Origin of the sequence: Myxococcus sp. AS-1-15 (assembly GCF_020037055.1) — a bacterium.
Classification (GTDB): Bacteria; Myxococcota; Myxococcia; order Myxococcales; family Myxococcaceae; genus Myxococcus; species Myxococcus fulvus.
The window spans coordinates 1-114,906 of the sequence record NZ_JAIQDF010000013.1; the positions used below are offsets into that span (position 1 = coordinate 1).

A 114,906-nucleotide genomic window follows, 5' to 3' on the forward strand; every position below is an offset into this window, starting at 1 on the left:
GGTCCACGTGTCCGATCGTGCCGATGTTCACGTGGGGCTTGTTACGCTCGAACTTCTCCTTGGCCATGACACTCCTCTAAAAAATGGAGCCCTGAACCAGGATTGAACTGGTGACCTCATCCTTACCAAGGATGCGCTCTGCCAACTGAGCTATCAGGGCTTGGCGATGCTATGAACTACAACGTTTGGAGCGGGAAATGGGATTCGAACCCACGACATTCAGCTTGGAAGGCTGACGCTCTACCAACTGAGCTATTCCCGCAATGCCGAGTGGAGGGAGATGGATTCGAACCATCGAAGGCGTAGAGCCGGCAGATTTACAGTCTGCTCCCTTTGGCCGCTTGGGTATCCCTCCAGAATTTTGAACCACCGACTTCAACTGCCCCCCGCACTGCTCGTCCCGGGCCCTCATCCGCGGCCCCGTCCTGCTTGGCCGGCGGCGGGACTTGAACCCGCGACCTACTGATTACAAATCAGTTGCTCTACCGACTGAGCTACACCGGCACTCATCGGCTCCTGCCCTACCCTACCTGCACCGAAGCCGTCAACCACCCGACTCCGATGTGCGAGGCGCGCCCTTTTAGAAGTCCCCATCACCCAAGTCAAGGAGATTGATCCCGGGTTCAGACCGACTAACGGGAGGAGCTGCTCCCCCGCTGGCGGGCGACCTCGTATAGCAGAATGCCGGCCGAAACGGACGCATTGAGTGAACCGACCTGACCCGCCATGGGAATCCGCAGGCGGTGGTCGCAGTGCTTGAGCACACCCTCCCTCACCCCTCCCCCCTCGGCGCCCACGACGAGGGCCAGGGGCCCGTCCAGCCGGGCGCTCCACATGGGCTCGGTCGCGTCCACGTCGGCCGCGGCCACCCAGAGCCCCGCCTCCTTCAGTTGCTCCAGGGCGCGCGAGATGTTCACCACCCGGGCGATGAGGCAGTGCTCCACCGCTCCGGCGGACGCCTTGGCCACCGTCCCCGTCACCTGGACGGCCCGGTCCTTGGCGATGACCACCCCATGCGCCCCGAGCGCATGGGCCGACCGGATGATGGCCCCCAGGTTGTGCGGATCCTGGATGCCGTCGAGCACGACCACGAGCGCGGGCCGCTTGCTGGCCTGGGCCGCGTCGAGGAGGTCCTCGAGTTCCGCGTACTTGAAGCCCCGGAGCTCCAGCACCACGCCCTGGTGCACGCCGCCGTCGGCCATCACGGCCAGCCGCTCGCGCGACACCTTCTCGACGCGGACGCCCGCGTCCCGGGCGCGGCTGAGCAGCTCCCCCGCGGCCTTGGCCGCGAGCTGTCCCTCCACGATGAACAACCGCTCGACCTCATCCGGCCGGGCCCGCAGGGCCTCGAGGACCGGATTCACCCCATAGACGTGCCGCGCGGAGGAATCTCCCCCCTCGCGCTCGCCTCGACCACCTCGGGAGGAACGCTCACGCATGGGGACTAGAGGACCTCGACAGGGACGGAGAGGGTCTTCTGCTGACGCGCGCAGATCTTCTCCGTGCAGATGAAGAAGACGAGCTTGGCGTCCACCGAGCCCTTGCCCGCGGCGGCCGCGGTGAAGGGGACCTCGAAGCGGGGGTCGGCGAACTCCTGACCCGCGGCCTTCTTGGAGACCGAGTCCTCGCGGCCCAGCTTCTCCTTGGCCACGGTGAGCTGGGTGCCCTTCACGTCCAGCTTCAGCGGGGCCTCCTCGGAGACATGCGCGCCGGACTTCGTCTTCACCGAGACCACGAACACGCCCTTCTCTCCCGCCTTCACCTGGGAGGAGGAGCCGTCGGTGGACACGTCATAGAGGCTGGCGGGGTCCACCTCGTTCGCGGACGCCGGGACCGCCCAGACGCAGGCCACCAGCAGGGCGGCGACGGAGGTGACGCTTCGGATGTGCGACATGGCTGGGTCTCCTGGATGCGGGGGTTGCGTATCACGCCTCGACGTGAGGTGCCGGGATTCTGTTCACGCGCCCTCCGAGCCGCTCCGCGGCGCACGGCTCGCGCGCTTCTTGCGCGGTGATGGGACGAGGGCACTCGCGAGCGGGCTCGGTGGGAGCAGGTCCGGCATCGACACAGGCTCCGCGCCCGCGACCAGCTCCTCGGCCCGGATGATGATGGGGGTGGCCAGGTCCATGCCCGTCACCGCCTCCATCTCCGGCAGCGCGGGAGAGCTGTTCACCTCGAAGACCTTGGACTGGCCCTGGACGTCCAGGAGGTCCACGGCCGCGACCTCCAGGCCCACCAGCCGGGTGGCCTTCTCCGCCGTGGCCCGCTGCCCCGGGGACAGGTCCATCTCCTCCAGCCGCGCGCCCTTGATGAGCGTGTGGGCGAGCCGGCCCGGGCGAGGACGCCTGCGGACGGCCGCGATCGCCCTGCCGCCCACCACCAGCACGCGCACATCCTGGCTGGTGCTCTTCACGTACTCCTGCATCACCAGGTTGTGCCCCAGGCCCAGCACCGCCTCGAGCGCGGCCTCCAGGGACTGGAGGCTCTCGCACACCATCACCCCGTGCTTCTCCTGCCCCTGCAGCAGCTTCACCAGGACGGGGACACCGCCCACCAGGCCCACCATCTCCTTGAGCTGGGCGGCGTCGCGCGCCATCACCGTGGCCGGGATGTCGATGCCGTGCGCGGACAACAGCTGCAGCGAGCGCATCTTGCTGCGCGACTGGGCGATGGCCTGCGCGTGGTTCACCAATGGCACGCCATGCAGCGCGAACTGGTTCACCACCGCCAGGCCATAGGTGTTGATGGACTGGGCGATGCGCGGCAGTACCACGTCCGTGGGCGCCAGCTTCTTGCGGTCGTAATAGAGGGTGGCGCTTCCCCCTCCATCCAGGTGCATCTGCACCCGGAGAGGGTTGAGAACGCGGAGCTGATGCCCCCTCGCGCGCCCCGCCTCGACAAGACGTCGGGTGGACGGAATGGAAGCGGAGCGCGAGAGAAGGGTGACTTTCATGGGCAGGGGCGGCAACCGGGCCGGAGGCGGACGGGACCTATAATCCCCACCACCCCCGGGGTAAAGCCGCCCCCGGCCGCCTGCTCAGCGCTGTCGGATGGCGCGGATCTCGATCTTGATGGGATCTTCCGGCCGCGAGTTCTTGATGCGGTCGCACGTGGCGCCGTTGAACCTCACGCCCTCGTTCGTGAGGTTCCACGTCTCATCACCCGACTGGAGCCGCTCGTCCTCGACGTAGACGACGATAAGCTGGGGGTTGGACGGCAGCTGCGGGCCCTTCAGGGGAATCATGCAGGGCTCGGGATTGCGGACCTCCTTGCTGATGCGCTCAAGCGCGGCCGCGAGCTCCACTTGGTTGCCCGCCTGGTAGAAGGCCCGGCTGCACAGGCCCGTCGCCGCGATGCAGGTGTCATTAGGGCCGCACGCCGTCGGGTCATCCGCGCAGGAGCGGGCGAAGCCACCCGCCGCCGCCATGGCCTGCAGCACCGCGGTGCCCTCACCCGTCGCGGTCTCAGCGCCGAAGCCGATGACGATGGTCGTCACGCGCGCGGCCTTCAACTCCTGCACCGCCGTCACGGAGGCGTTCGTGTCCAGGCAGCCGCGCCGCTCGAAGGCGGTGCCCGCCGTGGAGCAGCCGGTGGCGGAGATGGTGCACTTGCACTGGGCCGGGTTCTCCGCACCGGAGTACTCATTGGCCTCATTGCAGTTGGGCAGACCATCCGTCAGCAGGATGACGAAGTTCTTGCGGTCCGGGTCCTTCAACGCCTCCAGGCTTCCGACGAACCGGAGGCTGCCACTGGTGGGCGTGCCGCCGATGGGCTGCCCCGTGCCGAAGTTGGGGATGCCCTGGAGGATGGCGTTGATGGAGTTGGCGTGCTCGAGCAGCGAGCCGTCGTCCTCGACGACGGGAAGGTCCTTGCGCACGGACGTCGCCGAGGCCTTGGTGCATGCCTCGACGCCCGAGTTGCCCGTGGCCTCCGGGTAGGTCGTCAGGCCGAAGCGCACGAACGGACCGCTGGTCGCGAGGAACTGGGGGACGGCGGCCTGGAGATCCGTCCAGCGCGTGGGGCACGTGTCCGTGGGGCACGCCAGCGACTGGCCGCACACCACCAGGTTGCCCTGGTTGTTGCGCACCATGCAGGAGGGCTCGCTCGGATTCACCGGCAGCGTCATGGAGCCGGAGACGTCCACCAACAGCATGATGTTGGGCTTGCTCGACAGGGCCGTGATGGTCTCCTCGACCGTCGTCTGCGCGATGGCGAGCGGCTCCACCGGCTCGAAGTCGTAGGACTGACAGCCCGTGACGACGCCTGCGAGGGCGCCCAGAGCAAGGGCGCTCAGGCTCAGGAGGTTCAACTTGGCGCGCATAGGTGATGAATTCCTTCTGCTTCTATGGGGGGACGCGGAGCTCCGCGCGGCCGGGCTCTTCAGGGGACGGCTTGGGCGCAAGAGTAACGCGTGACTCCCCCTGGAGGCTACAGCCTCAAGAGGAGGGGTCCGAGGGTTCGGATGAGACTGCGAGGTTACAGCAGGAGCCGACGCGCCTCGTCGACAGGCGCACACCCGGAGCGGAGCAGACGACATTGTCGCCTGCCTGGCGCGCCTCGGGGTGGAGTGGCTAGAGCGACAGCGTGCGGGCGCCCTGCGTGAGGCGCCAGAGGGAGGCGAGCCCCATCACCTCGTCCAGGGCGCCACTCAGTGCCTCCGGCGGGTAGCCACACAGGCGCACCGTGGTGTCGCAGGCGATCAACCTCGCCCCCAGCGCCCTTGCCTCCTCCAGCATCTTCGCGGGGGCCAGCACGCCCAGCCTCTCACCTCGCGCGTGCTCCTCCCGCTCGCGCTCGCCGTCGGGGTGACCGAAGGTTCCGTCCACCCAGGCACGGAGGGCATCGAAGGCGAGGACGAAGTAGACCTCGTCCCCCATGGCCACCGCGGTGATGCCCATGGAGGCGGCCTGGAACGCCGGCTCATACGTGGCGTGCTGCAGAAAGAAGAAGACCCGTCCAGCCATCGACGAAGCACCTTACCGGGGTTCGAGTCCGGGCGGGCAAAAGGCGTATAACCCTGGACCTCCCCCCTCCCCTCGCCGAGGCGCCCCATGTCGACCCCGACCTCGCCGCCCCCCTCCACCTTCGCTCCTCGCGCCACGCGGGGACGACGATGGCGCGCCCTCGTGCTCGGCGCCGGACTGCTGGCCACCTCCGCTGGCTCCGCGCTGGCCTACTCCCGGGGCGCTGGCGAGCCTCCTCCCACGGCCACTCCTCCTCGCGACCTGCGCGCGCAGGTGGAGTCCCTGCTCGATGCATCCCAGGGCACACCGCGCGACGAGCAACTCCGACGGCTCGGGCCTCAGGCCGTGCCTGTCCTCAGCTCGCTGGTGATGGATGGCTCCGCGCCCTCGACGCGACGGGCCCGGGCCGTGGCCTCGCTGGCATTGGTGGACCCGACGCAGAGCGCGCACTCCATCCAGGAGGTGCTGGAGGACGCACGCGCTCCCGCGGACGTTCGCGCGAGCGCCGCGGGAGCCCTGGCGCGCTGCCTGGGAATCGACGCCATTCCTTCGCTCTCCGCCCGCCTCACGGACCAGCAGGAGCCCGTGCGGGAGGCCGTCGCCCTGGCGCTCGGACGGCTCGGCGGACAGCAGGTCCGACAGGCACTCGAGGAACGACTCCCCTTGGAGGAACGTCCCCTCGTGCGAGAGGCGCTCCAGCGCGGCCTCAGCCTCGCGGAGCCGTGACTCGGCGCTCGCCTCGGCCCGAGCCTTCCGTTAGATGGGGTCCATGCGTCCCACGGTCCTCCTGTTCGATATCGACGGCACCCTCATCACCACTGGCGGCGCGGGCCGCCGCGCCATGGACCGTGCCTTCGAGCAGCTCCACGGCCGCCGTGATGCGTGCGACTCGTTCCCCATGTCCGGCATGACCGACCGGGGCATCGTCCGGAAGGCCCTGCGCGTCATCGGCGTCGAGGACACCGAAGCGGCCATCGACGCGGGCATCGCCGCCTACCTCACGCACCTGGCGGACGAGGTGCGGAAGGTCGACGCGCAGCGCTACCTCGTCTACCCCGGCATGCGCGAGGCCGTGCAGGCGGCGCGTGGCCTCGAGGGCTTCGCGGTGGGACTGGGGACCGGCAACGTGCGCGAGGGCGCTCGCGTGAAGCTGGAGCGCGTCGGCATCCATGACCAGTTCGCCTTCGGTGGCTTCGGCTGCGACCACGAGGACCGCGTGGAGCTCATCCGCCGGGGCGCGGAGGCGGGCGCGGCGCTGCTCGGGGTGCCTCGCGAGGAGTGCCGGGTGGTCATCATCGGCGACACGCCCAAGGACGTCGACGCGGCCCTGGGCATCGGCGCCGAGTGCATCGGCGTGGGGACCGGGACCTTCACCGCCGAGGCCCTGTTGAAGGCCGGCGCTCACGCGGCCTTCGCCGACTTCTCGCACCGCGACGCCCTTCCGACCTTGCTCGGCCGAAGCTGAGGCCCCCGCCCGCGCTCGGAGCCGAGCCCGGGCTGTGGTATCTCCCGCCGCCCTTCCGAGGAGCCCGCCGCATGTCATCCACGCTCGAGTCCTATGAGCTCATCCGCTTCGCCGAGGCCTTCGAGGCACGGCTCGCCACCGCGGGGGAGATGCTCGCTGGCCGCCCCGGCCTCGATGCCGAGAAGAGCTGGCTGGCCACCGCCCTGGAGCTGGTGCGCACCACCCGCGCTCCCGCGGCTGGGGTCGTCGACCGGGTGAAGGACCTGCCCGAGCTCGATGAGGCCCGCGAGGAGTTCGCCTTCCACCAGCAAGGCCTGTGGGTCGATGCGCTGGAGAAGCTGCACGCGGGCATCACCTTCACCGCGAGCAGCCGCGCGCCCGTCATCGAGGCGCTCTTCCCCCACCTCAAGTTCGCGCAGCTCCGCCGCGCCCCCCGGGACACCATCTTCGAGTACGCGACCTCCTACGACCGTCGCACCCGCAGCGCCTACGTCACGCGCATCTTCGCTCGCGACGACTTCGCGCTCGTCCGGCCCGTGATGGAGCAGGTGGCCACGGCGCACGCCGCCTGGCGCTCCAGTCATGAGCCCGCGCCGCTGTCCCCGGAACAGGAGGCGGTGCTGCGAGAGGAACTGGTCAACCTCGGCCGCAAGCTGGAAGTGGCGCTGCGCCAGGCGCGTCTTCTCTCCGAGGCCGCGCTCGTTCCCGTGCCCAGCGTCCATGAGGCCGCGGCGCTCGGACTCAAGCCCAAGCGCCGCGCGGGACGCGGTCTTGCTCCGTCCGACGAGGGGCTCGGCGCGCTCGACCTCGAGCCCTCGGACTCCATGGAGCCCACCGAGGCGGAGCTCGCCGAGGTCGCCGCGCTCGACTCTCCTCTCGAGGAGGGTGACGCGCCGCCCGCAGCTCCGCTCGAGACATCCGGGGTGGAGCAGCCGGCTCTCGATGAGCCCACCGAGGCGATGGAGGGAGACTCCGCGGACCGCGCCACCTCGTACGATGCGGACTCCGCCACTGTTGACAACGACGTGGCAGATACAACCGAGAATACCGATGGGGGCTCCGAGGAACACGTGAACGGGCGCGCCACGGCCGCCGTCATGACGGCCCCTGTCGCGACAAGCGCGCATGCAACGGCGGAGGAGCCCCGCGCGAAGGCGGGTCGCGGACCCCGACGTCCTTCGGGTGCGGCCGAAACCGGCGCGGCCACCACCCGCGCTGCGTCGACGCCGGGTGTCCATCTGGGTGTGGCCGACGCGGGGGCAGATGCGCCTCCCGTCGCTTCGGCGGAGGACGCTCGGCATGGCGCGTCCACCCTCTCGGGCTCCAATGAGGACCCGGCCTCTGTTTCGATAGGTTCCGAGGAAGCGGCTTCAAGCCCGAGCGATGGAGCGGCTTCTTCCGAAGGGCCTCGCGGCTCAACGGGACGTGGACGGAGGCGTGAGGGCGGAACGAACCTGACGGCGAATGACAGCGCGGGTTCGGACGACGCAGGCACCTCGACCCCACGCGGCCGGCGAGGCACAGGCGCATCCCCGGGCGCCCCATCCGGTTCCGGAGAGGATACGGGTGGCACTCCTCGTGGCCGGAAGCGTGAGTCGAGCGACGACACCGAGGCCCCCCAGCAGCACCGCACTCGCGGTGCCCGAGACTCCGAGGCGGCTCGGGCGCAGGCCCCTTCCGTGCGGAAGAAGCGAAACGCGACGTCACCTTCCGGCGGGGCGGGCAGCGAGACACCGTGAGCGAGCCTCCGCGCGCGTTGAGCGGAGACCGGACATGACGGATGCCGACCGCCCCTTCCAGCGGGCTTCTCCACATTGGCGAGGCCCGTTCACCCATGCGAGCCCAAGGCGTGCGCGAGAGCACTCCGGCCAGGATGGATGCCGCCCTTCCCCACTGCGTGCCGCACGCGCCATCGTGCGACGCCCCGTGAGCGAGCCCCGGCTCGCGCCTGAATGGATGCCGCCCTTCCCCACTGCGTGCCGCACGCGCCATTGTGCGACGCCCCGTGAGCGAGCCCCGGCTCGCCCCTGAGAGGACACCCGCCATGGCGGATGCCACCCTTCCCATCGACCCGCTCCTCCCGGAGATCGTCTCCACGCTGCGCGGCGCTCGCTCGCTCGTGCTCGAAGCACCTCCCGGCGCGGGCAAGACGACCCGAGTCCCCCGCGCCCTGCTCGAAGCCGGTCTCGGCGCGGGCAAGGAGATCGTCGTCCTCCAGCCGCGCCGACTGCCCACCCGGCTCGCCGCCCAGCGTGTCTCCGAGGAGCTCGGCGAGCGCGTGGGAGAAACTGTCGGCTACCAGGTCCGCTTCGAGGATGTCCGCAGCGCGAAGACGCGCATGTCCTTCGTCACCGAGGGCGTCCTCGGCCGACGCCTCCTCTCCGACCCCACCCTCCGCGACGTCGGCATCGTCGTGCTCGATGAGTTCCACGAGCGCCACCTGTCCGCCGACATCTCCCTCGCGATGCTCCGTCGACTCCAGGAGACGCGTCGCCCGGACCTCAAGCTCGTCGTCATGTCCGCGACCCTGGAGGCCGAACCCGTCCGGGCGTACCTCGGAGGTTGTCCCTCTCTTCGCTCCCAGGGACGCCGCTTCGACGTGAGCGTCGAATACCTCCCGACTCCCGATGACCGGCACCTGGACCAGCAGGTCCTCTCCGGCATCAAGCGCCTGTTCACCCAGGGCGTCGACGGCGATGTGCTCGTCTTCCTCCCCGGCGCCGGAGAGATCCGCCGCACCCGCGACGCCTGCGCCGAGTTCGCCGAACGCCACGACACCGACGTCCTCCCCCTCCACGGCGACCTGTCCCCCGCGGAGCAGGACCGCGCCGTGCGCAGGAGCTCGCGCCGGAAGATCATCCTCTCCACCAACGTGGCCGAGACCTCCGTCACCATCGACGGCGTCGCCGTGGTCATCGACACGGGCCTCGCGCGCGTGGCCAGCCACTCGCCCTGGTCAGGACTCCCCACGCTCAAGCTGTCCAAGGTCAGCCGCGCCTCCGCCGTCCAGCGCGCAGGCCGCGCCGGCCGCACCCGCGCCGGGCACTGCCTTCGCCTCTACACCCAGCACGACTTCGACGGTCGCCCGGAACAGGACGCGCCCGAGATCCGCCGCATGGACCTGGCGGAGACCATCCTGTCCCTTCGCGCCTCCGGCGTGACCGACCTGACCGCCTTCCCCTTCTTCGAGCCACCTCCCACCGCCTCGCTCGACGCGGCGGAGACGCTGCTGCGTCGCCTCGGCGCGGTGGATGCCAAGGGGGCCGTCACCGACGTGGGCCAGCGCCTCCTGCGCTTCCCTGTCCACCCGCGCCAGGCTCGCATCATCGTCGAAGGCGAGCGACGCGGTGTCGGCGCCGACGCGGCCACCCTCGCGGCCCTCATGGGCGAGCGCGACATCCGCCGCGAGGCTCGCGCCAACCTCGGGGGTGGCCAGCGCGCCGCCGCCGTCGTCAGTGGTCCCTCGGATCTGCTCGAGCTCCTCGAACGCTTCCGCGAAGCCGAGCGCTCCAACTTCTCCTCCGGACGCCTCCACTCCCTCTCGCTCGAACAGGGCGCGGTGCAGTCCGTGGACCGCGTGCAGAAGCAGCTCCGCCGCGCCGTGCGAAGCCAGGGCGAGCGCCCGCACCGACCCGAGGACGTGGAACAGGCCCTCATGCTCAGCGTCCTCGCGGGCTACCCGGACCGCGTCGCGCGACGTCGTCGACCCCGCGCGCCCGAGCTGCTGCTCTTCGGCGGCGGCACCGCGTCCCTCTCCGAGCTGAGCGTCGTCCAGGACGCGGACCTGATGGTCGCCGCGGACGCGGAGGAGCGCCCCGGCCGCGGCGCCGTGGTGCGACTGGCCAGCGCCGTGGAGCCCGAGTGGCTGCTGGACCTCTACCCGGAGACGCTCGAGGAGGTGGACACCCTCCAGTGGAACGCCGAGGCGCGCCGCGTGGAGCGCCTCACCCGCCTGTCCTACGGCAACCTCGTCCTCGAGGAGACCCGAACGCCCGCGCCCGCCTCCGAGGCCACCGCGCGCGTCCTCGTCGAAGCCGCGCTCGCCGCCGGCCCCGGCCGCTTCGCGGAGCCCGAGGCGCTGGAGCAATGGCGCACCCGCGTGGCCCTGCTCGCCCAGGCCTTCCCCGAGGCGAAGTTCCCCACCGTCGACGACACCTTCCTGCGCGATGCGCTCGCGTCCCTGTGCTCGGACGCGCGCAGCTTCAAGGACCTGGAGGGCGTCTCGCTGCTCGACGCGCTCTACGCGCGCCTCACCTCGGAACAGCAGCGACTGCTCGCCACACACGCTCCCGAGCGCGTCACCCTCCCGGGCGGCCGGGGCGTCAAGGTGAACTACGAGCCGGGCAAGCCGCCCTGGGTGGAGTCACGGCTCCAGGACTTCTTCGGGATGGCGCAGGGGCCCAGCGTGTGCGCGGGCCGCGTGCCGCTGGTGCTCCACCTGCTCGCGCCCAACATGCGCGCCGTGCAGGTGACGACCGACCTGGCGGGTTTCTGGGAGCGACACTACCCGGCGCTGCGCAAGGAGCTGGGGCGCAAGTACCCGCGCCACTCCTGGCCGGAGGACCCCAGGCACGCACAGCCTCCCGCGCCCCGTCCTCCGCGCCGCTGAAACCACGGCCACCTAGAAGCGCTTGCGCATCTCCAGGTGGTCGATGCCGCCCTCGAGGAACACGGTGCCCACCTCGGTGTAGCCGTGCTTCTTGTAGAACTCGAGCGCGTAGAGCTGCGCGTGCAGCATGATGCCCTTGACCCCGCGGCGGACCGCTTCCGCCTCCAGGGTCGTCAAAAGCAGCGAGCCCACGCGGGCCTTGCGATGCGCCTGCAGCACCGCCATGCGCCCCACCTGCCCCCAGGGGCCCTGCTCGCCCTCGGGCGCTTGAGGCAACATCACCAGCCGCCCCGTGCCGATGGCGTGGCCTCCCTGGTGGGCGATGATGTGGTACGCGTTCGCGTCCTCGGCGTCACGCTCGATGCCCTCGGGGACGTGCTGCTCCTCGATGAACACCACCTCGCGGATGGCGAGCGCCTGCATGAGCTCCGCCTCGTCCCGGATCTGGGCGACGGTGACGGGCGCGGAAATGTCCGTGGAACTGGCCATGTCGAGGGCAAGGTACACAAAAGGCAGCGAGGTCAACAGGCGGAAAAGCACCCGGACATGTCAAGGTCCCAACCGTCCATGAGCCCCCGCCCCGTCGCCAGCCGCCTGCCGCTGGCGGGCTTCTACTTCCTCTACTTCGCCGCGGTGGGCATCGTCCTCCCGTTCCTGCCCGCCTGGTTCAAGTCGCTGTCGCTGTCCGCGACGCAGGTGGGGCTGCTCCTGTGCCTCAGCCCCTTGGCCTCCCTGCTCGTTCCGCCGATGTGGGGCCACCTCGCCGACCGCACCGGCCGTGCGTCCCGGGTCCTCACCGTGCTGGCGCTCGGCGCGGCGCTCGCCTTCGCGCTCGTGGGCCGCGCGCGGACCTTCGACACGCTCGTGCCGGCCATGGCGCTGTACGCGTGCTTCGTCTGCGCCTTCACGCCCCTCATGGACAGCCTCACCCTGCACCATGTCGCGCGCACCGGGGACAGCTTCGCGCACGTGCGGCTCTTCGGCTCCGTGGGGTTCATCACCTCGACGGTGCTCTTCGGCTGGCTCGTCACGGGCGTGAACGAGTGGGTGGTCCTGGTCCCGCTCGCGCTGCTGTCCGCGCTCGTGCCCTGGAGCTTCACCCTGCGGGACACCGCCGCGCCCAGCCGGGGCCTGAGCCCGCTGGCGGGCCTGGCGCTCCTGAGACACCCGGACCTGCGCTGGCTGCTCGCCGCCACCAGCCTGCATTGGATGGCGTGCGCGCCCTTCCACGGGACCTTCTCCATCCACGTCATGTCGCTGGGCCTGTCGCCCGCGGTGGTCGGCACGGTGGCCGGCATCGGCGTCATCGCGGAGGTGGCGGTGATGGCGTTCTACTCGCGCGTGGCCAAGGACACCGCGCCGCGCGTCGTGCTGGCCGTGGCCTTCGTCGCGAGCGCGGTGCGCTGGGGCGGCATGGCCCTGGTGTCGTCCCCCGAGGGCATGGTGCTGATAGCGCCCTTGCACGGGATGACCTTCGGCGCGTTCTACGTGGCCAGCGTGGCGTTCCTGTCGCGACGCGTGCCCCCGGAGCTGCGCGCGTCCGGGCAGGCGCTGTTCGCGGCGTTCACCTTCGGACTCGGCGGACTGGTGGGCTACCTGTCGTCGGGAGTGGGCTACGACTGGCTCGGCGGCCATCGGCTCTTCGCGGTGGCAGGCGTGGTGGAGCTGGTCGCCGCGGGCCTGGTCCTGCGGGCGTCCGCCGTGCCCGCCCCACTCTCCACGACGAGCCCGGGATGATAGGCTGCCGGGTGATGCGTACCGCCCGACTGCTCGTCCTCGCCCTGGGGCTGCTGGCCAGCCCCGCACTCGCCCAGCCCGAGTTCTTCTTCGGCACCGGAGAGGCTCCCGTCTTCCGCGAGGAGGCCATCGACAAACGCTTCCTGCGCACGCGCCTGTTCCAGGCCCTGGACCAGGGCACCGCCGACGCCAACTGCGCGCAGGTGGTGGGCGCGTACCTGACGCTGCTCGGCGAGGTGGGCACGCAGTTCCACAAGCGCGACGAGAACTTCATGCTGGATCCGGCGCTCGTGCAGGCGCTGAACACCCAGCTGGTGACGGACCGCTTCCCGGGCAACAGCTACTTCGTCACCATGGTGCGACGGGTGCTCATCGACAAGCAGCTGCGCCCCGACTGGTTGAAGACGGCCGAGTCGCTCGTCCCCTACTACCCGGCCATCGACATGGCACGGCTGCGCTTCCTCGCCGACGGCACGAAGCCGGTGGACAGCTTCCTGCTCACGCTGCCGGTGCTGCGAGAGCGGTACAAGGAGGAGGTCCAGCGGGTGAACTCGGTGGCCGTCTCCACCGCCGAGGCCCTGTTCCGCGACAACTACCTGGACCACGAGCTGGCGTTCAGCGGCCTGGAGCTGGTGGACGTGAAGCTGGAGAAGCCCAAGAAGAAGAAGCTCAAGAAGGGCGAGGAGCCGGAGCCGGAGCGCATGGTGGCCCGCCTCATCTGGACGGAGCCCGAGCCCGCGCCGACGGCGACCTACGAGTTCCAGTTCGGCAAGCCGCGCAAGCGCGAGCGCGTGGAGGTCGTCGCCATCCTCCAGGACAAGCAGTACGTGGACCTCAACAAGCTGCTCAAGGGCAACACCGTCCTCGTGAGGGGTCGCTTCTGGGAGTACAAGAAGGGCCTGTCGTCCATCGAGCTGCGCGACGCGCTCCTCTTCCAGGAGCGGGACTGGGCGCGCATCGGCGGGCTCGTGGAGCCCATGGCGCTGGCCTCCTGTCCCCTGGCCGTCAACGACCTGACCGGCATCGCACCGGTGCAGCCCGGAGCGTTCGGCTCGAAGCCGCGCTGAAGGCCCATCCCACGCCAGAGCCTGGACCTCCATCGGCTGGGACGGTGACGCCACCGTCCCATGGGGAGAGCCTCCTGGCATGACCGCTGCTTCGTGTCGCCCCCGCACGCCAGCGAGGGATGACATGAAGGTCGACACCGACGCCTCCACCGACAGCGGTACCTCCACCCGACGGCCCGCCGACGGCGAGCGCTTCCAGCGAGCCCTCCAGGAGTCCGCCCCACGGCGTCCTCCGGCCACCCCACCCCGGCCCGCTCCCGGCGAACCCAAGGCTGCGGCAGGGGTGAAGGCGCGTCCGCCGAGCCTCCCGCTCGGAGCCCGGAGCCTCGCCACCGTCCGAACCACCACCACCGTGCTCTCGACCTCCCGCGGGGTGCTGGCCAGTCCCGAGCGGCTGGGCATGGTCCGACAGGCGATGCACGTCGAGTCCCACCGGCTGGGTGCGGTGCGGAGTGAAGCGCAGGTCCTGAATCAGGAGCGGACCGAGCAGCGCCTCACGGAGCTCGTCGTCCGGGAGGTCTCCCGTCAGGCGGCGCAGCTCCCCACGACGCGCGGGTCGAGCACGCCCAGGACCGAGCCAGTCCCCGTGGACAACCCACGGCCGGTCCCTACCCAGGAGGGCACGCCTTTGGAGGCGCGGCAGTTGGCCCCGGCGTCGACGGGAGCAAGCCCACCCGAGCCACCGAGCCGCGTGGAGTCGACCCTGGAGGTCATCGAGCGCATCGAGGTCCTGGTGAAGTCACAGCGCCCCGCGCTGAGCCTCAGCGTCCGAGGCAGCCTGCACGCCACGGTGGAGGTGGAGCGGACGGGTCCCCGTGAAGTCTCGCTGCGCATCCAGGGCCACCAGGGGCCCGTCCCCGACACGGAGCTCACCCGACTGCGCGAGGCCCTGGAGGCACGCGGGCTCCGGCTGCGTTCGCTGAGCGCGGGCTGAATGAGGCGCCCCGCAATGGCGAAGGCCCTCGCGCCGGAAACAAGCGGGAGGGCCTTCTCGAGACTCACGGGCGCGACAGGCGCCAGCGGACTACTTGCCGGGCGCGTCACTCAGGAGGGAGCGCTTGTCCTCCTTGTCCTTGTACTCCTCGGCCTCGGGGAGGGACGTCTTCTTCTCCGCGATGTTGGGCCACTTGGACGAGAAGTCCGCGTTCAGCGCCTTGTAGTCCTTCCACTTCGCGGGGAGCTCGGTCTCCGGGAAGATGGCCTTGGTGGGGCACACGGGCTCGCACGCGCCACAGTCGATGCACTCGTCCGGGTGGATGACCAGGAAGTTCGCACCCTCGTAGAAACAGTTGACCGGGCAGACCTCGACACAGTCTGTGTACTTGCACTTGATGCAAGGGTCCGCGACGACGTAGGCCATGAAAGCTCTCCTCTAGAAATCTTCAGCGCGTCCGTGGGCGCGCAGACTAATGGTTCGTTACAGGGATGGCACCCTGAATTTGTGCCATCGGTCCGACGCGCGGCGGTGTCAGCCGAGCAACCCCTGGGCCCGCAGCTGCTCGGCCACCAGGATGGACCCACGCGCCGCTCCCATCTTCGTATTGTGGGAGACGAGCACGTACTTGAAGCCGTTCTCCAGGACACCATCCTCGCGCACGCGGCCGACGGTGGTGGCCATGCCTCCATGGGTCTCCCGGTCCAACCGGGGCTGAGGACGGAACGGGTCGTCCAGCACCTCGATCCACCGGGGGGGCGAGGACGGCAGGTCACGGGCCACCTCGGCGCCGCGCCACTCGCGCATCGCCTGGGTGACTTCAGCCACCGTGGCCTTGGTGCCCAGCGAGACGAAGACGGACTCGGTGTGGCCCTCCATCACGGCCACGCGGGTGCAGGTGCAGGAGACCCGGAGGTCGTGGGGCGTGAGGGCGGAGCCGTCCGCGCCCAACGCGCCGAGGATCTTCTTCGTCTCCACCTCGACCTTGTGCTCCTCCTTGGGGATGTAGGGGATGACGTTGTCGAGGATGTCCATGCCGATGACGCCCGGCGAGCGGCCGGCGCCGGACATGGCCTGCAGGCTGGTCATCAGCACGGCCTTCACACCGAAGCGCTCGACGAGCGGCGCGAGCGTCACGGCCAGGCCCGTCGTCGTGCAGTTGGGGCTGGGGACGATGAAGCCCTTCCAGCCGCGGCGGCGCTGCTGCTCGCGCACGAGCGGCGCGTGCGCGGCGTTGACGGGCGGGATGAGCAGCGGGACGTCGTCCTCGTAGCGGAAGGCGCTCGCGGCGGAGAAGACGGGGATGTCCCGGGCCAGCCGGGGCTCGAGCTCCCGGGCGACGTCCGCCTCCACGGCGGAGAAGACCAGGTCGTAGTCCTGGGCCTGGAGCGCGTCGCCGCTGACCACCTGCATGCGGGCGATTTCAGGCGAGAGCGGCTCGGAGACGAACCACGCCGTCATGCCGTTGGCCGTGCGCAGGGCGTCCCCGTAGGATTTTCCCGCCGAGCGAGGCGACGCGGCCAGGCCGGTCAGCTCGATGAAGGGGTGGTTCCTGAGGGCGGCGATGAACTGCTGCCCCGCGAGTCCGGTGGCGCCGATGAGGGCGGCACGAAGCTTGGCCATGGGAACGGTTCTCCAAGGGAGGAAGTCCGCCGCTCCATACACCCTTTGACGACGCACCGCATCCAGGAGAAACCTAACGGTGCAGGCCCGCCACCTGGGCACGGACGTGCCGCTCGGTGGGATAGCCCCCGCGAATCCAGGCGGGGAGGCCTCCGTCGAGGCAGACGGCCTTGCGCCCGTGCATGCGCAGCAGGCGACAGACGCGGCGCACATCCGAGCCGTCCGGCGCGCCGCCACAGAGGACGATGAGCTCGTCGTCGGGCAGCATCCGGTGGTCCCGGGCCACCTCCGTGGGCAACATCCTCAGGGCACCGGGGATGTGCAAGTCGTGGTGCTCCCAGTCGAAGGGGGCCCGGCAGTCGATGACGAGCAGTTCGTCATCTCCCAGGCGCAGGTACAGCTCGGTACACAGGATGGTGGGCTCCACCAACACCTCCGCGGGGGCTCTCCGGTCTCAACCCGGGGCCCCCGGGGCCTCTTCCGTCCCGCCTGGTCGCCTGCCCCTCCCCCACGTCCCGAACGGCCTACAGGCCGAGCTGCTTGGCGATGATTTCGTTCATCACCTCGCTGGCGCCGCCGCCGATGGGCCCCAGGCGGGCGTCGCGCCAGTGACGCTGGATGTCGTACTCCATCATGTAGCCGGCGCCGCCGTGGAGCTGCAGGCACTCGTCCGCGACGCGGCACGCCGTCTCGGTGGCCACCTTCTTGGCCATGGAGGTCTGGGCGACGGCCCACTCCCCCGCCGCGTGCAGCCGGAGCGCGTGGTAGGTGAGCTGGCGCGCGCACTCGCGGGCGGTGAACAGGTCCGCCAGCTTGTGCCGCACCACCTGCATCTGGCTGAGCGACTGGCCGAAGGCGCGGCGCGACTTCACGTGCTCGACGACGCGCTCCAGCATGTCCTCCATGGCGCCCACCGCGCCCAGCGCGAGCGACAGGCGCTCCCACTGGAAGTTGCCCATGATCTGCGAGAAGCCCTGGTCCTCCACCCCCAGCAGGTTCTCCACGGGGATCCGGCAGTCCTCGAAGAACAGCTCGGCGGTGTCCGAGGCGCGCCAGCCCAGCTTCTTGAGCTTGCGGCTCACCGTGAAGCCAGGCGTGTCCTTCTCCACCACCAGCATGGACAGGCCCTTGTGGCCCCTGGAGGGGTCCGTCTTCACGGCCAGGACGATGAAGTCCGCGCGCACGCCGTTGGTGATGTACGTCTTGGAGCCGTTGACGACGTAGTGCGCCCCGTCACGGCGCGCGGTGGTGCGAAGCCCCGCCACGTCCGAGCCGGCGTCCGGCTCCGTGATGCCGAGCGCGCCGATCTTCTCGCCGCGAATCGCGGGGGCGAGCCACCGGCGCTTCTGCGCGTCCGTGCCGAACAGGTGCAGCGGCCCGGTGGAGATGGTGAACTGGGCGCCCAGGCCCGCGGACACCCCACCCGAGCCGCAGCGGCCCAGCTCCTCCAGGAGCACCGCCTCGTAGAGCACGCCGGCGTCCGTGCCGCCGTACGCCTCCGGGTACTTCAGGCCCAGGAAGCCCAGCTCGCCGAAGCGCGCGAAGAGCTCCCGGGGGAACTCCTCCGCCTCCTCCCAGCGCGCCACGTGAGGGAGGATCTCCTTCTCCACCACCGCCCTCACCGTACGGCGAAAGGCCTCGTGCTCCTCCTGGTACACCCCATGCCCATGCAGCATCACGCGACTCCTCGGTCGTCTCGAGCACGCGACGTCCACCCGAGGCGGACATCACCGTTTCCGCGCGAATCGTACCGTCACGTCAGGACCCGGGGGCCGGTTCCGTTGATTCCTTGACCGGGTGGTGGCTGGCTGCGTATAAACCCGGCCCCAAGTCGTCGGCGCCATAGCCAAGTGGTAAGGCAAAGGTCTGCAAAACCTTCATTCCCCGGTTCGAATCCGGGTGGCGCCTCATAGAAAAGGCCCGATGCGGAGAGTCGCTCCGCATCGGGCCTTTTCATTTCCGGGCGTCAGGTGCGCCCTCCCCCGCGGAGCAGGCCGTCGGCCGGGTCAGCAGCCCATCTCGACGGCGCCGATGTCGGGGGCGCCGCCGCAGAACGGCAGGCCCACGTCGACGCCCCGGTCCACGGCCTGGGGACCGGGACCGAAGGCCTCGCCCAGGTCGGCGGAGCCGCTGGAGGACGACGCGTCCCCGGTGGTGGCGAGGAACTGCTCGGTCCCCACCATGGCGCCCTGGCTCTTGAACTGGCCGCTGGCCGCGAAGAGGTTGTTGCCCAGCTTCAGGCCCGGCGCCTGACCGCCCAGGTCCACGGCGACGGAGCCATCCAGGATGTTGTTCTGCACCACCGCGGACTGGGTGGGGCCGCCGGTGCCGTGGCCGATGATGAGGCCGGTCGTCGTGCCGGTGACGGTGTTGTTCACCACCACGGTGCCCTGGGAGTTCTCCAGGCGGATGCCGGTGCCCTCGCCGCCGTTGGCGTTGGAGATGCCGTGCACGCGGTTGCGGCGCACGACGATGCCAGAGGGCACGGGGCCCTCGTGGTTGCCGCCCACGGAGATGCCCTTGGCGCCGTCGTAGATTTCATTGTCCTCCACCAGCACGTTGCTCGCGGAGTAGTGGATGACGACGACGTCCCCCTTCGCGGTGCTCGTGGGGAGGAACTGGTGCATGCGGTTGTTGCGGATGACCACGCCGTAGCAGGTCTTGATGTCCACCGCGTTCTCACGGTTGGCGTAGAAGTGGTTGTTCTCCACGACGAGGCCATCCGCGGGCGGCAGCGAGCTGAAGCCCTCCGGCCCCAGGCACTGCACGGAGTCGCCCGAGTTCGAGTGGATGTCGTTGTTGCGCACGGTGATGTCCTTGGACGTGGGCTGCACGACGACGCCGTGCGAGTCCTGGTTGCCCGTCGTCTTCAGGAAGTCGTGGATGTGGTTGTTCTCGATGATGGCGCCCGTGGCCTTGTTGAAGGTCGTCACGGCCGCGCCGCCGCCACCGTGGTGCAGGTGGGAGTTCACCAGCATGGAGCCGGTGACGTCGCCCTCGAAGGTGACACCGAAGATGGGCTGGCGCTGCACGTCCATCTCGAACCCGTCGATGACCCAGTGCGGCTGGCGCACCTGCACCATGCCGCCGCTGCCGGGGCCCGGGACGATGCGCGGGCTGCCCTCGCCCTGCAGCGTGATCTTCGCGCCCTCGGTGCCCGCCTTCGCGTTGGCACCGATGATGACGCGCTCGGCGTAGGTGCCGGCCTGCACGCGGATGACCTCACCGGGGCCCGCGAGGCTCACGGCCCTGGTGATGGTCTTCAGCGGCTGCGCGGCGCTGCCGTCGCCGTTGTCGTCGCCCGAGGGGCTCACCACCCACTCGCGGGTGAAGGACTGCGCGGAGGCGGGCGCGAGCCCGTTCGCCTGGATGCCCGGCTGCGGCGAGGGCGTGGCGATGACGGCGTGGTCCGCATGGTCCGGCAACGCCTCCACGGGAGTCCCCGCCACGGGCTGCACGCCGATGGCCGGCAGGCTGCCCGTCGTGGGCTGCGACGCGGGCGCGCGCGTCGTGGAGACGCCGGGGATGTTCGGCGTGGGAACGAAGGCATCCAGGCCCGCTGCGTGAGCGGTCGTACCGAGCATGAGCAGGCTGGTGGCCACGGCGGCCACGGGAGTCTTCAGCTTCAGGAAGTTGCCTTTGGAAATTCGCATGAGCAGGACCAACGCGAGACGCGCCGCGTTCTATTCGCCACAGGACAAGTGGACCCGGACGGGCTCACGGGCGTCCGGTCCGTGACACGCCCCGGACTGACGGGTACGGTGTCGCCCCCCGTGCGCACCGCCGTCCCGCTCCTGCTCTCCGCCCTGCTGCTCGCCACCTGCGCGAGCCCCAAGCCGCCGTCCCGAACCACCACCCCGGTGGACGGGCGAGCGGACGAGCGCCAGGAGGTGCCCGTCGACGCGGGCACGCGGCCGCCCGTGGACGCAGGGGCCGCGGACGCGGGCGAGGAGCCCCCTGCTCCCGCGCCGCTCCCGGACGCGCTGTCGCAGGGCATCCCCGGTCCGGGAGAGCTCAAGCGCCTGGACTTCCGAGGCGGAGAGCCCCGGCTGCCCATCCGCCTCATGGAGGGCCGGCGCGAGGCGACGTTCTCGCCCCGAGGGCGGATGCGGATGCGCTTCGGCGGGCCGGAGGACAAGGTGCTGGACGCGGCGGCGGGCACGCGGTGGACGGTGCGCGTGACGCAGGCGGAGGCCGCGGTGCTGTCCGCGCGGGTGCAGCTGAGCGAGCACCGCTTCGCGGACAAGGAGGGCCTGGCCGCGGCGCAGGAGGAGTGGAAGGCGCGAGGCCTCGCGGTGCGCACGCACGTGCTGGGCGCGGTGTACGGCATCGCGGGCAAGGTCATCGACAACCGGCGCACGCTGCTGCTCGTCGACGAGACGCTCACGCCCGAGGAGGCGGCGGCGCGACAGGCGGAGCTGTTGCGCACGTTCGGCGTGCGCACGACGCTGTTCGAGGAGGCGAAGACGCCGGGGCGCGGCATCCTCGAGGTGCGCGACGAGTCCGGCGCGGTGGTGGGGCTGGCGCAGGACCGGCTGGACACGGAGACGCCGGACGGCGCGGGCTTCGACGTGCGCCAGGTGGAGTTCGGCGTGGGCTACGACTTCCACGGCTTCGAGGACCGCACGTTCCGGGGCTCGCTCCAGTTCGCCGTGGACCGCGCGGGCCTGCTCGCGGTGGTCAACGTGGTGCCCCTGGAGGACCTGCTCAAGGGCCTGGTGCCGGCGGAGATCTTCGCGCGCGCCCACTCGGAGGCGCTCAAGGCCCAGGCCGTCACCGCGCGCGGCGAGGTGCTCGCGAAGGTGGGCATCAAGCACCTGGCGGACCCGTACCTGCTCTGCTCGGAGCAGCACTGCGCGGTGTACCGGGGACGCACGGGAGAGGCGGCCAGCACCACCGCCGCGGTGGAGGCCACCCGGGGCGAGGCGCTCTTCAGCGCGGAGGGCCGGCTGGTGGACTCCGTCTACAGCGCGGTGTGCGGCGGCCACACGGAGGACAACGACATCGTCTGGGGCGGCCCTCCGGACCCGAGTCTCCGGGGACGTCCGGACATCCTCGTGCCGGTGGCCTCGGGCCCCTCCCCTTCCCGCCTGGCCGCGTGGCTGGCCACGTCGGAGGTCGGGGCCGCCTGCCGGCTCTCCAGCTTCGCGCAGCCGAGCAAGTTCCGCTGGGAGAAGCGCTTCACGGCGGCCCAGGTGGACGCGCTGGTGGCCCGGCTGGGCGTGGGCCGCGTGCAGGCGATGGAGCTGACCGAGCGGGGCGTGTCCGGCCGGGCGCGGGTGCTGACGCTGTCCGGGGACAAGGGGGCCACGCAGGTGCGTGGAGAGCTGAACATCCGCAGGCTCTTCGGGATGCTCAACAGCAGCATGGCCCTGGTGGACGCCGAGCGGGACGCCGAGGGCCGGCCCACCCACTGGCTTTTCCGTGGCGGCGGCTGGGGCCACGGAGTAGGGATGTGTCAGACTGGCGCCATCGGCCGAGCCGAGGCCGGACATCGCTACCAGGACATCCTCCGCCACTACTTCAATGGTGCTGAAGTCGCCCCCATCTACTGAGTTCGAAAAAGGGGCGCGCGCGGGGAACCGTGCACGTTTCGCGAATGTCCCTCCCAGTCCACCTGTTCTGCCGCGAACGGGACGGGACTAGGCAGCGGGCCCGGAGGTTTATCATCGCGCCGTGAGCACGGGTTCTTCTCCCACAGACTGGCGCCGCAAGCGGCGGCGAGGCTCTCCGTGGCGCTTGGTCGCCGCGGTGGTGCTCGCGCTGCTGGTGCACGGCGGCTACCTGGCCGTCGTCCTGTTCACCGGGACACTCCCGGTGACGCCCCGTGAGCGCAAGGCCGTCACCCGCCCTCCCACCTCCGTGGCCGTCCGGCCGATGACGGAATCCCAGTGGGCGAAGAACCGGGGCCAGGCGAACACCAAGACGCAGCCCAACCTGTCCAGCCGGCCGCGCGTCGAGGAGAAGAAGCCCGAGGAGAAGAAGCCGGAGACGCGCCCCCAGGGACAGGTGGTGGACCTGGCGCCGGGCAACGAGCAGGAGGCCCCGGACGCCAAGTACCTGGCCGAGCACAACAACCGCGTCGACAAGGAGACGCGGGCCCGCGAGCAGACGCCCTTCTACCGCAACGCCATGCCCCAGCGCACCGCCCCCCAGAAGCAGGACGGCGCGGACGTGGAGCCCACGGCGCCGCGCATCGCCGGCAACAACGGCATGGGCAACGATGATCGGCCCCTGGCCGAGGGCGGACAGAAGTTCGCGTTCGAGATCCCCGACATCCACAAGAAGAACGAGGTGAAGGTGAAGTCGGACCCCACCTCGCCGGGTGGCGTCGCGGTGAACAACCAGACCGAGAGCGACGAGCTGACGGGCAACTCGAAGCGGCTGCGCATCCAGCCCGGCACGGGCGGAGAGGAAGAAGGCTCCGCGGGGCGCGTGGGCTCGCCGGGAATCGCCGCGCTGATGCCCTCGCGCGCGGCCATGGACAAGGTGCTGGGCGCCGCGCCCAATGACCACCTGAAGGACGTGGAGGAGGGCGACGGCACCCTGCTCAACTCGCGCGAGTGGAAGTACGCCAGCTTCTTCAACCGCGTGAAGCAGAGCGTGGGCATGCACTGGAACCCGAACGAGTCGCTGCGCCGCAGGGACCCGACGGGCCGCACGTACTCCGGTCGCGACAGGCACACGCTGTTGGAGATCACCCTCGACGAGAAGGGCCGCATCACCGACATCCAGGTGGAGAAGAGCAGCGGCCTGGACTTCCTGGACATGGAGGCGGTGTCCTCGTTCCAGCGCGCGCAGCCCTTCCCCAACCCGCCGCCAGGCCTGTTGGGTGACGACTCCCGGGTGCGCTTCTCCTTCGGGTTCTTCCTGGAGATGGGCGGCGGGCCCCGCATGCGGTTGTTCCGCCAACCCAACTGACGTCGCGCGGAACACGCGGCAGGTCCTCGCGCCCGAGCGCGGTTCTGGTTACGGTGCCGCGCCGTGGACACGACCCTCGCCGACCGGAGCGCCGCGCTCCAGCAACGCAGCCAGCGCATCCGCGGGGTGCTGCTCGCCATCCTCGCGGCCAACTGGGTGGTGGCGGGCGCGAAGCTCGTCTTCGGCCTGCTGAGCCAGTCCGCCGCGGTGACGGCCGACGGCCTGCACTCCTTCATCGACGGCGGCTCCAACGTGCTGGGGCTGGTCGCCATGGGCGTGGCCTCGCGGCCCGCGGACGCGGACCATCCCTACGGACACGGCAAGTTCGAGGCGCTCGCGTCGCTGGGCATCGGCGCGATGATTGGCATCGGCATGTTGGAGCTGGGGCGCATGGCGCTCGACTCGCTCCTGCATGACGTGCACGCGCAGGTGACGCCCGCCATGGCGGTGGTGATGGGGCTGACGCTCGTGGTCAACATCACGGTGACGCGCGTGGAGAGCCACTACGGGCGCAAGTACCAGAGCAGCCTGTTGATGGCGGACGCGAGCCACACGATGTCCGACGTCTACGTCTCGCTGGCGGTGCTCGCGTCGCTGGGGCTGGTGGCGCTGGGCTACCCGAAGGCGGACGGCATCATCGCGCTGGGCGTCATGGTCTTCGTCGCGTGGGTGGCCTACGGCATCGTCCGGCAGGCGGTGGGCATCCTCTCCGACACGGCGCGGTTGGACCCCGCGCAGGTGGCGCAGCACACCATGGGCGTGGCGGGCGTGCGCAGCTGCCGCGACGTGCGCAGCCGGGGCATGGAGGAGAGCGTCTACGTCGACCTGAAGATCGAGGTCGACCCGAACCTCACCACCGCCCAGGCCCACGAGGTGGCGGACCGCGTGGAGCGCACGCTGCACACCGCGTATCCCCAGGTGGTGGACGTGGTGGTGCACGTGGAGCCCGAGCACGACGGCGCCTCGGCACACGCGCGGGCCCCGGCCACCGAGTCCCACTGAAGCCAGTCCCCGCAACGACGAGGGCCGCCTCCCGCTGAGGGAGACGGCCCTTCGGTGTCACGCTCGAGCCCCGAGGGCCCGCGTCAGGCGACGGCGGGCTTGGGCTCCGGCGTCATGTAGTCCTCGATGGGCGGGCACGAGCACACGAGCTTGCGGTCCCCGAGCACGTTGTTGAGGCGGCCCACGGACGGCCAGAACTTGTTCTCGCGCACCCACGCCGCCGGGAACACGGCGAGCTCGCGCGAGTACGGACGGTTCCACTCCGGCCCGGTGATGACGCGAGCGGTGTGGGGCGCGTTCTTCAGGACGTTGTTGTCCTTGGGCATGCGCCCCTCCTCCACGTCGCGAATCTCCTGGCGGATGGCGATCATCGCGTCGCAGAAGCGGTCCAGCTCCGCGCGGGACTCGCTCTCCGTCGGTTCGATCATCAGCGTGCCGGCCACGGGGAAGGACACCGTCGGCGCGTGGAAGCCGTAGTCCATCAACCGCTTGGCCACGTCCTCCACCTCGACGCCGGAGGTCTTCTTCAGCGGGCGCAGGTCGACGATGCACTCGTGCGCCACCCTGCCCCGCTTGCCGCGGTACAGCACCGGGAAGTGCGGCTGGAGCCGCTCGGCGATGTAGTTGGCGTTGAGGATGGCCAGCTTCGTGGCGCGGGTGAGGCCCTCGCCGCCCATCATCGAGATGTAGACCCAGGAGATGAGCAGGATGCTCGCGCTGCCCCACGGGGCCGCGGAGATGGCGCCGATGCCGTCCGAGCCGCCCGTCTGGATGACCGGGTGCCCCGGCAGGTGTTTGACCAGGTGGCTGGCCACGCAGATGGGCCCCATGCCCGGGCCGCCGCCGCCGTGCGGGATGCAGAACGTCTTGTGCAGGTTGATGTGGCAGACGTCCGCACCGACGAGGCCCGGCGCGGTGAGCCCCACCTGCGCGTTGAGGTTGGCGCCGTCCATGTAAACCTGGCCGCCGCGCTCGTGGATGATGGAGCAGATCTCCTTGATCTCCTCCTCGAACACGCCGTGCGTGGACGGGTACGTCACCATCAGCGCCGCCAGCTTGTCCTTGTGCTCCTCGGCGCGGGCGCGCAGGTCCGCCACGTCGATGTTGCCGTTCTCATCGCACTTCGTGACGACGACCTTGTAGCCGGCCATGACGGCGGAGGCTGGGTTGGTGCCGTGCGCGGAGGACGGGATGAGGCACACGTCGCGGTGCCCCTGGCCCCGGCCCTGGTGGTACGCGCGGATGACCAAGAGGCCCGCGTACTCGCCCTGGCTGCCGGCGTTGGGCTGCAGCGAGCAGCCCGCGAAGCCGGTGATGGCGGAGAGCATCTGCTCCAGCTGCTCGAAGATGACCTTGTAGCCGGCCGCCTGCGAGGTGGGCGCGAACGGGTGCAGCCGGCCGAACTGCGGCCACGTCACCGGAATCATCTCCGCGGTGGCGTTGAGCTTCATGGTGCAGCTGCCCAGCGGAATCATCGAGTGCGTCAAGGACAGGTCCTTGGCCTCGAGCCGCCGGATGTAGCGCAGCATCTCCGTCTCGGAGTGGTAGCTGTTGAAGACGCCGTGCGTGAGGAACTCGCTCCGGCGGCGCAGCTCCGGGGAGATGGAGCTCTCCACGTTGGCGCCCACGTCGTCCAGCGACGGCACCTGGGAGGCCTTGCCCGCGCCGGTGGCGAAGGCGGTGAGGATGGCCTCCACGTCGGACGCGCGCGTCGTCTCGTCCAGGGCCACGCCCAGGGTCTTCTCGTCGATGCGGCGGAAGTTCATCCGCGCGGACTCCGCCGCCGCCAGCACCGCGCGCACCTGCGGCGCCGTCAGCTCCACGCACAGCGTGTCGAAGTACTGCTCGTGCCGCGTCTTCAGGCCCAGCTTCGCCAGGCCCCGCGCCAGCACCACCGTCAGCCCGTGCACGCGCTCGGCGATGGCCTTGAGCCCCTTGGGCCCGTGGTAGACGGCGTACATGCTGGCGATGACGGCCAGCAGCACCTGCGCGGTGCAGATGTTGCTCGTCGCCTTCTCGCGGCGGATGTGCTGCTCGCGCGTCTGCAGCGCCATGCGCAGCGCGCGCCGGCCCTGCGCGTCCTCGGACACGCCGATGAGCCGGCCCGGCATCACGCGGGTGTACGCGTTCTTCGTCGCGAAGTAGCCCGCGTGCGGACCGCCGTACCCCATGGGCACGCCGAAGCGCTGCGCGCTGCCCACCGCCACGTCCGCGCCGAACTCGCCCGGGGGCGTCAACAGCGTGAGGCTGAGCAGGTCCGCGGCGACGATGAGCAGGCCGCCCGCGGCGTGAACCTTCTCGCCGAACGCGCGGTAGTCCACCACCGCGCCGTCCGTGGCCGGGTACTGCACCAGCGCGCCCACGTACTTCTTCGCCGTCAGGTCCACCGTGCGGTGGTCGCCGACGACGATTTCGACGCCCAGCGGCTCGGCGCGGGTGCGCACCACGTCCACCGTCTGCGGGTGGCACGCCTCGGAGATGAAGAAGGCGACGCCCGCGTCCTCCCCCTTGACGTGCAGGGCCAGCGACATGGCCTCGGCGGCGGCGGTGCCCTCGTCGAGCAGCGATGCGTTGGCGACCTCCAGCCCCGTCAGGTCCATCACCACCGTCTGGAAGTTGAGCAGCGCCTCCAGCCGACCCTGGGCGATCTCCGCCTGGTAGGGCGTGTACTGCGTGTACCAGCCCGGGTTCTGGAAGATGTTGCGCAGGATGACGTTGGGCGTGTGCGTGTCGTGGTAGCCCATGCCGATGTAGGACCGGAACACCTGGTTCTTCGCGGCGATGGTCTCCAGCTGCGCGAGCAGCTCGTGCTCTCCGCGCGCCTGCCCCAGCCGCAGCGGCTCCTTGGAGCGGATGGCCGGGGGCACGGTCTGGTCGATGAAGGCATCGAGCGAGTCCACGCCCAGCGCGGACAGCATCTGCTTCAGCTCCTGCTCATCCGGACCGATGTGCCGGCCGGCGAACGACTCCTGGTACTTCCAGTTCAGGGACATGGCGGTGGTGACTCGCTGGCGACTCGAAGACATCCGAGTCGGAAAATTCGAGGACCGTCACTAACAACGGCCGCTCGGCGTTTCCCTCTCAGGCGTTCTTGAGCAGCTCGGCGTAGGCGGCGGCGTCCAGCAGCTCGCCCAGCTGGCTGCTGTCCGAGAGCTCGAGCTCGATGATCCACCCGTCACCGTAGGGGTCCTCGTTGAGCGTCTCGGGGCTCGCGGTGAGCTCCTCGTTCACCTTGGTGATGGTGCCGGACAAGGGGCTGAACAGCTCGGAGACGGCCTTCACGGACTCGACGGTGCCGAAGGGCTTGCCCTTCTCCAGCTTGGCGCCCGACTTGGGCAGCTCCACGTAGACGACGTCACCCAGGGTGCTCTGGGCGTGGTGGGTGATGCCCACCACCACCTTGTTGCCCTCGATACGGGCCCACTCGTGCTCTGCGGTGTACTTCAGGTCGCCGGGAATGTTCGCGTCGGACATGGGGTGCTCCTGCCAGGGGGCGGGAAGGGTTCAGGACTTCTTGAGGAAGGGCGTCTTGACGACGACGGCGGGCACGGCGCGGCCGCGGATCTCCACGTCGAACGTGGAGCCTTCGGCGGACAGCTCCGTGGGGACGTAGCCGATGCCGATGGGCTTCTTCACCGTGGGGCCCATGGTGCCGCTGGTGGTCTCGCCCACCAGGGTGCCGTCCTTCTTGATGGGGTAGCCGTGGCGGGGGATGCCGGCGCCGGTCAGCTCGAAGCCCACCAGCTTGCGCTTCACGCCCGCGGCCTTCTGGGCCACCAGCGCGTCCTTGCCGATGAAGCCGCCCGCCTTGTCCAGCTTGACGATCCACCCCAGGCCCGCCTCCAGCGCGGTGTGGGCATCGTCGATGTCGTTGCCGTAGAGGGCGTACTTCATCTCCGTGCGCAGGCTGTCGCGCGCGCCCAGGCCGCAGGGCTTGACGCCGTCCTGCTGGCCTTCCGTGAGCAGCGCGCTCCACAGGGCCGCCGCGTCACCGGGGGCGCAGTACAGCTCGAAGCCGTCCTCGCCCGTGTAGCCGGTGCGGGAGATGATGGCGGGCTTGCCGGCGACCTCGCCCTCGGCGAAGCGGTAGGTGCCCACCTTGGACACGTCCGTCTTCGTCAGCCGCTGCACCAGGCCCACCGCCTTGGGGCCCTGCACGGCGATCTGCGCGTACTCGTCGCCCCGGTCCACGGGGGTGACGCCGCGCGCGTGCTCCTTCATCCACGCGAAGTCCTTCTCGCGGTTGCTGGCGTTGACGCAGATGAGGATGCGCTCGGGGCTGAAGCGGTAGGCGACGACGTCGTCGACGAAGCCTCCCTGCTCGTTGAGCAGGCCCGCATAGACCGCCTGGCCGTCCGCGATGCGGGCGAGGTCATTGGAGATGAGGCCGTTGACCGTCTCCAGCGCGCCCGGGCCTTTGAACTCCACCTCGCCCATGTGCGACACGTCGAAGAGGCCGACGGCGTTGCGCACCGCCTCATGCTCGGCGATGACAGAGGAATACTGCACGGGCATGTCCCAGCCCGCGAAGTCGACCATCCGAGCGCCCAGCGCGCGGTGGGCCTCGTTGAGCGGCGTACGCCGGGTCATCGGCTTCTCCTGAAGGGGGGATGAAAACGGCGCGGACTATAGCCGCGCACCTTCGCCGATCAAGGCCGACGCGGAACGTCTACACTGGGTCCGACATGAAGATTCGTAATCGGTTGAATCCGTCCAACCCTTGCTTCTCCTTCGAGTTCTTCCCCCCGAAGACGGACGAGGGGGTGGCCAACCTGCTCCGGACGCTGGAGGACCTGGCGCCCCTGGAGCCGGGGTTCGTGTCCGTCACGTACGGCGCTGGCGGCAGCACCCGCGACAGGACGCTGGAGCTGGTCAGCCGCATCAAGCAGCAGACGGGCATCGAGGCGATGGCCCACCTGACGTGCGTGGGGCACACCCGGGAGGAGCTGCGGGACGTGCTCCAGCGCCTGGCCGACGCGAAGCTGGACAACGTGCTGGTGCTGCGCGGGGACCCGCCCCAGGGCCAGACGACCTTCCAGCCCACCGAGGGCGGCTTCTCCTATGCGTCGGAGCTGGTGCGATTCATCCGAGAAGAGGATTTCAACTTCTGCCTGGGGGGCGCGTGCTATCCGGAGGGCCACGTGGAGACGGCCTCCCGTGACGACGACCTGCGTCATCTGAAGGCGAAGGTCGACGCGGGGCTGGACTTCGTCGTGACGCAGCTGTTCTTCGACAACGCGTTCTACTTCGACTTCGTGGAGCGGGCCCGCCGCGCGGGCATCAACATCCCCATCGTCCCCGGCATCATGCCCATCACCAACTACGAGCAGGTGCAGCGCTTCACGCGCATGTGCGGAGCCACGGTGCCCATGCGCCTGGGGCTCCAGCTGGAGCGGGTGAAGGACCAGCCGGAGGCGCTGGTGCAGCTGGGCGTGGCGCACGCGACGGTGCAGTGCATGGAGCTGCTGTCGCGCGGCGTGCCCGGCATCCACTTCTATACGCTCAACAAGTCCCCGGCGACGCGGATGATCGTGAGCGCCCTTCGAGCCCATCTATGAGCGGTCCTGGTCTCCATCTTCCCCCCGATGATCCCCGCTACAAGGTCGTGGAGATCATCCGGGCCCCGGCCTTCTTCCTGCTGTGCACCGGGGTGCTGAACGTCTTCTTCAACCTGGCGGGCTTCGTGCTGGCCGCGATGCACGTGACGTCGCCGCTGGTGCCAGCGGGCGCACCCGCGACGACGCTGGAGCTGAGCTGGTCACTGGCGCTGATGCTGGTGGTGGGCATCCTGTGCGGCGTGCTCTCCGCGTGGGGCGCGATGAGCGCGATGAACCTCAAGGGCTACGGGCTGGCCACGGTGGGCGGAATCACGGCGCTCTACATCCTGTCGCCCGCGTGTGTCGTCGGCGTGCCGGTGGCCATCTGGATGCTCTTCACGCTGCGCCGCGAGGGCGTGCGTGAGGCGTTCCGGAGCTGACGGACGGCGCGCGCAAGGGGCACGGAGGAGCCGACAGTCATCCGGCACCCGTGGTCCGGGTGATGGGGACCGGGTGGGGCAGCACTCATTCGGAGCCCCGATGACCGGCCCATCCAGCGTGTCGGCCCGGGGTGCTGGACCGGATGCACCGTCCAGCCCAGTCCTCACGGAGCCGTCATGTCGCCGCGTCACCTGCTGTCCATCCTTCCCGCGCTGCTCGCCGCCGTCCTGCTGCACGCCGCCCCCGCCTCCGCCCAGGTCCAGCTCACGGACATCACCTGCAAGGGGACCGTGAAGCAGACGTGGACGCCGGGGTTGAAGGTGCTGCCCGCGGACGTGCGCTACACGAACGACACGGACTTCACCGAGTGCACGTCGGCGTCCACCAGCATCACCTCCGGGAGGATCCGCGTCGACGAGACGTTCAACAACAGCTGCCTGGCCAATATCGAGCGGGTCGAGGCGGTCATCGAGTGGAGCGACGGGAGCGAGTCCACCGTCTCGCTGCTGGGCATCGGCGTGAACGTCGTGGGCAACCTGCAGATCTTCACCTCGCTCGGCCGGGTGACGTCGGGTCAGTTCGAGGGCGGCCTGGTGTCCCTCACCAACGCGTTCGCCGCCAGGGACTTCCTGCCGTGCCTGACCCCCATGGGCCTGAGGGCACTGCAGGGCAGGACGGCCCTCATCATCAACACGCCGTCACTGCCGCTGCCGCTGCCCCAGCCTTGACGCGGCGGACCGCGCGAGCTTCCGCGCGGCCGATTCCCGACAGGCGCATGGGACCGAAAGGCGGACTGGTGACGCTCCCGGAGGGGCACCACTCATCCGGCGTCCCCGCACCGCCACTGGCGAGCGAGGCACGGACGGCTCACCCCGAGCCGTCCGTTTCCACGGAGCCGACCCATGCCCTCGAAACTCCTCCCCGTCCTCCTGGCCCCGCTCGTCCTCTTCACCCCACCCGCCCGGGCGCAGGTGGGCATGACGGACCTGACGTGCACCGGCGCCGCCTATCAGGCGTGGGACCCGGGCCTGCGGCTGTCGAACCGGGACGTCATCTACTCGAACGAGACGACCTACGAGCGCTGCTCCTCGAGCGATCCGCTCGTCACCTCGGGCAGGCTGGTGGCGCTGGCCCGGCACACCACCAGCTGCGCGTCCAACCTGGGCCCCCTCCAGGCCACCGTGACGTGGGACGACGGCTCCATGTCCACCTTCTCCGTCCAGGGCGCGGGCATCCACAACATCGACGGGACGCGCGCCTACGTGTCCATCGGCATGGTGACGGAGGGCCGCTTCCAGGGCGACGCGGTGGTGATGACCCACGCGCTCTCCACCATGGACCTGGCGCCGTGCCTGTACTCGGGCCTCCACTCGCTGTCGGGCCCGACGACGCTGCGGCTCACCCGGCTGTTCTGAGCCGGGCCGTCACGACGGACAGGCGACACCGCTCGCAGCCTGCGTCCCGGGCAGGCTGACCGTGAAGACGCTGCCCTCCCCCTCGCGGCTCTCCACCCGGAGCGTGCCGCCGTGCTGCCGGAGGGTGGAGGACACCACCGTCAGGCCCAGGCCGGTGCCGTGCTCCTTGGTGGTGAAGAGCGGCTCGAAGATGCGCTCCAGCACGCTCGCCGGAATCCCATCCCCATTGTCGGCCACGCGGATGTGGAAGGCGCGTCCGGTGGCCATCTCCGCGGAGACCTCCACCCTGCCCTCGCGGCCTCGCGGCATGGCCTCCACCGCGTTCTGCACCAGGTTGATGAGCACCTTGCGCAAGAGCTCGCGGTCCACCCAGGGCGGCTCCAGGCCCACGGACACGTGGTTGACCACGTGCACGGCCTCGCGCGCGGGCACCAGGTCGATGACCTCCTCCACCAGCCCATGCAGCGAGCACGGCTGGAGCACCAGCGGCCTGTCACGCACCAGCTCCAGCATCTCCGACGTGAGGCTGGCGCAGACGGACAGCTCCCGCTCGATGATGCCCAGGAAGCGCTGGATCCGCTCGTCCTCCTGCGCGCCACTCACGCTGCGCAGCCGCCGCACCACCGCCGCGTTCGCCGTGCGCGCCGCGGCCAGGGGGTTTCGCAGCTCGTGGCTCACCGTCGCGGTGAGCTGCCCCACCGTCGCGAGCTTCTCCATCCGGGCCACCCGCTCCCGCGAGTCGCGCAGCTCCCGGCCACTGTTCTCCACCAGGCGCACGCGCTCCTGCCGCTCGCGCTCACACGCCCGCTCCAGCAACACCTGCCGCTCCGCGACGCGCGTCATCTCGCGCACCGCGCCCTGACACGCGAGCACCAGCACCGCATCCACCAGCCCCACCCAGAACGTCAGCTCCAGCGCGCCCCACGTCGGCCCGCCCGCGAACGCGGCCCCAGGCTCCGGCCAGCCGATGCTGCGCGCCACGTGCACCACCACCGCCGTCACCCCCGCCGTCACCAGCACGCGGGTGTCCCGGTAGAAGCTCAGGAGCGCCAGCGAGCCGAAGACATGGAAGTACGTCTCCAGCCTCCCACCCGACAGGTGCACGAGCAGCACGGACCACAGCACCTGCGACACCGCCATCACCTGCCGCGTCACCACCGCGCCCGGCCGCAGGAACGCCAGCGTCACCGGGATGATGGACAGGGGCCCGCCCAACAACACCGCCCCCCAGAAGGGCTGGGGCGACAGGTGCGGCTCCGGCCCCCAGGAGGGCATGGACGTCACCCACGCGAGGCCGAGCGCGAAGAGCCACTGGCCCACCATCAGCCCCAGGCACAGCCGGTCCGCGCGGGCCCGCACCGCGGCCAGGTACTCCGCCACCACCGCTCGCACACGCGCCGCCATCGCCCCATCGGACGACAGCGAGGCCAACCGCCCGGACTCCGTCGTCGGCACGGTGGGACTCGAGCGGGACTCCCGCTTGCCCGCATGAGCCGACGTCGCCCGGCCCACGAGCGATTCCACTTCAAGATTGGTCGCCATCCTCAGGCTCACCCCGGCCGTACTGGCCCCTCAGGATCCGCGCCATCTTAACGCGACGCACCTATCCAGCAATACAGTTATTTCCACTTAGACCGGTTGTGGTGCCGACGACATCTTCGTCGCGCTCCAGGACCAGCCGACACCCTGGCTGCAATGACAGGCACTGTACCCAGGTACAATTCCAAAGCCAGACGTCCACACATCCCCACAATCCCGTTTTGAATCGAGTTGCAGGAAATCACCCGGGTCATATCATCCGCGCGTGGTGCTGGCGTAAGGACCCGGCTCGAAGCCTGTCGGAGTCAGAAGGGCGATTCCAACCCGGGCCCGAGGTCCCGCCGACGGCTGGCGTTGGTTCAGGGCTCCGCTCCGCCCCCGGGGGGGTGGGCGGAGTGGAGCCCGTGGTTTCACTGCGCCGAGGGGCTCGCGTGGTGCGCCAGCAGCTTGCGCAGCAGCGGCGCCACCAGCTCGGTGCCCCGCATGGCCGAGCGCCAGCGCGAAGGAATCGCCCGCACGCCCCCGAGCACGCCCGCGATTCCGCCGGCCACCGCGGCCGTGGTGTCGGTGTCGTGGCCCAGGCGGATGGCGCCGCGGACCACGCCTTCAAAGTCACCGCCCGTGGCCACGCAGTCGCGCGCCGAGCGCAGGCAGTCCACCACGTAGCCGGTGCCGTGACCCGGCGTGTCCTCGGCGCCGAGCGGGAGGATGGCGCCGTCCAGCTCCTCGCGGGCCTCGCTGCCCGGTGGGTACAGCGCGCGCATGCCCGACACGGCCTCGTCCCAGGGACGCGCGGCGCCCTCCAGCGCGCGGCGGGCCCAAAGACAGTACAGGGCGCAACACACGCGAGCGCGTACGTGGCCATGTGTCACCAGGGACTGGTGCATCGCATCCGAGACGAGCTGGGCGTCACTGCCCCGGTGCCACAGGGCCAGCGGCAGCACGCGCATCAAGGAGCCGTTGCCGTTGTCCTGGACGCCCGAGGGGCCGGCGCTCGTGGCGGGGGCGCCGGCGCGAAACATCGCCAGGGCCCGGTCCGTCTGGATGCCCACGTCGAAGACCTGCCCGTCCACGGCCAGGTAGCCCCACTCGCGCCAGTTCACCAGCCGCCGGCCCAGGTCGTCCAGGTCCAGGTGGCCCTTGAAGAGCAACGAGTCCAGCAGGCACAGCGCATGGGCGCCGTCGTCCGACCACGTCCCCGCCGGCACGCCCGGGTGCGCGCGGTGGAAGCCCGCGGGCGGCTCCAGCTCGATGTCGCGCGCCGGGGGTATCGCCTCCGGGGCGTGGAACTCATAGGGCACCCCCAGGGCATCTCCCACGAGCAACCCCCAGAGCCCGCCCTCCAGCCGCTCCTCACGCGATGGCACGCTCGTCCTCCCTCGAACCGACAGGAGGCGACGCTCCCGCCGAGCCCTCCCGGCGTCAAGCCCCGCCAGCGGCCTGGCTGGACGCATGCGGCCGGACGGGCGGAGGCCTCCGCGCCCGAGCGCGACATCGGGGCGATGTGCCCTGGCGACGCGCTCCGCACCTTCGTTCCCTGAAGAGTCGTTCGCACCGGAGCCCGGAGCTCCATGCCGTCCGAGAGCGACTCCCCGCACCGGGGCGACTGGTGCCGAACGAAGCGGAGGAGAAATCACATGTTCAACCTCATCGACATGGTGCGTGAGCGTTTCACGGGCAACGTGATGCAGAAGATGGGGTCCTCGCTGGGTGAGGACCCGATGTCGCTGGGCCGGGCCCTGCCGGGCGCCATCGCCGCGATTGGCGGGAGCGTGGCGGAGCGGGGCTCCACCGAGGGCGGCGCGCAGCGGCTCTTGTCCCAGCTCAACGAAGGCGGCTTCACGGGGCCCAACGCGGGCAACGAGGACATCTTCGCGCCGGACATGGCTGAGCGCGGACAGGGCATGCTCAGCGGGCTGTTCGGCGACAAGCTGGGCGCCGTCTCCAGCGCGCTGGGCCGCACGGGCGGCTTCAGCAACAGCAGGTCCGCCACGGGGATGATGGCCATGGTGGCGCCCATGGTGATGGGGGTCATCGGCAAGCACGTGCGCGACAACCGCATGGGCGCCTCCGGCCTGTCGCAGCTGTTGGGCGGCCAGCGATCCCTGCTCGCGGCGGCGATGCCCGCGGGCCTGGGCAGCATCCTGGGCATGGGCGGCGCGGGGCCCCGCGTCGTCGAGGAGGTCCAGGAGGCGCGCTCCATCCCCACGGTGGAGACGGTGCGCCGGCAGCAGCCCATCGAGCGGATGCCCGTGCACCATGACGAGCCCAAGAAGCGCAACCTGGGCTGGGTCATCCCGGTGGCGCTGCTCGCGCTCCTGGCCGGGTGGTTCCTCACCCGCTCGCGGCGCGACGAGCCCCGCCGGCAGCAGGCCAGCGTCACCCAGCCGGCGCCGCGCCAGCAGACGGACACCGGCGTGGGCGGCGCGGGCACCGCGGGCATGAGCACGCCCACCATCGCCCGGGACGCGCAGACGATGCGCCAGGCCATCGAGGGGGGCGCGAAGAGCTTCGTGCTCGCCGGCGTGGGCTTCGAGGAGGGCTCCGCGCGCCTGACGCCGCAGAGCGACGCGAGCGTGGGGCAGCTGGCCTCCGTGCTGCGCGAGAAGCCCAACGCGCGCGTGCGCATCGAGGGGCACACCGACTCCACCGGCGACGCGAACGTGAACCGGCAGCTGGCCCAGCAGCGCGCGGAGGCGGTGCGCTCGGCGCTCGTCGCGGACGGCATCTCCGCCAACCGCGTGGACGTGGCCGCCGTGGGCTCCGGGCAGCCGGTGGCGTCCAACGACACGGCGCAGGGGCGCGACATGAACCGCCGCATCGAGGTCCAGGTCCTGAGCCGCTGAAGCGCCCTCCCCTCCCTGGGCATCCAGGCCCCTCGCGCGAGCCCTCGCGCGGGGGGCTTGTCGCATCGCGGCGTCCGCCCTGGATGCCTTTTCCATGCGACACGTCCCGTCAGGCCCCGTTTCCTCCAGGCGTGGTCCTCGAGGAACGACCAGAAAACGCCAGAACGCCCCCGGCCCGCAGCGCGGGCTGTGCATTGGCCGTCACCTCGCGCCAAGGCCGTCTGCACGCGTCGCGCCCTGGCCCTCCGTCTGGAGGCGCCCTCAACTGTCCCCACAAGGACAGCGCACACCGACTCGCGTCGCAGCCAGGCGGGCTTTCCAGGCTACGCGGTTTGCCTCACTTTCAAGGGGAGGCAGCCCGGGCGCGAAGTGGCGCGGGTCGCGAGTTCCATGACGGGGGGAGTCCATGACTGTGATTGCGTTCCGGAGCCGGGAGAGGGAGGTCCTGGACCCTGGCTGTGAGCTGGAGCGCCGGCTGGGGCTGGCCGCGAGCGAGGACCGCGCGCGCGGCATGTTCTTCCTGGGCGTGCTGGACGTGGTGCGGCGCGAGGCGGGTGAGACGCAGGCGGCGCGATGTCTGGCGGCGTCCGGGGAGCGGCGCTTCGTGCCGTTCTTCCTCTACCCCGTCAGCGCGTTCCTGCGGATGTCCTTCGCGGCGGCGGAGATCCTGGCGCCAAGGTTGGGAGGCTTCGAGACGGCGATGCGCATCATCGGCGCGCAGGCCACCCATGACTTCCTGGACTCGGTGGTGGGGCGCAGCTTCCTGATGCTGGCGGCGGGAGATCCGCGTCGGCTCGTGAACAACCTGCCGTCGGGCTACCGCACGGCCGTCACGTACGGCGAGCGCCATGTCACGTGGAAGGGCCACCAGGAGGGCTGCATCAACGTGTTCAGGGACTTCATGCCGCACACCTACCACGAGGGGGTGTTGCTGGCGGTGTTGCAGGCGGTGGGCACGCGGGTGGCGCGGGTGCGTGGACGACCGCTGAGCCTCCTGGATTGCGAGTACGTCGTGTCCTGGGCGTAGGAAGCGACGCAATCTCATCCGGGACATGGACGTGAGCACGCAATCGGAAGAGGCGGCGCAGGCGGGCTCCGAGCCCGGCAGGGTGGTGGATCCGCTCACGCAGCTCGCGCGGAGGCTGGCCTCGGCCACCGCCCAGGACAAGACGCGGGGCATGTTCTTCCTGGGCACGCTGGACGTGGTGCGCGCCATCGCCGGCGAGGCGACGCGGGAGCGCTGCGCGCGGGCCTCGAAGGAGCGCAGGTTCGTCCCGTTCTTCCTCTACCCCGTCAATGACTTCCTGCGGCTGACGTACTGCGCGGCGGGGTTGCTCGCGCCCCGGCTGGGGGGCTTCGACGCGGCGATGAAGACCCTGGGCGAGAAGGCCACGAACGACTTCCTGGAGTCCGCGGTGGGCCGCACGCTCTTGAGCGTGGCCAATGGCTCACCGCGAAGGCTGGTGGACAACATGCCGTGGGGTTACGCGGCGTCCGTCAGCTACGGGAAGCGGACCGTGTCATGGAGCAGCGAGCGCGAGGGCTGCCTGCACGTGCGTGGGGACTTCATGCCGCCGCCGTATCACCACGGCGTGCTGAGGGCGGCGCTCGAGGCCCTCGGCGCGCGACACGTGCGCATCGAGGGCCGCGAGCTGGACCTGCTCGACTGTGATTACTCGTTGGCGTGGGAGTGAGGCGCCACGCGCACGGCGGCGGTCACTCGTTCTGGCTGATGTACTGGATGATGGCCGCGTAGAACGAGCGCTCGCTGAAGAGGTCCGGCCCGAAGCCCACGACATCCAGGTGGTCCTGGTCGATGACGCTGGACAGGGACGTCATCTGCGCGGGGCCCGGCGCGTTCAGGTCCGTGACGGGGCCGAGGGACGCATCCACGGTGACGGCGCCCAGGCCCAGCAGGTTCTCGGTGTAGCGCAGGCGCGGGCCCATCTGCTGCGAGTTGATGCCGACGACGCCGTCGTCATCGCGCTCGTCGCGGATGCCGTCGCCCTGCCCCGCGGCGCCGTCATTGTCGCAGTCATCCACGCAGTACCCATCCCCGTCGATGTCATAGACGGTCTTCTGGACGAGCAGGAAGACGGGGCTGACGTCCAACCCCGCCTGCGCGGTCATCAACGACGCGTAGTGGGACGCATAGCGCGGGTCCATGGGGTGGTTCTGGTTGAACGCCTTCGCGCCGGTGGTGACGCCGTCATTGGCGTCGTAGTCGTCGTAGACGAGCTGCTTGAGGGCCGCGAAGCCGTCATTGCCCGCCTCGTAGATGATGTTCCCGTAGACCGCCGCCAGGAGGTTGGCCAGCTCCGTCACGGTGGGGTTCAGGTCCAGCACGAACTTCGCCACGGGCGAGCCCCGATGCGGCGAGGAGACGCTCACCAGGACATCCACCACGGGCCGTCCCCGCCGCTCGGCGAGCACCCGCGCCGCCTTGCGCGCGTCGATTCCGCCCTGCGAGTGACCGATGAGGTTCACCCGCGCCGCGCCCGTCGTCGCCAGCACGCCCTCGATGTCGGACGCCAGGTCCAGCCCGCGGACATCCGAGTTGTGGAAGGCCAGGACCTGCGCGGCGAAGGCCTTCTGTCCGGGATTCAGGAAGGGATTGCAGGCCAGCTCCAGCAGCTCGTCACAGGCGTCTCCCACGAAGCTGCCCAGCTCGTCCCCGAAGTAGTCGAGCACCAGCAGCTTGTCGAACCCGGCAAGGCCATGCGCGAAGACCACCGGATGTTGCGTGCGCTGTGCGCGCTGGGCCCACGCCGTCTGCGGCCCCGCGATGAACCAGACACAGGCCAGCAGTCCCACGCTTCGAATGACATTCATGTCGCGACTCCATGCCCGCGGCACTCGCCGGGCGCAACGCCATGCGGGCATCCCCCTTTCCCGCACGGCTCGTGTCCGGCCCGCTGAAACCAGGCAGGGGCCCGCCGACGGTCAAGGTGCGGCGCGAGACGACGGGCCAGGGTGGCCCGGGCGGAGGACTCGCCGGTGAGCGTCTGTCTTTCTTACGAGGGAGCCGCCGACGGCGCGGGCATGGGCGCCAGCGACGTCCTGAAACACACACACCCGCCATGATGCCTCACGGAGGCGTTCACTCCGTGAGTCTGTCAATGGGAGAAAAGGACAACCACCGTCGGTTCAAGCCGAGGAAGGGCCCCCGCCACGCACCGCGGCCTCGAGCGTGTTGCGGATGAGCATGGCGATGGTCATGGGCCCCACGCCGCCGGGCACGGGGGTGATGAACGACGCGCGCTCGGCGGCGGCCTGGAACTCCACGTCCCCCACCAGCTTGCCGTCCTCCTCCTTGCGGTTCATCCCCACGTCGATGACGACGGCGCCGGGCTTGATCCACGCGCCCTTCACCAGCTCCCGCACGCCCGCGGCCACCACGAGGATGTCCGCGCGGGACACCTCGGAAGGCAGGTCACTCTTGCTGTGGCACAGGGTGACGGTGGCGTTGCGCTGCAGGAGCATCAGCGCCATGGGCTTGCCCACGATGTTGCTGCGCCCCACCACCACCGCGCGCTTGCCGGAGGGCTCGCAGCCGATCTCCTCCAACAGGCGCATCACCCCCAGCGGCGTGCACGCGCGCGTCGCGGGACGGCCCAGCACCAGGTTGCCCGCGTTGAGGGGATGAAAGCCGTCCACGTCCTTCTCCGGCCGCACCGCGGAGATGATGACATCCGGGTCGATGTGCCGGGGCAGGGGCAGTTGCACCAGGACGCCGTGCACGGCGGGGTCCTCGTTGAGGCGACGCACCAGCGCGAGCAGCTCGTCCTGGGAGACGGTGGAGTCGCGGTGGTGCTCCCAGGAGCGGAAGCCCACCTCCTCGGCCGCCTTCTTCTTGCCGGTGACGTACGTCTTGGACGCGGGGTCCTCCCCTACCCGCACCACCGCGAGCCCGGGGACCAGGCCCTGCTCCGCCTTGAGGCGGTCCACCTCCGCCTTCACCTCCGCCCGGACGCGCGCCGCCACTGCCTTGCCATCGATCAACTGGGCCATAGGTCACCCCACTCTATGAGAGACTCCCCCGCGAGCAGGGAGGTAAACGGCGGCCATGGGCTCAGGAAAAGTGCTGGGGGCGATGATAGGTCTCATGGTCGGGCTGCTCATCGGCAGTCCCTGGGCCATCATCCTGCTCGGTGTCGTCGGCGGCGTCGTCGGCCACCGCTTCGACGAGATGAACGCCCTGCCCGCCGAGTCCCCCGACGCGCTCGCGGACTTCCCACCCCTGGCCCACCCGGGCTTCAGCGCCCCCAACGCGCCACTCGACGCGCGCTCCGTGCAGGAGGAGGCCGACGCCCACCTCACCCGCAGCCTGTGCGCGCTCTTCGTCGAGGTGGCCCGCGCCGACGGGGAGGTGCGGCGCGAGGAGGTGAAGGAGATCCGCCGCTATTTCGAGGAGGTCCTCAAGTACGGCCCGGACTCGCTCGACTTCGTGCGCGGCCGCCTCAAGGACTTCATCGCCGTGCCGCCCGACCTGGAGGACGCCGCGGCCGCCTGCCAGGAGGCCCTGCCGTCACTCGAGCGGCGGCGCCTGCTGGACGCGCTGTACGAGCTGTCGCTGGTGGACGGGGCGCTGCAGCGCTCCGAGCGCGAGGTGCTCGCCCGCGTGGGCGACGCGCTGGGCCTGTCCGCCGACGAGCAGCGCGCCATCGCCGCGCTGCACCTGGGGGACGCCTCGGCCCACTACGAGGCGCTCGGGCTGTCCTCCGGCGCCACGGACTCCGAGGTGAAGAGCGCCTTCCGCCGGCTCGCGGCCGAGCTGCACCCGGACAAGCATGCCCACCTGAAGGGCGAGGACGCCGACGAGGTGGCCCGCCGCTTCCAGGAGGTCCGCGACGCCTACGAGGAAATCCGACGCCTGCGCGGCCTGTAGCCCTGGGTTACAACCCGCGCGAGCGACTCGAAGAGAAAGCCCCCCCATGAGCCAGCACCGCAAGCCGCCCCCGCCCAAGAAGAAGGAAGAGGCCTTCCACAACAACCCCTTCAAGAGCGCCATCAAGGGCATCCAGGAGCAGGAGAAGAAGGAGAAGGAGGCCCAGGCCCGCGCGGCGGAGGAGGCTCGCAAGCAGAAGGCGCCCCCGCCCGCCGCCCCCGCGCGCAAGAGCCAGGCCGCGCACGAGAGCCCCGAGGACGAGGCGTCCCTCTTCTTCTCCGCCATGGACGGCGTGGCGCAGATCACCCACCGCGGCGAGCCCCCCAAGTCCAACCCCCGCCTGCCGGAGCTGGTGGACGAGAACGCGGAGGCGCTCGCGGAGCTGAGCGAGCTGGTCGCCGGAGGCCCGGGCGAGTTCGACATCGCCGAGGTGGGCGAGCACATCGAGGGCCTGGGGCCCGGCGTCGACCGCAACCTGCTGCGCTCGCTCCGGCGCGGGGACTTCTCCATCCAGGGGCAGCTGGACTTGCACGGCATGACGCAGCTGGAGGCCCGCGCCGCGCTGGAGCGTTTCCTGTCCGACAGCCGCCGCGCCCGCCGCCGCTGCGTGCTGGTGGTCCACGGCCGCGGTTTGCACTCCAAGCAACAGCTGCCGGTGTTGAAGGAGCTGCTCAAGGCGTGGCTCGCGCAGAAGCGCATCAACGCGGCGGTGCTGGCGTTCTGCACCGCACGTCCGCAAGACGGTGGGACGGGGGCGCTGTACCTGCTGCTGCGCAGGTGACGGCCGTATCCTTTACGCGCGCCCGGCACTGTGCATACATGCCGCCATGGCACGCGAACTGATCGACCTGCACATCCACGTGGGCGGCTCGGTGGCCCCCCACATCCTCTGGTCCATCGCCCATCAGCAAGGCTTCAAGCTCCCCGTCAAGACGTACTTCGACTTCGTGGAGCTCATCACCTCCCGTCCGGGCAAGGTGGGCAGCCTGGATGACTACCTGAAGATCCTCCACACCTGGACGGAGAAGATCCAGTCGTCGCCGAGCGCGATCGAACGCTCCGTCTACGAGATCATCGGCAAGGAGTACCGCGGCAGCCGGGTGACGCAGATCGAGCTGCGCTTCAACCCGATGAAGCGCAACCTGCACTCGGAGCTGGACCTGGACCACATCATCCACGCCGCGCTTCGCGGCATGGACCGGGCGGTGCTCGAGTACGGCGTGAAGGTGGGCTTCATCTTCTGCCTGGCGCGCGAGTTCGACCACCGGCTCAACAGCATCCTCGTGGACAAGGCCATCAAGTACCGCACGCGCGGCGTGTACGGCATCGACCTGGCCGGCACGGAGACGAACGCGATGGAGCTCAAGCCGGAGGTGGTGGCCCAGTACGAGGACCTCTTCGGCCGGGCGCGCAAGGCGGGCCTGAAGTGCACGGTGCACACGGGTGAGACGAAGGGCACGGGCGCCGAGGGCGTCATGTCCGTGGTGGACAAGCTCAAGCCGCACCGCATCGGCCATGGCATCCGCGCGGCCTATGACGAGAACGCGATGAAGGTGCTGCGCGAGCAGGACATCGTCCTGGAGCTGTGCCCCACCTCCAACCTGCACACCAAGGCGGTGGAGGGCATCGAGGAGCTGCGCCACATCGTCCGGACGTTCTGGGACCGCAAGGTGAAGTTCACCATCAACACCGACGGCCCCTACCTGCTCGAGACGGACATGCGCCGGGAGATCGAGCTCATCGAGAGCCACGGCATCCTCACGCCGGAGCAGGTGGACCAGACGCTGGCGTGGGCGCGCCAGGCGTCGTTCATCCCGGGCTGAGCAGCGAGCATGTACGGACTGACTCGCTCGCTGCTCTTCAAGCTGGACGCCGAACGCGCGCACCGGCTGGGGCTCTGGGGCCTGCGCCAGCTGGGGCACTCGCGCGACCTGTGCGAGTCCCTGCGGGAGCGGGCGCTGGAGGGCGTGCCGGCCTCGCTCGCGGTGGAGGTCGCCGGGCTGCGCTTCGCCCACCCGGTGGCCCTGGCCGCGGGCCTGGACAAGGACGCGGAGGCGGTGGACGGCCTGTTCGCCTGCGGCTTCTCCGCCGTGGAGGTGGGCACCGTCACCCCCCGCCCCCAGCCCGGCAACCCGACGCCCCGCCTGTTCCGCCTGCCGGAGCACCAGGCCGTCATCAACCGCATGGGCTTCAACAACCACGGCGCCGCCGTGGCCGCCCAGCACCTGCGCGCGCGCACCTGGCACCCCGGTCCCGTGGGCGTGAACCTGGGCAAGAACAAGGACACGCCGCTGGAGCGCGCGGTGGAGGACTACGTCGCGTGCGTGGACGCGCTCGGGCCCCTGGGTGACTACGTGGTGGTCAACGCGTCGTCCCCCAACACGCCGGGCCTGCGCAAGCTGCAGGAGCCGGAGGTGCTGTCGGCGCTCCTGGGCACGGTGCGGGCGCGGCTGGACACCGTGGCGCCGGGCAAGCCGCTGTTCCTCAAGATCGCCCCGGACCTGACGCCCGAGGCGGTGGACGAGGTGGTGGACGTGGCGCTGGCCCAGAAGCTCGCCGGCCTCATCGCCACCAACACCACGGTGGCCCGGCCCTTCGAGCACCCGCTCGCGAAGGAGGCCGGCGGCCTGTCCGGCGCGCCCGTGCGTGAGGCCTCCAACGCCGTCATCGCGCGCGCGTACCAGCGCTCGGGCGGGAAGCTGCCCATCATCGGCGTGGGCGGCGTCTTCACCGCGGCGGACGTGTTCCAGAAGCTGCGCGCGGGCGCGTCCCTGGTGCAGGTCTACACGGGCTTCATCTACGAGGGGCCGGGCATGGTGCGGGGGCTTCTGCCCACGCTGGCCCAGATGCTCGAGAGGGATGGGTACCAGAGCGTCGCCCAGTTGGTGGGCGCGGATCACCGCGGAGACCCGGGCACCGTCCAGGGCGACGACGACGCGCCCTGAAACACGAAGGGCCCCTCGCTCCGCCATGGGAGGACGAGGGGCCCCGCGTAAAAAAGTGAGCGCTCGCCGGCGCCTTGGAGTTTCACCGGCGAGCGCCCCGGGCCGTCTGACTTGGAGACGGGCCTCGAAAGCTATTCCTGGACGGTCAGCGAGCCTCCGACAGTGCTCACTTCCACCGTGTGGGTGCCCGCGCCGTAGGTCTTCTTCTTCGACCCGAGGCTGACAGAGCTCCCGTTGAAACTGCCCCCCACGGAACTGAATTCCACCCGCGCGTCCGCTCGCTCCGGCAGCTTCAGCCGGACGTTGCCCGACACCGTGCTGACCTCCGTGTCCTCGAGCTTCCGGGGAGCCAGTACCACCTCTCCCTCAACGCTGCTCACCGACAAACGTCGCTCCGAGCCGTTCACTTCCACACGGCCGTTGACGGTGGAGTGCTTCTGCGGGCCCGTCACCCCCTTCACCACCACCCCCGCGTTCACCACCGACACTTCCAGCTCCGACGCCTTCGGCACCTTCACCACGAAGCGCACCGCCCCCGCCGTGCCCTTGCACGACTGCCACCGCTCCTCGCAGGGGCCGCAGCACGCCCTCGCCCGCACCTCGTCACCCTCCTGGGTGACCTCGACGTCCATCCGAGGACCGGAATCTCCGGGATTTTCCGGAACAGCCTCGATTACCACACTATTCCCGTCTACCGCATCTACGCGAACGGCGCCATTAACATTGGACAGGTGAACCTGAGGGGTTCCGTCCGTGTCGAACTTCCAGGTCTGGGTCGCCGGCGCGGCGGCGAGGATGGCCAGGAGGGGCAGCAACATGGCGGGTGCTCCGAGGTAGGGTAGGTCCACCCCACCCTACGGAGGAGCCGGCCCCCCATTGCCGGCGAACGACGCGAAGTATCCACGGCGGTCTGACATTCCCTGGCTAGTGGCCGTGGACCACCCGTTGATACAGCGCGTCATGGAGGCGGATCAGCCGCTCCAGGGACAGCTCGCGGGCGACGAAGTCCCGGGCGGAGCGGCCCATGCGACGGGCCTTCTCGGGGTCCGAGAGGAGCTGGCTGATGGCCTGGGCGAGCTGGGCGGGGCGCTCGGGCGGGACGACGAGCCCGCGCTCGCCATCGCGCACCAGGTCGGTGTTGCCGCCCACGCGTGTCACGACCATGGGCAGGCCCGCGGCCATGCCCTCCATGACGGCGTTGGACATGCCCTCCGCGCTGGAGCACAGCACGCCCACGGTGGCGCGAGACAGGATGGCGGCCACGTCCGTGCGATGACGCAGGAAGTGGACGGTGTCGGAGACGCCCAGCTCCGCGGCCAGCTTCTCCAGGCCCTTCCTGCGGGGACCGTCGCCCACGAGGAAGGCATGCAGCGGCGTGCCGCCGTGGTGGAGCATGGCCAGGGCGAGCAGCAGGTCCTCCTGGCGCTTCACCGGGTGGTTCATGTTGGCGACGTGCACGAGCACCGGCGCGTCACCGGTGTCCGGCAGCGGCGCCTTGAGGCCCTCGCGCATGCGCGCATCGAAGCGGGCCAGGTCCAGGCCGTTGTGGATGACGGACACGCGGGAGGCGGACAGGCCCTCCTCCTCCACCAGCATGCGCCGGATGGCCTCCGCGTTGGCCACCACGTGGTCCGCCATGGCCGTCAGCCGCGAGTGCACGGCGCGCCGGGCGGTGCCCTGCCAGTGGGACAAGTCCAACCGGCCGACGATGACCTTCACGCCGGCGAGCTTCGCGGCGGGCACGGCGATGAGCGTGGAGTAGAAGTCGTGCACGTGGACCAGGTCCACGCGGTTGGACTTCAGCCACCGGGCCATGCGCATCACCTGGTACGCGGTGTTCGGCTGCGCGACGGAGCCCTTGAGCGGGAAGCTCTCCGCGGTGTGGCCCAGCTTCCACACCGCGCCCATCAGCGGGCCCGCGTCCTCGAGCACGGCGACCTGGAGCTGGTAGCTGGGGGGCAGGCCCCGGAGCAGCTCCAGCACCTGCACCTCCGTCCCGCCGATGTGGAACGAGCGGGTGAACTGCACCAGGCGCATGGGCCTGGCCCCCATCATCACCTCTTCACGCCGCATGTCCCGACCCCTCCCACGCCCCCACCGGTGCGGCGGACGAGCGCCCCTCTGGCACACCCAGCGACTCCTTGGCCTCCTCCGCCCGGGCGATGCGGTGCGCGGCGGCCGCCAGGCCGAAGAGCACGTAGCAGTGCGCGGACAGGATGTAGCCGGAGAACAAGTCACACACGAGATAGCCGGCCACCGAGGCCGACAGCGCTCGCGCCATCCACCCCATCGTGCGGCTGGCCGACGCGGCGAACGCCCCGCCCGACGCGCCTCCCGCGAACACCAGGAAGAAGGCCAGGCCCACCCAGCCCAGCTCTCCGATGACGTCCAGGAAGATGTTGTGCGCCACGTACGCGCGCGTCGCCTCCGGAGGCGCGTACTCCGCCCACGCGTAGCGGAAGCTGCCCGCGCCCACGCCCAACAGCGGCTTGTCCAGGCTCATGCGGCTGGCCACCTGCCACGCGTAGACGCGGCCCATGGCGGACGCGTCCTCGTGGAAGGCCGCCACCGTCTCGTTGCGCGCCCAGAAGCTCTCCGGCGCGAACACCACCAGGCCCACCACGAAGAGCGAGCCCACGACGATGGCCTGGATGCGGCGCTTCTCACGGAAGGCCCACAGGCCCATCGCCACGGTCAGGCCGATGAAGCCGCCGCGCGAGTGCGACAGGACGATGGCCACCACCGCCAGCACCGCCGCCACCAGACAGGCAATCCGCCACACCCAGGCGCTGCCCTTGCGGGCCACGAAGGCCACCGCCAGCGGCACCACCAGCACCAGGTTCATGGCCATGTGGTTCGGATCCGCGTACACGCCCACCCAGCGCGCGCGGAAGCCCTCCACCAGGTCCTCGCCCACCATGTACCAGTTGATGACGCCGATGGACGTCACCACCGAGGCCAGCACCATGGCGCCGCACACGACGACCAGCCGCTTGCCGCTGGTGATGACGTTGACGAGCGTCAGGTAGATGGCCGTCAGCTTCAAGAGCTCGATGCCCGTGTAGCGCGCGACCTCCGCGTTCACCGCCCACGACACGGACAGGACCGCCAGCGAGGAGAAGCCGATGAGCGCCCACCCTCGCGCTCCGTCCAGGTAGAGCGGCTCGCCGCGCCCCAACCTGCGAATCAACATCAAACCCGCCGCCACCACCGACGTCATCAGCGCCAGCCGCAGCGGCGCCATGGCCGGAATCCATTCGCCCGGCACCGCGTACATCACCGCGGCGAAAGCGGTCAGCGAATAGAAGGCCCACACGTCACGGCGCTGCCCCTGCTCTCCCGGCACCATGTCCCTCCTCCTCTGGCAGTCACGCGCGTACACCTCCGCGTGGGGCTGCCTGAAAGCAGAGGGCGTGCCAGGAGTCGGGCTCGCAACCGCCTGGATCTCCACGGGCCCGGAGGGCCTCCGGCGCACGGAGACCCTCCCAGGCTGAAAAAGCTACGGGACCGGGCCGCTCTCCATCGGGAGCACTTCGGAGGCCACGGGGCTCCACGTCGTGTCCTCGAGCCACGCCGCGCCCAGCTCCTCCAGCAGCTTCGCGAGCGTCACGCCCACCATGCGGCGCAGCTCCTCGCGGGCGGTCTGGGGCACCGCGCCCTCCAGCCCCGCCAGCGCGCGTTCAGCCGCGGACGCATGCAGCCGGGGCGCCTGCGGGGTGCCCTCGAAGAGACGGGCGCCCAGCTCCGCCCCACGGCCCAGGGGCACGGGGCGCGCTTCCGCCCGGCCGTCCAGGATGGCCATGGCCACCACGGCGGCGAACAGGCGCGGGACCCCCAGCGACTCGAGCGGCGCGCCGAAGCGGGCCACGGCCTGGCGCGCCGCCTCGGGCGTCCCGCCCAGCACCCCGCGCAGCACGTCCACCTGCGCCTCCGCGCGCGTGAGCACCGCCTCGCTGGCGGAAATCTCCCGCAGGGAGCGGAAGGGCACGGGCTCCGCGCCCTCCACCTTCAGCGCGCGACGGGGGCGCTTGCGGCGCAGGGCCTCCAGCGCGGCGGCCTCCTCCGGCAGCACCAGCAGCACGCCGTCCACCACGGCGCCGGGAGACTTCGCCAGCCGGTCCGCGCGGTACTTGAGCTGGAGCGTCAGCGTGAAGCCCGTCTGGAAGACGCGCCTGAGGGGCACGTCGCGCAGCACCTCCGTCGCCTGCGAGGGGTCCGCGCCCGTCAGGTACTCCAGGCCGAGCGACAGGGAGTCGCGCGTCATCTCCCCCACGCGGCGCACGGCGTCCAGGTCGCCAGGGTCCTCCAGCTCCGCGACCAGCGCCGCGTTGGCGACGCCCGCGAGCTCGTCCTCGGCGTTCTGCCGCTCCAGCGTCGTCAGGCCCCGGAAGGACGCATCGAGGTAGTCCACGTGGCCCTGCGAAGCGGCCAGCGCGCTGGTGACGAGGGGCTTCTTCGGCGCGGCCAGGTCCACGCGGCTGAAGAGCGCCACCGCGTCCTCCAGCGACGGGAAGCCCATGTCCACCAGGCGCCCCCTGCGGAACTGGAAGGCCGTCTCCTCCAGCTCACCGGGAATCTCCCAGCGTACGGCCTCCAGCAGGCGCACGGCCTCGAAGGGGTTCTCCGCGATGAGGTCGTTGACGAGCGCGCGCACGGCGGACATCTCCACGCCCTCGGCGGTGATCTCCACCAGGTAGCGCCCCTCGGGCGTCTCCAGCGTCACGCCCTGCGGGTTGACGTCCGGGTTCTCCTCCCGGTCATGCAGCACGACGAACTCGCGCAGCACCAGCTCCAGCACCTCCAGGTCCAGCGCGTGCAGCTTGCGCAGGTACTCGGCGGTGTCGTCGAAGCCGCCGCGCGCGGCGCGCAGCCACGTGAGCGCGGCGTGCGGGTCCACCTTGTCGCGCTTCCACGCGCCCAGGTCCACGAAGGCGCGGAACTGCGCGGGGGACGCGAGCTGTACCAGCTCCGTCGCGTCCGCCAGGCCCACCTCCTGGATGGTGAGGTAGAGGCTCTCCGGAGGCAGCGCGCGCACCACCGCGCCCGCATCCGCGCCCTCCAGCAGCGCTTCCATCCGCCGCCGGGGCGACAGCCCCATCAACCGCTGCTGCAGCTCGCGCAAGGCGAGCTGCGAATCCCTGCCATTTCCCTTGCCGTTCTCGGACACGGCGGCGTGCCTACCACAGGGCCCCTCCCACCGGGAGGGGAACCCCGCCCAAGCGGCCACTACCCGATGGAGTCAGTCCGGGTCCTGGGCGGCTTCGGCGCGCACCCTCGAGGCGCGGCCGAAGGTGTCCAGCAGCGCGCCCCAGACCTCGTCCACGCCCCGCCGCTCCGTGGAGGAGAAGGGCAGCACCGCCTCCAGCGGCAGGTCCATCAGCTTCGCCAGCTCCTGGAGCCGGGGGCGCGTCTTCGCCTTGGTGAGGCGGTCGATCTTGGTGGCGACCACCATCACCTTGCGCTTGTGGGCCTGGAGGTAGTCGAGCGTGGCCAGGTCGTCCGGCGTGGGACCCACCTCCGCGTCGATGATGCTCACCACGACCTCCAGGCGGTGCCGCTTCTCCAGGTAGGTGGTGATCATCTTCTCCCACTGGGCCTTGTCCGTCTTGCTGGCGCGGGCGAAGCCGTAGCCGGGCAGATCGCACAGGCGCACCTGGTAGCGGGCGGTGCCGCGCTCCAGGTCCACGTCGAAGAAGTTGAGCGTGCGCGTGCGTCCGGGGGTGTTCGACACGCGCACCAGCTTCTTGCGGTGGGTGAGCGTGTTGATCATGGAGGACTTGCCCACGTTGGAGCGGCCCACGAAGGCCACCTCCGCGGTGTGCCCCTGCGGATAGCCCTTGGGCTCCACGGCGGTGATGACGAAGCGGGCGTCGAGAATCTTGATCACGTTGCGGCTATTTCTTCGCGGTGGCGGGAGGAGGCGTCGCCGGGGTCGCCTCGGTCCGGGCGGCCCTGCGGGCGCGCTCGGCGGACCAATGGTCGATGGCCTTCAGCGACTCCTTGAAGTCGAACGGCCGCAGGGAGGGCGAGGAGGCGTCATGGCAGGAGCGGCATTGCTTCTCGGATGGGTCCACCAGCCCCACCAGCCGCGCCAGCTCCGGGTCCTTCATCACGTACTCCGGCGAGTAGTACTGCCCCCCACCGTGACATGTCTCACAGCTCACACTCGCCTGCGTCTGGGCCACCTGATCCGGCGAGTGGCACGACAGGCAGCGGCCGTCCTTCTGCTGCTGCTCGGACAGGGAGCTCACGGCCCGGGCGTGCTTGGACTGCATCCACGCCTCGTAGGCCTCCGGGTGGCAGCCCTTGCAGCTGTCAGCGCCGACGAAATCAGCCGCCCCCGCCACGCCGCAGAGGGCCAGCAGGAGGACGGGCAGGAGCCGGATGCCAGGAGCGCGCATGACCTCGCGAAGTAACACTCCCCTCCGGACGGGGCAAGGCGTCTCGTGGTTGAATGCCAGCGGGAATCGTCCGTTGAAAAGAGAGGGCAGCGCTTGAGCCCCGCCCGCCCTTTCCATTAGGGAGGATGTCGTGATGAGGACCTTGATTGCGCTCGCCGTGGTGGCCGTCTCCCTTCCCGCTGTCGCCAAGCCCTGGCAGGGCGTGGAGCCCGGCGTCACGAAGAAGGACGAGGTGGTCAAGAAGTTCGGTGAGCCCTCGCGCACCGTGAGCCAGGACGGCAAGGAGACCATCGCCTACCTGGGCAAGGAGGCCATCAAGGGCACCAGCCAGGCACAGTTCAAGGTGGACGCCGGCGGGGTCATCGAGCGCATCGACGTGTTCCCCGGGCCCATCATCGACAAGGAGACCATCGAGACGAGCTACGGCCCCGCGTGCCCCTCGGGTCCGGTGCCCTCGGCGCCCTGCTACCAGCGCAAGCTGACGGACGACTTCCGCACCTACTTCCTCTACCCCAAGCTGGGCCTGGCCATCTTCTTCAACGAGGACGGCAAGACGGTGCAGTCGCTCACGTTCACCACGCAGAAGGCCGCGAAGTAGGCCCGCGCCCGTGCACGTCTTCGGGCTGACGGGCGGCATCTCCTCCGGCAAGAGCACCGTCACCCGGATGCTGCGGGAGCTGGGCGCGGAGGTGCTCGACGCGGACGTGCTCGCCCGCGAGGTGGTGGAGCCGGGCACCCCGGGGCTGGCCGCCATCGCCGAGCGCTTCCCCGGCGTGGTGGGCCCGGACGGCCGGCTGGACCGGGCGAAGCTGGGCGCGCGCGTCTTCGGGAACGACGAGGAGCGCGCCGCCCTCAACGCCATCACCCACCCCCGGGTGCGCGAGGCCTTCCTCGAGAAGGTCCAGGCCCTGGAGGCCCGGGGCGTCACCCGGGTGGTCTACGACGTCCCGCTGCTCGTGGAGTCCGGGATGCACGCCTGGATGGAGGGCACGGCGGTGGTGTGGGTGCCCCGGGACGTGCAGAAGGCGCGGCTGATGGCGCGCGACGGGCTGGACGCGGCGGCGGCGGAGGCGCGGCTGGCCTCCCAGCTCCCCCTGGACGACAAGCGGGCGGTGGCCACGTGGGTCATCGACAACAGCGGGGATCTGACGTCCACCCGGGAGCAGGTGGAGTCGGTCTGGCGCGCCATGCTCGCGCGCGGCTGACGGGCGAGTATGCTGCGCGCGCAATGAGCGAGACGCGCAAGAAGGCCGGCGGCGGGACGTACTTCATCACCGGCTACCCCGGGTTCATCGGCAAGCGGCTGGTGGAGCACATCGCCCGGGAGGACCCGAAGGGCCACGTGTACGCGCTGGTCCAGCCCAAGGCGCTGAAGGAGGCCCAGAAGCACGCCTCCAAGCTGAAGGGCGCCACCGTGGAGCTGCTCACCGGCGACGTGGTGGACATGCACCTGGGCCTGTCGGGCGAGGAGTACCAGCGCCTGTGCGAGCGGGTGACGGACATCTTCCACCTGGCCGCCGTCGCGCAGCTGGGCGTGCCCAAGGACACCGCATGGCGCGTCAACGTGGACGGCACGCGCAACATGCTGGAGCTGGCGCGCGACTGCGAGCACCTGGCGCGCTTCAACCACTTCTCCACCTGCTACGTGTCCGGAGACCGGCTGGGCGTCATCGCCGAGGACGAGCTGGACCGGGGCCAGGGCTTCAGGAACCCGTACGAGGAGACCAAGTTCCAGGCCGAGCGGCTGGTGACGCGCGCGGGGGCGACGCTGCCCGTGACGGTGTACCGGCCCTCCAGCGTGGTGGGCGACTCGCGCACGGGGGAGATCGACAAGTTCGAGGGGCCCTACTACCTGGGCATCCTGCTGGTGACGTCGCCGCTCGTCGTGCCGCTGCCCCTGCCGGGCAACGGCGTGGCGCCGCTGAACGTGGTGCCGGTGGACTTCGTGGTGGAGGCGGTGTGGCGGCTGTCGAAGGACCCTCGCGCGGCGGGGCGCACCTTCCACCTGGTGGACCCGAATCCCATGAGCGCGCGGCGCGTGTACGAGCTCATCGCGGAGAAGGCGAACAAGAAGCTGCCGCGCTTCAACCTGTCCGCGCGCGCCGCCGACGTGATGCTGCGGCTGCCGGTGCTGGAGAAGCTGGCGCGTCCGCAGCGCGCGGCCATCAGCTACGTGAACCACCTGGCCATCTACAACTGCCACAACACGCTGGAGCTGCTCGATGGCTCGGGGGTGCGCTGCCCTCCCCTGTCGTCGTATCTGGACCAGCTGGTGGCGTACGTGCGGGAGCAGTACCGCAAGCGCCGCGAGGGCTCCGAGGTGGAGGACCCGCTGGACCAGGGCACCGCGACGGGGTGAGTTCGTGGGCTGGGCGAGGGGCCGGCCGTGCTAGACAAGACGGCCTCATGGCACGCACGTTCCAGGTAGGCGACACCTTCACGCATGTCCGCGAGTGCGACCTGTACCGGCCGATCTACTACGCGGGCGCATCCGGGGACTTCAATCCCATCCACATCGACCCGGAGGTCGGCAAGGTGGCCGGCCTGGGGGGCGTCATCCTCCAGGGGTTGTGCACCCTGGGCTGGGCGGTGGAGGCCGTGGCGGTCTTCGTGGGAGACCCGGGCCGCATCCGCAGGGTGAAGGTGCGCTTCTCGCGCCCCGTGCGCCCCGAGGACACCGTGACGTTCGAGGGCAAGGTGACGTCCATCGAGGGCGACCGGATGGTCACCGAAGTCACCGCCACCAATCAGCGCGGCGAGGCCGTCCTCAAGGGCGCCGTCGTCGAAGCCTCCCTGGGATAGACCACCATGGCCATCGACAAGCGCTTCATCGGCCGGGAATACGGCCCGTACACGTACACGATTGGCGCGGAGAAGCTGCGCGAGTTCGCGCTGGCGCTCGGCGGCGCGCACCCGGCCGCGGGCACGCCGGGCGAGGCTCCCGCGCACGTCAGTCCCCTCCTCCACGACGAGCAGGCCGCGAAGGCGGGGCCGTATGGGGATTTGATTGCGTTCCCCAGCTTCGCCGTCGTCTTCGCCATCCGGCCCTTCGGCTCGGCGGTGGCGGACCCGGAGCTGGGCGTGAATCTGCTGATGCTGGTGCATGGCGAGCAGGAGCTGGAGTTCCTGGACGTCATGCGTCCGGGCGATGTGATGACCACCACGGGCCGCATCGCGAACATCTATGAGAAGGCGGGCATGGAGTTCGTCGTCGTCACCAGCGAGTCGCGCAACCAGCGCGGCGACGTGGTGGTGAAGGGCACCTGGACCGCCGTCATCCGCGGTTCGTAGTCCCCCGCTCGCGCCATGAGGATCGCCTTCTGCGGTACCCATCGCGCGGGCAAGTCGACGCTCCTCGAGGAGCTGGCGGAGCTGCTGCCCTCTTCCTACGTGACGGTGGATGAGCCGTACCACCAGTTGGAGGAAGAGGGGCACGAGTTCGCGCAGCCCCCGTCCCTGGAGGACTTCGAGGCGCAGCTGGTTCGCTCCCTCGAGAACCTGGCGGAGGAGGACGGGCGCGACGTGTTGTTCGACCGGTGCCCCGTGGACTTCCTCGGCTACCTCCGGGCCCACGAGGACGGTGACGCGTTCGACCTGGACGCGTGGCTGCCGCGGGTGCGCGAGGCCCTGCGCAAGCTCGACCTGGTGGTGTTCGTCGGCATCGAGTCGCCGGATCGGATCGCGCTCTCCGCCTCGGAGGACGCGGAGCTGCGGCAAGCCGTGGACGAGACGTTGAAGGAGCTGCTCCTCGACGACCCGCATGGGCTCGGCGTGGCGGTGCTCGAAGTCGAGGGGAGTCCGAGGACGCGCGCGAAGCAGATCCTCGAGCACCTCTGACGGTGACGAGGCGCCCGCCGCGGACCGTGGGCTGACGGCTCAGACTCGGAGGAGGCGCTCCAGGGACTCACGCTCGTCCTGCAGGGAGCCCCGCTCCGGCTTCGACAAGGTCAGGGAGTCCAGCTCTCGCAGCAGGGACTTCGCCCTCGGCGCGTCGTCCAGCACCACGGCCAACTCAGCGCGCGCCAGGCATGCGCGTGCCCGCTCCACCCCCGTCCCGCCGTCGGGCTTCTTCAGCGCGACATCGAGGACCTTGGCCGCGGAGGCATCGTCGTTCTTGAAGTCGCGCAAGCGGCGCGCGGTCTTCAGCGCCTTGGCCAGGGCGGACTGGGGCTCCCGCCCGTCATCCCCGTGGCCCGAGGGCTCGTCACGACGGATGAAGATGACCGAGTTCCCAGAGGGGTCGACGATGGTGAAGCGCGACTGCCCCGTCCGCATCCGGGTGATTCGGGGGACGCCACGCAGGGGCAGCTTTCCGTACTGCTCGCGCAAGGCGCTCGCGAAGTGCTCGTGCAGACGTTCGACCTCGTCCACGATGATGAGACAGGTGCTGAAGGCCGTCGCCGGGTCCAGGCCCTTCAAGCCGAAGAAGTGGAGATGAGCGCCCCCTCGTCGGGTCGCCGCGTAGGGATTCGGCGTGCGCTGCTGGTACGTCACGTCGAAGCCCAGCAAGCCGTAGAACGCGAGCGTCGACTCCAGTTCCACACAGGGCAACGCCGGGATGCTGGCATCCGCGTGCATGGCAGGTGCTCCTCTTCAACGGCGGTCCTGGAAAGCCGTACGACAAGACAGGAACCTGTCATCCAGACAGCCAGCTGTCAATCAGGCCAGGCAGAATGAAGGTGCGGCAGCCGAATCGGGACTCAGGCGGCGGCGATGACGCCTTCGTCGAGGAGCTGCGCGAGGATGCGGGCGGTATCCAGCCGCGTCATCCCCGACAGTGAGAACAGGTCCTCGAACGTCACGGCGCCGTCGATCTGCGCGAGCACGAAGCCCGCGCGGTGGTCTAGGCTGAGCCAGATGATGTCGTCGGCCTGGAGCCGGACGCGAGGCACCCGCCCCAGGTCTCCGAGCTTCGACTCCAGCATCGCCATCAGCATCCGCTCGCTGCGCGCCCGCAGCGCCTCGACGCGAGGGTCTCCGGGCGCCAGCTCCTGCGCCTTGAACAGCAGATCCACCGCGCCCGAGTGGTCATCCAGCTCCAGCAGGTCCGCCGCCCCGCGCAGCAGCCGCTCCAGCTCGCTCTCCGTGGCGGGGACGCCGTACTCGTCCGTCTCGCCTTCGGGGATGCCGTACTCCTGCGTCGTGGACTCGTCGCGCGCGAGCAACTCCAGCACGTCGCTCCCCGGAGTGGGCTCGTCGACGTCGGGAATCAGCACGCTGGGAGAGCGCTCCTCGTCCTCCTCGTCCAGCGGCCCGCCCTCCCCTTCCGCCCACGCCCCCCAGTCACCCTCCAGCGACGCCAACGGCGTGCCGCGCGTCCCCGCATCCAACGGCCCCGGCGAGAACGGTGAGCTCTTCCCTGGCGAGGCCTCCAGCGAGGCGAGGCAATCCCGCGCGCGGACGTTCTGCGGGTCCAGCTCCAGCGCCCGCTCGAAGAGCTTCTGCGCGCCCTGGGCATCGCCGCTCAGGCGCAGCCACAGTCCGGCCTCGACGAGCTGGTTGGCGCGCTGGCTGCCCATCTATCGCCCCACACCGCCACGCGCGGAGCCCTTGAGCTGCGCCAGACACCCGGCGAGCAGCTCACACGCCCGGCCCAGCGCGGCCACGTCCTCGTTGGCGCGGACCTGGCGCGCGTGCTCCAGCACCTGCTCGGCCCGAGGCACCGCGTCCGGCGTCAGCCCACCACCGCCCGGCAACAGCCTCGCCCGCGTCAGCGCGTCCATGACGTCGCGCGCGAGCGTGTCCAGCTCCACGCGCTTGACCTTCAGCTCCTCGGAGATGCGCGCGGCCATGAGGTAGCCGCGCTGCTCGTCCATGATGCGCTTGAGCTCCTCCTCGGTGAGGCCGCTGGACGCGGTGACGGTGATGGACTGGCGCAGCCCCGTCTCCCTGTCGCGCGCGGAGACGGACACGATGCCCTCCGCGTTGATGTCGAACGTCACCTCGATCTCCACCTGCCCGCGGAGCGCCTCACGCAGGCCGGTGAGGACGAACTCGCCCAACAGCTCGTTCTGGTGCGCCAGCTCGTGCTCGCCCTGGAGCACCATGATCTTCACCAGCCGCTGGAAGTCCTTCGACGTCGCGAAGACCTCCGTGGCGGACGTGGGCACCGTGGTGTTCTTCGGGATGATGCGCCGCACGAAGCCCCCGGCGATGGCCACGCCCAGGCTCTGGGGCGTGACGTCCAGGAGCAGCAGCTCGCTCTCCTGCGCCACCAGCGCGTGCGCCTGCACCGCCGCGCCCAGGGCCACGACCTCCTCGGGGTGCACGCCCTTGCACGGCTCGCGGCGGAAGTAGCCGCGCACCGCCTCCACCACCTTCGGCATGCGCGACATGCCGCCGACCAGGATGACCTCCTTCAGCTCCGACGCGCGCACCCCCGCCTCGCCCAGCACCTCCGTGGTGATGCCCACCACGCGCTCGGCCAGGTCCGCCGTCAGGTCCTCCAGCTTCTCTCGCGACAGCGCCGCCTGCAGGTGCAGCGCCGCGCCTCCACCCGGGGGCGTGCTGATGAACGGCAGGTTGATCTGCGCCTCGCGCACGCTGGACAGCTCGACCTTCGCCTTCTCCGCCGCGTCCTTGAGCCGCTGCAACGCCATGCGGTCCTTGCGCAGGTCGATGCCGTGCTCCTTCGCGAAGCCGAAGACGAGCCACTCGATGATGCGGTTGTCCCAGTCCTCGCCGCCCAGGTACGTGTCGCCGCCCGTCCCCACCACGTCGAAGACGCCCTGGTTGATCTCCAGCACCGACACGTCGAACGTGCCGCCGCCCAGGTCCAACACCGCCACGCGGCCGTTCACCGTGCGGCTGAAGCCGTACGCCAGCGCCGCCGCCGTGGGCTCGTTGATGATGCGCAGCACGTCCAGCCCGGCGATGCGGCCCGCGTCCTTCGTCGCCTGGCGCTGGGCGTCGTTGAAGTACGCCGGCACCGTGACCACGGCCTTCGTCACCGGCCTGCCGAAGTGCGCCTCCGCGTCCGCCTTCAGCTCCTGGAGGATCATCGCGCTGATCTCCGGGACGGACAGGTCCTTGCCCCCCATCCGGATGCGCAAATCGTCGTGCTGTCCGACGACCACCTCGTAGGGCAGCGAGCGCAGCGCGTCCTGCACCTCGTGCGAGGAGAACTTCCGGCCGATGAGCCGCTTGGCGGCGTACACCGTCTCCTGCGGGTTGGTGATGGCCTGGCGCTTGGCGATGCCGCCCACCAGGCGCTTGCCGTTCTTCGACACCGCCACCACCGACGGCGTCAGCGCCATGCCGGTGCGGTTCTTGATGACGATGGGCTGCCCGTCCTGGACGGTCGCGACGATGCTGTTCGTCGTGCCCAGGTCGATGCCAATGAGAGGTTCGGACTCAGCCATGGGTGAGCGTGCTCATCCTACTAGAACGTCCAGCGCAGCTTCTTGAGCGCCGCCTTGGCCTCGGCGTTGTCGGGGTCCAGCTTCGCCGCGTCCTCGAAGACCCGCTTGGCCTGCTTCTTGGCCCCTGACTCCATCAGCACCCGTCCCAACAACACCTGGTGCTCCACACGCCCCGGCAGGAGGTCCACGGCGCGCTGCGCCAGGACGCGCACCTCTCCGACATCCTGGCCCTGCTGAAGCCCCAGCTTCGCCGAGCGGAAGGCCGCCTCGGCGCTCTGGTTGTCCAGCGAGAAGGCGAGCCGGTACGCCGCGAGCGCCCCGACGTCGTCCCCGTGCTGCTCCAGCTCCCGCCCCCGCGTCACCTCGACGGAGGCCCGCTGCTCGTCGTGACGGCGGCGCGCCTCCACCAGCAGCGTCGCCACCTCGCGGTTCTTCGGGTCCATCGTCTGGACCTGGTGGAAGTCCTGGTACGCGCGCTCCCAGTCCCCTCGGGCCACGGCCGCCTTGCCCCGGGCCACCAGCTCCGTCAGGCGCACGTTCTTGGCCATGTACGGGTGACGGGCGAGCCGGGCCTGTCGCTCGGCGCGCCGGGCCTCCGACTCCGCGTCGTTCACCGGTGGCGGTGCGGGCGCGCGCGGCGGCGGCGGCGCGGGCCGGGCCATGCGCAGGGGCGAGGGTGCGGGCGGAGGCGTGAGGCCAATGGGCGTCAGCTCCGTGGCCGGATACGAGGCCGCGGCTGGAGCCGGCGAGGAGGCCACGGGCGGCGGTGTCGAGGAAGCCGAGGCGGCGGCGGAGGCCTGTGCGAGCGCCGGGTTCGCCTTGAGGTACGCGTCGCGCTTGTCCTGCTGGCTGAGGACGTTGTGGGCGTCAGTGAGCTTGCGGAAGATGCGCTCCATCCGCGCGCGGAAGCTGCCCAGGTTCTTGCCGAAGTAGCGGTCCGGGTGGAAGCGGCGCGACGCGTTGTAATACGCCTGCTTCACCTCGGTGGCGGGAGCGCCCGGACGCAGGCCGAGGACGGCGAAGTAGTCCAGGCCGTCCAGCGCGCGCTCCAGGTCGATGATCTCCTTCTTGCGCTCCGGCTCGAGGTCCACCTCCTCGGCCATCGCCGCGTCCACGGCGGGCGCCGGCTGGTTTCGTTGCACCACGCGCGCCGGGACGATGGCGCCCTTGGCGCGCAGCGCCAGCAGCACGGCGATGGTGCGCGCCTCACCCAGGGTGGAACGTGACAGCACCTGGTCGATGCGCTCCACCCTGCCGACGAGCGACAACACGCCCGCCTCCTCCGGCGAGAGCTGGAGGCGAGCGAGGTCCAGGTTGGGCACGGTGGCGATGTGGTCCGTCCGGGCCCCCAGGCCGACAATCGTGTTTGACGCGCTCACAGGACGGTCCGCTGAAGGGTTGCCGAATGGAACAGCCTAGGTTTGGGGGACGCGGGGCGTCAAACACCCAGTGTCCCCCAACCCGCGGCTCCGGCCGAGGGGAGGCCGCCCTCAGAGGGCGGTCAGCACCCGCTCGATGATGGCCAGGCTCTGGTCCAGCTCCTCCCGGCTGATGGTGAACGGAGGGGCGAAGCGCACGGTCCGCTCCCCCGCGGCGTTGCCGAGCACCCCCGCCTCGCGCAGCTTGCCGAGCACCTGGGGCGCGTCGCGGTCCATCTCCAGGCCCACCAGCAGGCCCTGGCCCCGGACCTCCACCACGCGGCCCGCGGGCAGCCGGGACTGGATGCCCCGCAGCTTCTCCAGGAAGTACGCCCCCTTGGAGTTCACCTCGTCGAGGAAGCCCGGCTGGCGGATGACCTTCAGCACCGCGTTGGCGGCGGCGGCGGCCACCAGGTTGCCACCGAAGGTGGACCCGTGGCTGCCGGGCACCATGCTCGCGCCCACGTCGTCGCGGCACAGCATGGCGCCGATGGGCAGGCCGTTGCCCAGCGCCTTGGCCATGCTGATGGCGTCCGGGAGGATGCCGTCGCGCATGAAGCCGAACGGGATGCCCGTGCGCCCCATGCCCGTCTGGATTTCATCCACCAGCAACAGCAGGCCCTTCTCGTCGCACAGCGCCCGCAGGCCCTTGAGGAAGCCCGCGGGAGCCTGACGCACCCCGCCCTCGCCCTGGACGGGCTCCACCAGGATGGCGGCCGTGGTGGGCTTCACCGCGGCGCGCACCGCGTCCAGGTCCCCGTAGGGCACGTGGTGGAAGCCCGCGGGCAGCGGCTCGAAGCCCGCGTGGTACTTCGGCTGTCCGGTGGCCGTGACGGTGGCCAGGGTGCGGCCGTGGAAGCTGCGCTCGAAGGTGATGACCTCGAAGCGCTCCGGCGTGCCCCGGTCCTTCATCACCTTGCGGGCCAGCTTCAGCAGGGCCTCGTTCGCCTCCGCGCCCGAGTTGCAGAAGAACGCGCGCGACAGGCCGCTCCACTCGCACAGCTGCGCCGCCAGGTCGATCTGCGGCTGCGAGTAGAACGCGTTGGAGACGTGCCACAGGGTGTCCAGCTGCGCGTGCGCCGCCGCCACCACGTCCGGGTGACAGTGCCCGAGCGCGCACGTGGCCACGCCCCCGATGAGGTCCAGGTACTCCCGCCCATCCGCGTCCCACACGCGCGTACCCTGCCCACGTGCCAGGACGATGGGCTGCTGCTTGTAGTTCTGCAGCAGGTGGTGGCGGGCCTTCTGGATGAGGGTGTCGTTGGAGCTGGGGGCGGCCGAGGGCACGGGTTGCGGCAAGGGAGTCAACCTTCCTTGTGGTGAGGGCACTGCGGTGTGCGCGCCATATAGCGCGCTAGAGGATGTAGCGCGACAGGTCCTCGTCCTGGACGATGGCGCCCAGCCGCTCGCGCACATAATTGCCGTCCACCTGGAAGTCCCGGGGGCCCAGCTCGCTGGCGGAGAAGGAGACCTCGTCGAGCAGCCGCTCGAGCACGGTGTGCAGGCGGCGAGCGCCGATGTTCTGCGTGCGCTCGTTCGCCTGCTGGGCGATGCGCGCCAGCTCCGTCACCGCGTCGTCGGTGAAGGACAGGCGCACGCCCTCGGTGGAGAGCAGCGCGGTGTACTGGCGCAAGAGGGAGTTCTTCGGCTCGCGCAGGATTCGGATGAGGTCGTCGCCGGAGAGCGGCTCCAGCTCCACGCGGATGGGGAAGCGGCCCTGCAGCTCCGGGATGAGGTCGCTGGGCTTGGAGACGTGGAAGGCGCCCGCGGCGATGAAGAGCATGTGGTCCGTCTTCACCATGCCGTACTTGGTGTTGACGGTGGAGCCCTCGACGATGGGGAGGATGTCGCGCTGCACGCCCTCGCGCGAGACGTCCGGGCCTCCCCCGCCCTTGCCGCCGCCGTCGCGGCTGGCGATCTTGTCGATCTCGTCGATGAACACGATGCCGCTCGACTCGGCGCGCACCACCGCCTCGCGCTGGACGCGGTCCGGGTCCACCAGCTTCTGGGCCTCCTCCTGACGCAGGAACTGGAGCGCCTCCGGCACGCGCACCCGACGCCTGCGCGTCTTGCTCATGCCGGGCATGTTCTTGAAGAGGTCCTGCAGGTTGACGCCGATCTCCTCCATGCCCTGGCCGGAGAAGCCGCGCATGAAGGTGGGCGCGCTGTCGCTCGCCTCCACCTCCACGAACTGGTCATCCAGCGTGCCCGCGCGCAGCTGGGCGCGCAGCTTCTCGCGCTCGTTGTCGCCCAGGCGCTGGGGCGCGGGCTGCGCAGGCGGCGGCGCGAAGCCGAACGGCGGCGGCGAGGACGGCGTGCGCGGCGCGCCGTTGTTCTGGAGCAGCTCCATCAGCCGGTCCTCGGCGAGCTCCTCCGCGCGGGGGCGGACCTTCTCCGTCTCCTCCTCGCGCACCAGGCCGATGGCGGCCTCGACGAGGTCGCGGATCATCGACTCCACGTCGCGGCCCACGTAGCCCACCTCCGTGAACTTGGAGGCCTCCACCTTGACGAACGGCGCCTGCGCCAGCTTCGCGAGCCGGCGGGCGATCTCCGTCTTCCCCACGCCGGTGGGGCCGATCATGATGATGTTCTTCGGGTGGATCTCGTCGCGCAGGTCGTCGGAGACCTGCTGGCGGCGCCAGCGGTTGCGCAGGGCGATGGCCACCGCGCGCTTGGCGGCGTTCTGCCCGACGATGTAGCGGTCCAGCTCGCCCACCACCTCACGAGGCGTGAAGGCGGACGTCTTGCGCGATTCGGCCACGGGGAGGCTCCTAGAGCTCTTCGATGGAGATGTTGGAGTTGGTGTAGATGTCGATTTCGCCCGCGATGGAGAGCGACTGCTGCGCCACCTCGCGAGCGGTCAGCTGCGTGTGGGCCATCAGCGCCCGGGCGGCGGCGAACGCGTAGGGGCCTCCGCTGCCCACCGCGGCGATGCCGTGGTCCGGCTCGATGACGTCCCCGGCGCCGGACAGGATGAACGTCTTGTCCTTGTCCGCGACGACGAGCAGCGCCTCCAGCCGGCGCAGGAAGCGGTCCGTGCGCCAGTCCTTGCCCAGTTCGACGCAGGCGCGCGCCATGTTCTTCTGGTGCTCCTTGAGCTTGCCCTCGAAGCGCTCGAACAGGGTGAAGGCATCGGCGGTGCTGCCCGCGAACCCGGCGAGGACCTGGCCCTCGCCCAGCTTGCGGACCTTCTTCGCCGTGTTCTTCATCACCGTCTTTTCGAGCGAGACCTGACCGTCGCTGGCGATGGCGACCTTTCCGTCGCGTCGCACACAGAGGATGGTGGTGCCGTGGAACATGGAGCGGGTTTAACAAGCCGCGCCCCGCGTTTCCAAGGAACACCGCCCGCCTGTCCGCTCCCGCACCGTTTCTCAGGCGCGGGGGTGGGCGGCGTCGTAGACCTGCTGGAGCTGCTCCCAGCTGACATGGGTATACCGCTGCGTGGTGGACAGGCTCGCGTGGCCCAGCAGCTCCTGGATGCTGCGGATGTCCGCGCCCCCACCGAGCAGGTGCGTGGCGAACGAGTGACGCAACGCGTGCGGACTCACCTTGCGCGCCAGCGCGCACTTGAGCACGTGCTGGTCCAGGTGCCGGCGGATGCTCCGGGGCGTCAGCCGGCCGCCGCGGAAGTTGAGGAAGATGGCCTCCGGCGCCTGGCCCGGCCTGGGCTCCGCGAGCAGCTCTCCCCGGCGCGCCAGGTACGCCTCCAGCGAGCGGATGGCCTGCGCGTTGACGGGCACCAGGCGCTCCTTGCTGCCCTTGCCCATGACCCGGACGATGCGGCCGCTCCGGTCCACGGCGAGCAGGTCCAGGTCACACAGCTCGCTGATGCGCAGCCCGCCGCCGTAGAGCATCTCCAGGATGGCCTTGTCGCGCAGGCCGAGCACGGACTTCAAGTCGTGCACGTCGAGCAGCGCGAAGACCTCCTCCACCGGCAGCACCTTGGGGAGCGCCTTGGGCAGCTTCGGGCTCTTCACCAGCTTGGCGGGGCTGGCGGGCAAGAGCTTCTGGCGCACCAGGTACTTGTAGAAGGACTTGATGGAGGCCAGGCGCCGCGCGCGGCTGGCGGGCGCGTGGTCCACGCTCAGGGTGCCCAGGTAGCCGCGAATCGCCGCGTGCGTGCCGGCGAGCAGGGACGACTTCATCCGCTCGACCAGGTAGCGCTCGTAGTCCACCAGGTCGACCAGGTAGTTGCGCACCGTGTGCGGGGACGAGCCCTTCTCGTCCTCCAGGTGGACCCGGAACTTCTCCAAGAGCGGCGACAGGTTCGTCATGGCGAGGGGAGCGTAGGGGGCCCGGAGAGCCTCGCAAGATTCCGGGCCCCACGAAACCCCTACTTCGTCGGCACGGCCGGGGCGGTGGGCACGACGACCGGCGCGACGGGAGGCGTGGGCAGCAGCGCCACGCACGTGGCGTCCGACAGCCAGGCCTTCTGGCACATCCAGGTGAGGATGGGGTTGCGCACCTGCCAGAGCAGGATGAACAGCACCAGCGCCGCGAGCCCCAGGCGGGACCACCAGGACAGCCCCTCCTGCTCGCCATCCTCGTCCTGCTGGGCGAGCAGCGCCGGGCGGACCATGTCTCGGTGGTCCACGCGCGCGCCCTTGGGCAGTCGGGGCCGGCGCGTCACCAGCGTGGACAGCCCGCGCGTGAGCATCAGCCGATCATTGAGCGCCCAGCCGGAGCCCTCCAGCAGCAGCGCCAGGTTGCGCCGACGCAGCTTCAGCCAGCCGAGCAGCCCCGCCGGCGCCATCACGGCGATGGCGATGAGCGACGCGGCCGTGATGACGTCCCCCAGCGTCAGAGACTTCACCTGCGAGACGATGAACGCGAACGAGGAGCCGAGCGCCGCGGCCGCGATGCTGCCGGCCGCGATGACCCCCGCGAGCCCGCCAGGCGCCGCCGCGGGAGCGGGAGCGGGCGCCGCCGTGGCCGGAGCCGGGGGCGCGGTGGGGGATGGGGCCGCGGCCACCGTCTTCGCGTAGCCCTCCTCCAGCGTCGCGTCGAAGGTCTTCTCGCCCGCGGTGGCCATGCCCTCCACCTTGCTGGTGATGAAGCCGGCCATGCGCGTGAAGGGCATGGTCATCGACTCCCACAGCGACACGGGCTGACGGATGACGTGCGTGACCGTGGCGTCGTGCTCCTGGTCGTCCACGTCGTAGAAGACGCCGCGCTTGCCCACGACCAGGTCCGTGCTGCGGCCGCGCGTGACGGGCACCGCCACCTCGTAGCCGGGCGTGCCGTCCTTGGGCGCGACCATCACGTAGAGGATGCACGTGGTGCCCTGGCTCGTCAGCGCGGCGTGCTCGGCGCGGTTCTTGGCGAGCACCGACAGCGTGTACTTGCGCCCGCCGAGGATGAGCGTCCCGCGCTCCATCAGCGCCGGGGCCTTGGGCAGGTACAGGTTGGGCATGCTGATGAAGTTGTTGGCGAACACCAGCAGCCAGCGCTGGTAGAGCACCAGCCGCTCCAGCTCGATGATGGACGCGAGCGTGGGCGCCAGCGCGAGGTCCGCCTGGCTCGCGGCGTCGAGCGCATCCACGTCCGCGAGCGACACCGTCTCCAGCGAGCCGGCCAGCTTGTGCAGGGGGCTCGCGTCGCGCGTCGCGAACCACGCGAGCACCGCGTCCGCCTTCGCCACCAGCTCGCGCCACGCCGTGTCCGTCAGGCGCTCCGGGTCCCCCGTCAGCGGCGCCGCGACGTCGCGACGGAACGCCTGGAGCTGCTCGTACGCGGGGCCGCGCAAGAGGCGCGACCACTCGAGCACACCCGCCGCGTCGGGAGGAGCAATCGGCAGGTCGCCCGCGGCCTTGCCCAGCGCGGCCGTGTCACCGAGCGCGCCCTCCACCCGCTCCGCGCGCAGCCGCAGGGCCGCCGCCGCCTCGGGCTGCGCGGCGACGAGCCGGCACTGCAGGAAGTACGCGTCCAGGAGCGGCGCCACCTCGCGGATGCGCTTCGCGCGCGCCTCGCTCTCCTCGCCCCAGACGAAGACGTCGCCGCGCTTGCCCAGGTGCGTGAGCAGCGCCTGACGCTCGTCGCGGAAGCGCTGGAGCATGGGCTTGTCGACGCCCGCCTCCCCCGCGCGGTTCTTCACCTCGGGGAAGGACGCCATGATGTCGCGGGCGAGCGGACGCAGGGACTCCGGCAGCCGATCCGGGGCGATGATGCCGTCGCCGTTCTGCCCCGCCTTGCGCAGCGCCTCGTCGCTGGCGCGGACCTGGGCCAGGGAGATTCGGCCCGTGTCCGCCGCGCCCACGGTGCGCAGGATCATCTCCGCCGCGCTCCGCAGCGGGGCCCCCTCCGAGGACAGCGCGTTGAGCTCCAGCACGTCGCTGCTCGCGTCCGCGCCGCGCCGGTCCTTCAGGTGTCGAGCGGCCCAGTCCACCGCGCTGCGGACCTCCGCCACGCGGACACGGCCATTGCCATCCGTGTCGAGGAACTTGAGGAAGGCCGGGTCACAGCTCAAGCCCTCCAACGGGCACGCCGTGGCAATCCACTGCGTCTCGGGGATGCGCGAGGCCTCCACGAGCACGTCGAAGGTGGGGATGTCGACCTGGAGCGAGCCGCCATAGCGGCGATACGTGAGCGGAGTCGAAGTCATGCGCGCCGCGGACCTAAGCACACCCGAGGACCCTCGGGCGACACCGAGCGAGGGACTCCTGGGTTGTCATCCCGGACCCGGTGTCTCCGGGCCAGGACGACGGCGCGGGCCAAGCCATCGGAACGACGTGCCTCCCGCTGGCGAGGCCCCTGCACCCGTCGGCGGCACACCGCTTCACCTCCGCGAGGGAGCCGATGCACACCGCCGCCACCACCGAGTACGACGACCGTTTCCACCTGAGCCGCAAGCGCTACTTCCAGCTGCTCGCGCTCTCCAGTCTCTGGTTCACGGTGAACGACACCCCACTGCTGCCCGTGGGGTTCTTCTTCGCGCTGCGCTTCGTGGGCGCCAACTACGAGACGACCTTCTTCCACTCGCTGCGCACCGGCCACAAGGTGGTGCTCGCATGCCTGGGCGTGGCGCTCTTCTCCGTGCTCGCCTTCGGCCCGCACGCGGGCTTCAGCATCGGGGACGGAGGCGTGAGCTTCCAGCTCACGCTCCGGTGAGTCCCGAGGTCCTCCGGGTCAGGGCAGCGCGCTCACGCTGTAGACGCCCGCCTTGGGCCCCTGCGCGATGATGTAGACGGCGCGCGAGTCCTCCTTGCCGCCGAAGTACACGGGCACCTGGACGCCCTGGTCCAGCGGCTTTCGCGCCTGCGTCTTCGCGTCGTACACGGCGATGTCGTACGTGTCCGAGTCCATGCGGGCGTACGTGGCCAGCACGCGCTTGCCATCCGTGGACAGCTTGTAGCTGAAGATGCCCTGGAGCCACGTCTGCGGCTCGGCCTTCTGGGGCAGCTCCAGCGCCTTGAAGTCACACGCGCGGCCGTTGCGGATGCAGTTCGAGCGGAACACCACCTGGCCGTTGCCCGGCATGAAGCCGTAGCCGAACACGCCCCGGTGCACCTTCTCCGCCTTCTCCGCGCCCAGCGGATAGAGCATCAGGTCCACCGAGTACTCGGGCTTGAGGAAGCGCGAGAGGAACGCCACGTAGCGCGCGTCCGAGCCCCACACGAAGTTGGGCACCCGGTCCCCCACCCGCTTGGGCGCGCCGTCCGGCAGCGACGCCACCGCCATCAACCCCGCGCGCGCCGTCACGTCGTACTTGTCCAGGAAGCCCACCGCCTGCGAGTCCGGCGAGAAGGCGAAGGTCTCCACGCGCTCGCCCACCTTGCGGCCCGGGCCGCCCGCCGCGGGGCCCACGTACAAGTCTCCCGGCACGTCCGGCTTGCCGTTCTCCGAGCGCGCCAGCCACTTGCCGTCCGGAGAGAAGCCGAACGACTGCGACGCGACGGCCAGCCGCTTCGGCTTCTCCGCGGGCAGCTCCGCCAGGTAGAGGTCATAGAGCCCGCGCACGGACTCGCTGCGCACCTGGAAGGCCACGCGCTGGCCATCCGGCGACACCGAGTAGTCGCCCACCTGGTCCGCCAGCTTGCGCGGCGCGGCCTCCGGCTTGTCCACGGTGACGACCGCCAGTCCGCCCGCCGCGGACAGCCGCCGCTTGAACAGGAGCGCCTTGCCGTCGGCGGTGAACTGCGCCGTGCTCACCTCGGCCGCCACGTCGACGAAGGGCCCCGCGGGCAGCGGCCCCAGCTTCAGCTTGCCGCCGTCGACGAACGCCACCTTCGTTCCATCCGGCGAGGGCAGCATGTAGCTGACGGCCGTGCCGAGCACCGCCGGCTCCGCCTTCGCGTCGTCGAGCGTCGCCACGTTGAGCGTGCCCGACTGCGAGGCCGGGTTGTAGCCGGTGATGTACAGCGCGTGGCGCGAGTCGGCCGAGAACAAGAGCCCGCCCGGCACGTTCGTCACGCTGTCGCCCAGCTTGCGAGGCTCCCCTCCCTCCACCGGCACCACGCGCAGCTCGCCCAGCAGCATCTGCGGCGGCACGCCGTCCAGCCGGGGCTTCTGCCCGTTCATCAGGTACGTGGCGAAGCGCCCATCCGACGTGAGCCGCAGGTCCGCCGCGCGGCCCGCGTCCAGCAGCAGCCCCTGCCCCGCGCCCGCCGGAGCCCGCCCGGAGGGGCTCGGCGCGGCGGGCGCGCTCGGCGCCGCCGCCGAGGGAGTGGCGGCCGACGGGCTCCCCGCCGGCTTCGCGTCCTCGCTCTTCTTGCATCCGCCGCCAGCCACCACGAGCGAGGCGACCAGCCCCGCGCCCAGAAGTCGTCCCAGCCTCGGCCGAATCATGCGCTCCTCTGCTCCTCGTGCTCCGGGGCGCCCGATGCCGGGACACCCGCGTGTGGCAGCCACGCCGCCAGGTCCGTCCTCGCGCGGGCCGAATACGCCACGCGCTTCTCCGCCTTCTTCATCCGCCCCGTCAGCGGCGGGAAGAGGCCGAAGATGATGTTGGAGGGCTGATGCGGGTAGTCCGGCGGGTGCGCTTCGCCCGTCACATGACGGAACAGCGCGCCCAGCGCCGTCGTCGCCGGGGGCGGAACCCACGGCTTGCCGCTCAGCCGCGCATGCAGCGCCAGCGCCACCAGATAGCCGCACGCCGCGCTCTCCACGTACCCCTCCACGCCCGACACCTGCCCCGCGAAGAACACCCGGGGCTCGCTCTTGAGCGACAGGTCGCTCGACAACAGGCGCGGCGAGTCGATGAACGTGTTGCGGTGGATCTGCCCCATCCGCAGGAAGTCCGCGTTCTGCAGGCCCGGGATGCAGGTGGTGAAGATGCGCTTCTGCTCCCCCCACGTCAGGCGCGTCTGGAAGCCCACCATGTTCCACGCGGTGCCCGCGCGGTCCTCCATGCGCAGCTGCACCACGGCATGGGGCTCCTTGCCCGTGCGCGGGTCCCTCAGCCCCACCGGCTTCATCGGCCCGTAGGCCAGCGTGTCGTCGCCGCGTTCCGCCATCACCTCGATGGGCAGACAGCCTTCGAAGTATTTCGGTTCCTCGAAACTGTGCGGAACCACCTTCTGGCCCGCCTTCAGCTCCGCGATGAACCGGTAGTACTCCTCGCGGTTCATCGGCAGGTTCAGGTAGTCGTCCCCGCCGCCCTTGCCATAGCGGCTCTGCCGGAAGGCCACCGTCAGGTCGATGGAGTCCGCCGACAGGATGGGGGCGATGGAGTCGTAGAAATAGAGCTTCTGCCCCACGTGCCGCTCCAGCTCGCGCGTCAGGGCATCGGACGTCAGCGGCCCGGTGGCCACCACCACGGGGCCCTCCTCGGGCAGCGTCTCCACCTCGCCCGCCACCAGCTCCACGCCGCCGGAGTTCCTCAGCGCCTGGGTGATGGCCAGGGAGAACCCCTCGCGCTCCACCGCCAGCGCGTCGCCCGCGGGCACCCGGTGCGCATCCGCGCTCGACAGCACCACCGAGCCCAAATCCCGCAGCTCCGCGTGCAGCAGGCCGATGGCGCTCTCCGGGTTGTCCGAGCGCAGCGAGTTGCTGCACACCAGCTCCGCGAGCGAATCCGACTTGTGCGCTGGCGAGCGCTTGTGGGGCTTCATCTCGCGCAGCACCACCGGCACGCCCCTGCGGGCGAGCTGGTACGCGCACTCCGTGCCCGCGAGACCGCCGCCAATCACCGTCACCCGCTGCTTCACGTCCGACATCCGCGTCCTCCCGGGAGCGCCCACGCGCGCGTGCCCGTCAGCCAACAGTTAGCAGGACTGGCACGCCCTGTCCCGACCGTGAATCCAGGAGCGTCAACCCGTCGTCGGGGACAGGCCGCCGTGTCCGCCCGCCCGCCCCCCGAGCCACCTTTGCCCCCCGTTGGAAGGCGCGGTTTCCGCACCTGGGTTGCACCCCTACGTTTCTCGCGTTCGTCGCTCGGGGCCGCGTGCTTCCGAGCGAGCGCAAGACGCACTCGAAGCAGCATCCACGAAGACGAGGCCCATCATGAGCCGAGCCCAAGACTTGCTGAGGGTACGCGAGATACTCCAGCGCCGCAGGCGGGAAATCCTCACCACGAGCGACGGCGCGCACCGCGAGCTGACGGCGCTCAAGGAGCAGGAGCGCGACCCCGAATACGAGGAGCAGGCCCAGTCGGAGCTGGCGGACTACACCCTGTCCAGCCTGATGGAGGCCCAGCGGCGTGAAATCATGCTCATCGACGCCGCGCTGCGGCGCATGGACATGGGCGTCTTCGGCGAGTGCGTGGACTGCGGCCAGGAGATCTCCAAGGAGCGCCTGGAGGCCCTGCCCTTCGCCATCCGCTGCGAGGAGGACGCCACCGCGCACGAGCAGGAGATGCGCGGCGGCCACTACGCCACGCCGTCCCTCTAGGCGACGCGGGACACGGACACGGGCCGGGCGCTCCCTGACTCACGCCAGGGGGCGCCTTCAGTCTCCGTCCTTCTTGAGGACGACGAAGCGGTAGTTCTCCAGCTCGTTCTGTCCCGCCGTGTAGAGCACGCTCAGGAGCATGTCGTACGGCACCTTGCGGTCCGCGATGACGGACAGCTCCTGGCTGAAGGGCGCCTGCGGATTGCGCTCCGCGATGTACTTGAGCTTCTCCACTTCCTTCTTCAGGCGCGCGTCGAGCGGGAGCACCAGCCGGCCCTGGAGGGCCTCGACCGGGAGCTGACCGTTCACCAGCCGCAGCACCTCGCGCTCGCCCACGAGGATGCTCTTGGGGGTGATCGTGACGGCCACCGTGTCCCGGGGCGTCGCGCGCGTGGTGGACACGGGGGGACGCACGTCCTCGGACGCCGTCACCGCCGCGGAGGACGAGGCGAAGGACTTGAGCAGGAACACCAGGAGGATGGTCATCATGTCCATCATCGCGGTGATGTTCAGCTCCTTGATCTCCCCCGCCGCCTCGCGCTCCTTGCGCTTCTTGCGCGCCAGGGCCCGGCGGTAGCGCAGCCGCGCGAGGGCCTCCTCGTCGACGACCTCCGGCACGTGCGGCAGCGTCTCGGCCATGGCTCAGGTCCCCGCCAGCGTGACGTCGGGGAACAGCAGGCGGCGCTGGGCGCCCTGCTCCTCGCGGATGGCGTCCATCGTCTGGATGAGCGCGTCGTAGGGGATGTCCGCGTCCGCGCCGACGATGACCTTGGTCTCCTTGGGGAACTCCGACTTGATCTTCACCATCCACGCGTTGAGCGCGGCGTAGTCGAAGTCACCGTCGGCGCGGGTGGGCACCGTGGGCGCCCCGGCCTCGCCGAGGATGGCGTTCTCGCTGCTGACGAAGTGACCCTTGCGCGAGATGAGCACCGACAAGGTCAGCTTCGGCTCGTCGCTCGCCGACTCCTGCGTCATGCCCGCCGACGGAGGGCCGTACGCCGGCGCGCTCACGTTCAGGATGCCGAACGAGGCCAGGCCGGTGATCGACAGCAGCATGAAGATGATGAGGTTCATGAGGATGTCGAGGTACGGGACGACGTTCAGCTCGCCCGACTCCTCTTCCTCGCGGACCTTCAGCTTGCGGCGGGAGTAGTAGAACGCCATGGACGCGCGCTCCGCCCGCGCTACGACGCGCGAGCCTCGAGCTCCGTGGCCGCCGGGTCCACGCCGCCGCGCCGCGACAGCAGGTTCTCCAGCTTCAGCGCGTGCAGCTCCAGGCTCTCCACCATGCCCTTGGCGTACGACGTCAGGAACAGGTGGAACACGATGCACAGCACCGCGATGGAGAGCGCGAAGGCCGTGTTGTTCATCGCCTTGGAGATGCCCTCCGACAGGAGCACCTGCTTCTGCTCCGCCGGCACATTGCCCAGCGCCTGGAAGGTCCCGATGAGGCCGAAGATGGTGCCCACCAGGCCCACCAGCGTGGCGATGTTCGCCAGGGACCACAGCCAGGGGATGCGCTTCGTCACGTGCGGGCTGTACTCGACGATGGCCTCCTCCACGCCCTTGGCCACCTCGATCTCACCCCGGTTGGCGTTCACCAGCCCCGCGCGGATGACCTTCGCCAGCGGCGCGTTGGGCGCCATGGCGCAGACCTTCACCGCCCGGTCCAGGTTGCCGCTGCGCACCAGCTTGGAGATCTGCTCCATGAAGGGCGCGGGGTTCAGGTTGTAGCGGAACACCAGCGTGACGATGCGCTCGGTGGCCACCGCCAGCGCGCACGCCAGCCAGAACAGGTTCACGAACATGAACGGACCGCCATCCTTGAAGAACTTGATGACGGAGTCCGTGACACCCAGCTTGCCGGCGTCCGCGGCCGCGAGGCTCGCGTTGACCAGCCACTCGCTGACCACCGAGGAAATCATTGGCCGGGTTGTAGGGCGGGCCCGCCGAAGCTGTCAAGCCACGGACGGGCCAGCCCCCTGTAAACACTTGGGTTTTCAGGCAGCCGAGCTGGTCCCCGGGTCCGTGGGGACGCCCGGCTGCTCCGCGACCTCCCGCCGGTAGTCGCACTCCTTGTTGGGGCAGGAGATGTACGCCCCGTCCCGCTTGGAGAACTTCTGCAGCAGGTACGGCGAGGCGCACTGGGGGCAGGACTCGGCGAGCGGCCGGTCCCAGGCGGCGAAGCGGCAGTCCGGGTACCGGTTGCAGCCGAAGAAGATCTTCCCCCGGCCGCTGCGGCGCTCCGTCAGGTAGCCCTGCTTGCACTCCGGGCAGTTGACGCCGATGGAGATGGGCTTGGACGTCTTGCAGTCCGGATAGCCCGAGCACGCCATGAAGCGCCCGAAGCGGCCGCGCTTGATGACCATGGGCTTGCCGCACTTCTCGCACAGCTCGTCCGTCGTCTCCTCCTCGACGATGACGATCTTCCCCTCGGCGTCCCGCTTGAAGTCCTTGGTGTTCTTGCAGTCCGGGTAGTTCGAGCAGGCGAGGAAGTGCCCCATCTTCCCGAACTTGATGACGAAGTGGTTGCCGCACTTCTCACAGGCGATGTCGGTCTTGATCTCCTCGCGCTTGACGTCGCGCATCTCCGCCTTCGCCTTCTCGAGCGTGTCCTTGAAGGGCCCGTAGAAGTCGCGCAGCACCGCCACCCACTTGGCGCCTCCCTCGGAGATCTGATCGAGCTTCTCCTCCATCGTCGCCGTGAAGGTGACGTCCAGCTCGTGGGGGAAGTGCTTGACGAGCATCTCGTTCGTCATCTGCCCCAGGTCCGTGGGCCGGAAGCGGCTCTCCAGCTTCTCCACGTACTTCTTGTCCTGGATGGTGGAGAGGATGGCCGCGTACGTGGACGGCCGGCCGATGCCCTTCTCCTCCAGCTCCTTCACCAGCGTGGCCTCGCTGAAGCGCGGGGGCGGCTGGGTGAAGTGCTGCTCGTGCACGAGCTTCTGCAGCCCCAGCTTGTCGCCGTCGTTGAGCACCGGCAGGTCGCCCACCGCGTCGGCGCCGTCCGCGCTCTCGTCACCGGCGGCCTTGGCCTTCTCCTTCTCCGCCTCCTCCTCCGGCGTCAGGCCCGCGCCGTACACCGCGAGGTAGCCGGGGAACTTCAGCGTGCTGCCGGAGGCGCGGAACGTGGCCCGGCCCGCGGCGATGTCCGCGCTCGTCTGGTCGTAGACGGCGGGCTTCATCTGGCACGCCACGAAGCGGTTCCAGATGAGCTCGTAGAGCCGGAACATGTCCTGCTCGTCCATCGCGTCGAAGAACGGGCGCACCCGCTCTGGCGGGTACTCCAGCGACGTGGGGCGGATGGCCTCGTGGGCGTCCTGCGCGCTCTTGCGCGACTTGTAGACCACCGGCTCCTCGGGCAGGTACTCCGCGCCGTACTTCGTGCCGATCATCTCCCGCACCTGCTTCACGGCGTCGTCCGACAGACGCGTGGAGTCCGTGCGCATGTACGTGATGAGCGCCGTCTGGCCCTCCTCGCCGAGGGGCACGCCCTCGTAGAGCTTCTGGGCCAGCGTCATCGTCTTCTTCGCGGTGAAGGACAGCCGGTTGGCCGCCTCCTGCTGGAGCTTGGACGTGATGAAGGGCGCGGGCGCGTTGCGGCGGCGCTCGCGGCGGTCCACCTTGGCCACGTTGAAGGCGGCGCCCTGCAGCTCGGCGACGAGCGCCTCCGTGTTGACGCGGTCCTTCAGCTCCACCTTCTTGCCGTCCACCTTGGACAGCTTGGCCTTGAACGGCGGCGGGCCGGACGGGCCCTCCAGGAGCGCGTCCAGCGTCCAGTACTCCTCGGGGACGAAGGCCTTGATCTCCGCCTCGCGCTCCACGATGAGCCGCACCGCGACCGACTGCACGCGGCCGGCGGACAGGCCCCGGCGGATCTTCTGCCAGAGCAGCGGGGAGATCTGATAGCCCACCAGACGGTCCAGGATGCGGCGCGTCTGCTGCGAGTCGTAGTTGTCCTGGTTCAGCTCGCGCGGCTGGGCGATGGCTTCCTGGATGGCCTTCTTGGTGATTTCGTTGAAGGTCACCCGCATCGCGTCCGGGTGCGCCAGCTCTTCCTTGATGTGCCACGCAATGGCCTCGCCCTCGCGGTCGGGGTCCGTGGCCAGGAAGACCTTGTCGGCGGACTTCGCCATCTTCTTCAGCTCGTTGAGCACCTTCTCCTTGCCCTTGATGACCTCGTACTCGGGCTGGAAGTCGTGCTCGACGTCGACGCCGATCTTGCTCTTGGGCAGGTCCTTCACGTGCCCCACGGAGGCCTTCACCGTGTAGCCGGAGCCCAGGTACTTCTTGATGGTCTTCGCCTTCGCGGGCGACTCCACGACGACCAGGTAGTGCGGCCCCTTGCCGCGCGGCGTGGCCTCCTCCTCCGCATCCGCCTCCACGGAGGGCAGCGCGTCGTCGTCACCCTTCTTCGTCGCGCGCCGACGGGCGGCCGTCTTCTTCGCCGCGGCCTTCTTGGCCGCAGGCTTCTTCTTGGCGGCGGTGCGACCGGCCGCCTTGCCGGCTGCCTTGCGGGGCGCCTTCTCCTCGGTCGCCTCGGTCTCTTCCGCCTTCTTCTTCGTCCGCGTGGCCATGACTCTCCTACCTAGAGCTTCTCGTACAACCTGCCCGGGTGCTGGAGGACCAGCCCCGTCATCTCCAGCTCCACCAGCGCGCTCACCAGCGCGGCCGGCGTGAGGGTGCTCCCGGCCAGCACCTCGTCGAACGTCCGGGGAATCCGGTCCAACACCGCATAGGCCCCGCGTGCTTCCGCGGAGAGCCGGGCCCAGCAATCCTCCCTGCCCGGCGCCACCATCCACCCAGGGTCAACACCCACCGCCCGCCAGACGTCCTTCACGTCCAGGCACGCGCTCGCGTGGCCCTCTCGCAACAGCGCGTTGCAGCCCGCCGCCCCCTCCTGCCGCACGTCCCCGGGCATCGCGAGGACGGGCCGTCCCTGCGCCCGCCCCGCCCGGGCCGTGTACAGACTCCCCGACTCCGCCCCCGCCCTCACCACCAGGACCGCATCCGATGCGCCGGAGATGAGGCGGTTGCGCCGGGGGAACGTCGTGGTGCTCGCCCGGACCCCAGGCGGCAGCTCGCTGAAGAACACCCCACCCCGCTCCAGGAAGTGGGGCAGCAGGCGGGCCTGCGCCGGGTCCAACGCGTCCAGCGCCGACCCCAGGAACGCCCAGGTCTCCCCTCCCGCATCCAGCGCGCCCCAGTGACACGCCCGGTCCACGCCCGCCGCCGCTCCGGAGACCACCCCCACCCCGCCCTCGGCCACCTGACGGGCCAGCGAGCGGGCGAACGGCAGGAAGCCCTGGTCCGGACGCCGGCTGCCCACCATCGCCACCCGCCGGCGCGGGGGGCCCGGCTGGCCCCGGAAGAACAGCAGCGGCGGCGCGTCCTCCACGTCCCGCAGCCGCTCCGGGTAGGCCCGCTCGTCGGCGAACGCCACCCGCGTGCCACTCGTCCGACACAGGTCCAGGAGTCGCTCCGCCACGGCCGGCAGCCCCGCCACCGCCGCCAGCCTCTGGCGGACCTGTGGGGAAACCGGCGCGTCGGACACCCAGTCCCGTACAGGAGTCGAGGCCAGGGGCGCCAGGCGACCGTCGGCGAACGCGCGCAGGGCGACCAGCGTCCTCGGCCCCAGGCCGGGAACGGCCCAGAGCGCCAGGCACGCCTGCTGCTCCGCCGTGAGGCTGTCCGTCTCAGCGTCCGCCATACCGACCCCCACTCGAGACCCACCTATATAGAAGATGGGTCCCCTGGGAGGGGCGCGACACATAAACACCGGGCCGCCACCGGTCAAGCACTCAACCCCTCCGGCGTGGAGGGGGATGCACTTTTCCTGCCGGACTCAGCGGCTGGCGCTGGTCGCCGGCGCGGCGCCGCTCGGACGCATGAGCGCGCGATCTCCCGTGGAGACCTCTTCCAGGGAGTTCATCATGAGGCAGTTGTTCGTGCGCTCCTTCACCTCGGTCACCATGCACGTGCCGATGCGCTCCCAGGGCAGCGCCTTGTCCGCCTCCGACTGGGCCGGCACGACCTTCTTGCCCAGCACCGCGCGCGCCGGATCCCCCTGGCGCAGGATGACGAAGGTGTTGCCCAGCTGCACGCCGTCCGCGCTGCCCTTGTCCAGGACGATGGTGTTGTGCTCGCCCAGGAGCGTCAGGTACGGCACCAGCGAGGTGATGACCGTGGCGTTGAGGTCCTTGGAGTTCGTGTTCGGACGCGGGGCCACGCGCTCGGTGAGCTTCTCGCCGTAGGGGCCCACCAGGAAGCCGCGCTCGATGCCGTCCCAGGTGTCGACGATCTGCGCCGTCACCAGGCCCTTGTCCACGCGCACCACGCGCAGCGTGCCCGCGAAGTCCGTCAGGTAGCCCAGCTTGGCGCCCGTGCGCGGGTGGTGCACCGCCTGCGTGGTGTGGAACACGACGTAGCGGTCGCCCACCTTCGCGTCCGCCTTGCGCTTGAAGCGCACGTAGACGTTGTCCGGGAAGGACAGCATGTGCGCGCCGTTGGGCGAGCCCTCGATGCGGCCCGCCTCGTCCAGCTCACGCGGCGTCACGAAGCCCTGCGTCGTCACGGGGCGCGACGAGGACACGTCGTAGCCGATCTTCCCCGTCACGGTGACGGTGTTGTCGGCGAGCTCCGTGGGCGCGACCACGTCCCCGGGGTCCTGCTCGGTCTCCACGCGCTGGGGGACCTCCTCGCCGGAGCCGAAGAAGCGCACCTGGTTGCCCGGGTAGATCCAATGCGGGTTGGCGATCTCCGGGTTGTAGGACCAGACCTTCGGCCAGTACCAGGGGCTGTCCAGGTAGCGCTGGGACAGGTCCCACAGCGTGTCGCCCTCCTGCACCGTGTGGACGGTGCCCGGCGCGCTCTCGCGGCCCCTGGGCGCGCCCGGGGGCAGCTGCACGGTGGTGCCGCCGGAAGGAGGCTCGGGGGCCTCGTCCATGACGTCGGCGCCTTCAGTCTCTCCGCCAGCCTCCGTGTCGTCCTGCTCGCCACCCTCCTGCTGCGCGAGCGCGCTCCAGGCGGGGGCGACGGCGAGGCTCAACATCAGCGAGGTGAGGATCCGGGAGCGCATCGCACGACTTCCTTTCGATGAAGACTTCACTGCGAGAGCGCGGCGAGCCGCTGCTCCGCCTGCGTGGCGGCGGCCGTCCCCGGGAACTGGGTGACGACGCGCGTGTAGAGAGCCCGGGCATCCGCGGCCTGGTTGAGCCGCACCCGACACTCGGCGAGCCGGAGCATGCCGTCCAACACGGCGTCCCCGGCGGGATAGGTGGCGATCAGCCGCTCGAACGTGCTGGCGGCGTCCTTGAAGTCGTTGAGCCCCATCTGCCCCAGCCCGCTGAAGTACAGCGCGTTGTCCGCGCGCGGGTGGCGGGGGTTCTCCTCGGAGAAGCGGCGCAGGCGCTGCACGCCCCCCTCCACGTTGCCGGTGCGCAGCATGGACACGTACTTCTCGTAGTCCGCGTCGAGCACGTCCGGGTCCGGCTGGTCCGCGGGGTCCTCGCCCCGCGTGCTCACCAGGGTGGCGCCGCCCGAGGAGGAGATGGCGGCCACGGGCGCGGAGTCCTCGCCCACCGGGCTGATGAACATCTCCATCTGCTCGGAGTCCGGCTCCACCACCGCCACCTGCGTGTTCAGCCTGGGCGCGGGCTCGAAGCGCGGCTTGAGCTTCACCACGGACAGCTCTGGCGTGGACATCAGCGCCCCACCCGACTCCACCGCCGTGACGGGCACCGTCGCGGAGGAAGCGGGCCGGGCCGCGCTGGGCGCCGTGCGCGCGCGGTCCACCGCGGCATGGGCCTCCAGGCGCTCCAACCGCTCCACCAGCCGGGACTGCGACTCACGCAGCGCGCGCACCTCGGCCGTCAGCGCCCCGACGTCCGCCTGGGAGGCGGCGTTGTTGGCACAGGCGCACAGCGCGCACAGCGGCGCGGCGACGAGCAGGCGGAAGATGACGGAGCGCGCGAGCACGGGCCTCGATGGACGCAAGGGAATTCCCCCGCGAGGATAGGAAGGCACGTCCAAGAGCGTCAAGAAAACGGCCGGAAGCCGCCCCTAGAACCGGTTCACCACCAGGTTCAGGTGCCGTCCGGTGCGCCCCGCGTCACGGCGGTGGGAGAAGAACCGCGAGGGCTCGCACGCGGTACAGGCCTGTAGCACGTCCACGTGCTCCGGCCGCAGCCCCGCGCCCACCAGTGACATCCGCACCGCCCGGCTCAGGTCCAGCCGGACGCGGCCGGAGCGTTCCACCTCCACGACGTCCGCGCCGAAGCGCTGCGTGAAGCGCTGCCCCAGCTCCTGCGACACCTCGTAGCAGCAGCGCTGGATGGAAGGCCCCACCGCCGCGAGCAACCGCTCCGGCCGGGCCCCCCGCGCCACCAGCGCCTCCACGGCGCGCGCGCTGATGACCAGGTCCGTCCCCTTCCACCCCGAGTGGATCGCCGCCACGCGCCGCCCGTCCGGGTCCACCAACACCACCGGCACGCAGTCCGCCGTCCCCACCGCCACCCAGGTGCCAGGGACTTCCGTCCACAGCGCGTCCGCCTCGCCCTCCACCGGCCGCAGTGCTTCGTCCACCTGCTCGACGCGCGCCTCCAGCACCACGTCGCCATGCACTTGTGACACGCGGGACAGCGCGCCCAGCGGAGCACCCGCCGCGCCCGCGAGCCGGCGCAGGTTCTCCTCCACCTTCTCGCGCGCGTCTCCCGTGGAGAAGCCCAGGTTCAGCGAGGAGAACGGGCCTTCGGACACCCCCCCCGCGCGCGTCGCGAAGCCGTGAGGGACGGGGAGCAGTCGGGACGTCAGCAACTCAATCGACATGGGGAAGCCACTTCTAACCTCCCCTCCCCGCGCGACGCACGCGGACGTCGGCTCGCGCCAGCCGGATGCGCCAACGGAATGATAAATTTCCCATGGAAGTACGTTTGACAGTCCGCGTCAGCCCATTGACAATTCCGCGGACTCTTCGTGAAACGAGTGTCGTCTTTTCGAACGAAGTGACGCGAACGCGCCATGCCCCTGGGTCCCGACACCGTAGGCCGGAAGCTCCTCTGGAGCATCGCTCTGCCGGGACTGGTGGTGGCGCTGCTGGGGGTCGGTCACTTCTGGCGCGAGGCCCGGGTGGCGGTGCAGGACGCCACGCAGGTGGAGTCGCTCGCGCTCGCGGAGTTCGTCGCCTCCACCTTCCTGCTTCCGCAGCCTCCTGGCGCCGCGGCGCACGGGGCGGTGACGGAGGTGCTGCACTCGGACACGCGGCTGTTCCGCTCGGTCGAGGACGTGCGCGTGCTGACGGCGGACGGCATCATCCGCTGGTCTCGCAACCCGTCCGAGGTGGGCACCCGGCACCGCGAGGCCGAGCGGCTCACCCGCCCCGGGCCGGAGACGGCGCGCTCGGCGGACGGCGTCACCGAGGTGGTGCGTCCCCTGGGCGGACCGGAGTGCGGCGGCTGTCACACGCGCGGTGAGGTCCCTGGCGAGAGTGTGCTGCAGATGCGGATGTTGGAGCCCGCGCTGCACCAGCAGCTCACGCACGTGTTCGGCGGCGCGCTGGCGTCCATGGCGCTGTTCGCCATCCTGCTCGCGCTGGTCATCGCGCTCTCGCTGCACTTCAACCTCACGCGGCCGCTGCGTCGGCTGAGCGCGGCGATGGGGCGCGCGGAGGCCGGAGACCTGCTGGTGCGCGCGGACGTGCGCGGCACGGATGAAATCGCCCGGCTGGGCGCCGCCTTCAACCAGATGCTCGCGCGGCTCACCGCCATGAAGGCGGAGGAGATCGACACCCACCGAGATCTGGAGCTGGTGAAGGAGAAGCTCGCGCTCAAGGACGAGCTCGAGGACCGCCTGCGGGAGCTGTCGCTGCTGTTCGACATCACCCGCTCGCTCAATGACACGCTGGAGCTGGACGAGCTGCTCGACGGCGTCACCCGGCTGGTGGTGGAGCGGCTGCAGATCCCCGAGTTCTCCATCATGCTCCTCAACCCGGAGGGCGCGCTGGAGGTGCGGCAGGCGTGGCCGGAGCACCGTGGCTCCGAGGGCCTCACCTTCGCCCTGGGCGAGGGCGCGTGTGGACGCGCGGCGCAGACGCACAAGGCGGTGTACCTGCCGGACGTAGCGGACCCGACGAGCATCTTCGCGCGCCGCGGACTGTCGGCGGACGCGCTGAACACGGGCGCGCTGCTGGCGGTGCCCATGGTGCACGCGGGCACGCTCCTGGGCGTGGTGAACTTCCAGCGGCCGCACATCGCCAGCTTCTCCGCAGGCGAAATCGAGCTGCTCACCGCCGTGGCGGACATCGCCGCGGCCGCGGTGAAGAACGCGCGGCTGCACGCGGAGACGGTGAAGCTCACCATGACGGACCCGCTGACGGGGGTCCCCAACCGGCGCCACCTGTTCCAGCGCATGGAGCTGGAGCTGGCGCGGGCGCAGCGCTTCGGCACGCCGCTGGCGCTGCTCATGGTGGACGTGGACCACTTCAAGCGCCTCAATGACCTCGCGGGCCACCGCGTGGGCGACGAGACGCTCCGCCGCGTCTGCGACATCCTGCGCACGCGCGTGCGCAAGGTGGACACGCTGGCGCGCTACGGCGGCGAGGAGTTCGTCCTGCTGCTGCCACAGACGACCAAGCAGGACGCCATGGACGTGGCGGAGAAGCTGCGGCGCGCGGTGGCGGAGCACCTGGTGCTCTCGCAGCCGGGGCTGCCCGGAGGACACGTCACCGTCTCCGTCGGCGTGTCCCACTTCCCCAGCGACGCCTCCACGCAGGAGGGCCTGGTCGACAGCGCGGACGCGGCCCTCTATTGCAGCAAGCGCACGGGCCGCAACCGCAGCACGGCGTTCGAGGTGGGGATGGAGATCCACCCCGGCCGTGAGCGCGGCCCCCACGCGCCTCCCGCGGAGGCCGCCGCGTCGACGCCTCCCGGTGGCGTGGCCAAGGCCTGAAACCGGGGTACCCCACCGCTTCAGCGCGACACGAGCGTGCGCACCGTGGGCAGCATCAGGTCCGCCCACTCCTCGTAGCCCTCATCCGAGGGATGGAACCCGTCCTGCGAGAAGAAGTGCGCCGAGCGCGGGAACATCTCCCGGCTGGCCGAGTGCAGGTCCACCAGGTGCAGCCCTTCCGCGCGCGCCACCTCGGCGATGGCGGCATTGAAGGGCTCGATGCGGCCCTCGTAGAGGGTGCTCGGCACCATCCGCGCAATCGGCGCCAGCGCCATGTCCGCGATGTTCACCAGCACGAGCGGCGCGCCGGTCTGCTTGAGCCTGCGAGCGATCCGCTCCAGGTCCTCGCGGAAGTCCTCCAGCGCGGTGCCGCGCCAGATGTCGTTGGTGCCCACGCCCAGGGTCACCAGCGTCGGCTGCGCGGCCACCGCCGCCTTGACCTGGCCGGTGAAGACATCCCGGATGCGCGCGCCGCTGACGCCCAGGTTCGTCAAGCCGAGTGACAGGCCATCGCCGCGCAACCGCGAGGCGAGGCGCTCTGGATAGCCCCCTCCCCGCGTCGCGCCCACGCCCATCGCCGTGCTGTCTCCGAGCGCGACGTAGTTGACGCTCATGTGCGCCATCCCTCCGCTACGGCACGCGCAGCGCGCGCAGCAGGCGGCCACCACCCGGCCCCGTCACGCGCAGCAGCAGCGTGCTGCCCGCGGGCGCGGCGCGAATCGCCTTGGCCAGGTCATCCGCCCGGGCCACCGGCTTGCGATTGACCTCCACCACCACCATGCCCGCCTCGAGCTGCGCGCGGTCCGCGGGAGAGCCCGGCACCACGTCGGTGATGAGCGCGCCCTGGCGGTCCGTGAAGCCCGCCTGCTGCGCCGTGCGCGCATCCAGGTTCTGCAGGCTGACGCCCACGCGGCGGGAGCTCTCCTGCGACTCGTCCCCCTCCAGCTTGCGCGCGGCCACGCCCTCCAGGTCCGGCCGCGTGCCGAGCGTCACCTTCACGTCCTGCTTCTTGCCCTCGCGGAACACCGTCAGCGTGGACGTGCTGCCCGGCCGCTTGAGCGCCACCGTGCGCGTGAGCTGGCCGCTGGACGTCACCTGCTGCCCGTCGATGGCGGTGACGACGTCGTCGGACTTCAGCCCCGCCTTCGCCGCGGGAGAGCCCGGGTTCACCTGCGTGAGGATGGCGCCCTCGGTGACGGGCAGCTTGAGCGCGCCCGCCAGGTCGCGCGTCAAATCCTGGATGCCGACGCCCAGCCACGCGCGCGTGACGGAGCCGTCCTTCTCCAGCTGCGGCACCAGCGCCTTCACCAGGTTGCTGGGCACCGCGAAGCCGATGCCGGTGCCACCGCCGACGATGGCCGTGTTGATGCCGACGACCTCGCCCTTCATGTTGAACAGCGGACCACCGGAGTTGCCCGGGTTGATGGCGGCATCCGTCTGGAGGAACTCGTCGTACTGGCTCGCGCCGATGTCGCGGGCGCGCGCCGAGACGATGCCCAGGCTGACGCTGGAGGCCAGGCCGAACGGGTTGCCGATGGCGACCACCCAGTCCCCCACGCGCAGCGCGTCCGAGTCGCCCAGCTTCACCGTGGGCAGCCCCTCCACCTTGTCCTTGAGCTTCACCAGCGCGACGTCCGTCAGCGGATCCCTGCCCACCACGGTGCCGGCGAACGAGCGCCCGTCATCCAGGCGCACGGTGATGGAGACGGCGCCCTCCACCACGTGGTTGTTCGTGAGGACGATGCCCGTCGGCTCGATGATGAACCCCGAGCCCGCGCCCTGGCGCAGCGGCTCCCGCCCGCCCCTCCCGCCGCCGAAGAAGCGGTCGAAGAGCGGGTTGTCATCCATGCCACCGCCCATGCCCCGGGGACCGCCGCCCCCGCGCGCCTGCACGTCCACGTTGACGACGGCGGACTTCACCGACTCCACCAGCGGGGCCAGCGACGGCAGCGCCTGCGCCTCCCGCGTCGCGGGCTGGAGGTTGCCCGGCGCGGTCTGCGCCGGAGCCTGGGCCCAGGAGACCGACGGGACGGCGAGCAGGAGCGCGCCGACCAGGGCCCTGCGGAACATGACGGGAGAACGGTTCATATGCACCCCAAGCTAAAGCCGAAATGCGGTCCCGCAAGCGAAACGGCCTGTGGGCGGTCATCCAGCGGAACGTGGTGTCAGCCGGGCTGGTAGAGGCGGTAGTCCAGCTCCGGGAAGACGTTGTCGCGCGCCTCCAGCCCGGTGAGCCAGGGCTCGTCCAGGGTACCCGCGCGCAGTTCGTCGTGCAGGCGGAGGAAGTGGCGCACGTGCTCCTGGGTGCGGCGCTTGGCGTAGTCCACCATGGTGCCCGTCTTCATGATGAAGGCCCAGTCGGAGCTCTGGGCGAGCAGCAGCTCGCGCGCGGCCTGGTTGAGCGCGCGGCGCTGCGAATCGGTGGCCTCCCGGAAGTCCCGGGCCAGCTCCACCATCTTCCGAGCGCAGTGGTTCAGGTGGCGGTAGACCCAGTCGTTGCTGTCGTCCAGCCACATGTGCGCGTAGCCGCCCGCGCCCCACGAGGACATCGGCGGCGTGGCCACCTGGTTCTCGGGGTGGTCTCGCAGGTCGTCCGCCGGCGTCACCAGGTCGAAGGTGGACCGGGCGCGCGCGGCCTGACGGATGAAGGACTCGAGGAACCACGGCCCCTCGAACCACCAGTGGCCGAAGAGCTCCGCGTCGTACGGGGCCACCACCACGGGCTTGCGGCCCCCGAGCCGCGAGGCGAGGTACTCGAGCTGCCGCTGCCGGTTGAAGAGGAAGTTGCCGGCGTGGACCTCGGCGCGTGCGCGGGCGCGCGCGGGGTCATAGGGCTGCTTGTCGTTCGTCTTGCCGGTGATGCGGTAGTACTTGAAGCCCGTGTTCTTCCGGTCCCCCGTGGGTTGGATGTACGGGCGGATGTAGTCCAGCTCCAGGTCCCAGCCGATGTCCCGGTAGAACTCGCGGTATTCGGGGTCGCCGGGGTAGCCGTACTCGGAGCTCCAGACCTGCTGACTGCTCTCGGGGTCTCTCGCGTACGCGGCGACGCCGGTCTCGGTGAAGATGGGCGCGTAGGGCCCGTGGAGCGGACGCGGCGTGGCGTCCGTGAGGCCGTGCGTGTCGACGAAGAAGTACCGGATGCGCTCGGCGGCGAGCACGCGCTCCAGGCCCGGGAAGTAGCCGCACTCGGCCAGCCAGATGCCCGCGGGGTCCTTCCCGAAGTTCTGCCGGTAGTGGTTTGCGGCGACCGACACCTGCGCGCGCACGGCCTCGGGCACCTGCTGCATCAGTGGCAGGAAGCCGTGGGTCGCGTTGCACGTGAGGATGTCCAGGTGGCCCGCGTCCTGGAGTCGGCGGAACGCGGAGACGAGGTCTCCTCGGTAGCGGTCATGGAAGGCGCGGCGCAGCGACTCGAAGTGGTCGCGATGGAAGCGCGCCAGGGGACCGAAGGTGGCGTCGGTCCTCGTGCGATGGACCTCGCGCTCGCCCAGCTCACACAGCTGCTCGAGCTTCCTCTCGTAGCGCTTCATCAACAGCTCGTCGCGCAGCATGGTGACGAGCGTGGGCGACAGCGTCATCGCCAGGCGGAACGGGACTCCATCCTCCGCCAGGGAGTCGAACGCGAGCAGCAGCGGGAGGTAGGTCTCGGAGATGGCCTCGTAGAGCCAGTCCTCCTCGAGGAAGTCCTCGTGCTCGGGATGACGGACGAACGGCAGGTGCGCGTGGAGGACGAGAGAAAGGGAGCCCAGGCTCATGGTCGGTCGGGAGGTCCGTGGAGGTTCACGAGCGGCCGCCGCCCGAGGGCGGCTTCCGATGCGAGGGCTCGTTCGAGACAGCGGGTGGAGGACTCCTGACCTCCAGGACGCGCTCGGGGGCGGCGCGGTCCCTGGCGTCCGACGACCCGGGAGGCGCGTCGAAGAAGCCCGACACGGGGATGACCGACGCGGGCTCGTCGTGTCGCGGCGGCGCGGGCTCGCGAGTCTCTCGTGGGCGTGCCTCGAAGTAGCCGGACTCCGGCGAGGTGGGCGTCCCTGCGCCGGGGAGCTCTCGGGTACCTCGTGGCGCCTCGCTGTTCGCCGGTGTGGCCGCACCAGACACCCCAGGGCCCTGGTGAAGGTCCGGGCCCTCGCGCGAGGACGTGTCCCCATAGCGCAGGTCCGAGGCCTCGAAGGCTCGCGGGCTGGGCTCGACGTGGCGGGACGCCGCCACATCGCCATGACGCGGCCCCGCAACGACCACGGGCGACGCGAGGGGCATGAAGTCCGAGCTGGTCAGCGCGCGTGGAGGTGACACGAGGTACTGCCAGCCCGCGGCGTCGCTGTAGGCCCAATCCGATGCACCCGAGGCTCTCGGAGGTGACTCCAGATAGCGCCAGCCAGACGCCCCCGGAACCTGCGCGGAGGCATCGAAGTACCGCATGTCCGATGCGCCCGGAGCACGCGGGGGCGATTCGAAGTATCTCCGGTCGGACGGCGACGGTGGCGCGGTGCCACCCGCGACGTCGACGTAGCGCATGTCCGATGCGCCAGGAGCTCGACCGACCTCCAGATACGCATACGTGGGGCGAGGACCTTCGACGGGTGGACGGGCGCCTTCGAGCCTACCCACCGAGGGCGATTGATATCGCTGGTCCGAAGCCCCCGGAGCCCGCGGCGGCCCCACTTCGAGATACACGAGCGTGCGCGGCGCGGGAGGCGCGAGGGGCGGCTGCTCCGCGTAGCGCATGTCCGAGGCCCCGGCCATCCGAGCCTGGGCTTCGAGGTAGCGCTGCGAGGCGACGTAACGCTGATCCGAGGCTCCCGGCGCGCGTCCGATGCCGGCGAGGTGCGGGCCCGAGGATTCACCTGGAAGCACACCCTCGACGTCGAAGCGCTCGCGGTGGACGACGGAGATGTCCTTCATCCCCGCGCTTCCTGGCAGCTCCACGCGATGCCACGTGACGTACTCGCGCTCCTCCACCGGAGGCACCTGGCGCCTGGGAACGGGAGGCGCCTCGGGCTCCACGGGGACCGGGCGACGCATGAACCGCACGGAGGTGTCGGTCGACACGCCCGCCGGAGGAAGTGCAACCCGGTTGCTGGAACCACCGATTCTACGCGAACGACCATCGCGCCCGAGGAAGTGCGCCTCGATGCGGTACAGACGTCCGGAGGGCAGCCCGTGGATGTAGTAACCGCGCGTCTCGAGCACGCAGTCGAGCTCGCGCACGAGCGCGTCTCCGTCGAAGACCCGCAGCACGGCGCGAGGGGAGTCGAGGTCACGCATCGCGCGCGTCCGCGTCGCGGCGCTGAAGTCCCAGAGCGCGAAGAGCGTGTTCGGGTCTCTCGCGAGCAGCAACACCGTGTCGTCCTGGTACTCGGAGGGCAGCGCATCCCGCGCGGCGGTATGTCCCTCGCCTCGCTCCGCGGACACGGGCGGGTGCTCGACCTTCTCCTGGAGGTGATGACGTCGGGCCTCGCTCTCGCCGGCGACACGGGCGACGAAGAAGCCTTCGATGACCGGCTCCGCGCGATGCTGCTCGACGGGAGCAGGTGCGGGCGGCGTCGCCTGGGATGACTCGGGGGCGTCCATCGGCGCCGAAGGCGTGGGTGCCGAGCCCTCGGCCTCCGCCCTCGCGGGTTCACGAGGCGCTCGAGGCTTGGGCGGAAAGTTCACCACCTGCGCGGGCCGCGCCGAGGGAGGACTGCCGGGCTTCTCGGAGGCGCGCTTCGCGGCCACGCGCTTGGGTGCGGACACCCTCCCCTGCTCCGAGGGCTCCTCCGCCCGGGAACGACCTGGCTTCGGCTTCGACTCGGCGGGCGCCTTCGCCACCGTCACCGGGGACGCCCGAGTCGCCCGCTTCGAGGCCAGCGCGTCCTTCGTGGCGCCACCGCGAGACGCCGGGGCCTCGGCCTTGGCGGACACGGCCGGGGCCTTCGACGCGGCGGTCTTCACCGGGGGCGCCGCCTTCGCGGGGGGCCGGGCCCTGGCGGTCTTGGACGCCGGCGCTGGAGCCTTGGCCGCGGCGGTCTTCACCGGCGGAGCGGGTCGGGTCGCGATTTTCGCCGGGACCGGAGTTTTTTCAGCCGGGGCCTTCTTCGCGGCGGCCTTCTTCCCGGGAATCCTGATGCCCGCCAGCCGGGCGAGCTTCGCCAGCGCGGGCACGAAGGCGGCCAGGGCGGCGATCAACTCTTCCTTCTTGAGCTTGCTGTATCCGCTCCCCAGGTGCTTCCGAGCCAGCTCTCGCAGGGAGCCGACGGTGACGCTCTTGAGGTCGTCCATAGGCACCGTTCGCCTTTAGGTCGCTGGCACTGGAGGGTCAACGTGCCAGCATTGCTTGTGTTCGTCGCCCGACCCCCTCAGCTTCTCATCAACCGATGACACCCACGAGGCGGCTGGGTATTCTGCCCCCGCTTTGAGCGACCTGCCCAGACTGCTCCTGTGCAGCTTCGACGTCATCCCCGGCCCATCCGGCTCGTCACGCCGTTTGACCGAGTACCTCAAGGCGTTGCCCGACCGCTTCTCTGTGGTGGTGCTATCGGCGAAGACGCCTGACCACTCCCATATCGAGAAGTACCAGGGCGCTCGGCTGCTGCGCGTGCCGGTAGGCTCGGGGGACCTCGCCTCGCGAATCCAGGCCTTCGAGCGGGCCGTCCGGCGCCAGCTCGAGAGCGAGGACTATGCGCTCGCCCACTTCACGGACCCCTTCGGGGGCTACGCGTTGTGCGAGCTCAAGGGGGACTACGGCTACCGCCTCATCTACGAGGCGCAGACCTTCCCGTCCCAGGAGCTGCGCTACACGCACCCGCAGACGGAGGGCGACCGGCGCTTCCTGTCGAAGGTCCGCAGGCAGGAGCTGTTCTGCCTGATGAACGCGGACCGCATCATCACCGGCTCCGAGACGACGCGCTCGTACATCCAGTCCCTCGGCGCGAGCGAGGACCTGATCCGTGTCGTGCGCGCCCCCGTGGACCTGGGGCCCTTCTCGCCCGACGTGCTGGGCGCTCCGGATGGGGAGCCGCTGCGGCTGATGTACCTGGGCAGTCACGTGGGCTGGCAGGGGCTGCCCACGCTGCTGCGCGCGGTGGCGCTGGCGGCGAAGCAGGTGGAGGTGCGGCTGACGCTCGTGGGCGCGCAGCACCCGGACTGGCAGCCGCACCTGGACGAGCTGGTGAAGGAGCTCGGCCTGAAGGACCAGGTGGAGTTCCAGCCGCCGGTGCACCACGACGACGTGGCGAAGGTGCTGGCGCTGGCGGACGTGGGGGTGCTGGCGCTCGACGATGTGGAGCGCAACCGGCTGCAGGGCGGACCGCTGGCGAAGGTGTCCGAGTACTGCGCCGCGGGCCGGCCCATCATCGCCGCCGACCTGCCGGTGTGCCGCGAGCTCATCCCGGCGGACGCGGCGGTGTTCTTCCCCGTCGGCGACAGCCAGGCGATGGCGGCCCGCATCGTCGAGCTGGCGCGCGACGTTCCTCGGCGAATCGAGCTGGGGCAGCGGGCGCGGGAGCACGCCGAGTCGGCGCTCGACGCGGGGGTCATCCGCGGGCAGCTGCTGGATATCTACGACTCGCTGTTGGACAAGCGCTCGGTCCCCGTGTCGGGCCGGAGCGAGGATGACCTGCCCGCGGCGACGATGGTGACGGGCACGCCGACCAGCCGGCTCGCGTCGCTGCTGCCGCCCGACAGCGGGCGCATCAAGATTCCGCAGCCGGCGAAGCGAGACCCCGTCGAGGAGAAGCCCGCCGAGCCCCCGTCCGAGGTGGCCGCCGAGGAGCCCCCCGTGGTGATGGGGATGGTGCTCGAGGACGGGTTCGATACGCGGCTCATCAAGACGGAGCCGGACGCGCGACCCATCGAGCCTCCCGTCGTCATGGGGCTGCCGCTGCGTGAGCGCGCCGCGCAGACGTCGACTCCGGGCGCAGCATCGTCGACCTCTGCCCCGACGACTTCCGAGCCCACGCCGGTGACGGCGCAGGGCATCCCTCCGGATCCGACACCGGTCACGCCCCGTCGCACGACGGAGCCCGAGGAGCCGGAGCAGGACGCGCCTGAAGCCTCACCTCGTCGCGAGGATGCACGCGAGGAGGACGCGACGGAGGAGCGGCTGTCGAAGGTCCCGCCGCATGGGACGCCCCGGCTTGGCGATGAGCCACCGGCGCCGACGCCCGTGGAGTCACAATCGGCGAGGTTCCCCGACGAGTCGCGCGAGGAACCGGGCGGGAAGGAGGCCCGTGATGAGCGCGCCGAGGAGCCTCCGTCGCCGACGCCCGTGGTTCGCGCGCCGGCTCCGCTTCCGATGGATGAGCCGCCGTCCCCCACGCCCATCATCCGCATGCCGGCCTCGTTGAGGGATGACCGGGGCGGGTTGGCGCGGGACGGGGCGCCGTATTCCAACGGCCGCCATTCGACGCGGGAGGAGCCGCCCTCGCCGACGCCGGTGGTCCGGGCGCCGGCGCCGCTGCCGTTCGACGAGCCGCCCTCGCCCACGCCCATCGTCAAGGCGCCCGCGCCGCTGCCGTTCGACGAGCCGCCCTCGCCCACGCCCATTGTTCGCAGCCCTCTCGCCTCGCGAGCGGAGGACGACGCACCGGCACCGACTCCGATCATCCCCGCGCGCTCGGTGCTCGCGAGTCGGAGCACGTCCGCACGGGTCGAGACACCGTCGCGTCGGATGGCGCCGCTCACTCCGCAGACGAAGGGCTCACCCGACGGAGACCGCGGATCGACGCGAGTCGACTCAGAGCGTCCGTCGGTTCGTGGTGCGCCCGTACCGGATCCGGAGCGTCCCGCGGGGCGCGCGGGCGCGACAACTGACTCCGAGCCCCCCTCGGTTCGCGGCACGCCACTCCCCGACGCGGAGCGACCCTCCGTCCGAGGCACCCCCGTCCCCGAACCGGAACGGCCCTCCGGGCGCACTCCGACGGTCCCCGAGCCCGAACGGGCCTCCGTGCGCGTCCCGAATCCCGACTCGGAGCGGCCCTCGGTCCGAAGCGCCCTGCCGGAGCTGACCGCTCGCGGTCACACCACGGACCCGGAACGAAACACCCCGCGCCCCTCCGGCATCGTCGAACCGGAACGTCCTCGCACGGGTGAGACGGATCGGCTCCCGCCGCTCGTCCGTCCCAGCCCGCCGCCCGACCTCTCGCGCAGCGGATCACGCGGCAGCGCGCTCGACCCGGATCGCCCTCCGCCCATCCTCACCCCGGGAGCCGGCACCCCTTCCGTCGGAAAGTCCTCCCTGCTGGGCGACCTGCCGCCGCCCGACACCGACCGAGGACCTCCCGTCCTCAGCCCCTCCAGCGACGCCGACCGGCCCCCCTCCCTCCCCCCTCGCGCCACCAGCGCCCCGCCGCCCGTTCCCCGGCAGCGGCCGCCGCGCCTCTTGTCCATCGACGGGCCCCCTCGACTGGAGCCCGTCGACACCTCCGCGTCCCGCCCCGGCCTGCCCGCCATCAGGTCCCCCGAAGCCGAGGACGAACCGGAGGAGATCTCCGAGGACGAGGCCCACGCCATCGAGGATGGCGAGGAGGCGGGCCCCACTCCGCCCCACTCGCGCCCACGTCTGGACGATGAACCGGACGAAATCAGCAGCGACGAGGTCGAGGACGCCGAGGTCTCCGCCAGCAGCGCCGCCCAGCTCGTCGACGACGAGGACGATCTCCAGGAAGCCGACGCGGACCCCATCCCCGACGAGGACGAGGGCCCCCCGCCCGAGCCGCTCTCCTCGACGTTGAACCCCTGGTTCGCCCAGCTCGCCCACGGCTACTGTCCACCGGAAGGCACTCAGTTCGCGCGCCACACGCCCCCCACCACCTTCCCGGGGCGGGACGACGACGCGGATCCATCCCGAACGCCCTCCGCCCCCCGTGCACCAGGCGTCGTTCGCGGCAAGAGCTCGTGAAGCAGCCAACCGAGCACCCTCCGGAAAGTTTCCAAGCGTCGCTCCCGCCCAGTAGGATGTCGCGGTTTTCACTGCACTTTTTACGGGTGAAAGGGCTTCATGGAGCGCCGCGTCCTCATCGTTGAAAGCCAGAACGACTTCGCCCTCAGCATGGCGACCGTGCTCAAGAGCGCGGGTTACCAGACCGCCATGGCGGCGACCGCGACGGATGCGCAGCGCGAGCTGGAGAAGCGCCGACCGGATCTCGTCGTCCTTCGGGCCGAGCTTCCGGATCAATCCGGTTTCACGCTGTGCGGGCAGATCAAGAAGGGCAAGTGGGGCCAGAACCTCAAGGTCCTGCTCCTCTCCTCCGACACGGGCGTCGAGGGCCTCACGCAGCACCGGCAGACGCCGGGCGCCGCGGACGGCTACCTCGTCATCCCCTTCGAGATGGGGGAGCTGGCCACGATGAGCACGGGCATCATGCCGCCGGGCCAGGACGAGTCGGACGCCTCGCTCGACGCCGCGCTCGCCGGTAACGCGCCGCGCGAGGCGCCGCCCCCCATGCCAGGCATCCGCACCAACGCCGGCGGCCCGCCCAAGCTCCCCAAGCGCGAGCGCCGCAGCGCGATGACCGAGGAGGACCGCGCCTTCCTGGACCGCGCCTTCCAGTCCATCGCCGACCGCAAGGCGGAGCTGCTCGCCGAGTCGCGTCAGCTCAAGCGCCCACCCCCGCGCCGCGAGCTGATGGGCACGCCGGAGGGGAAGATCCAGATCCTCCGCGACGAGCTCAAGACGCGCGAGGCCCAGCTGGCCCGCCTCTCCGAGATCTGGAGCGTGCGCGAGCGCGAGCTGCTCTCCGGCGAGGACCGCCTCCACGAGAAGGACGTGGAGCTGCAGGGCCTCAAGATGCAGGTGGACGATCTGCTGCGGCGCTTCAACGAGGCCCAGCAGGCGATGCTCCAGAAGGAGCGCGAGCACGGCGCCACCGTCGACGACCTGCTGCTGCAGAAGTTCTCCTCGGAGAAGGACCTCATCGAGGTCGTCGCCTCCAAGGAGAAGGACATCAACCTGCTGCGCAAGGAGGTCCACAACCGCGACGACGACCTCGCGCGGCGGGGCGCCGAGCTGGAGCACCTGCGCGGCGAATACGAGAAGCTCGACAAGCACCTCAACGTCGTCACGTTGGAGTTCGAGGTCAAGGAGCAGAAGCTCCAGGACAGCGTGCGCGCGCACGAGGCCGAAGAGGCCCGGCTGGGCAAGCGCGGTGACGACTTCGAGGCGGAGCTGGGCCGCACCATCAGCGAGCGCGACCAGCGCTACGCCGAGCTGGACGGCGAGATTCAGGCCCTCCAGGAGCGGCTGCAGCAGACCGAGCAGGAGCGCGACTCCACCGTGCGCGGCCTGGAGACGCGCGCCGCCTCCGCCGAGGAGCACGGCGCCCGCGCCGACGCGGAGATCACCCGGCTGAACGCGGAGCGCGACGCGCTCGAGGCGCGGCTCAGCCAGCAGGTGGCGGATCTCGAGACGGACCTCGCGCGCACCACCGGCGAGCGGGATCAGCTCCGGCTGGACAAGGACGCCCAGGAGGCGGAGCTCAGCCAGCGCATCGAGGACCGCGACGCCAAGATCTCGGCGTTGGACCGCGAGCTGTCGGAGACCATCGCCCGCAACGAGCGCACCGAGGCGGACCTCAACTCCAGCATCCAGCAGCAGCTGGAGCGCATCGGCGAGCTGGAGGGCGAGGTCGAGGCCGTCAAGGCCCACCTGGCCGACCGCGAGGCCGAGCTCACCGGTGAGCTGCAGGCGCTCACCGAGGCGAAGAACGCGCTGGAGGAGGACCTCACCGGCCGCCTGGAGGCGCTGCGCGTCGCCAAGGACGCGCTGGAGGAGGACCTCACCCGCCAGCTCGAAGAGGTCCGCGCCGCCAAGGCGGAGCAGGAGGCCGACCTCACAGGTCAAATCCAGGCCCTCACCTCGCAGCTCGAGGCGGCCCAGAACCAGGGCGAGCAGCTCCAGGCCCGCGTCGCGTCCCTCGAGGACACCGTCGCCCAGCGCGAGTCCACCATCGAGGGACTCCAGGGTGATGTCGCCACGCGCGACCAGCGCATCTCCGAGCTGACCGGAGACCTGGAGGCCACCAGCCAGACGCTGGCGCAGACGCAGGGCACGCTCGCGCAGACCGAGCAGCAGCTCGCGGACACGCAGGGCACCCTCGCCTCCACCGAGCAGTCGCTGTCCGAGACGCGCGGCGAGCTGGAGGCCACCAGCCAGTCGCTGTCCGAGACGCAGACGCGCCTGGCCCAGACGGAGGAGGCGCTGTCCTCCACGCGCGGGGAGCTGGACGCCACCAGCCAGACGCTCGCGCAGACGCAGGACACCCTCTCCCGCACCGAGCAGCAGCTGGCGGACACGCAGAACACGCTCGCCACCACGGAGCAGTCGCTCTCCGAGACGCGCGGCGAGCTGGACGCCACCAGCCAGACGCTGGCGCAGACCCAAGGGACGCTCGCTCAGACCGAGCAGCAGCTCACGCAGACCGAACAGCAGCTCGCGCAGACCCAGGGGACGCTCGCCAACACGGAGCAGTCGCTCTCCGAGACGCGCGGGGAGCTGGATGCGACGAGCCAGACGCTGGCGCAGACCCAGGACACGCTGGCGCGCACCGAGCAGCAGCTGGCGCAGACACAAGGCACGCTCTCCCAGACCGAGGGCAGCCTGGCCGAGACGCGCGGCGAGCTGGAGGCCACCAGCCAGACGCTCACCCAGACGCAGAACACGCTGGAAGAGACGCGCGACGAGCTGGGCACCACCACCGCGCAGCGGGATCAGCTCAAGCTGGAGCTGGACGAGACGCGCGCCGTGCTCCAGGAGACGCAGGCCTCGCTGTCCCGGACCACGGGCGAGAGGAACCAGCGCATCGCCGAGCTCCAGGCCCTGGGCGAGGCCAAGGACGCGCTGGAGCAGCTGCTCACCGGCCAGATTGGCCAGCTGCGCGGCGAACTGTCTGAGACGCTGGGCAACTACGAGGCCGAGCGCGCCGCGCACGAGAAGCTCGCCGCCGAGACGAGCGCCACCATCGAGGCGCTCACCGGCGAGCGAGACGGGCTGCGCTCGGAGCTGGAGGCCACCAGCCAGACGCTGGAACAGGTGCAGGGCCAGCTCGCCGCCACCCGCGACGCCCTGTCGCGCGAGCAGCAGGCGCACACCACCAGCCGTCAGCAGGCGGCCAGCACCCAGTCCGCGCTGGAGGGCGAGCTCAACGAGGCGCGCAACCAGGCGGAGGAGCTGGGCGAGCAGCTCACCATCACCAAGCACGAGCTGGGCGCCCGCGTCGCGGACGTCACCCAGCTCACCGCGCAGCTCGCCCAGGTGGAGGACACCCGCGCGAACCTCAAGGAGCGCCTGGACACCCTCACCGAGGAGTCCCAGCGCCGCGAGGAGCTGCTCCAGAACGACCTGGCCACCAAGGGCAAGGAGCTCTCGGACACGCTGCGCAAGCTCACCCAGGTGACGCAGGAGAAGATGCGTCAGGCCGAGGTGCTCAACCGCGAGGTCGCCACCCGCACCGAGCAGGTCAAGGCCCTGGAGACCAAGCTCCAGACGCAGGCCACCGACGCCAAGCGCCACGCGGACGGGCTCGGCCAGCAGATGGCCGGCCTGAACAACCAGCTGGAGCTGGCGAAGAAGGCGCTCGGCGAGCGCGAGGAGCAGCTGCGCGCGGCGGGCACCAGCCACCAGAAGCTGACCCAGGAGCGCGACGGCCTGGCAGGACAGCTCCAGCAGGCGCAGGCGGCCCAGGCTCAAGCGGCCCAGGCCTGGCAGCAGGAGCGCGCCGAGGCGAAGCGCGCGTCCGACGAGCTGGCGGCGAAGCTGGCCAAGGCCGAGCAGCGCATCGCCCAGCTCACCCAGGAGGCCCAGGCGAAGGCGGCCGACGCGGACGCCAAGGCCAAGGACCTGCAGGCCCAGCTCGCCACCCGCACCAAGAAGGTGCAGGACCTGGAGCTGGCGGTGGAGAACGCGCAGGGCGCCAAGGCCCGCGCGGAGAAGGACCTGGCCGCCAAGGTGGCCGCCGCCGAGGGCAAGGCCAACGAGGCCGCCGCCCGCCTCGCCACCGCCCAGAAGGAGCGCAAGGACCTGGAGGCCCGCCAGCTGCGCGAAATCGAGGAGCTCAACACCAAGCAGAAGGCGGAGCTCGAGCGGCGCGAGGCCATCAAGACGCAGGAGGTCACCCGCCTGCAGCAGTCCGTCCAGGAGAAGAGCAAGGCGCTCAAGGTCGCCGAGCTGGAGCTGGCTCGCTACAAGAGCAAGGCCCCCGCCGCCACGCCCGCCCCCGTCGCCGCCAAGGCCGCCAAGGCCCCGGCGCCCGTCGAGGACGACGACCTGGCCACCCGGCCTCAGCTCAACCAGGTCATCCCCGCGGCCGCGGCCCCCGCTCCCGCCAAGGCCGCCAAGGCCGCCGCGAAGCCCGCCGCCGCGAAGAAGGCCGCTCCCGCCCCCGCCCCGCTGGGTGGCGACGAGTCGGAGCCCACGGACCGCACCATGGTCATCCAGCTGCCCACCCAGGCCGCCAAGGAGGATGACGACTGGACGGCCCTGGTGGACGAGCTGGACAAGTAGCGGGCCTGGGGCCGCCTCACGTGGGGCGGCCCCGCCGGCTTCCCGTCACCCTGGCTGTCTGGAGTCCCGGCATCCGCCGGAAGGCCGGCGGTCCGCCGACCCGGAGGGCTTCGGGAGCGACTCGCCTGGAGCCGCGACATCCGTGCCCTACCTGGGTGAAAAACTCAGAGGACGGCGCGCGCGTCGCGCACCAGCTCCTTGAAGTGCAGTGAGGCGAGGACGTCGCGGAGGGAGGCCTCACGGCCCACGCTGTGCGCCTGCGCCTGCGCCTCGCGCCAGCGGGCCATCAGCGTCCGCAGCGTGATGTACGCCAGCAGCAGCGGGAAGCCTCCCGGCAACAGGAGCACCGCCACCGCCATCACCATCCTCATCCACGCCCACACCATGACCACGGACCTCGCTGCTTTCCCTTCGTGAGTTGCGCCACTGAGATGCACGGTGCGTGCCCACGGTGCGCAAATAATTTCCCTCCCTTTTCCGCAGGGTTGGGGACCAGCGGGGCAAGAGAGCCGCGACGTGGGGGTGAGGATCCTGGCATTTTTGCCGCAGTCGCCTGAATGGCCCTCGGTTAAGTTCCGCCGCGTGAGCACCCCAGAGACGGCCAAGGTCCGCGGATTCGACAGCGTCGCGGACGCAGAGAAGCAGCTCGAGCAGGTGGGATACCTGCCTTCACCGGAGATCGCCACCGCGGCCTTCCTGGCGGACCGGATGGACAAGCCCATCCTGGTGGAGGGCCCCGCGGGCGTGGGCAAGACGGAGCTGGCGCGCGCCATGGCCGCCGCGCTGGGCCGCGAGCTCATCCGGCTCCAGTGCTACGAGGGCCTGGACGAGGCCAAGGCGCTCTACGAGTGGGAGTACGCCAAGCAGCTGCTCTACACCCAGTTGCTCAAGGACAAGATTGGGGAGATGGTGGAGGGCACCCAGTCGCTGGCGGAGGCCGCAGACCGGCTGGCGTCCGGCGACGCGGTGTTCTTCTCCGAGCGCTTCCTGTTGCCCCGCCCCATCCTGCGCGCGCAGCTGTCCGAGCGCCCCGCCCTGCTGCTGGTGGACGAGATCGACAAGGCGGACCCGGAGTTCGAGGCCTTCCTGCTGGAGGTCCTCTCCGACAACGCCGTCACGATTCCGGAGCTGGGCACGTTCCGGGCGAAGCACATCCCGCGCGTGCTGCTCACGTCCAACGCCGCGCGCGAGCTGTCGGACGCGCTCAAGCGCCGCTGCCTGCACCTGCACATCGACTTCCCGGACCGCGAGCGCGAGCTGCGCATCGTCCGCTCCCGGCTGCCCCAGGTGCCGCAGGTGCTCGCCGAGCAGGTGGTGGAGGCCGTCGCCGCCATCCGCGCGCTGGACTTGAAGAAGGCTCCCTCCATCAGCGAGACGCTGGACTGGGCGCAGAGCCTGGTGCTGCTCAACGCGGACCAGCTCACCTCGGACGTGGTGGCCTCCACGCTCAACCTCGTCCTCAAGTACGAAGGCGACATCGAGAAGGCGCGCGCCAACCTGCCGCAGATCGCCCAGGCGTGAGGTGCGTCGGGACACCCGGCTCCGCGTGAGCCGGGGCATCCGTCCACCGGTGTATGCTCGGGCGGCCCGCTCTCCTCGAGGCCCTGGCCGCTCGTGCTCCTGAAGGAACGCTTCCAGATCAACCGCCCGCTCGAGCAGCAGGAGCTGACGCTCGTGCGCGCGTGCGTGGACGGCCCCGGCCTGCTCGACGCGCGCGAGGAGGCCGTGCTGCGCACCGCGCTGTCGCTCGCGAAGCTCTACAAGGTCCAGCACGGCGGCCTCGACGTGGGCGTGGGCGCGCAGCTCACCCCTTTCCGTGAGGAGGTGGAGCGGCGGCTCGGCCCGGTGCTGAACGGCGCGAGGCCTCCCACGAGGGACAGGCTGGTGCCGCACGTGAGGGACTTGCGCGAGCACGCGGCCCGCGCGCGCGATGGAGTCCTCGCGCGACTGCGGGGACGTGTACCGCCCGAGGCGCTGGACCGGGAGCTGCGGCACAAGGAGCTCGTCATGGTGACGGGCGGCGGAGGCGGCACCGCCTTCGTGTACCTGGGCGTGATGAGCCTGCTGGCCGAGCACGCGCTGGAGCCCCGGCTGCTCGCGGGCGCGTCGATGGGCGCGGTGCTCGCGCTGATGCGCTCGCGCATGGCGCGCTTCGACCCCACGGAGATGATCAACATCGTCCGGGGCCTGTCCTTCCGGAAGCTCTTCCGCTTCATCTCCACGGAGAGCCGCTACGGCCTGCCCGCCGCGCTGCGGCTGTTCCTGCGCGCGGGCCTGGGCCGCTTCTTCGGCGCGGGCCCCGAGGGCAGCGGCATGCGGCTCAAGGACCTCCCCGTCCCCACGCTCATCGCCGTGGGCGGCATCCGTCGGGGCATGCTCCCCAGGCCGCTCGAGTATTACGAGCGCCTGCTCGGCACCAGCCCCCTGGGGCTGCTCGACCCCGTGGGGGTCGCGCGCCGCATCCAGGCCGCCATGGGCGCCATGGCCGAGCTCTTCACGCGCCCCGAAATCACGATGCGCCTGCACCTGGGCGCCGACGACGCGAGCGGCGAGTTCGACGCGCTCGACGCCGCGGGCTTCTCCTCCGCCCTGCCCGGCGTCATCCACTACGACGTGCTGCGCGAGGACCCGCGCATGCACTCGCTGCTCGACGGGCTGATGGCGCACCACGGCATCGCGCGCTTCATCGACGGAGGCCTCGTCGACAACCTCCCCGCCAAGGCCGCCTGGAAGGCCGTGGCCAAGGGGCGCATCGGCACGCGCAACACCTTCATCCTCGCGCTGGACGGCTTCGCGCCCCGCCTCGCCACGCCCTTCTGGCTGCCCCTGCAGCGGCTCGCGGCGATGACGGTGGCGCCCAACCTGCCCTACGCGCATCACATCAAGCGCTTCCCTCGCACGCTCTCACCGCTCGACGTCGTGCCCTCCGTGGAGCTCGCCTCCAAGGCCCTCCACTTCGGCCGCAAGGCCATGGCGGACGACCTGCCGTGGCTCCGCCGCATGCTGACCCCCTTGCCCGCCGTGCTCTGAATTCCGGGGAACGGCTTTCACGCTTTGACCTCATAGCGTGTGGTGGCTAGAAGGGCGGGGCAGTTCCACTTTTCAGGGCGAAGGAACCCCCGCATGAGCTCCACCTCGACCAGCGTATTGCGTGCCGACCAGATCTGGCTCGACGGCAGATTGGTGAAATGGGACGAGGGCCATGTCCATGTGATGACGCACGCCCTCCACTATGGGCTGGGCGCGTTCGAGGGCATCCGCGCGTACCGCACGCATGATGGCCGCCTGGCGGTGTTCCGCCTGCGTGAGCACATCCGCCGGCTGCTCGACTCGGCGCACATCATCATGCTGAAGATTCCGTACTCCGAGGACGAGCTGGTCGAGGCGTGCCTGGACGTGCTGCGCAAGCAGAAGGACCTGTTCGCCAACGGCGCGTACCTGCGGCCGGTGGCCTTCATGGGCGACGGCGCCATGGGCCTGGGCGCCGTCAACCCCACCCGCGTCGCCGTGACGGCGTGGGATTGGGGCGCGTACCTGGGCGACAAGGGCATCCGCGAGGGCATCCGCGCCAAGGTGAGCTCCTTCACCCGCATGCACGTCAACGTGAACATGGTGCGCGGCAAGATCTCGGGCCAGTACGTCAACTCCATCCTCGCCAAGCGCGAGGCGGTGCTCGGCGGCTATGACGAGGCCATCCTCCTGGACATCAGCGGCTTCGTGGCCGAGGCGTCCGGCGAGAACATCTTCATGGTGAACAAGAAGGGCGTCATCAAGACGCCGCCCCTGTCCTCGCCCATCCTCGACGGCATCACCCGCGACACCGTGCTGAAGATCTTGCGCGACAGCGGCCGCGAGGTGGACGAGGTCACCTTCACCCGCGACGCGCTCTACATCTGCAACGAGATCTTCTTCACGGGCACCGCCGCGGAAATCACCCCGGTGCGCGAGGTGGACGACCGCATGGTCGGCACCGGCAAGCCCGGCCCCATCGGCACCTTCGTGCAGGAGACGTACTTCCGCACCGTCCGGGGCCAGGAGCCGCGCTACGCCGAGTGGCTCACCTACGTCTGACGCTCCACCCGTCCGGCTCCCGGCGCCCCTGACGGCCCGGGAGCCCGACGTCCCTTCCTCCACCCGAGGGCCCCGACGCCCCGGTGACGGAAGACCCTCCCCCCCATCGTCGCCTGCCCTCCACCCACCGGATTGGGCTAGAAAGGCCCCGATGGCACCCGCCGGCCCCGCATACGACGACAATCCATTCAAGCTAGAGAACCCGTCCATCCTGGACATCGCCCCGGCCGAGCCGAAGACGGTGGAGGAGACGGGGCTCAAGATGGGCCTGCTCGCGGACATCGCGCTCAAGTTCCTCTACTACTCCGGTACGGGCACCGGCATGGGCATCGCCGACGAGATGCGGCTGCCGTGGCCGGGCGTCATCGAGCACGTGGTGGATTTCCTCGCCACGGAGAAGCTGGTGGACCTGCGGGGTGGCAAGGGCTTCGGCCGCGCCTCGGTGGAGTTCATCCTCACGGAGAAGGGCCGCGAGTACGCGCGCGACGCGCTCACCCGCACCACCTACGTGGGCCCCGCCCCCGTCCCCATCGAGCAGTACAACGCGCTCATCACCAGCCAGACCGAGGAGACGCCCGTCGTCAGCCAGGAGGAGCTGGTGATGGCGCTCAGCCACCTCACCGTGCCCGCGGAGCTGATGGACAAGCTGGGCCCGGCGGTGAACTCCGGCCGCTCGCTCTTCCTCTACGGCCCGCCCGGCAACGGCAAGACGAGCCTGGCCGAGGCCGTCTCCCACATGTTCGGCGGCGAGGTGTACGTCCCGCACTGCCTGGAGATCGGCAATCAGATCATCCAGGTGCATGACCACCTCATCCACACCCCCGTCCCGCTGGAGCTGGGCCGCGACACCTCCGGCCGCCGGCAGACCTTCGAGATGGACAACCGGTGGATGCTCTGCCGCAGACCCGCCGTCGTCGTCGGCGGCGAGCTCACGCTGGAGACCCTCGACCTCATCTACTCGGAGAGCACCCGCTTCTACGAGGCCCCGTTCCAGGTGAAGGCCAACGGCGGCATGCTCCTCATCGACGACTTCGGCCGCCAGAAGGTCCACCCCACGGACCTGCTCAACCGGTGGATCGTCCCCCTCGAGAAGCGCGTCGACTTCCTTACCCTGCATACCGGGAAGAAGTTTGAAATCCCGTTTGATCAGCTTCTCGTGTTTTCAACGAACCTTGATCCGAAGGAGCTGGTGGACGAGGCCTTCCTGCGGCGCATCAAGTACAAGATTGAAGTGACGAATCCGGACGAGGAGTCCTACCGGGAGATCTTCCGCCGGGTGTGCGAGGCGGCGGGAATCCCCTATGTGGACCAGGCCGTCACGTACCTCATCGAGCACTACTACAAGCCGCGGACCATGCAGCTGCGCGCCTGTCACCCCCGGGACCTGGTGGGACTCATCAAGGACGCGGCGCGCTACCGGCAGATCCCGCCCGCCCTCTCCAAGGACCTGCTCGACCAGGCGTGCGAGGTCTTCCTCGTCAATCTCTAACGGAATTCGTTGTTACAACCGTGCGGAATTTCTAGAATCCGCATGCCGTTGTATCGCTCGGCCGCACGCTATGGCCACTCTTGGGTGGCTCGGCGCAAGAAGGAGCCGCAGTCCGTGAAGGAACGCTACCAGGACATCGACGAGAAGAACGAGGCGCTGCGCGATTACCTCGAGATCTTCAAGGACAAGCAGCAGGCGCGTGACTTCCTCGAGCAGTTCGAGATGTCGTGGATCTACCACGACGCCGCGTTGGAAGGCGTGGTCTACACCCACCAGGAGCTGAAGGCCGCGCTGTATCCGCAACGCGCGAGCGCCGAGGCCTCGATGATTCCGGTGGTGCTCGAGATCCGCAACCACAAGGCCGTCTGCGACTTCATCCGCGAGGAAGCCGCGGGCGCCAAGAAGCAGGCGCAGATCACCCTCACCACCATCAAGCGGATGCACGACCTCTTCCTCGGGAACACCCCCGAGGCGCTGGCCGAGCGCGCGCGCATGGAGCGACGGGAGCGCACCGAGAAGGAGCTCGCCAAGGAGCGTGAGCGCTCGGGGCTGCGCAAGGACATGCCGCTGCACCGCACGTACTTCCACGACATCCACCAGCCCGCGAAGATCCAGCCCGCGCTGGAGAAGCTGGTGGACTACACGGCCAGCGCGGAGTTCCGCGAGTTCCACCCCATCAAGCAGGCCGCCACGGTGCAGCACATGTTCCTGCAGATCTTCCCCTTCACCGAGCACAGCGGGAAGGTGGGGCGCATGTGCAGCAACCTCATCCTGTTGCGCAACAACTACATGCCCGCGGTCATCCACTCCATCGATCGGCAGCGCTATTACGAGTGCTTCCGCGGCCCGGCGGCGCAGTTCCGCACGGTGCTGATGGACGCGATGGAGAACTCGCTCGACAACGGCGTGAAGTACTTCCGGGACCTGGGCCGCAAGTACAAGGCCATCAACAACTAGGTCCCCTCCCGCCAGGAAGACCAGGCCCCCTCCGGCCGGCAAGGCCCGCCGCCGGAAGGGCGGGCCTCCGCACCCGGGGCAGGAAGGCGTCCGGGCACCCGGTCTTCCGCCCCCGCGTGAACGTCGGCCGGGGCATCTGCAACTTTGGTGTGCGGCAGACACCCCGCACCCGCCGGCCCCTCGAAACCGGGAGCCGGAGGAAGTAAAGAAGACCACTCCATGCCCGTGACACAGTCCTTCAACAGCCGCCGTGCCCAGGGAGCCTCGGGGGGCGAGCTGACGGAGCCTCCGCCACCGCGACTGGCCCTGCTGTCGGCGCGGGACAAGCTGGAGCGGCTGCTCGAGGTGGCCAAGGGCCATCGCAAGGCGCTCATCCTCACCCACGACAACCCGGATCCGGACTCGCTGGCCGCCGCGGTGGCGCTCGCCCAACTGCTCGAGCGCCGGGCGAACCTGGAGGCCCAGGTGGGCTACGGGGGCATCATCGGCCGGGCGGAGAACATCGCCTTCGTGAAGGTGCTGCGGCTGCCCGTCTCGCACGTGTCGCAGCTGGACTTCGACGAGTACGACCTCTTCGGGCTGGTGGACACGCAGCCCAAGGTGGGCAACCACTCGCTGCCCGCGCGCATGGAGGCGCACCTGGTGGTGGACCACCATCCGCTGCGTGAGGAGAGCCTGGCCTCGCCGTTCGCGGACGTGGGCGGCGACTTCGGCGCCACGTCCACCATGCTGGTGGAGTACCTGCGCGCCGCGCGCGTGGAGCCCTCGGTGGAGGTGGCCACCGCGCTGTTCTACGGCATCAAGGCGGACACGCGCGACCTGGGCCGCGAGACGACTCAGACGGACATCGACAGCTACCTGTGGCTGTTCCCGCGCATGGACAAGTCGATGCTCGCGCAGATCGAGCACCCGGAGCTGCCGGCGCGCTACTTCCAGCTGTACCACACGGCCTTCGAGCGGGCGAAGGTGTACGGCACCGCCATCGTCACCGACCTGGAGGAGGTCTACTCCCCGGACATGGTGGCCGAGGTCGCCGAGCGGCTGATGTTCCTCGAGGGCACCAAGTGGTCGCTGGCCTTCGGCACGTACCGAAACCAGCTCTACTTCAGCCTGCGCGTGAAGGACCGGCGGATGAACGCGGGCCGGCTCATCCGGGAGATCTTCGAGGACTACGGCGGCTCGTCCGGCGGCCACGGCAGCATGGCGGGCGCGCGGCTGCCGTTGTCGGGCAAGGCGGCGCAGCGCAAGGCGCTCAAGCGCGAGCTGGTGAACCGCTTCCTCGATGCCTTCGGCGTCGCCGACGAGCGGCCCGTGTCGCTGCTGTCCGCGCAGGACTCGTGATCTACTGGGACCACAACGCCGCCGCGCCCGTGCGCGCGGAGGTGGCCTCGCTGCTCGCGCGTGCCTTTCTGCAAGGGGGCCACGGCAACGCGTCCAGCGTGCACGCGGCCGGACGCGAGGCCCGCGCCAGGCTGGATGCCGCCCGGGCCCGGGTGGCGCGGGTGCTGGGCTGCGAGCCGAAGGAAGTCTGCTTCACCGCCTCCGGCAGCGAGGCGGACGCGCTCGCGCTGGTGGGCGCCTTCCACGCGCGCCCCGTGGCGGAGCACCGCCGCGTGGTGACGTCCTCGGTGGAGCACCCCGCCCTGCTCGGCGCGGTGGCGCGGCTGGAGCAAGAGGGCGCGCAGGTGGTGCGGGTGGCGCCGGGCGCGGACGGGCGGGTGCGTGAGGAGGACCTGCTCGCGGCGCTGACGCCGGACACCGCGCTGTGCTCGCTGATGTGGGCCAACAACGAGACGGGCGTGGTGCAGCCCGCGGCGGAGCTCTCGCGCGCGTGTCGCAAGCAGGGCGTGCTCTTCCACACGGACGCGGTGCAGGCGGCGGGCAAGGTGCCGCTGTCGTTGCGCGAGGTGGTCGCGGACCTCCTGTCCCTGTCCGCGCACAAGTTCGGCGGCCCCTCGGGGGTCGGCGTGCTGGTGGTGCGCAAGGGCGTGGACGTGCGGGCCCTCACGCCGGGACACCAGGAGGGGGGCCGGCGTGGAGGGACGCAGAACATCCCGCATGCGGAAGCCCTCGCGCTCGCGCTGGAGCTTGCCGCGAGCGAGCAGCCCCAGGTGGCCTCGCGCGTCGGCGCGCTGAGAGACGCCTTCGAGCAGGCGGTGCTCGCGCAGGTGCCGGGCGTGGTGGTCAATGGCGCGGGCGCGCCGCGCGTGCCCAACACCAGCAACCTGCGCTTCGAGGGGGTCGAGGGCGAGGCGCTGCTCATCGCGTTGGACCTCGAGGGCATCTGCGTGTCGATGGGCGCCGCGTGTGCCTCCGGAACGCTGACGCCCTCGCATGTGCTCCGGGCCATGGGCCTGTCGGCGGCCGAGGCCCGAGGCAGCCTGCGCTTCAGCCTGGGCTCCGAGACACGCGAGGAGGACGTGCGACAGGTCGTCGACGCCCTGCGTCGTCATGTCCCCACCGTCAGGGCGCTCGCGGGCTGAGGCCGGCGTGGCCCGGCGTGCTTGCAAGTGCAAGGCGCGATTGACGCGGCCGCCCATCACGAGCGCGAGCATCCGGCGTTGAATGCCCCATCCCCCCTGGGGTGCATGGTCCTTGAACATGCCCGCTCCGGTGGAAACCATTCTTTCCGCTGCCGATGCACGGGGGGAACACATGGGGATGGGCTCAGGGGGGAAGCAGTGGCTGACGCATCGACTCGCGGTGCTCGCGGGTGCGCTCGCGCTCGCGTGCGCGCCGGGCTCGGGACAGGAGGACGCCTCGCCGACGGAGGACGTCACGGGGGCCGCGAGCGCGCCGACGCCGCTGTGGGACGAGGACGCGATGCCGCTCGAGGCCGCGAGTGCTTTTAGAGATCGCTGCCCGGGGCCGGAGGCGGCGCTCGGCGCCACGCTCCACGTCGCGAACCTGGGACCTCGGGATGCCGAGGCGCCGCTCGGCTCTCGCGCCAATCCCTTCACCACCATCATGGCGGCGGTGAGGGAGGCACAGCCAGGGAACATCATCCAGGTCCACGCGGGCATCTATCCGGAGCAGGTCGCCATCACGCCGCTGAAGGCGCGCGCCGGCACGGCCTCCGCGCCCATCGTGCTGCGAGGTGAGCGCGCCGCGCGCCCCATCATCGTCCCCTCCGCCACCGACGTGGGCAGCCTGGTGATGCTGAGCCAGCCCTATTGGGTGGTCGAGTTCGTCGAGGTCGACGTGCGCGAGCGGCCCTCGTTCGCGGCGTTGTTCGAGAACGACACCACGTGCACGCAGCTCACCGATTCGCTGCTCCACGGCGGGCGCGCGGGAGGTGGCGTGGTCGTCAGCGACGCCTCACGGCTGCTCATCTCCGGCAACAAGGTGCATGACTTCTCGCGATGGGGTCAGGACTCCCACGCCGTCGTGGTGAAGGGGGCGTCGCGCGAGGTCTTCATCGTGGGGAACGATTTGCATGACGCCTCGGGAGACGCCGTGCAGTGCCAGCCCAACGAGGGCCGCCCCTCCGCGCTCTTCATCGAGGGGAACCAGATGCACGACTGCGGGGAGAACGGCATCGACGTGAAGGCGTGTGACGACCTGGCCATCCAGGGCAACGTGTTCTTCCGCTTCCCGAACCTGGAGCGCTTCCCGTGGCAGGCGACGACGTCGGCGGCGGAGGCGGTGCTGGTGCACGAGGACGCCACGAACATCCGCATCATCGGCAACGCCATCTTCCTGGCGGGGAGGGGCATCTCCATCGGCGGCCTCTCCCCCGTGGACAATCCCGTCGACGTGCTGGTGAAGGGCAACGTGGTGACGGACATCTTCAACTTCGCGAACCGGGCCAATGGCCAGGGCATCCGCATCGTGCGGGCGCACCGGGTGCGGGTGCTCGACAACATCATCGAGCGGACGGAGGACTCGGGGCTGCGGCTCGCCGCGGACGAGCCGCTCGTCGTCACGGACCTGCAGGTCTACGGCAACACGCTGCGCGACATGACGAGCTTCGTGAAGCTGGGACGCGACACCGCCCGCCCCGGACTGCGGATGGACCGCAATCGCTACGAGGGGGCGGACGGCAAGTTCAGCGCCTTCGGACTCCTCTCCATCGGCACCTTCACCACCTGGCAGAACCGGCTGGCCCCCTTCAACCTGGAACAGGGCTCCTCGCTCATCACCGCCGAGCCCGACGATGGGCAATCACCGCCCATGGTCGGCGAGGAGTGACACGTCGCCCGCGGCGCGGTGAGCGGCGCCTGGGCGCTACCACGGTTGATCGGGCAGCGACTTCTCGCGCACCTCTTCGTCCGGCTGGCCGTAGCCCGGCATCCCGTCCTCGCGAGGCTCCTCGGGCCGGGCGGGCAGCCGCTCGGGCTGCTCCTCACGCGTCTTGCGCTCGGGGGCGGACTCTTCGGGCTTCGGCGGCGGGGGCTTCTGGGTGGCCATGGCGGTCCTCGCGAGGGGGCGCCGCGCGCACCTTGGCGCGGCATGCGAGGAGGTTCGTCATCCCCGCGCCCTCGTGGGACTGCCAGCGCCGAGGCGACAGCGGGGCGCGTGGCCGCTCCCCTACTCCGTGCCCGAGGAAGGCGGGGGCACCACCACCGCGGGCATGATGTCGCTGGCGCCGAACAGCCCGCGCACCACCGCGGCGATGGCCAGCGGCGTCCCCACGCGCTCGTCGTAATGCGGCGCGAGCGCCTGGGCGAAGGACTCCGCCGTGGTGAACCGGTCCTCGGGGCGCTCGGAGAAGGCGCGCCGCACGACGTCCTCGAGCGCCTCGGGAACCTCCGGACGCAGCTCGCGCAGCGGCCGGTACGCGCGGGAGCGGATGGCCTGGAAGACCTCGTCCGGCGTGGCGCCCGTGAAGGGGCGCTCCAGGGTGAGCAGCTCGTAGAGCACCACCGTCGCCGCCCACAGGTCCGCCTCCGGGCTCACCTCGCCCAGGAGCGACTCCGGGGAGAGGTAGTACGGCTTGCCCAGCACCTCCCCCTCCTGGAGCTTGCCGTCCACGAGCACGCGCGAGACGCCGAAGTCCCCCAGCTTGATCTCCCCCACGCGGGAGATGAACAGGTTCGACGGGGACACGTCGCAGTGGACGATGCCCAGCGGCTCGCCCTGCGCGCCGGTGGCGGAGTGCGCGTACGCCAGCGCCTCCAGCAGCACCTTGCCCAGGTACACCGCGAAGTCGAGCGGCAGGGGGATGCCTCGCACCTTGCAGCGGCGGAGGATCTGCCCCAGGTCCCGCCCGTCCACCAGCTCCATGACGATGAAGTAGATGCCCTCCAGCTCACCGGCATCCAACACCGTCACGATGTTCGGGTGGTGCAGCTGCTTGGACAGCTGCGCCTCGCGCGAGAACAACGTCACCGAGTCCGGGTCCGCCGTCAGCGCCGGCAAGAGTCGCTTGAGCGCGACGGTCCACCCCTCGCGCGGGCCCGACAGCACCCGCGCGCGGTACACCTCCGCCATGCCGCCCTTGCCGAGCACGGAGAGGATTTCATAGGGGCCGAAGACCCGCTGGGCTTTCGGAGGCGAAGGCGTCTGGCTCACGGGCTCGAGCTTCCGGCTCCCGCCGACTCGCGGCCCGGCGCGCGCTTGCGATTCTTCACCGTCTTCTGCACCTGCTCGATGTCCGCGGCGAGCGCCCGCACCAGCACCGCCTCCCAGGGCTTCGGACTCTCCGGCGCCCAGTTCAGCTCCAGCGCCCGGCGCAGCAGCGGCACCACGCGCCCCTTGAAGCCCTGCTGCTCCGCCGCGTACGCCTGCCACGCGTAGACGTCCGGCCGCGACGGCGGCACCGGGCGGATCCGCTCCAGGTACTCCACCGCCCGGACGGCGTTGCCCGAGCCCAGGTTGCTGGCGGCCATGCCCACCAGCGCGTCGATGTCCTTGTTGTCCTCGGCCAGCGCCGCCTCGAAGCGCGCCCGGGCCATGTCCCACTTGCCGTTCGCCAGCAGGTTCTGCCCCAGCTCCACCGGCCGGGTCCCCAGGGGCTGGGGCCGCGCCGCCGAGGCCTCCTTCGCCGGCGCCAGGGACGCCTCCACCGCATCGGGGGGCGCGGCGGGCACCTCCTCCTCGCGCTCCACCGGCTCCGCCCCCCGGACTCCGCGCAGCGTCAGCACCGAGTCCTTCAACCCGGGCGAGTGACACTTGGGCGGCAGCCGGAAGTGCGCGCTGAGCACCAGCGAGTTGGGGTTGTAGACGGCCAGCGCCGTGAAGGGCCTCACCCCCACGCAGTCCGGCGGGGGGCCCTCCAGGCAGAGCTGCACCGTGGCCACCAGGACGTTGCCCTGGAACTCTCCGGACAGGACTTCCGTGCCAGGGGCGAACTTGCAGCCACCTCCGGACCCGGCGGACAAGCCCACCAGGCGCTCGCCTTCCATGTGCAGGTCCACCTGCCCGTAGGTATCCCCCTGGTAGGGGCCTGCGAGCTTCGGTCCCGCCCAGGCGAGGCCGGAGGCGACGGAAAGAGCCGTCACGAGTCCCTTGTTTAGAAGCGAGGGCGGCATGTGCGGGGTGTGGGGGACTGCCATCATAGGGGGCCTGCGCCCGCCTTGTAAACGCGCGAGGATGCCTTGACCTCGCCGCTTCCCATCCTTATCATTTCAAAAGGTGGTCGCGAGTTTTCGCTGTAATTTCGGGACCTTGGTGGCACTGTAGCTTTGTTTCAAGGGCTGTCCCCTGCGGGGCGCGTGATGCCCAGCAGAAATTCGAACCGATACGTCCATTCCGGGGTCCGTTTCGGTCGCCATGTGCAAGCCCTCCCTCCTCACGGGGGATGAGGGAAGCCTGCGGCGGCATGATTTCGGTTCCCACCTGGCTTTTGAGGGTTCAATGGACGCTGGGCACACGGCCATGCGGCGGGGGACTTTTTCTGCGGAGCGGCGGCGGTGAGCGAGACGGTGGTGGAAGAGGCGGCGGCGGCGAGGAAGCAGACGCTGCGGGATGAGTTGACGGCGCGCCGCAAGGCGATGACGCCCGATCTCATCGATACGCGGGGTCTCAAGGTCCAATCTCGATTCCTGGCGACGAAGTATTACGAGAAGGCGCGGTACGTGGCGCTCTACGCCCCCATCAAGGGCGAGGTCCCCACGCAGGACATCCTCAAGGCGGCGCTGCAGGACGGGAAGATCGTCTGCTACCCGCTCTCCCATGTGCACGGGCGGATCCTCTCCTTCCGGGCCATCAAGTCCGAGCTGGAGCTGGAGCCCGGGCGGCTGGGCGTGAGGGAGCCGACGAACGCGTCGGATCTCATCGCGGTGGAGCAGATCGACCTGTTCGTGGTGCCGGGACTGGGCTTCACGGAGGACGGCAAGCGGCTGGGGCGCGGAGGCGGCTACTACGACGCCACCCTGCGCGCGGCGAGTCCCCGGAGCCGGCGCGTGGGACTGGCCTTCAAGGAGCAGCTCGTGTCGGTGCTGCCCACGACGGGTGACGACGTGGACATGGACCTCGTGGTGACCGAGTCCGAGGTCCACCGCGGCCTGCATCGCGAGCCAGAGTTCCTGGATACGTGAAGGTCCTCTTCATGGGAGACGTGGTGGGTCGTCCGGGGCTTCAAGCCGTCCGCGCCCTCCTGCCACGCCTGAAGGCCACCCATGGCATCGAAGTGACCATCGCCAACGCGGAGAACAGCGACCAGGGTGCCGGCATCTCTCCGGAGACGGCCGACACCCTGCTGTCCGCGGGCGTGGACCTGCTCACGAGCGGCAACCACTTCTGGTCCAAGAAATCCATCATCCCCTGGGTGACGGCGCGGCCGGACAAGCTGCTCCGGCCCGCCAACTATCCCAAGGACACCCCGGGCAAGGGCCATGGCCTGGTGACGCTCCCGGACGGGCGCGCGCTGGGGGTCATCAACCTGGAGGGTCGCGTCTTCATGCGTCCCCACGACAACCCCTTCGAGGTGGTGCTGGGGTTGGTGGAGGAGCTGAAGGCGCGCACGCCGTGCGTCCTCGTGGACATGCACTGCGAGGCCTCCAGCGAGAAGAACGCCATGGGGGCGCACCTGGACGGGCGGGTGTCCGTCGTGGTGGGCACGCACACGCACGTGCAGACGGCGGACGAGCGCATCCTCCCCGGCGGCACGGCCTTCATCACCGACGTGGGCATGTGTGGCCCGCTCGACTCCGTCATCGGGATGAAGAAGGAGCAGTCGCTGGCGCGGTTCCTGGGGCAGAAGCACGCGCCCTATGAAGTGGCCGAGCGGCTCGTCTACCTGCAGGGCGTGGTGGTGGACATCGACGACGCCACCGGCCGCGGCCGGAGCATCGAGCGCGTGCGCGTCCACCTGCCGGGTACCTGAACTTCCGGAAGCGGAAGGCTCGCGTGCAGGGCGGGGGTTTCGGTTATGGTCCGCCGGCCATGAATCAGGACGCACTGCGCAAGGCGACCCCCGAGGAGCAGTTCGAAGAAGTCACCCGCGGCACGGTGGACCTCCACTCGCCCGAGGACCTGAAGAAGAAGCTCCAGTATTCGTATGACTCGGGCAAGCCGCTGGTCATCAAGGCGGGGTTCGACCCGAGCCGGCCGGACCTGCACCTGGGCCACTCGCTGCTGCTCACGCGCATGCGGCGCTTCCAGGACTTCGGCCACTCGGTGGTGTTCCTCATCGGCGACTTCACGGCGCTGATTGGAGACCCCACGGGGCGCAACGCCACGCGCCCGGCGCTCACCCGCGACGAGGTGAAGGCGAACGCGGAGACGTACAAGCAGCAGGTCTTCAAGGTGCTGGACGCGGACAAGACGACGGTCCGCTTCAACTCCGAGTGGCTCGACAAGCTCGGCACCGAGGGGATGATCCGCCTGGCGTCGCGCTACTCGCTGCAGCGCATGCTGGAGCGCGACGACTTCAAGAAGCGCCACCGGGACAACGTCTCCATCGCCATCCACGAGCTGCTCTACCCGCTGCTGCAGGGCTACGACTCCGTGGCGCTGAAGTCGGACGTGGAGCTGGGCGCGACGGACCAGCTCTTCAACCTGCTGGTGGGCCGGCAGCTCATGCGCGAGGAGAGCATGGCCCCGCAGGTCATCATGACGGGTCCCATCCTCGAGGGCCTGGGCGCCCGCCTCATCGACGGGAAGATCGTCGGCGACAAGATGTCCAAGAGCCTGGACAACTACGTGGGCGTCAGCGAGCCGGCGGACACCATGTTCGGCAAGCTGATGAGCATCACCGACGACCTGATGTGGCGCTACTACGAGCTGCTCTCGTCGAAGACGCTCAAGGAAGTCACCGAGCTGAAGGCCAAGGTGGCCAGCGGCGAGGTGCACCCCAAGGCCGCGAAGGTGGCCTTCGCCCGGGAGATGACGGCGCGCTTCCACGACGAGGAGGCGGGCCGCAAGGCGGAGGAGGACTTCGAGAAGCGCTTCGCGAAGAAGGAGCTGTCCGCGGACGCGCTGCCCCAGGTGGACGTGTCGCTGGGCGGCGCGCCGACGCTGCCGCTGACGAAGGTGCTGGCCGAGGCGAAGCTGGTGGCGTCCTCGACCGAGGGCCGGAAGATGCTGGCCCAGGGCGGCGTGCGGGTGAACGGCGAGAAGGCCACGGACCCGAAGGCGGAGCTGTCCGCCGGCGAGTACACGCTCCAGGTGGGCAAGCTGAAGGCGGCGCGCGTCAAGCTGGCGTGAATTCCCTCCGGGGGTGGTGCGTCCCTGGTGGCCGAGGAGTGGCCCGTCCCGTCCCTCGTGTCGAGGGGCGGGGTGGGATTGGGATACAGTCCCGCGCACCATGCGTCTTTCCGCCGCCCTGAGCCTCGGTCTGCTGCTGAGCGCCCTCCCCGCCCTCGCGGGCCCGGGCGCGTTCGTCTCCGAGTCCTCCGTCGACGCGGTGGAGCAGCCCGAGTCCTCCCGCGTCGTCTTCACCGTGGAGGCTGGGAAGACGTATCCGTTGCTCAAGAAGGGCGGCCCTGCCCGGGCGTGGTGCAAGCTGCGGGGCCCCTCCGCCGAGGGCTGGGTGCTGTGCGAGGGCGCCGAGGAGTCCGCGGCCCCTTCGGCGCCGAGCGCGGCCACGCTGGCGGCGGCGGACCGGGCGGATGCGTCCGAGCGCGCACGCAGTCGCGAGAAGCAGCTGGCGGAGCGTGAAGAGGAGAACCGCGCGCCTGTCGTCGTCACCGCCCCGAGCGCCGAGGCTCCCCGGTATGCCGCCGAGACGAAGCCCGCCGTGTCGTGGAAGCCGGCCACGGGCTGCGCCACGACGTGCTCGCGAGAGCCGCTGTTCGCCACGCCCCCTCCCCTGTCGGCGATGGACCGGGAGGTGTTGGATTTGTGCCCCGCGCGGCCGGACGTGAGCGTGAGCGCGGCGGACGTGCGGCGCTTCGTCGCCCGGCACTACGACGACTCGCGGCTCCAGACGGCGCTGTCCGCGGCGGGGCGCCCTGGCAACCGGCAGGCGAACATCGACTGGCTGACGAGCCTGTGGGTGAGCACGGGGCCGCGCAACGCCTTCACGCACGTGTTCTGTGGGGACGACTGGCAGCGCGGTCCCATTGGCGGGCTGCACTTCCTGCCGCGCTACGCCCAGCTCGAGGCGGAGGGACGCATCTGCTACGGCGGCCCGGTGCGCGGAGGTTCCGCGAAGACGAAGGAGCAGTACCTCATCCGCTTCCAGGGCGTGGCCCCGTGGTCCTGTGGCGAGAAGCGCGTGGGCGGGTTCACCGACTCGCAGGACGCGGTGGGTCTGATGTCGATCGGGACGCGGGCCTTCGCGCGCTGCTGCGCTCGGGATGGGGCGAAGAAGGAAGGTGGCGTGTACGCCGCGAAGGACCTGGGCAACACGCGCTGGCAGATCTGGTGCGGCACGCGCAACGGCACCTACGGCATCGCGACGCTGCACCCCACGGACAACGCCGCCACCTGCGGCGAGTAGCCGCTTGGCAGCACCGAAGGCTTCGCCACACGCCCCCCCACCGACAACGCCGCCGCCTGCGGCGAGGAGCCGCTCCGTTCGCGGACCACCTCGAGAGGCACACGATGTGCCTCATGGCGCCACTCCGCCATCCCACGGACCACGCCGCCTCCCGCGGTGAGTAGCCGCTCAGCTCGCGGACTGCCTCGACAGGCACGCGCCTCATGGGGCCACTTCAGCAGTCGCACGTCCCCTGGTCACCACGGCCCCTCTCAGGGACGCGGAAGCTCGCGCCTGGACGGACCAGGCGGCCACCGCCGCGAGGTCGATGACGTCCCCGACAGTGCCCTCAGGGCGCGACGTACTCGCGTGGCCGGTAGCCCAGCCGGGTGACCTCGAGCTGCCCGTGCGCGAGCGGGTCCTGGAACACGCAGACCAGGTCGGTCCTGTCCTCGCAGGCCGAGGGCACCATCCACTTGGTGATGCGCTGGATGAGCTCGTCGGTCATCGTCCTGTCCGCGAAGCGCTCGTAGCGGACATGGATGAAGCGCGACAGCGCCAGAGGTGCCATCCACGACGTCGTCGCCGCGGTGATGGGGAAGATGTCCACGCCGAAGCTGTCCACCTGGAGCCACGGCGTCGCGTTGTGTGGGAAGGGGCGCGTCGGGAGCACGCCGCTGTTCACGTATACATCGACGTCCTCGCGCGAGGGCCACCCTTCCAGCTTCGATGTGTCCCCTCGCCCCGACTCATCGAGTCCTGACTCGAGCGCCGTGAAGAAGCCCACGCGAAGCCGGTTCGGGTACTCCGCCGACGGGTAGTCGTAGGGGTAATCCAGCGGGTCCGTGGCGTCGATCGCCGCCTGCGCGGTGAAGACGCCGGGGGTCGCGAAGAGCACCTGCGCGATGGGGGCGTAGGCGGCCAGCTTCGCGCGGAGGACCTCCACTCCCGGCGCCTCTCCCGAGCAGTACCGGGGCCAGGCGCGCCGCAGGGAGTCGACCGTCTCGCCCAGGCTCAGGTTCACGAAGCGGACGCCATGTCGCTCGATGACGCCCCGCAGCCCCGTGGCCGCGCGCTGAGCCCTGCCCCTCAGTCGCTCCAGGGCGCCCGGCTCACCCGCGGGCTCGCAGAACTCCGAGCGCGACAGTTCATACAGGCCCGGATGGTCCATCACGACGATGGGCTGCCGGGGATTGGCCTCCACCAACAGGGAGAACACCGTGCTGCCGTGTCCCACGCTCTGTCGCCCCTGCTCGGGATAGTGGGCCCGCAGCGGCTCCGCCAGCGCGCGCAACGCCTCGGCCGGGATGAAGTCCTCGGTGGCGAACGTGGTCAGTGCCTCGTGGAACCTGGGGGGAACCAGCCACCCCGGGTCCGCCGCGACGACGTCACCGCCCTCCAGCGCCCGGTAGTACCCGAGGAGTCGATTGCGATAGCGCAGCGCCCTCGCGGGCAACGTCGGGAAGTCGTCGACGATGAGCAGCGCCTCGCCCGTGCTGTCCTTCATGGCGAAGTCGCGCGTCGGCGCGAACGGCACCGTCACGCGGGGACAGCCGCGGGTGTCCTCCCCCTGGTAGCACGTATCCGAGAGGATCTCCGTCCTCAGGGCCTCCAGTCGCGCGGCGCGCTCGGGAGACAGCCGGTACTCGGGCGCGGGCCTCTCCGCACCACCGTCGGAGCACGCCACACCGAGACACAGCAGCAGCCACCCACCCGACCGACACAGACCGCGCGACAAGGACATGACGACACTCGCTCCCAGGGGACCCGGGCCCGCCCGGCCCGGGCCCTGGAGCGAGCCTACTTCGCGGCCCCCACCGTGATCACCGCTCCCGACGAGTACGCGGTGAACTCCGGCGCGTACATGGACTGCACGGTGGCGGGCCCCACGCGGAACGTCCCCGCCATGTTGGCGCGCAGCCGGTACTTGAAGGTGTATTCACCCGCGGGCAGCCACTCGAAGAAGAAGTTCGAGCCCGAGTCCCGCGTCTCCTCGTACCAGACGATGCCCAGGTCCCACCGGTGCCGCGACTGCGCGTTCTCCGGCTCCAGGCCCGCCGCGCGCGGATCCCTCAGGTGGACGTACTCCGCCGCGTGCTTGGTGCGCAGTGACAGCTGCACCTCCACCTCGTCACCCGGGGCAATCATCGCCCCTTCCTTCAGCGACTGGAGCACCACCTGCTTGCCCTCGCGCTCGCGACGGAAGTAGCGCCGCGACA

The 114,906-nt window shown here is 70.4% G+C and carries 97 protein-coding genes, 5 tRNA genes and 1 other RNA gene (1 of these 103 only partly in view); 46 read left to right on the forward strand and 57 right to left on the reverse strand.

Features of this window, described 5'->3' with window-relative positions:
* Positions 1–84: 84 nt before the first annotated feature.
* The 9 genes from K8625_RS29915 to K8625_RS29955 all read right to left on the reverse strand — a co-directional run bounded on the left by K8625_RS29915 (position 85) and on the right by K8625_RS29955 (position 4,964).
* Positions 85–160 (reverse strand) — tRNA-Thr (locus K8625_RS29915).
* 26 nt (positions 161–186) lie between these two features.
* A tRNA-Gly gene (locus K8625_RS29920) sits at positions 187–262 on the reverse strand.
* Between the two features lie 9 nt (positions 263–271).
* Positions 272–355: transfer RNA gene (locus K8625_RS29925), tRNA-Tyr, on the reverse strand.
* 76 nt (positions 356–431) lie between these two features.
* Positions 432–504, reverse strand: a tRNA-Thr gene (locus K8625_RS29930).
* Positions 505–632: 128 nt separating this feature from the next.
* Complete coding sequence (rlmB, locus tag K8625_RS29935) at positions 633–1,439, reverse strand: 23S rRNA (guanosine(2251)-2'-O)-methyltransferase RlmB (RefSeq protein ID WP_223751716.1); 807 nt, start codon at positions 1,437–1,439, stop codon at positions 633–635.
* Positions 1,440–1,444: 5 nt separating this feature from the next.
* Positions 1,445–1,894: a hypothetical protein gene (locus tag K8625_RS29940; RefSeq protein WP_223751717.1), complete on the reverse strand. Its 450-nt coding sequence runs from the start codon at positions 1,892–1,894 to the stop codon at positions 1,445–1,447.
* Between the two features lie 63 nt (positions 1,895–1,957).
* Positions 1,958–2,953 carry a RimK family alpha-L-glutamate ligase gene (locus tag K8625_RS29945; RefSeq protein ID WP_223751718.1) on the reverse strand — a complete coding sequence of 332 codons (996 nt, stop codon included), beginning with the start codon at positions 2,951–2,953 and terminating at the stop codon, positions 1,958–1,960.
* An 84-nt stretch (positions 2,954–3,037) separates the two neighbouring features.
* Entirely contained in the window at positions 3,038–4,321 is a 1,284-nt protein-coding gene (gene cglB / locus K8625_RS29950; protein WP_223784641.1) for an adventurous gliding motility lipoprotein CglB, read from the reverse strand.
* Between the two features lie 250 nt (positions 4,322–4,571).
* Positions 4,572–4,964: a hypothetical protein gene (locus K8625_RS29955; protein ID WP_223784642.1), complete on the reverse strand. Its 393-nt coding sequence runs from the start codon at positions 4,962–4,964 to the stop codon at positions 4,572–4,574.
* Between the two features lie 87 nt (positions 4,965–5,051).
* Here K8625_RS29955 and K8625_RS29960 point away from each other — a divergent pair, with 87 nt between their 5' ends.
* The 4 genes from K8625_RS29960 to hrpB all read left to right on the forward strand — a co-directional run bounded on the left by K8625_RS29960 (position 5,052) and on the right by hrpB (position 11,038).
* Positions 5,052–5,690, forward strand: coding sequence for a HEAT repeat domain-containing protein (locus K8625_RS29960; protein WP_223751721.1), 639 nt, complete (start codon positions 5,052–5,054; stop codon positions 5,688–5,690).
* A 34-nt stretch (positions 5,691–5,724) separates the two neighbouring features.
* Positions 5,725–6,429: an HAD family hydrolase gene (locus tag K8625_RS29965; RefSeq protein ID WP_223784643.1), complete on the forward strand. Its 705-nt coding sequence runs from the start codon at positions 5,725–5,727 to the stop codon at positions 6,427–6,429.
* Between the two features lie 71 nt (positions 6,430–6,500).
* Complete coding sequence (locus K8625_RS29970) at positions 6,501–8,168, forward strand: hypothetical protein (RefSeq protein WP_223784644.1); 1,668 nt, start codon at positions 6,501–6,503, stop codon at positions 8,166–8,168.
* A 305-nt stretch (positions 8,169–8,473) separates the two neighbouring features.
* On the forward strand, positions 8,474–11,038 hold the full coding sequence (hrpB, locus tag K8625_RS29975) for an ATP-dependent helicase HrpB (RefSeq protein WP_223784645.1): 2,565 nt from the start codon (positions 8,474–8,476) through the stop codon (positions 11,036–11,038).
* 12 nt (positions 11,039–11,050) lie between these two features.
* Here hrpB and K8625_RS29980 read toward each other — a convergent pair whose 3' ends face one another.
* The gene (locus K8625_RS29980) at positions 11,051–11,527 is read right to left on the reverse strand and encodes a GNAT family N-acetyltransferase (protein WP_141332227.1); all 477 of its coding nucleotides are present in this window, start codon (positions 11,525–11,527) and stop codon (positions 11,051–11,053) included.
* 78 nt (positions 11,528–11,605) lie between these two features.
* Between K8625_RS29980 and K8625_RS29985 the strand changes: the two genes are divergently transcribed.
* From K8625_RS29985 to K8625_RS29995, 3 genes are all read left to right on the forward strand, one after another.
* Positions 11,606–12,775, forward strand: coding sequence for an MFS transporter (locus K8625_RS29985; protein ID WP_223751725.1), 1,170 nt, complete (start codon positions 11,606–11,608; stop codon positions 12,773–12,775).
* 14 nt (positions 12,776–12,789) lie between these two features.
* Entirely contained in the window at positions 12,790–13,842 is a 1,053-nt protein-coding gene (locus K8625_RS29990) for a hypothetical protein (protein ID WP_141332229.1), read from the forward strand.
* Between the two features lie 124 nt (positions 13,843–13,966).
* Positions 13,967–14,776, forward strand: a complete 810-nt coding sequence (locus tag K8625_RS29995) for a hypothetical protein (RefSeq protein WP_223784646.1) — start codon at positions 13,967–13,969, stop codon at positions 14,774–14,776.
* A gap of 90 nt (positions 14,777–14,866) precedes the next feature.
* Here K8625_RS29995 and fdxA read toward each other — a convergent pair whose 3' ends face one another.
* The 4 genes from fdxA to K8625_RS30015 all read right to left on the reverse strand — a co-directional run bounded on the left by fdxA (position 14,867) and on the right by K8625_RS30015 (position 18,075).
* Positions 14,867–15,202 (reverse strand): ferredoxin FdxA, encoded by a 336-nt coding sequence (fdxA, locus tag K8625_RS30000; protein ID WP_223751727.1) that lies wholly within the window; start codon positions 15,200–15,202, stop codon positions 14,867–14,869.
* A gap of 108 nt (positions 15,203–15,310) precedes the next feature.
* The gene (asd, locus tag K8625_RS30005) at positions 15,311–16,399 is read right to left on the reverse strand and encodes an aspartate-semialdehyde dehydrogenase (RefSeq protein ID WP_223784647.1); all 1,089 of its coding nucleotides are present in this window, start codon (positions 16,397–16,399) and stop codon (positions 15,311–15,313) included.
* 73 nt (positions 16,400–16,472) lie between these two features.
* On the reverse strand, positions 16,473–16,826 hold the full coding sequence (locus K8625_RS30010) for a rhodanese-like domain-containing protein (protein ID WP_223751729.1): 354 nt from the start codon (positions 16,824–16,826) through the stop codon (positions 16,473–16,475).
* 97 nt (positions 16,827–16,923) lie between these two features.
* The gene (locus K8625_RS30015; protein ID WP_223784648.1) at positions 16,924–18,075 is read right to left on the reverse strand and encodes an acyl-CoA dehydrogenase family protein; all 1,152 of its coding nucleotides are present in this window, start codon (positions 18,073–18,075) and stop codon (positions 16,924–16,926) included.
* A 160-nt stretch (positions 18,076–18,235) separates the two neighbouring features.
* Here K8625_RS30015 and K8625_RS30020 point away from each other — a divergent pair.
* Positions 18,236–18,307 (forward strand) — tRNA-Cys (locus K8625_RS30020).
* 98 nt (positions 18,308–18,405) lie between these two features.
* On the opposite strand, the gene K8625_RS30025 is transcribed toward K8625_RS30020, so the two are convergent.
* Complete coding sequence (locus K8625_RS30025; protein ID WP_223784649.1) at positions 18,406–20,052, reverse strand: nitrous oxide reductase family maturation protein NosD; 1,647 nt, start codon at positions 20,050–20,052, stop codon at positions 18,406–18,408.
* Positions 20,053–20,172: 120 nt separating this feature from the next.
* Between K8625_RS30025 and K8625_RS30030 the strand changes: the two genes are divergently transcribed.
* The 3 genes from K8625_RS30030 to K8625_RS30040 all read left to right on the forward strand — a co-directional run bounded on the left by K8625_RS30030 (position 20,173) and on the right by K8625_RS30040 (position 24,322).
* Complete coding sequence (locus tag K8625_RS30030; protein WP_223784650.1) at positions 20,173–21,954, forward strand: SpoIID/LytB domain-containing protein; 1,782 nt, start codon at positions 20,173–20,175, stop codon at positions 21,952–21,954.
* Positions 21,955–22,075: 121 nt separating this feature from the next.
* Positions 22,076–23,320 (forward strand): energy transducer TonB, encoded by a 1,245-nt coding sequence (locus K8625_RS30035; RefSeq protein ID WP_223751733.1) that lies wholly within the window; start codon positions 22,076–22,078, stop codon positions 23,318–23,320.
* A gap of 63 nt (positions 23,321–23,383) precedes the next feature.
* Positions 23,384–24,322, forward strand: coding sequence for a cation diffusion facilitator family transporter (locus K8625_RS30040; protein WP_223751734.1), 939 nt, complete (start codon positions 23,384–23,386; stop codon positions 24,320–24,322).
* An 83-nt stretch (positions 24,323–24,405) separates the two neighbouring features.
* Here K8625_RS30040 and gcvP read toward each other — a convergent pair whose 3' ends face one another.
* The 3 genes from gcvP to gcvT all read right to left on the reverse strand — a co-directional run bounded on the left by gcvP (position 24,406) and on the right by gcvT (position 28,912).
* Positions 24,406–27,315: an aminomethyl-transferring glycine dehydrogenase gene (gcvP, locus tag K8625_RS30045; RefSeq protein ID WP_223751735.1), complete on the reverse strand. Its 2,910-nt coding sequence runs from the start codon at positions 27,313–27,315 to the stop codon at positions 24,406–24,408.
* A gap of 88 nt (positions 27,316–27,403) precedes the next feature.
* The gene (gcvH, locus tag K8625_RS30050) at positions 27,404–27,796 is read right to left on the reverse strand and encodes a glycine cleavage system protein GcvH (RefSeq protein WP_223751736.1); all 393 of its coding nucleotides are present in this window, start codon (positions 27,794–27,796) and stop codon (positions 27,404–27,406) included.
* 30 nt (positions 27,797–27,826) lie between these two features.
* Complete coding sequence (gene gcvT, locus K8625_RS30055) at positions 27,827–28,912, reverse strand: glycine cleavage system aminomethyltransferase GcvT (protein WP_223784651.1); 1,086 nt, start codon at positions 28,910–28,912, stop codon at positions 27,827–27,829.
* Between the two features lie 95 nt (positions 28,913–29,007).
* Here gcvT and metF point away from each other — a divergent pair, with 95 nt between their 5' ends.
* From metF to K8625_RS30075, 4 genes are all read left to right on the forward strand, one after another.
* The gene (gene metF, locus K8625_RS30060) at positions 29,008–29,880 is read left to right on the forward strand and encodes a methylenetetrahydrofolate reductase [NAD(P)H] (RefSeq protein ID WP_223751738.1); all 873 of its coding nucleotides are present in this window, start codon (positions 29,008–29,010) and stop codon (positions 29,878–29,880) included.
* Entirely contained in the window at positions 29,877–30,299 is a 423-nt protein-coding gene (locus tag K8625_RS30065) for a hypothetical protein (protein ID WP_223751739.1), read from the forward strand. Before metF ends, K8625_RS30065 begins: the two co-directional genes overlap by 4 nt.
* Positions 30,300–30,476: 177 nt before the next feature.
* Positions 30,477–31,028: a hypothetical protein gene (locus tag K8625_RS30070; protein WP_223784652.1), complete on the forward strand. Its 552-nt coding sequence runs from the start codon at positions 30,477–30,479 to the stop codon at positions 31,026–31,028.
* Positions 31,029–31,202: 174 nt separating this feature from the next.
* Positions 31,203–31,715, forward strand: coding sequence for a hypothetical protein (locus tag K8625_RS30075; protein ID WP_223784653.1), 513 nt, complete (start codon positions 31,203–31,205; stop codon positions 31,713–31,715).
* 9 nt (positions 31,716–31,724) lie between these two features.
* On the opposite strand, the gene K8625_RS30080 is transcribed toward K8625_RS30075, so the two are convergent.
* Together K8625_RS30080 and K8625_RS30085 are read right to left on the reverse strand one after the other, a co-directional pair.
* Positions 31,725–33,257: a sensor histidine kinase gene (locus K8625_RS30080; protein ID WP_223751742.1), complete on the reverse strand. Its 1,533-nt coding sequence runs from the start codon at positions 33,255–33,257 to the stop codon at positions 31,725–31,727.
* Between the two features lie 407 nt (positions 33,258–33,664).
* Positions 33,665–34,621, reverse strand: coding sequence for an ADP-ribosylglycohydrolase family protein (locus K8625_RS30085; RefSeq protein WP_223784654.1), 957 nt, complete (start codon positions 34,619–34,621; stop codon positions 33,665–33,667).
* Between the two features lie 270 nt (positions 34,622–34,891).
* Here K8625_RS30085 and K8625_RS30090 point away from each other — a divergent pair, with 270 nt between their 5' ends.
* From K8625_RS30090 to K8625_RS30100, 3 genes are all read left to right on the forward strand, one after another.
* Positions 34,892–36,100: an OmpA family protein gene (locus tag K8625_RS30090; protein ID WP_223751744.1), complete on the forward strand. Its 1,209-nt coding sequence runs from the start codon at positions 34,892–34,894 to the stop codon at positions 36,098–36,100.
* 406 nt (positions 36,101–36,506) lie between these two features.
* On the forward strand, positions 36,507–37,127 hold the full coding sequence (locus K8625_RS30095) for a TIGR02265 family protein (protein ID WP_046713278.1): 621 nt from the start codon (positions 36,507–36,509) through the stop codon (positions 37,125–37,127).
* Positions 37,128–37,158: 31 nt separating this feature from the next.
* On the forward strand, positions 37,159–37,794 hold the full coding sequence (locus K8625_RS30100) for a TIGR02265 family protein (protein ID WP_223784655.1): 636 nt from the start codon (positions 37,159–37,161) through the stop codon (positions 37,792–37,794).
* A 22-nt stretch (positions 37,795–37,816) separates the two neighbouring features.
* Here the strand turns inward: K8625_RS30100 and K8625_RS30105 are convergent, their stop codons facing one another.
* Both K8625_RS30105 and folD read right to left on the reverse strand, forming a co-directional pair.
* The gene (locus tag K8625_RS30105) at positions 37,817–38,932 is read right to left on the reverse strand and encodes a triacylglycerol lipase (RefSeq protein ID WP_223784656.1); all 1,116 of its coding nucleotides are present in this window, start codon (positions 38,930–38,932) and stop codon (positions 37,817–37,819) included.
* Positions 38,933–39,247: 315 nt separating this feature from the next.
* Entirely contained in the window at positions 39,248–40,111 is an 864-nt protein-coding gene (gene folD, locus K8625_RS30110; protein WP_223784657.1) for a bifunctional methylenetetrahydrofolate dehydrogenase/methenyltetrahydrofolate cyclohydrolase FolD, read from the reverse strand.
* Positions 40,112–40,205: 94 nt separating this feature from the next.
* Here folD and K8625_RS30115 point away from each other — a divergent pair, with 94 nt between their 5' ends.
* From K8625_RS30115 to K8625_RS30130, 4 genes are read left to right on the forward strand one after another with little or no spacing between them, the layout of a single operon-like run.
* Complete coding sequence (locus K8625_RS30115) at positions 40,206–40,988, forward strand: TerB family tellurite resistance protein (RefSeq protein ID WP_370641999.1); 783 nt, start codon at positions 40,206–40,208, stop codon at positions 40,986–40,988.
* A gap of 46 nt (positions 40,989–41,034) precedes the next feature.
* Positions 41,035–41,769: a Smr/MutS family protein gene (locus K8625_RS30120; RefSeq protein ID WP_223751749.1), complete on the forward strand. Its 735-nt coding sequence runs from the start codon at positions 41,035–41,037 to the stop codon at positions 41,767–41,769.
* 46 nt (positions 41,770–41,815) lie between these two features.
* A complete protein-coding gene (locus K8625_RS30125) occupies positions 41,816–42,811 on the forward strand; it encodes a hypothetical protein (RefSeq protein WP_046713272.1) in 996 nt (331 codons plus the stop codon).
* Positions 42,812–42,820: 9 nt separating this feature from the next.
* Positions 42,821–43,933 carry a quinone-dependent dihydroorotate dehydrogenase gene (locus tag K8625_RS30130; RefSeq protein WP_223751750.1) on the forward strand — a complete coding sequence of 371 codons (1,113 nt, stop codon included), beginning with the start codon at positions 42,821–42,823 and terminating at the stop codon, positions 43,931–43,933.
* Between the two features lie 131 nt (positions 43,934–44,064).
* On the opposite strand, the gene K8625_RS30135 is transcribed toward K8625_RS30130, so the two are convergent.
* From K8625_RS30135 to K8625_RS30160, 6 genes are all read right to left on the reverse strand, one after another.
* Complete coding sequence (locus tag K8625_RS30135) at positions 44,065–44,751, reverse strand: DUF4097 family beta strand repeat-containing protein (RefSeq protein WP_223751751.1); 687 nt, start codon at positions 44,749–44,751, stop codon at positions 44,065–44,067.
* A gap of 106 nt (positions 44,752–44,857) precedes the next feature.
* Positions 44,858–46,006 carry a spore coat polysaccharide biosynthesis glycosyltransferase ExoK gene (exoK, locus tag K8625_RS30140; protein ID WP_223751752.1) on the reverse strand — a complete coding sequence of 383 codons (1,149 nt, stop codon included), beginning with the start codon at positions 46,004–46,006 and terminating at the stop codon, positions 44,858–44,860.
* Positions 45,996–47,282, reverse strand: coding sequence for a spore coat polysaccharide polymerase ExoJ (gene exoJ / locus K8625_RS30145; RefSeq protein WP_223751753.1), 1,287 nt, complete (start codon positions 47,280–47,282; stop codon positions 45,996–45,998). Before exoJ ends, exoK begins: the two co-directional genes overlap by 11 nt.
* A gap of 150 nt (positions 47,283–47,432) precedes the next feature.
* Complete coding sequence (locus K8625_RS30150) at positions 47,433–49,100, reverse strand: DUF6178 family protein (protein WP_223784659.1); 1,668 nt, start codon at positions 49,098–49,100, stop codon at positions 47,433–47,435.
* Between the two features lie 72 nt (positions 49,101–49,172).
* Entirely contained in the window at positions 49,173–49,820 is a 648-nt protein-coding gene (gene yihA, locus K8625_RS30155) for a ribosome biogenesis GTP-binding protein YihA/YsxC (RefSeq protein ID WP_141332450.1), read from the reverse strand.
* Positions 49,821–49,827: 7 nt separating this feature from the next.
* Positions 49,828–50,334: a cytochrome c3 family protein gene (locus K8625_RS30160; RefSeq protein WP_141332449.1), complete on the reverse strand. Its 507-nt coding sequence runs from the start codon at positions 50,332–50,334 to the stop codon at positions 49,828–49,830.
* 133 nt (positions 50,335–50,467) lie between these two features.
* Here K8625_RS30160 and K8625_RS30165 point away from each other — a divergent pair, with 133 nt between their 5' ends.
* From K8625_RS30165 to K8625_RS30190, 6 genes are read left to right on the forward strand one after another with little or no spacing between them, the layout of a single operon-like run.
* Positions 50,468–50,932 (forward strand): hypothetical protein, encoded by a 465-nt coding sequence (locus K8625_RS30165; RefSeq protein ID WP_223751755.1) that lies wholly within the window; start codon positions 50,468–50,470, stop codon positions 50,930–50,932.
* Between the two features lie 10 nt (positions 50,933–50,942).
* Positions 50,943–51,539: a dephospho-CoA kinase gene (coaE, locus tag K8625_RS30170; protein ID WP_223784660.1), complete on the forward strand. Its 597-nt coding sequence runs from the start codon at positions 50,943–50,945 to the stop codon at positions 51,537–51,539.
* A 23-nt stretch (positions 51,540–51,562) separates the two neighbouring features.
* The gene (locus K8625_RS30175) at positions 51,563–52,693 is read left to right on the forward strand and encodes an SDR family oxidoreductase (RefSeq protein ID WP_194869521.1); all 1,131 of its coding nucleotides are present in this window, start codon (positions 51,563–51,565) and stop codon (positions 52,691–52,693) included.
* A 47-nt stretch (positions 52,694–52,740) separates the two neighbouring features.
* Positions 52,741–53,136 (forward strand): MaoC/PaaZ C-terminal domain-containing protein, encoded by a 396-nt coding sequence (locus K8625_RS30180; RefSeq protein WP_141332446.1) that lies wholly within the window; start codon positions 52,741–52,743, stop codon positions 53,134–53,136.
* 6 nt (positions 53,137–53,142) lie between these two features.
* Positions 53,143–53,625, forward strand: coding sequence for a MaoC family dehydratase N-terminal domain-containing protein (locus K8625_RS30185; protein WP_141332445.1), 483 nt, complete (start codon positions 53,143–53,145; stop codon positions 53,623–53,625).
* Positions 53,626–53,640: 15 nt separating this feature from the next.
* Complete coding sequence (locus K8625_RS30190) at positions 53,641–54,171, forward strand: AAA family ATPase (protein ID WP_223784661.1); 531 nt, start codon at positions 53,641–53,643, stop codon at positions 54,169–54,171.
* Positions 54,172–54,210: 39 nt separating this feature from the next.
* On the opposite strand, the gene K8625_RS30195 is transcribed toward K8625_RS30190, so the two are convergent.
* The 9 genes from K8625_RS30195 to K8625_RS30235 form a co-directional block, all read right to left on the reverse strand.
* Positions 54,211–54,912, reverse strand: a complete 702-nt coding sequence (locus tag K8625_RS30195; RefSeq protein WP_223784662.1) for a VOC family protein — start codon at positions 54,910–54,912, stop codon at positions 54,211–54,213.
* A 122-nt stretch (positions 54,913–55,034) separates the two neighbouring features.
* A complete protein-coding gene (locus K8625_RS30200) occupies positions 55,035–55,853 on the reverse strand; it encodes a M48 family metallopeptidase (protein WP_223784663.1) in 819 nt (272 codons plus the stop codon).
* On the reverse strand, positions 55,854–57,695 hold the full coding sequence (gene dnaK / locus K8625_RS30205; RefSeq protein ID WP_141329672.1) for a molecular chaperone DnaK: 1,842 nt from the start codon (positions 57,693–57,695) through the stop codon (positions 55,854–55,856). It lies immediately after the preceding gene.
* A 20-nt stretch (positions 57,696–57,715) separates the two neighbouring features.
* The gene (locus K8625_RS30210; RefSeq protein WP_223751762.1) at positions 57,716–59,074 is read right to left on the reverse strand and encodes a J domain-containing protein; all 1,359 of its coding nucleotides are present in this window, start codon (positions 59,072–59,074) and stop codon (positions 57,716–57,718) included.
* A gap of 111 nt (positions 59,075–59,185) precedes the next feature.
* Entirely contained in the window at positions 59,186–60,421 is a 1,236-nt protein-coding gene (locus K8625_RS30215; protein ID WP_046713256.1) for an aspartate aminotransferase family protein, read from the reverse strand.
* Positions 60,422–60,467: 46 nt separating this feature from the next.
* Positions 60,468–61,874, reverse strand: a complete 1,407-nt coding sequence (gene hslU / locus K8625_RS30220) for an ATP-dependent protease ATPase subunit HslU (protein WP_223784664.1) — start codon at positions 61,872–61,874, stop codon at positions 60,468–60,470.
* Positions 61,875–61,884: 10 nt separating this feature from the next.
* Complete coding sequence (gene hslV, locus K8625_RS30225; RefSeq protein ID WP_223751764.1) at positions 61,885–62,412, reverse strand: ATP-dependent protease subunit HslV; 528 nt, start codon at positions 62,410–62,412, stop codon at positions 61,885–61,887.
* A gap of 72 nt (positions 62,413–62,484) precedes the next feature.
* On the reverse strand, positions 62,485–63,387 hold the full coding sequence (locus K8625_RS30230; protein ID WP_223751765.1) for a tyrosine recombinase XerC: 903 nt from the start codon (positions 63,385–63,387) through the stop codon (positions 62,485–62,487).
* Between the two features lie 59 nt (positions 63,388–63,446).
* Positions 63,447–65,714 carry a kinesin gene (locus tag K8625_RS30235; protein WP_223784665.1) on the reverse strand — a complete coding sequence of 756 codons (2,268 nt, stop codon included), beginning with the start codon at positions 65,712–65,714 and terminating at the stop codon, positions 63,447–63,449.
* 194 nt (positions 65,715–65,908) lie between these two features.
* Between K8625_RS30235 and K8625_RS30240 the strand changes: the two genes are divergently transcribed.
* On the forward strand, positions 65,909–66,220 hold the full coding sequence (locus tag K8625_RS30240) for a hypothetical protein (protein WP_223751767.1): 312 nt from the start codon (positions 65,909–65,911) through the stop codon (positions 66,218–66,220).
* An 18-nt stretch (positions 66,221–66,238) separates the two neighbouring features.
* On the opposite strand, the gene K8625_RS30245 is transcribed toward K8625_RS30240, so the two are convergent.
* Positions 66,239–67,897: a gliding motility protein gene (locus K8625_RS30245; RefSeq protein ID WP_223784666.1), complete on the reverse strand. Its 1,659-nt coding sequence runs from the start codon at positions 67,895–67,897 to the stop codon at positions 66,239–66,241.
* Complete coding sequence (gene trmFO / locus K8625_RS30250) at positions 67,894–69,267, reverse strand: methylenetetrahydrofolate--tRNA-(uracil(54)-C(5))-methyltransferase (FADH(2)-oxidizing) TrmFO (RefSeq protein WP_223784667.1); 1,374 nt, start codon at positions 69,265–69,267, stop codon at positions 67,894–67,896. The genes K8625_RS30245 and trmFO overlap by 4 nt, the downstream gene beginning before the upstream one ends.
* Before the next feature lie 286 nt (positions 69,268–69,553).
* Here trmFO and K8625_RS30255 point away from each other — a divergent pair, with 286 nt between their 5' ends.
* Positions 69,554–69,940: a TraR/DksA C4-type zinc finger protein gene (locus K8625_RS30255; RefSeq protein WP_141329652.1), complete on the forward strand. Its 387-nt coding sequence runs from the start codon at positions 69,554–69,556 to the stop codon at positions 69,938–69,940.
* Positions 69,941–69,997: 57 nt separating this feature from the next.
* Here the strand turns inward: K8625_RS30255 and K8625_RS30260 are convergent, their stop codons facing one another.
* The 8 genes from K8625_RS30260 to pgeF form a co-directional block, all read right to left on the reverse strand.
* Positions 69,998–70,579: a biopolymer transporter ExbD gene (locus tag K8625_RS30260; RefSeq protein ID WP_223784668.1), complete on the reverse strand. Its 582-nt coding sequence runs from the start codon at positions 70,577–70,579 to the stop codon at positions 69,998–70,000.
* A gap of 3 nt (positions 70,580–70,582) precedes the next feature.
* Entirely contained in the window at positions 70,583–71,104 is a 522-nt protein-coding gene (locus K8625_RS30265; RefSeq protein ID WP_074957437.1) for a biopolymer transporter ExbD, read from the reverse strand.
* Positions 71,105–71,124: 20 nt separating this feature from the next.
* Positions 71,125–71,865: a MotA/TolQ/ExbB proton channel family protein gene (locus K8625_RS30270; protein WP_223784669.1), complete on the reverse strand. Its 741-nt coding sequence runs from the start codon at positions 71,863–71,865 to the stop codon at positions 71,125–71,127.
* A 75-nt stretch (positions 71,866–71,940) separates the two neighbouring features.
* Positions 71,941–74,517 (reverse strand): type I DNA topoisomerase, encoded by a 2,577-nt coding sequence (gene topA, locus K8625_RS30275; RefSeq protein WP_223751771.1) that lies wholly within the window; start codon positions 74,515–74,517, stop codon positions 71,941–71,943.
* Between the two features lie 11 nt (positions 74,518–74,528).
* Positions 74,529–75,650, reverse strand: coding sequence for a DNA-processing protein DprA (locus K8625_RS30280; protein ID WP_223784670.1), 1,122 nt, complete (start codon positions 75,648–75,650; stop codon positions 74,529–74,531).
* 135 nt (positions 75,651–75,785) lie between these two features.
* The gene (locus tag K8625_RS30285; protein ID WP_194869556.1) at positions 75,786–77,018 is read right to left on the reverse strand and encodes a LysM peptidoglycan-binding domain-containing protein; all 1,233 of its coding nucleotides are present in this window, start codon (positions 77,016–77,018) and stop codon (positions 75,786–75,788) included.
* Between the two features lie 26 nt (positions 77,019–77,044).
* Complete coding sequence (locus K8625_RS30290; RefSeq protein WP_223784764.1) at positions 77,045–77,917, reverse strand: tetratricopeptide repeat protein; 873 nt, start codon at positions 77,915–77,917, stop codon at positions 77,045–77,047.
* Positions 77,918–78,001: 84 nt separating this feature from the next.
* Complete coding sequence (gene pgeF / locus K8625_RS30295; RefSeq protein WP_223784671.1) at positions 78,002–78,766, reverse strand: peptidoglycan editing factor PgeF; 765 nt, start codon at positions 78,764–78,766, stop codon at positions 78,002–78,004.
* 192 nt (positions 78,767–78,958) lie between these two features.
* Between pgeF and K8625_RS30300 the strand changes: the two genes are divergently transcribed.
* On the forward strand, positions 78,959–80,884 hold the full coding sequence (locus K8625_RS30300; RefSeq protein WP_223751775.1) for a diguanylate cyclase: 1,926 nt from the start codon (positions 78,959–78,961) through the stop codon (positions 80,882–80,884).
* Between the two features lie 20 nt (positions 80,885–80,904).
* On the opposite strand, the gene K8625_RS30305 is transcribed toward K8625_RS30300, so the two are convergent.
* From K8625_RS30305 to K8625_RS30320, 4 genes are all read right to left on the reverse strand, one after another.
* On the reverse strand, positions 80,905–81,498 hold the full coding sequence (locus K8625_RS30305) for an SGNH/GDSL hydrolase family protein (protein WP_223784672.1): 594 nt from the start codon (positions 81,496–81,498) through the stop codon (positions 80,905–80,907).
* A gap of 16 nt (positions 81,499–81,514) precedes the next feature.
* Entirely contained in the window at positions 81,515–82,972 is a 1,458-nt protein-coding gene (locus tag K8625_RS30310; RefSeq protein ID WP_223784673.1) for a trypsin-like peptidase domain-containing protein, read from the reverse strand.
* 77 nt (positions 82,973–83,049) lie between these two features.
* Positions 83,050–84,639 (reverse strand): glycoside hydrolase family 57 protein, encoded by a 1,590-nt coding sequence (locus tag K8625_RS30315; RefSeq protein ID WP_223784674.1) that lies wholly within the window; start codon positions 84,637–84,639, stop codon positions 83,050–83,052.
* A 25-nt stretch (positions 84,640–84,664) separates the two neighbouring features.
* Positions 84,665–87,145: a DUF4912 domain-containing protein gene (locus K8625_RS30320; RefSeq protein WP_223751779.1), complete on the reverse strand. Its 2,481-nt coding sequence runs from the start codon at positions 87,143–87,145 to the stop codon at positions 84,665–84,667.
* Positions 87,146–87,371: 226 nt separating this feature from the next.
* Here K8625_RS30320 and K8625_RS30325 point away from each other — a divergent pair, with 226 nt between their 5' ends.
* Both K8625_RS30325 and K8625_RS30330 read left to right on the forward strand, forming a co-directional pair.
* A complete protein-coding gene (locus K8625_RS30325) occupies positions 87,372–90,764 on the forward strand; it encodes a glycosyltransferase (protein WP_370642002.1) in 3,393 nt (1,130 codons plus the stop codon).
* A 99-nt stretch (positions 90,765–90,863) separates the two neighbouring features.
* On the forward strand, positions 90,864–95,363 hold the full coding sequence (locus K8625_RS30330; RefSeq protein ID WP_223750047.1) for a response regulator: 4,500 nt from the start codon (positions 90,864–90,866) through the stop codon (positions 95,361–95,363).
* A 164-nt stretch (positions 95,364–95,527) separates the two neighbouring features.
* Here the strand turns inward: K8625_RS30330 and K8625_RS30335 are convergent, their stop codons facing one another.
* The gene (locus tag K8625_RS30335; protein WP_223750048.1) at positions 95,528–95,734 is read right to left on the reverse strand and encodes a hypothetical protein; all 207 of its coding nucleotides are present in this window, start codon (positions 95,732–95,734) and stop codon (positions 95,528–95,530) included.
* A 211-nt stretch (positions 95,735–95,945) separates the two neighbouring features.
* Here K8625_RS30335 and K8625_RS30340 point away from each other — a divergent pair, with 211 nt between their 5' ends.
* The 8 genes from K8625_RS30340 to K8625_RS30375 all read left to right on the forward strand — a co-directional run bounded on the left by K8625_RS30340 (position 95,946) and on the right by K8625_RS30375 (position 106,071).
* Positions 95,946–96,884, forward strand: coding sequence for a MoxR family ATPase (locus tag K8625_RS30340; protein ID WP_141322822.1), 939 nt, complete (start codon positions 95,946–95,948; stop codon positions 96,882–96,884).
* 93 nt (positions 96,885–96,977) lie between these two features.
* The gene (locus K8625_RS30345; RefSeq protein ID WP_223750049.1) at positions 96,978–98,393 is read left to right on the forward strand and encodes a patatin-like phospholipase family protein; all 1,416 of its coding nucleotides are present in this window, start codon (positions 96,978–96,980) and stop codon (positions 98,391–98,393) included.
* Between the two features lie 93 nt (positions 98,394–98,486).
* Complete coding sequence (locus tag K8625_RS30350) at positions 98,487–99,434, forward strand: branched-chain amino acid transaminase (protein WP_223750050.1); 948 nt, start codon at positions 98,487–98,489, stop codon at positions 99,432–99,434.
* A 151-nt stretch (positions 99,435–99,585) separates the two neighbouring features.
* Positions 99,586–100,923, forward strand: a complete 1,338-nt coding sequence (locus K8625_RS30355) for an AAA family ATPase (protein ID WP_141322819.1) — start codon at positions 99,586–99,588, stop codon at positions 100,921–100,923.
* A gap of 114 nt (positions 100,924–101,037) precedes the next feature.
* Positions 101,038–101,880, forward strand: a complete 843-nt coding sequence (locus K8625_RS30360; protein ID WP_141322818.1) for a Fic family protein — start codon at positions 101,038–101,040, stop codon at positions 101,878–101,880.
* A gap of 219 nt (positions 101,881–102,099) precedes the next feature.
* Positions 102,100–103,221, forward strand: a complete 1,122-nt coding sequence (locus K8625_RS30365; protein ID WP_223784676.1) for a bifunctional oligoribonuclease/PAP phosphatase NrnA — start codon at positions 102,100–102,102, stop codon at positions 103,219–103,221.
* Positions 103,218–104,363: a cysteine desulfurase family protein gene (locus K8625_RS30370; RefSeq protein WP_223784677.1), complete on the forward strand. Its 1,146-nt coding sequence runs from the start codon at positions 103,218–103,220 to the stop codon at positions 104,361–104,363. The genes K8625_RS30365 and K8625_RS30370 overlap by 4 nt, the downstream gene beginning before the upstream one ends.
* 178 nt (positions 104,364–104,541) lie before the next feature.
* Positions 104,542–106,071 carry a right-handed parallel beta-helix repeat-containing protein gene (locus K8625_RS30375; protein WP_223784678.1) on the forward strand — a complete coding sequence of 510 codons (1,530 nt, stop codon included), beginning with the start codon at positions 104,542–104,544 and terminating at the stop codon, positions 106,069–106,071.
* A gap of 36 nt (positions 106,072–106,107) precedes the next feature.
* On the opposite strand, the gene K8625_RS30380 is transcribed toward K8625_RS30375, so the two are convergent.
* The 3 genes from K8625_RS30380 to K8625_RS44600 form a co-directional block, all read right to left on the reverse strand.
* Positions 106,108–106,290, reverse strand: a complete 183-nt coding sequence (locus K8625_RS30380) for a hypothetical protein (RefSeq protein ID WP_223750054.1) — start codon at positions 106,288–106,290, stop codon at positions 106,108–106,110.
* Between the two features lie 120 nt (positions 106,291–106,410).
* Complete coding sequence (locus K8625_RS30385) at positions 106,411–107,394, reverse strand: serine/threonine-protein kinase (protein ID WP_223750055.1); 984 nt, start codon at positions 107,392–107,394, stop codon at positions 106,411–106,413.
* A complete protein-coding gene (locus K8625_RS44600; protein WP_223750056.1) occupies positions 107,391–108,323 on the reverse strand; it encodes a lipopolysaccharide assembly protein LapB in 933 nt (310 codons plus the stop codon). The genes K8625_RS30385 and K8625_RS44600 overlap by 4 nt, the downstream gene beginning before the upstream one ends.
* Before the next feature lie 196 nt (positions 108,324–108,519).
* Between K8625_RS44600 and ssrS the strand changes: the two genes are divergently transcribed.
* The 5 genes from ssrS (at position 108,520) to K8625_RS30415 (ending at position 112,708) form a co-directional block, all read left to right on the forward strand.
* Positions 108,520–108,715, forward strand: a non-coding RNA gene (ssrS, locus tag K8625_RS30395) — 6S RNA.
* 19 nt (positions 108,716–108,734) lie between these two features.
* Positions 108,735–109,361: a 5-formyltetrahydrofolate cyclo-ligase gene (locus K8625_RS30400; protein ID WP_141322811.1), complete on the forward strand. Its 627-nt coding sequence runs from the start codon at positions 108,735–108,737 to the stop codon at positions 109,359–109,361.
* Positions 109,358–110,149: a TIGR00282 family metallophosphoesterase gene (locus tag K8625_RS30405; protein WP_141322810.1), complete on the forward strand. Its 792-nt coding sequence runs from the start codon at positions 109,358–109,360 to the stop codon at positions 110,147–110,149. The genes K8625_RS30400 and K8625_RS30405 overlap by 4 nt, the downstream gene beginning before the upstream one ends.
* Before the next feature lie 59 nt (positions 110,150–110,208).
* Entirely contained in the window at positions 110,209–111,471 is a 1,263-nt protein-coding gene (gene tyrS / locus K8625_RS30410; protein WP_223750057.1) for a tyrosine--tRNA ligase, read from the forward strand.
* Between the two features lie 100 nt (positions 111,472–111,571).
* Positions 111,572–112,708, forward strand: a complete 1,137-nt coding sequence (locus K8625_RS30415; protein ID WP_223784679.1) for an EndoU domain-containing protein — start codon at positions 111,572–111,574, stop codon at positions 112,706–112,708.
* Positions 112,709–113,036: 328 nt separating this feature from the next.
* Here the strand turns inward: K8625_RS30415 and K8625_RS30420 are convergent, their stop codons facing one another.
* Both K8625_RS30420 and K8625_RS30425 read right to left on the reverse strand, forming a co-directional pair.
* Positions 113,037–114,431, reverse strand: a complete 1,395-nt coding sequence (locus K8625_RS30420; RefSeq protein ID WP_223784680.1) for a hypothetical protein — start codon at positions 114,429–114,431, stop codon at positions 113,037–113,039.
* 56 nt (positions 114,432–114,487) lie between these two features.
* Positions 114,488–114,906: the final stretch of an alpha-2-macroglobulin gene (locus K8625_RS30425; protein ID WP_223784681.1), read on the reverse strand. It continues 5,635 nt past the right edge of the window; the window shows 419 of its 6,054 coding nt (coding positions 5,636–6,054); the start codon falls outside the window, past its right edge; it ends in the stop codon at positions 114,488–114,490.

Coding starts and splice junctions, on each gene's coding strand:
- K8625_RS30335 (WP_223750048.1), bottom strand. CDS start 95,734: ATGAGGATGGTGATGGCGGTGGCGGTGCTCCTGTTGCCGGGAGGCTTC.
- K8625_RS30075 (WP_223784653.1), top strand. CDS start 31,203: ATGCCCTCGAAACTCCTCCCCGTCCTCCTGGCCCCGCTCGTCCTCTTC.
- K8625_RS30270 (WP_223784669.1), bottom strand. CDS start 71,865: ATGATTTCCTCGGTGGTCAGCGAGTGGCTGGTCAACGCGAGCCTCGCG.
- K8625_RS30125 (WP_046713272.1), top strand. CDS start 41,816: ATGGCACGCGAACTGATCGACCTGCACATCCACGTGGGCGGCTCGGTG.
- K8625_RS30350 (WP_223750050.1), top strand. CDS start 98,487: ATGAGCTCCACCTCGACCAGCGTATTGCGTGCCGACCAGATCTGGCTC.
- trmFO (WP_223784667.1), bottom strand. CDS start 69,267: ATGTCGGACGTGAAGCAGCGGGTGACGGTGATTGGCGGCGGTCTCGCG.
- topA (WP_223751771.1), bottom strand. CDS start 74,517: ATGGCCACGCGGACGAAGAAGAAGGCGGAAGAGACCGAGGCGACCGAG.
- K8625_RS29970 (WP_223784644.1), top strand. CDS start 6,501: ATGTCATCCACGCTCGAGTCCTATGAGCTCATCCGCTTCGCCGAGGCC.
- K8625_RS30015 (WP_223784648.1), bottom strand. CDS start 18,075: ATGCTGCATGGGCATGGGGTGTACCAGGAGGAGCACGAGGCCTTTCGC.
- K8625_RS30165 (WP_223751755.1), top strand. CDS start 50,468: ATGAGGACCTTGATTGCGCTCGCCGTGGTGGCCGTCTCCCTTCCCGCT.
- K8625_RS30355 (WP_141322819.1), top strand. CDS start 99,586: ATGGCACCCGCCGGCCCCGCATACGACGACAATCCATTCAAGCTAGAG.
- exoK (WP_223751752.1), bottom strand. CDS start 46,006: ATGCGGCGTGAAGAGGTGATGATGGGGGCCAGGCCCATGCGCCTGGTG.
- K8625_RS30375 (WP_223784678.1), top strand. CDS start 104,542: ATGGGCTCAGGGGGGAAGCAGTGGCTGACGCATCGACTCGCGGTGCTC.
- K8625_RS30190 (WP_223784661.1), top strand. CDS start 53,641: ATGAGGATCGCCTTCTGCGGTACCCATCGCGCGGGCAAGTCGACGCTC.
- gcvT (WP_223784651.1), bottom strand. CDS start 28,912: ATGACCCGGCGTACGCCGCTCAACGAGGCCCACCGCGCGCTGGGCGCT.
- K8625_RS30200 (WP_223784663.1), bottom strand. CDS start 55,853: ATGGGCAGCCAGCGCGCCAACCAGCTCGTCGAGGCCGGACTGTGGCTG.
- K8625_RS30105 (WP_223784656.1), bottom strand. CDS start 38,932: ATGAATGTCATTCGAAGCGTGGGACTGCTGGCCTGTGTCTGGTTCATC.
- hrpB (WP_223784645.1), top strand. CDS start 8,474: ATGGCGGATGCCACCCTTCCCATCGACCCGCTCCTCCCGGAGATCGTC.
- folD (WP_223784657.1), bottom strand. CDS start 40,111: ATGGCCCAGTTGATCGATGGCAAGGCAGTGGCGGCGCGCGTCCGGGCG.
- K8625_RS30160 (WP_141332449.1), bottom strand. CDS start 50,334: ATGCGCGCTCCTGGCATCCGGCTCCTGCCCGTCCTCCTGCTGGCCCTC.
- K8625_RS30305 (WP_223784672.1), bottom strand. CDS start 81,498: ATGAGCGTCAACTACGTCGCGCTCGGAGACAGCACGGCGATGGGCGTG.
- K8625_RS29985 (WP_223751725.1), top strand. CDS start 11,606: ATGAGCCCCCGCCCCGTCGCCAGCCGCCTGCCGCTGGCGGGCTTCTAC.
- K8625_RS30185 (WP_141332445.1), top strand. CDS start 53,143: ATGGCCATCGACAAGCGCTTCATCGGCCGGGAATACGGCCCGTACACG.
- K8625_RS30065 (WP_223751739.1), top strand. CDS start 29,877: ATGAGCGGTCCTGGTCTCCATCTTCCCCCCGATGATCCCCGCTACAAG.
- K8625_RS30025 (WP_223784649.1), bottom strand. CDS start 20,052: ATGCGAATTTCCAAAGGCAACTTCCTGAAGCTGAAGACTCCCGTGGCC.
- K8625_RS29955 (WP_223784642.1), bottom strand. CDS start 4,964: ATGGCTGGACGGGTCTTCTTCTTTCTGCAGCACGCCACGTATGAGCCG.
- K8625_RS30180 (WP_141332446.1), top strand. CDS start 52,741: ATGGCACGCACGTTCCAGGTAGGCGACACCTTCACGCATGTCCGCGAG.
- K8625_RS30415 (WP_223784679.1), top strand. CDS start 111,572: ATGCGTCTTTCCGCCGCCCTGAGCCTCGGTCTGCTGCTGAGCGCCCTC.
- K8625_RS30095 (WP_046713278.1), top strand. CDS start 36,507: ATGACTGTGATTGCGTTCCGGAGCCGGGAGAGGGAGGTCCTGGACCCT.
- K8625_RS29995 (WP_223784646.1), top strand. CDS start 13,967: ATGAAGGTCGACACCGACGCCTCCACCGACAGCGGTACCTCCACCCGA.
- K8625_RS29960 (WP_223751721.1), top strand. CDS start 5,052: ATGTCGACCCCGACCTCGCCGCCCCCCTCCACCTTCGCTCCTCGCGCC.
- fdxA (WP_223751727.1), bottom strand. CDS start 15,202: ATGGCCTACGTCGTCGCGGACCCTTGCATCAAGTGCAAGTACACAGAC.
- K8625_RS30380 (WP_223750054.1), bottom strand. CDS start 106,290: ATGGCCACCCAGAAGCCCCCGCCGCCGAAGCCCGAAGAGTCCGCCCCC.
- K8625_RS30090 (WP_223751744.1), top strand. CDS start 34,892: ATGTTCAACCTCATCGACATGGTGCGTGAGCGTTTCACGGGCAACGTG.
- K8625_RS30280 (WP_223784670.1), bottom strand. CDS start 75,650: ATGGCGGACGCTGAGACGGACAGCCTCACGGCGGAGCAGCAGGCGTGC.
- K8625_RS30420 (WP_223784680.1), bottom strand. CDS start 114,431: ATGTCCTTGTCGCGCGGTCTGTGTCGGTCGGGTGGGTGGCTGCTGCTG.
- K8625_RS30070 (WP_223784652.1), top strand. CDS start 30,477: ATGTCGCCGCGTCACCTGCTGTCCATCCTTCCCGCGCTGCTCGCCGCC.
- K8625_RS29990 (WP_141332229.1), top strand. CDS start 12,790: ATGCGTACCGCCCGACTGCTCGTCCTCGCCCTGGGGCTGCTGGCCAGC.
- K8625_RS30300 (WP_223751775.1), top strand. CDS start 78,959: ATGCCCCTGGGTCCCGACACCGTAGGCCGGAAGCTCCTCTGGAGCATC.
- exoJ (WP_223751753.1), bottom strand. CDS start 47,282: ATGGTGCCGGGAGAGCAGGGGCAGCGCCGTGACGTGTGGGCCTTCTAT.
- cglB (WP_223784641.1), bottom strand. CDS start 4,321: ATGCGCGCCAAGTTGAACCTCCTGAGCCTGAGCGCCCTTGCTCTGGGC.
- K8625_RS30315 (WP_223784674.1), bottom strand. CDS start 84,639: ATGAGCCTGGGCTCCCTTTCTCTCGTCCTCCACGCGCACCTGCCGTTC.
- K8625_RS30265 (WP_074957437.1), bottom strand. CDS start 71,104: ATGGCGTTCTACTACTCCCGCCGCAAGCTGAAGGTCCGCGAGGAAGAG.
- K8625_RS30120 (WP_223751749.1), top strand. CDS start 41,035: ATGAGCCAGCACCGCAAGCCGCCCCCGCCCAAGAAGAAGGAAGAGGCC.
- K8625_RS30310 (WP_223784673.1), bottom strand. CDS start 82,972: ATGAACCGTTCTCCCGTCATGTTCCGCAGGGCCCTGGTCGGCGCGCTC.
- rlmB (WP_223751716.1), bottom strand. CDS start 1,439: ATGCGTGAGCGTTCCTCCCGAGGTGGTCGAGGCGAGCGCGAGGGGGGA.
- asd (WP_223784647.1), bottom strand. CDS start 16,399: ATGGCCAAGCTTCGTGCCGCCCTCATCGGCGCCACCGGACTCGCGGGG.
- K8625_RS30135 (WP_223751751.1), bottom strand. CDS start 44,751: ATGTTGCTGCCCCTCCTGGCCATCCTCGCCGCCGCGCCGGCGACCCAG.
- K8625_RS30130 (WP_223751750.1), top strand. CDS start 42,821: ATGTACGGACTGACTCGCTCGCTGCTCTTCAAGCTGGACGCCGAACGC.
- K8625_RS30260 (WP_223784668.1), bottom strand. CDS start 70,579: ATGGCCGAGACGCTGCCGCACGTGCCGGAGGTCGTCGACGAGGAGGCC.
- K8625_RS30255 (WP_141329652.1), top strand. CDS start 69,554: ATGAGCCGAGCCCAAGACTTGCTGAGGGTACGCGAGATACTCCAGCGC.
- K8625_RS29980 (WP_141332227.1), bottom strand. CDS start 11,527: ATGGCCAGTTCCACGGACATTTCCGCGCCCGTCACCGTCGCCCAGATC.
- K8625_RS30320 (WP_223751779.1), bottom strand. CDS start 87,145: ATGGACGACCTCAAGAGCGTCACCGTCGGCTCCCTGCGAGAGCTGGCT.
- K8625_RS30080 (WP_223751742.1), bottom strand. CDS start 33,257: ATGGCGACCAATCTTGAAGTGGAATCGCTCGTGGGCCGGGCGACGTCG.
- K8625_RS29965 (WP_223784643.1), top strand. CDS start 5,725: ATGGGGTCCATGCGTCCCACGGTCCTCCTGTTCGATATCGACGGCACC.
- gcvP (WP_223751735.1), bottom strand. CDS start 27,315: ATGTCCCTGAACTGGAAGTACCAGGAGTCGTTCGCCGGCCGGCACATC.
- dnaK (WP_141329672.1), bottom strand. CDS start 57,695: ATGGCTGAGTCCGAACCTCTCATTGGCATCGACCTGGGCACGACGAAC.
- K8625_RS30245 (WP_223784666.1), bottom strand. CDS start 67,897: ATGATTCGGCCGAGGCTGGGACGACTTCTGGGCGCGGGGCTGGTCGCC.
- K8625_RS30230 (WP_223751765.1), bottom strand. CDS start 63,387: ATGACGAACCTGTCGCCGCTCTTGGAGAAGTTCCGGGTCCACCTGGAG.
- K8625_RS30285 (WP_194869556.1), bottom strand. CDS start 77,018: ATGCGCTCCCGGATCCTCACCTCGCTGATGTTGAGCCTCGCCGTCGCC.
- tyrS (WP_223750057.1), top strand. CDS start 110,209: ATGAATCAGGACGCACTGCGCAAGGCGACCCCCGAGGAGCAGTTCGAA.
- K8625_RS30330 (WP_223750047.1), top strand. CDS start 90,864: ATGGAGCGCCGCGTCCTCATCGTTGAAAGCCAGAACGACTTCGCCCTC.
- K8625_RS30240 (WP_223751767.1), top strand. CDS start 65,909: ATGCACACCGCCGCCACCACCGAGTACGACGACCGTTTCCACCTGAGC.
- hslV (WP_223751764.1), bottom strand. CDS start 62,412: ATGTTCCACGGCACCACCATCCTCTGTGTGCGACGCGACGGAAAGGTC.
- K8625_RS30175 (WP_194869521.1), top strand. CDS start 51,563: ATGAGCGAGACGCGCAAGAAGGCCGGCGGCGGGACGTACTTCATCACC.
- metF (WP_223751738.1), top strand. CDS start 29,008: ATGAAGATTCGTAATCGGTTGAATCCGTCCAACCCTTGCTTCTCCTTC.
- pgeF (WP_223784671.1), bottom strand. CDS start 78,766: ATGTCGATTGAGTTGCTGACGTCCCGACTGCTCCCCGTCCCTCACGGC.
- K8625_RS30365 (WP_223784676.1), top strand. CDS start 102,100: ATGCCCGTGACACAGTCCTTCAACAGCCGCCGTGCCCAGGGAGCCTCG.
- gcvH (WP_223751736.1), bottom strand. CDS start 27,796: ATGTCCGACGCGAACATTCCCGGCGACCTGAAGTACACCGCAGAGCAC.
- K8625_RS30115 (WP_370641999.1), top strand. CDS start 40,206: ATGGTCGGGCTGCTCATCGGCAGTCCCTGGGCCATCATCCTGCTCGGT.
- K8625_RS29945 (WP_223751718.1), bottom strand. CDS start 2,953: ATGAAAGTCACCCTTCTCTCGCGCTCCGCTTCCATTCCGTCCACCCGA.
- K8625_RS30235 (WP_223784665.1), bottom strand. CDS start 65,714: ATGACTTCGACTCCGCTCACGTATCGCCGCTATGGCGGCTCGCTCCAG.
- K8625_RS30195 (WP_223784662.1), bottom strand. CDS start 54,912: ATGCACGCGGATGCCAGCATCCCGGCGTTGCCCTGTGTGGAACTGGAG.
- K8625_RS29940 (WP_223751717.1), bottom strand. CDS start 1,894: ATGTCGCACATCCGAAGCGTCACCTCCGTCGCCGCCCTGCTGGTGGCC.